96 protein-coding genes and 1 pseudogene (1 of these 97 only partly in view) are annotated in these 114294 nt (G+C 72.0%); 48 read left to right on the plus strand and 49 right to left on the minus strand.

The genetic code is table 11. The annotated features are described in order from the left end of the window. Positions 1 to 288: 288 nt before the first annotated feature. From ACFYOH_RS09715 to ACFYOH_RS09725, 3 genes are all read left to right on the plus strand, one after another. The gene (locus tag ACFYOH_RS09715) at positions 289 to 753 is read left to right on the plus strand and encodes an SseB family protein (RefSeq protein WP_031172737.1); all 465 of its coding nucleotides are present in this window, start codon (positions 289 to 291) and stop codon (positions 751 to 753) included. 58 nt (positions 754 to 811) lie between these two features. After that, positions 812 to 1258 (plus strand): hypothetical protein, encoded by a 447-nt coding sequence (locus ACFYOH_RS09720; RefSeq protein WP_388623007.1) that lies wholly within the window; start codon positions 812 to 814, stop codon positions 1256 to 1258. A 106-nt stretch (positions 1259 to 1364) separates the two neighbouring features. Beyond that, positions 1365 to 2342 (plus strand): pirin family protein, encoded by a 978-nt coding sequence (locus tag ACFYOH_RS09725; RefSeq protein ID WP_388623010.1) that lies wholly within the window; start codon positions 1365 to 1367, stop codon positions 2340 to 2342. Positions 2343 to 2399: 57 nt separating this feature from the next. Here the strand turns inward: ACFYOH_RS09725 and ACFYOH_RS09730 are convergent, their stop codons facing one another. Next, positions 2400 to 3035 (minus strand): MerR family transcriptional regulator, encoded by a 636-nt coding sequence (locus ACFYOH_RS09730; RefSeq protein ID WP_388623013.1) that lies wholly within the window; start codon positions 3033 to 3035, stop codon positions 2400 to 2402. Positions 3036 to 3134: 99 nt separating this feature from the next. Here ACFYOH_RS09730 and ACFYOH_RS09735 point away from each other — a divergent pair, with 99 nt between their 5' ends. Then, complete coding sequence (locus ACFYOH_RS09735) at positions 3135 to 4274, plus strand: AI-2E family transporter (protein WP_388623016.1); 1140 nt, start codon at positions 3135 to 3137, stop codon at positions 4272 to 4274. Here the strand turns inward: ACFYOH_RS09735 and ACFYOH_RS09740 are convergent. Next, positions 4232 to 6358: pseudogene (locus tag ACFYOH_RS09740) on the minus strand (SpoIIE family protein phosphatase); the annotation flags it as partial. The gene ACFYOH_RS09735 and the pseudogene ACFYOH_RS09740 sit on opposite strands and share 43 nt — an antisense overlap. A 229-nt stretch (positions 6359 to 6587) precedes the next feature. On the opposite strand from ACFYOH_RS09740, the gene aspS reads away from it, so the two are divergent. Continuing rightward, positions 6588 to 8351 (plus strand): aspartate--tRNA ligase, encoded by a 1764-nt coding sequence (gene aspS, locus ACFYOH_RS09745; protein WP_388623019.1) that lies wholly within the window; start codon positions 6588 to 6590, stop codon positions 8349 to 8351. A 63-nt stretch (positions 8352 to 8414) separates the two neighbouring features. On the opposite strand, the gene ACFYOH_RS09750 is transcribed toward aspS, so the two are convergent. Further along, on the minus strand, positions 8415 to 9098 hold the full coding sequence (locus tag ACFYOH_RS09750; protein ID WP_388623022.1) for a hypothetical protein: 684 nt from the start codon (positions 9096 to 9098) through the stop codon (positions 8415 to 8417). Between the two features lie 79 nt (positions 9099 to 9177). Further along, positions 9178 to 9522, minus strand: coding sequence for a hypothetical protein (locus ACFYOH_RS09755; RefSeq protein ID WP_388623025.1), 345 nt, complete (start codon positions 9520 to 9522; stop codon positions 9178 to 9180). 38 nt (positions 9523 to 9560) lie between these two features. On the opposite strand from ACFYOH_RS09755, the gene ACFYOH_RS09760 reads away from it, so the two are divergent. Next, positions 9561 to 9692 (plus strand): hypothetical protein, encoded by a 132-nt coding sequence (locus tag ACFYOH_RS09760; protein ID WP_388623899.1) that lies wholly within the window; start codon positions 9561 to 9563, stop codon positions 9690 to 9692. Positions 9693 to 9758: 66 nt separating this feature from the next. On the opposite strand, the gene metG is transcribed toward ACFYOH_RS09760, so the two are convergent. The 6 genes from metG to ACFYOH_RS09790 all read right to left on the minus strand — a co-directional run bounded on the left by metG (position 9759) and on the right by ACFYOH_RS09790 (position 17984). Next, positions 9759 to 11483 (minus strand): methionine--tRNA ligase, encoded by a 1725-nt coding sequence (gene metG / locus ACFYOH_RS09765; RefSeq protein ID WP_388623027.1) that lies wholly within the window; start codon positions 11481 to 11483, stop codon positions 9759 to 9761. Positions 11484 to 11632: 149 nt separating this feature from the next. Continuing rightward, positions 11633 to 13093 (minus strand): VWA domain-containing protein, encoded by a 1461-nt coding sequence (locus ACFYOH_RS09770; protein ID WP_388623030.1) that lies wholly within the window; start codon positions 13091 to 13093, stop codon positions 11633 to 11635. Positions 13094 to 13166: 73 nt separating this feature from the next. Then, on the minus strand, positions 13167 to 15110 hold the full coding sequence (locus tag ACFYOH_RS09775) for an FUSC family protein (RefSeq protein ID WP_388623033.1): 1944 nt from the start codon (positions 15108 to 15110) through the stop codon (positions 13167 to 13169). Positions 15111 to 15145: 35 nt separating this feature from the next. After that, positions 15146 to 16102, minus strand: a complete 957-nt coding sequence (locus ACFYOH_RS09780; protein WP_388623036.1) for an endonuclease/exonuclease/phosphatase family protein — start codon at positions 16100 to 16102, stop codon at positions 15146 to 15148. A gap of 135 nt (positions 16103 to 16237) precedes the next feature. Then, positions 16238 to 17227 carry a hypothetical protein gene (locus tag ACFYOH_RS09785; RefSeq protein ID WP_388623038.1) on the minus strand — a complete coding sequence of 330 codons (990 nt, stop codon included), beginning with the start codon at positions 17225 to 17227 and terminating at the stop codon, positions 16238 to 16240. A 274-nt stretch (positions 17228 to 17501) separates the two neighbouring features. Then, complete coding sequence (locus tag ACFYOH_RS09790) at positions 17502 to 17984, minus strand: hypothetical protein (protein ID WP_388623040.1); 483 nt, start codon at positions 17982 to 17984, stop codon at positions 17502 to 17504. Between the two features lie 154 nt (positions 17985 to 18138). Here ACFYOH_RS09790 and ACFYOH_RS09795 point away from each other — a divergent pair, with 154 nt between their 5' ends. Together ACFYOH_RS09795 and ACFYOH_RS09800 are read left to right on the plus strand one after the other, a co-directional pair. Continuing rightward, positions 18139 to 19323 (plus strand): PP2C family protein-serine/threonine phosphatase, encoded by a 1185-nt coding sequence (locus ACFYOH_RS09795; RefSeq protein WP_388623043.1) that lies wholly within the window; start codon positions 18139 to 18141, stop codon positions 19321 to 19323. A gap of 128 nt (positions 19324 to 19451) precedes the next feature. Beyond that, the gene (locus ACFYOH_RS09800; protein WP_388623046.1) at positions 19452 to 21131 is read left to right on the plus strand and encodes a hypothetical protein; all 1680 of its coding nucleotides are present in this window, start codon (positions 19452 to 19454) and stop codon (positions 21129 to 21131) included. Between the two features lie 25 nt (positions 21132 to 21156). Here ACFYOH_RS09800 and ACFYOH_RS09805 read toward each other — a convergent pair whose 3' ends face one another. Together ACFYOH_RS09805 and ACFYOH_RS09810 are read right to left on the minus strand one after the other, a co-directional pair. Beyond that, positions 21157 to 22401: an amidohydrolase gene (locus ACFYOH_RS09805; protein ID WP_388623049.1), complete on the minus strand. Its 1245-nt coding sequence runs from the start codon at positions 22399 to 22401 to the stop codon at positions 21157 to 21159. A gap of 83 nt (positions 22402 to 22484) precedes the next feature. Continuing rightward, the gene (locus tag ACFYOH_RS09810; protein WP_388623052.1) at positions 22485 to 22655 is read right to left on the minus strand and encodes a hypothetical protein; all 171 of its coding nucleotides are present in this window, start codon (positions 22653 to 22655) and stop codon (positions 22485 to 22487) included. A 111-nt stretch (positions 22656 to 22766) separates the two neighbouring features. On the opposite strand from ACFYOH_RS09810, the gene ACFYOH_RS09815 reads away from it, so the two are divergent. Continuing rightward, positions 22767 to 24110 carry a helix-turn-helix domain-containing protein gene (locus ACFYOH_RS09815; RefSeq protein ID WP_388623055.1) on the plus strand — a complete coding sequence of 448 codons (1344 nt, stop codon included), beginning with the start codon at positions 22767 to 22769 and terminating at the stop codon, positions 24108 to 24110. A gap of 11 nt (positions 24111 to 24121) precedes the next feature. On the opposite strand, the gene ACFYOH_RS09820 is transcribed toward ACFYOH_RS09815, so the two are convergent. Then, positions 24122 to 24904, minus strand: coding sequence for a hypothetical protein (locus tag ACFYOH_RS09820; protein ID WP_388623058.1), 783 nt, complete (start codon positions 24902 to 24904; stop codon positions 24122 to 24124). A 366-nt stretch (positions 24905 to 25270) separates the two neighbouring features. Here ACFYOH_RS09820 and thrS point away from each other — a divergent pair, with 366 nt between their 5' ends. The 3 genes from thrS to ACFYOH_RS09835 all read left to right on the plus strand — a co-directional run bounded on the left by thrS (position 25271) and on the right by ACFYOH_RS09835 (position 29295). Then, the gene (gene thrS, locus ACFYOH_RS09825; RefSeq protein WP_388623061.1) at positions 25271 to 26506 is read left to right on the plus strand and encodes a threonine--tRNA ligase; all 1236 of its coding nucleotides are present in this window, start codon (positions 25271 to 25273) and stop codon (positions 26504 to 26506) included. A 57-nt stretch (positions 26507 to 26563) separates the two neighbouring features. Continuing rightward, a complete protein-coding gene (locus tag ACFYOH_RS09830) occupies positions 26564 to 27532 on the plus strand; it encodes a nucleoside hydrolase (RefSeq protein WP_388623064.1) in 969 nt (322 codons plus the stop codon). Between the two features lie 101 nt (positions 27533 to 27633). Then, complete coding sequence (locus tag ACFYOH_RS09835; protein WP_388623067.1) at positions 27634 to 29295, plus strand: glycoside hydrolase family 13 protein; 1662 nt, start codon at positions 27634 to 27636, stop codon at positions 29293 to 29295. On the opposite strand, the gene ACFYOH_RS09840 is transcribed toward ACFYOH_RS09835, so the two are convergent. Further along, the gene (locus tag ACFYOH_RS09840; RefSeq protein ID WP_388623864.1) at positions 29292 to 30014 is read right to left on the minus strand and encodes a DUF4142 domain-containing protein; all 723 of its coding nucleotides are present in this window, start codon (positions 30012 to 30014) and stop codon (positions 29292 to 29294) included. The two genes, ACFYOH_RS09835 and ACFYOH_RS09840, sit on opposite strands and share 4 nt — an antisense overlap. A 237-nt stretch (positions 30015 to 30251) precedes the next feature. Here ACFYOH_RS09840 and ACFYOH_RS09845 point away from each other — a divergent pair, with 237 nt between their 5' ends. Further along, complete coding sequence (locus ACFYOH_RS09845; protein ID WP_388623070.1) at positions 30252 to 30938, plus strand: DUF6445 family protein; 687 nt, start codon at positions 30252 to 30254, stop codon at positions 30936 to 30938. Between the two features lie 22 nt (positions 30939 to 30960). On the opposite strand, the gene ACFYOH_RS09850 is transcribed toward ACFYOH_RS09845, so the two are convergent. Continuing rightward, positions 30961 to 31305 (minus strand): cytochrome C oxidase subunit I, encoded by a 345-nt coding sequence (locus tag ACFYOH_RS09850; protein WP_388623073.1) that lies wholly within the window; start codon positions 31303 to 31305, stop codon positions 30961 to 30963. Then, positions 31302 to 33020: a cytochrome c oxidase subunit I gene (ctaD, locus tag ACFYOH_RS09855; RefSeq protein WP_388623076.1), complete on the minus strand. Its 1719-nt coding sequence runs from the start codon at positions 33018 to 33020 to the stop codon at positions 31302 to 31304. The genes ACFYOH_RS09850 and ctaD overlap by 4 nt, the downstream gene beginning before the upstream one ends. A 1036-nt stretch (positions 33021 to 34056) precedes the next feature. Here ctaD and ACFYOH_RS09860 point away from each other — a divergent pair. Both ACFYOH_RS09860 and ACFYOH_RS09865 read left to right on the plus strand, forming a co-directional pair. Beyond that, the gene (locus ACFYOH_RS09860; RefSeq protein ID WP_388623079.1) at positions 34057 to 34722 is read left to right on the plus strand and encodes an SDR family NAD(P)-dependent oxidoreductase; all 666 of its coding nucleotides are present in this window, start codon (positions 34057 to 34059) and stop codon (positions 34720 to 34722) included. 104 nt (positions 34723 to 34826) lie between these two features. Further along, complete coding sequence (locus ACFYOH_RS09865; RefSeq protein WP_388623082.1) at positions 34827 to 35774, plus strand: MIP/aquaporin family protein; 948 nt, start codon at positions 34827 to 34829, stop codon at positions 35772 to 35774. 35 nt (positions 35775 to 35809) lie between these two features. On the opposite strand, the gene ACFYOH_RS09870 is transcribed toward ACFYOH_RS09865, so the two are convergent. Further along, positions 35810 to 36889 carry a PucR family transcriptional regulator gene (locus ACFYOH_RS09870; RefSeq protein WP_388623084.1) on the minus strand — a complete coding sequence of 360 codons (1080 nt, stop codon included), beginning with the start codon at positions 36887 to 36889 and terminating at the stop codon, positions 35810 to 35812. Positions 36890 to 37177: 288 nt separating this feature from the next. On the opposite strand from ACFYOH_RS09870, the gene ACFYOH_RS09875 reads away from it, so the two are divergent. Both ACFYOH_RS09875 and ACFYOH_RS09880 read left to right on the plus strand, forming a co-directional pair. After that, complete coding sequence (locus tag ACFYOH_RS09875; RefSeq protein WP_388623086.1) at positions 37178 to 39367, plus strand: flotillin family protein; 2190 nt, start codon at positions 37178 to 37180, stop codon at positions 39365 to 39367. 145 nt (positions 39368 to 39512) lie between these two features. Continuing rightward, entirely contained in the window at positions 39513 to 44312 is a 4800-nt protein-coding gene (locus tag ACFYOH_RS09880) for a DNA repair ATPase (RefSeq protein ID WP_388623089.1), read from the plus strand. Positions 44313 to 44339: 27 nt separating this feature from the next. Here the strand turns inward: ACFYOH_RS09880 and ACFYOH_RS09885 are convergent, their stop codons facing one another. Continuing rightward, positions 44340 to 45215, minus strand: a complete 876-nt coding sequence (locus ACFYOH_RS09885) for a hypothetical protein (protein ID WP_388623092.1) — start codon at positions 45213 to 45215, stop codon at positions 44340 to 44342. A gap of 191 nt (positions 45216 to 45406) precedes the next feature. Between ACFYOH_RS09885 and ACFYOH_RS09890 the strand changes: the two genes are divergently transcribed. Beyond that, the gene (locus ACFYOH_RS09890) at positions 45407 to 46180 is read left to right on the plus strand and encodes a VOC family protein (RefSeq protein ID WP_388623095.1); all 774 of its coding nucleotides are present in this window, start codon (positions 45407 to 45409) and stop codon (positions 46178 to 46180) included. A gap of 217 nt (positions 46181 to 46397) precedes the next feature. Here ACFYOH_RS09890 and ACFYOH_RS09895 read toward each other — a convergent pair whose 3' ends face one another. After that, on the minus strand, positions 46398 to 46658 hold the full coding sequence (locus ACFYOH_RS09895) for a hypothetical protein (protein ID WP_388623098.1): 261 nt from the start codon (positions 46656 to 46658) through the stop codon (positions 46398 to 46400). 371 nt (positions 46659 to 47029) lie between these two features. Here ACFYOH_RS09895 and ACFYOH_RS09900 point away from each other — a divergent pair, with 371 nt between their 5' ends. The 3 genes from ACFYOH_RS09900 (at position 47030) to ACFYOH_RS09910 (ending at position 49511) form a co-directional block, all read left to right on the plus strand. Further along, entirely contained in the window at positions 47030 to 47260 is a 231-nt protein-coding gene (locus ACFYOH_RS09900; protein WP_388623101.1) for a hypothetical protein, read from the plus strand. Continuing rightward, positions 47251 to 48195, plus strand: coding sequence for an RNA polymerase sigma-70 factor (locus ACFYOH_RS09905; protein WP_388623103.1), 945 nt, complete (start codon positions 47251 to 47253; stop codon positions 48193 to 48195). The genes ACFYOH_RS09900 and ACFYOH_RS09905 overlap by 10 nt, the downstream gene beginning before the upstream one ends. 119 nt (positions 48196 to 48314) lie before the next feature. Next, a complete protein-coding gene (locus tag ACFYOH_RS09910; RefSeq protein WP_388623106.1) occupies positions 48315 to 49511 on the plus strand; it encodes an NAD(P)/FAD-dependent oxidoreductase in 1197 nt (398 codons plus the stop codon). A 63-nt stretch (positions 49512 to 49574) separates the two neighbouring features. On the opposite strand, the gene ACFYOH_RS09915 is transcribed toward ACFYOH_RS09910, so the two are convergent. Next, positions 49575 to 50378 (minus strand): hypothetical protein, encoded by an 804-nt coding sequence (locus ACFYOH_RS09915; RefSeq protein WP_388623109.1) that lies wholly within the window; start codon positions 50376 to 50378, stop codon positions 49575 to 49577. A gap of 55 nt (positions 50379 to 50433) precedes the next feature. Continuing rightward, positions 50434 to 51066, minus strand: coding sequence for an RNA polymerase sigma factor (locus tag ACFYOH_RS09920; RefSeq protein ID WP_388623112.1), 633 nt, complete (start codon positions 51064 to 51066; stop codon positions 50434 to 50436). A 406-nt stretch (positions 51067 to 51472) separates the two neighbouring features. On the opposite strand from ACFYOH_RS09920, the gene ACFYOH_RS09925 reads away from it, so the two are divergent. The 5 genes from ACFYOH_RS09925 to ACFYOH_RS09945 all read left to right on the plus strand — a co-directional run bounded on the left by ACFYOH_RS09925 (position 51473) and on the right by ACFYOH_RS09945 (position 57745). Further along, positions 51473 to 51937 carry a DUF1877 family protein gene (locus tag ACFYOH_RS09925; protein ID WP_388623115.1) on the plus strand — a complete coding sequence of 155 codons (465 nt, stop codon included), beginning with the start codon at positions 51473 to 51475 and terminating at the stop codon, positions 51935 to 51937. 152 nt (positions 51938 to 52089) lie between these two features. Beyond that, a complete protein-coding gene (locus ACFYOH_RS09930; protein ID WP_388623118.1) occupies positions 52090 to 52692 on the plus strand; it encodes a hypothetical protein in 603 nt (200 codons plus the stop codon). 14 nt (positions 52693 to 52706) lie between these two features. Beyond that, entirely contained in the window at positions 52707 to 54935 is a 2229-nt protein-coding gene (locus tag ACFYOH_RS09935) for a bifunctional polysaccharide deacetylase/glycosyltransferase family 2 protein (protein WP_388623121.1), read from the plus strand. A 20-nt stretch (positions 54936 to 54955) separates the two neighbouring features. Beyond that, entirely contained in the window at positions 54956 to 57217 is a 2262-nt protein-coding gene (locus ACFYOH_RS09940) for a transglycosylase domain-containing protein (protein ID WP_388623124.1), read from the plus strand. Positions 57218 to 57385: 168 nt separating this feature from the next. Then, positions 57386 to 57745 carry a PASTA domain-containing protein gene (locus ACFYOH_RS09945; protein ID WP_388623127.1) on the plus strand — a complete coding sequence of 120 codons (360 nt, stop codon included), beginning with the start codon at positions 57386 to 57388 and terminating at the stop codon, positions 57743 to 57745. Positions 57746 to 57820: 75 nt separating this feature from the next. On the opposite strand, the gene ACFYOH_RS09950 is transcribed toward ACFYOH_RS09945, so the two are convergent. Next, entirely contained in the window at positions 57821 to 59083 is a 1263-nt protein-coding gene (locus ACFYOH_RS09950) for a S8 family serine peptidase (protein WP_388623129.1), read from the minus strand. 246 nt (positions 59084 to 59329) lie between these two features. On the opposite strand from ACFYOH_RS09950, the gene ACFYOH_RS09955 reads away from it, so the two are divergent. Continuing rightward, a complete protein-coding gene (locus ACFYOH_RS09955; protein ID WP_388623132.1) occupies positions 59330 to 60145 on the plus strand; it encodes a TrmB family transcriptional regulator in 816 nt (271 codons plus the stop codon). On the opposite strand, the gene ACFYOH_RS09960 is transcribed toward ACFYOH_RS09955, so the two are convergent. The 5 genes from ACFYOH_RS09960 to ACFYOH_RS09980 all read right to left on the minus strand — a co-directional run bounded on the left by ACFYOH_RS09960 (position 60126) and on the right by ACFYOH_RS09980 (position 66105). Continuing rightward, positions 60126 to 61481, minus strand: coding sequence for a sensor histidine kinase (locus ACFYOH_RS09960; RefSeq protein WP_388623135.1), 1356 nt, complete (start codon positions 61479 to 61481; stop codon positions 60126 to 60128). The two genes, ACFYOH_RS09955 and ACFYOH_RS09960, sit on opposite strands and share 20 nt — an antisense overlap. Before the next feature lie 26 nt (positions 61482 to 61507). After that, entirely contained in the window at positions 61508 to 62173 is a 666-nt protein-coding gene (locus ACFYOH_RS09965) for a response regulator transcription factor (protein WP_388623137.1), read from the minus strand. Between the two features lie 999 nt (positions 62174 to 63172). Further along, positions 63173 to 63778, minus strand: coding sequence for a phosphatase PAP2 family protein (locus ACFYOH_RS09970; RefSeq protein WP_388623139.1), 606 nt, complete (start codon positions 63776 to 63778; stop codon positions 63173 to 63175). Between the two features lie 153 nt (positions 63779 to 63931). Further along, positions 63932 to 64714 (minus strand): polysaccharide deacetylase family protein, encoded by a 783-nt coding sequence (locus ACFYOH_RS09975; RefSeq protein WP_388623142.1) that lies wholly within the window; start codon positions 64712 to 64714, stop codon positions 63932 to 63934. After that, on the minus strand, positions 64714 to 66105 hold the full coding sequence (locus tag ACFYOH_RS09980) for a glycosyltransferase (RefSeq protein ID WP_388623145.1): 1392 nt from the start codon (positions 66103 to 66105) through the stop codon (positions 64714 to 64716). The genes ACFYOH_RS09975 and ACFYOH_RS09980 overlap by 1 nt, the downstream gene beginning before the upstream one ends. A gap of 151 nt (positions 66106 to 66256) precedes the next feature. On the opposite strand from ACFYOH_RS09980, the gene ACFYOH_RS09985 reads away from it, so the two are divergent. The 3 genes from ACFYOH_RS09985 (at position 66257) to ACFYOH_RS09995 (ending at position 68268) form a co-directional block, all read left to right on the plus strand. After that, complete coding sequence (locus tag ACFYOH_RS09985) at positions 66257 to 66667, plus strand: BlaI/MecI/CopY family transcriptional regulator (RefSeq protein ID WP_388623148.1); 411 nt, start codon at positions 66257 to 66259, stop codon at positions 66665 to 66667. 3 nt (positions 66668 to 66670) lie between these two features. Further along, positions 66671 to 67684 carry a M56 family metallopeptidase gene (locus tag ACFYOH_RS09990; protein WP_388623151.1) on the plus strand — a complete coding sequence of 338 codons (1014 nt, stop codon included), beginning with the start codon at positions 66671 to 66673 and terminating at the stop codon, positions 67682 to 67684. Positions 67685 to 67758: 74 nt separating this feature from the next. Then, positions 67759 to 68268 carry a DinB family protein gene (locus ACFYOH_RS09995; RefSeq protein ID WP_388623154.1) on the plus strand — a complete coding sequence of 170 codons (510 nt, stop codon included), beginning with the start codon at positions 67759 to 67761 and terminating at the stop codon, positions 68266 to 68268. A 69-nt stretch (positions 68269 to 68337) separates the two neighbouring features. Here ACFYOH_RS09995 and ACFYOH_RS10000 read toward each other — a convergent pair whose 3' ends face one another. From ACFYOH_RS10000 to ACFYOH_RS10025, 6 genes are all read right to left on the minus strand, one after another. Next, positions 68338 to 68625, minus strand: a complete 288-nt coding sequence (locus ACFYOH_RS10000; RefSeq protein ID WP_388623157.1) for an SCO5918 family protein — start codon at positions 68623 to 68625, stop codon at positions 68338 to 68340. A gap of 73 nt (positions 68626 to 68698) precedes the next feature. Beyond that, complete coding sequence (locus ACFYOH_RS10005) at positions 68699 to 69103, minus strand: CBS domain-containing protein (protein WP_388623160.1); 405 nt, start codon at positions 69101 to 69103, stop codon at positions 68699 to 68701. 91 nt (positions 69104 to 69194) lie between these two features. After that, on the minus strand, positions 69195 to 70736 hold the full coding sequence (locus tag ACFYOH_RS10010; RefSeq protein ID WP_388623162.1) for a DEAD/DEAH box helicase: 1542 nt from the start codon (positions 70734 to 70736) through the stop codon (positions 69195 to 69197). A 253-nt stretch (positions 70737 to 70989) separates the two neighbouring features. After that, on the minus strand, positions 70990 to 71193 hold the full coding sequence (locus ACFYOH_RS10015; RefSeq protein ID WP_007383480.1) for a cold-shock protein: 204 nt from the start codon (positions 71191 to 71193) through the stop codon (positions 70990 to 70992). A gap of 229 nt (positions 71194 to 71422) precedes the next feature. Further along, entirely contained in the window at positions 71423 to 71761 is a 339-nt protein-coding gene (locus tag ACFYOH_RS10020; protein WP_388623163.1) for a MerR family transcriptional regulator, read from the minus strand. Between the two features lie 386 nt (positions 71762 to 72147). After that, complete coding sequence (locus ACFYOH_RS10025; protein WP_388623166.1) at positions 72148 to 73053, minus strand: amidohydrolase family protein; 906 nt, start codon at positions 73051 to 73053, stop codon at positions 72148 to 72150. 203 nt (positions 73054 to 73256) lie between these two features. On the opposite strand from ACFYOH_RS10025, the gene ACFYOH_RS10030 reads away from it, so the two are divergent. The 4 genes from ACFYOH_RS10030 (at position 73257) to ACFYOH_RS10045 (ending at position 77037) form a co-directional block, all read left to right on the plus strand. Further along, on the plus strand, positions 73257 to 74195 hold the full coding sequence (locus ACFYOH_RS10030) for an ATP-binding cassette domain-containing protein (protein WP_388623169.1): 939 nt from the start codon (positions 73257 to 73259) through the stop codon (positions 74193 to 74195). Continuing rightward, complete coding sequence (locus ACFYOH_RS10035) at positions 74192 to 75043, plus strand: ABC transporter permease (RefSeq protein WP_388623172.1); 852 nt, start codon at positions 74192 to 74194, stop codon at positions 75041 to 75043. The genes ACFYOH_RS10030 and ACFYOH_RS10035 overlap by 4 nt, the downstream gene beginning before the upstream one ends. Positions 75044 to 75112: 69 nt before the next feature. Then, entirely contained in the window at positions 75113 to 76372 is a 1260-nt protein-coding gene (locus ACFYOH_RS10040) for a sensor histidine kinase (protein WP_388623867.1), read from the plus strand. Further along, complete coding sequence (locus tag ACFYOH_RS10045) at positions 76369 to 77037, plus strand: response regulator (RefSeq protein ID WP_388623175.1); 669 nt, start codon at positions 76369 to 76371, stop codon at positions 77035 to 77037. The genes ACFYOH_RS10040 and ACFYOH_RS10045 overlap by 4 nt, the downstream gene beginning before the upstream one ends. A 7-nt stretch (positions 77038 to 77044) precedes the next feature. Here ACFYOH_RS10045 and ACFYOH_RS10050 read toward each other — a convergent pair whose 3' ends face one another. Continuing rightward, positions 77045 to 77224, minus strand: a complete 180-nt coding sequence (locus tag ACFYOH_RS10050; protein ID WP_388623178.1) for a hypothetical protein — start codon at positions 77222 to 77224, stop codon at positions 77045 to 77047. A 112-nt stretch (positions 77225 to 77336) separates the two neighbouring features. After that, complete coding sequence (locus ACFYOH_RS10055; protein ID WP_388623180.1) at positions 77337 to 77891, minus strand: helix-turn-helix domain-containing protein; 555 nt, start codon at positions 77889 to 77891, stop codon at positions 77337 to 77339. A 254-nt stretch (positions 77892 to 78145) separates the two neighbouring features. On the opposite strand from ACFYOH_RS10055, the gene ACFYOH_RS10060 reads away from it, so the two are divergent. From ACFYOH_RS10060 to ACFYOH_RS10085, 6 genes are all read left to right on the plus strand, one after another. Next, positions 78146 to 78349, plus strand: coding sequence for a helix-turn-helix domain-containing protein (locus ACFYOH_RS10060; RefSeq protein WP_388623183.1), 204 nt, complete (start codon positions 78146 to 78148; stop codon positions 78347 to 78349). A gap of 143 nt (positions 78350 to 78492) precedes the next feature. Next, complete coding sequence (locus ACFYOH_RS10065) at positions 78493 to 79092, plus strand: sigma-70 family RNA polymerase sigma factor (protein ID WP_388623186.1); 600 nt, start codon at positions 78493 to 78495, stop codon at positions 79090 to 79092. After that, positions 79089 to 80480, plus strand: coding sequence for a BN159_2729 family protein (locus tag ACFYOH_RS10070; RefSeq protein WP_388623188.1), 1392 nt, complete (start codon positions 79089 to 79091; stop codon positions 80478 to 80480). Before ACFYOH_RS10065 ends, ACFYOH_RS10070 begins: the two co-directional genes overlap by 4 nt. 157 nt (positions 80481 to 80637) lie before the next feature. Beyond that, positions 80638 to 81336 (plus strand): hypothetical protein, encoded by a 699-nt coding sequence (locus tag ACFYOH_RS10075; protein ID WP_388623191.1) that lies wholly within the window; start codon positions 80638 to 80640, stop codon positions 81334 to 81336. Next, positions 81336 to 83666, plus strand: a complete 2331-nt coding sequence (locus ACFYOH_RS10080; RefSeq protein ID WP_388623194.1) for a bifunctional polysaccharide deacetylase/glycosyltransferase family 2 protein — start codon at positions 81336 to 81338, stop codon at positions 83664 to 83666. Before ACFYOH_RS10075 ends, ACFYOH_RS10080 begins: the two co-directional genes overlap by 1 nt. After that, positions 83578 to 84801 carry an acyltransferase gene (locus ACFYOH_RS10085; protein ID WP_388623870.1) on the plus strand — a complete coding sequence of 408 codons (1224 nt, stop codon included), beginning with the start codon at positions 83578 to 83580 and terminating at the stop codon, positions 84799 to 84801. The genes ACFYOH_RS10080 and ACFYOH_RS10085 overlap by 89 nt, the downstream gene beginning before the upstream one ends. A gap of 99 nt (positions 84802 to 84900) precedes the next feature. On the opposite strand, the gene ACFYOH_RS10090 is transcribed toward ACFYOH_RS10085, so the two are convergent. The 5 genes from ACFYOH_RS10090 to ACFYOH_RS10110 form a co-directional block, all read right to left on the minus strand. Then, entirely contained in the window at positions 84901 to 86217 is a 1317-nt protein-coding gene (locus tag ACFYOH_RS10090) for an alpha/beta hydrolase family protein (RefSeq protein ID WP_388623197.1), read from the minus strand. 421 nt (positions 86218 to 86638) lie between these two features. After that, entirely contained in the window at positions 86639 to 87901 is a 1263-nt protein-coding gene (locus ACFYOH_RS10095) for a DUF4241 domain-containing protein (RefSeq protein WP_388623200.1), read from the minus strand. Then, positions 87901 to 88056 (minus strand): hypothetical protein, encoded by a 156-nt coding sequence (locus tag ACFYOH_RS10100; protein WP_388623202.1) that lies wholly within the window; start codon positions 88054 to 88056, stop codon positions 87901 to 87903. The genes ACFYOH_RS10095 and ACFYOH_RS10100 overlap by 1 nt, the downstream gene beginning before the upstream one ends. A 148-nt stretch (positions 88057 to 88204) precedes the next feature. Then, positions 88205 to 88621 (minus strand): YeeE/YedE thiosulfate transporter family protein, encoded by a 417-nt coding sequence (locus ACFYOH_RS10105; RefSeq protein ID WP_388623205.1) that lies wholly within the window; start codon positions 88619 to 88621, stop codon positions 88205 to 88207. Beyond that, on the minus strand, positions 88621 to 89277 hold the full coding sequence (locus tag ACFYOH_RS10110; protein ID WP_388623208.1) for a YeeE/YedE family protein: 657 nt from the start codon (positions 89275 to 89277) through the stop codon (positions 88621 to 88623). The genes ACFYOH_RS10105 and ACFYOH_RS10110 overlap by 1 nt, the downstream gene beginning before the upstream one ends. Positions 89278 to 90596: 1319 nt before the next feature. Between ACFYOH_RS10110 and ACFYOH_RS10115 the strand changes: the two genes are divergently transcribed. Next, a complete protein-coding gene (locus tag ACFYOH_RS10115; RefSeq protein WP_388623873.1) occupies positions 90597 to 92870 on the plus strand; it encodes an N-acetylmuramoyl-L-alanine amidase in 2274 nt (757 codons plus the stop codon). A gap of 94 nt (positions 92871 to 92964) precedes the next feature. Here the strand turns inward: ACFYOH_RS10115 and ACFYOH_RS10120 are convergent, their stop codons facing one another. The 5 genes from ACFYOH_RS10120 to ACFYOH_RS10140 form a co-directional block, all read right to left on the minus strand. Next, positions 92965 to 93744 (minus strand): hypothetical protein, encoded by a 780-nt coding sequence (locus tag ACFYOH_RS10120; RefSeq protein WP_388623210.1) that lies wholly within the window; start codon positions 93742 to 93744, stop codon positions 92965 to 92967. Beyond that, positions 93741 to 94322: an RNA polymerase sigma factor gene (locus ACFYOH_RS10125; protein ID WP_388623213.1), complete on the minus strand. Its 582-nt coding sequence runs from the start codon at positions 94320 to 94322 to the stop codon at positions 93741 to 93743. The genes ACFYOH_RS10120 and ACFYOH_RS10125 overlap by 4 nt, the downstream gene beginning before the upstream one ends. Positions 94323 to 94480: 158 nt before the next feature. Beyond that, complete coding sequence (locus tag ACFYOH_RS10130; protein WP_388623214.1) at positions 94481 to 95041, minus strand: hypothetical protein; 561 nt, start codon at positions 95039 to 95041, stop codon at positions 94481 to 94483. A gap of 108 nt (positions 95042 to 95149) precedes the next feature. Continuing rightward, positions 95150 to 96001: a hypothetical protein gene (locus tag ACFYOH_RS10135; RefSeq protein WP_388623217.1), complete on the minus strand. Its 852-nt coding sequence runs from the start codon at positions 95999 to 96001 to the stop codon at positions 95150 to 95152. Positions 96002 to 96300: 299 nt separating this feature from the next. Further along, a complete protein-coding gene (locus ACFYOH_RS10140; RefSeq protein ID WP_388623220.1) occupies positions 96301 to 96654 on the minus strand; it encodes a hypothetical protein in 354 nt (117 codons plus the stop codon). A gap of 789 nt (positions 96655 to 97443) precedes the next feature. On the opposite strand from ACFYOH_RS10140, the gene ACFYOH_RS10145 reads away from it, so the two are divergent. Beyond that, complete coding sequence (locus ACFYOH_RS10145; protein WP_388623223.1) at positions 97444 to 98667, plus strand: serine/threonine-protein kinase; 1224 nt, start codon at positions 97444 to 97446, stop codon at positions 98665 to 98667. 108 nt (positions 98668 to 98775) lie between these two features. On the opposite strand, the gene ACFYOH_RS10150 is transcribed toward ACFYOH_RS10145, so the two are convergent. Beyond that, positions 98776 to 100044 (minus strand): peptidase S8, encoded by a 1269-nt coding sequence (locus tag ACFYOH_RS10150; RefSeq protein ID WP_388623225.1) that lies wholly within the window; start codon positions 100042 to 100044, stop codon positions 98776 to 98778. A 595-nt stretch (positions 100045 to 100639) separates the two neighbouring features. On the opposite strand from ACFYOH_RS10150, the gene ACFYOH_RS10155 reads away from it, so the two are divergent. From ACFYOH_RS10155 to ACFYOH_RS10165, 3 genes are all read left to right on the plus strand, one after another. Continuing rightward, positions 100640 to 103195, plus strand: a complete 2556-nt coding sequence (locus ACFYOH_RS10155) for a hypothetical protein (protein ID WP_388623228.1) — start codon at positions 100640 to 100642, stop codon at positions 103193 to 103195. Positions 103196 to 103454: 259 nt separating this feature from the next. Then, the gene (locus ACFYOH_RS10160; RefSeq protein ID WP_388623230.1) at positions 103455 to 105266 is read left to right on the plus strand and encodes a hypothetical protein; all 1812 of its coding nucleotides are present in this window, start codon (positions 103455 to 103457) and stop codon (positions 105264 to 105266) included. A gap of 27 nt (positions 105267 to 105293) precedes the next feature. Beyond that, entirely contained in the window at positions 105294 to 106424 is a 1131-nt protein-coding gene (locus ACFYOH_RS10165) for an FG-GAP repeat domain-containing protein (RefSeq protein ID WP_388623233.1), read from the plus strand. A 476-nt stretch (positions 106425 to 106900) separates the two neighbouring features. On the opposite strand, the gene ACFYOH_RS10170 is transcribed toward ACFYOH_RS10165, so the two are convergent. Beyond that, a complete protein-coding gene (locus tag ACFYOH_RS10170; RefSeq protein WP_388623236.1) occupies positions 106901 to 109024 on the minus strand; it encodes a PQQ-binding-like beta-propeller repeat protein in 2124 nt (707 codons plus the stop codon). Between the two features lie 505 nt (positions 109025 to 109529). On the opposite strand from ACFYOH_RS10170, the gene ACFYOH_RS10175 reads away from it, so the two are divergent. Both ACFYOH_RS10175 and ACFYOH_RS10180 read left to right on the plus strand, forming a co-directional pair. Next, entirely contained in the window at positions 109530 to 110525 is a 996-nt protein-coding gene (locus tag ACFYOH_RS10175; protein ID WP_388623239.1) for an acyl-CoA desaturase, read from the plus strand. Positions 110526 to 111405: 880 nt separating this feature from the next. Next, on the plus strand, positions 111406 to 112095 hold the full coding sequence (locus ACFYOH_RS10180) for a DUF4232 domain-containing protein (RefSeq protein ID WP_388623242.1): 690 nt from the start codon (positions 111406 to 111408) through the stop codon (positions 112093 to 112095). 59 nt (positions 112096 to 112154) lie between these two features. Here ACFYOH_RS10180 and ACFYOH_RS10185 read toward each other — a convergent pair whose 3' ends face one another. Next, positions 112155 to 112958 (minus strand): SDR family NAD(P)-dependent oxidoreductase, encoded by an 804-nt coding sequence (locus tag ACFYOH_RS10185; RefSeq protein ID WP_388623245.1) that lies wholly within the window; start codon positions 112956 to 112958, stop codon positions 112155 to 112157. Between the two features lie 139 nt (positions 112959 to 113097). On the opposite strand from ACFYOH_RS10185, the gene ACFYOH_RS10190 reads away from it, so the two are divergent. Beyond that, positions 113098 to 114006, plus strand: a complete 909-nt coding sequence (locus ACFYOH_RS10190; RefSeq protein ID WP_388623248.1) for a LysR family transcriptional regulator — start codon at positions 113098 to 113100, stop codon at positions 114004 to 114006. Positions 114007 to 114110: 104 nt separating this feature from the next. Here the strand turns inward: ACFYOH_RS10190 and ACFYOH_RS10195 are convergent, their stop codons facing one another. Next, on the minus strand, positions 114111 to 114294 hold the 3' portion of the coding sequence (locus tag ACFYOH_RS10195) for a hypothetical protein (RefSeq protein ID WP_388623251.1). Its footprint extends 128 nt past the window's final position; 184 of the gene's 312 nt are visible here — the last part of the coding sequence; its start codon lies off the right edge, out of view; its stop codon occupies positions 114111 to 114113.

Consider the following 114294-nt stretch of genomic DNA (forward strand, 5'->3'; position numbering starts at 1 on the left):
CGAGTAGCCGGACGCGCCGAACCGATCGATGCCCTCCGCGTCGGCGACCGCCACCAACTGGTCCGCCAGGTCGTCCAGTTCGGGCGGCCTGGTGGCGCGCGGGGTGCTGCCCGCGTCCGGATGGTCGGTGCCGATCAAATCGTGTACCGCGCGCGAGGAGCAGGGCGGGGCGGGACGTGCTGTCGGGCATGAGGCCCCCGGCACGGAACCTGACAGGATTGTCTAGCGATAGCTACATAATTTCTCCCGGACGCCACCGTGCCGCTCCCGCTCGGTACGCTTGCGCGCATGTACGGCTACGACCAGAACGTCGGTGCTCAGCAGCAGTACGCCGCACCCCAGCAGCCGATGGCCGGCGGCTACGGGCAGCAGCCGCCGCTGTATCCCGAGCCGTCCCCGCCCTCCCTCGCGGACGCGGTGCGTGCCTTCACCACCGGGCAGATGTCCGCCGAGGACTTCCAGCAGATCTTCGCCACGTCGAAGGTGTACTGCCCGCGTGGCGACACCCCCGGCTTCCTCGCCCTGCACAACACCCAGCAGCCGGTGATCCCGATGTTCACCTCGCTCAAGGAGCTGCGCCGGTACGCGGGCAAGGAGTCCAAGTACTTCGTGATCACCGGTGCCGAGGTGATCGACCTGCTGCCCACCGGGTACGGCTTCGTCCTGGACATGGAGGGTGAGCACCGGATGGTCTTCGACGCGAAGGCGGTCGAGCAGATGGTCGACTTCGCCATGCGGCGGATGTACGGCTAGCCGGCCGTGCCGCGCGGACGCCGGCTGTGGTGGGCCGGGGATGGGGTCTTCTGACGGCGTGCGTGCTGGGATCGCCGGAGGGGTGGCGTCCGTCGTCGTCTGGTTCTGCGTCCCGGCCCTGGCCGCCTGCGGCTGCCTGTCCACGATGAGCGGCCGGCGGCTGGTGCGCGCGGCCTGGGTGCTGCGCACCCGGGGGGTCGCGGCGGAGGGGCGGCTGGAGTCGTTCCGTGTGATCAGCACCGAGAACGGGCCCCTGACGCGCTATGTGTACGCCTACACGGATGCCCGGGGGGCGCGGCGCGAGTGTGTGGGCACGGACACGGGCGGTGCCGCTTGGGTGCGGGTCCTGTACGACCCCGCGGACCCCGACGGGGGCAGTCAGGTCGGAACCGGTACCGCGGGAATGCTCGTCTTCGGCGTCGTCCTGCTGCTGGTGGGCGGTATTCCGGTCCTGGTGGGCAGTGCCGGGGCGGCCGTGGTCGCGGTGACGTCCGCCTTTGTGTGAGCCCCATGCCGTGGAGCCCGAAGGGAATTCCCTCCGGGCTCGTTCTGTTGGGGGTAGCAGAAAGTTCAACGCTCAACTAAAGTGAGCGCACAAGGAGGTACCGACCATGCCTGCAGTGACCGTCGAGAACCCGTTGACGCTGCCCCGCGTGACCGCTCCCGCCGACGCGGTGGCGCGTCCGGTGCTCGTCGTCACGACCGCTCCGAGCGGCTTCGAGGGCGAGGGCTTCCCGGTGCGCCGGGCGTTCGCGGGGATCAACTACCGCCACCTCGACCCGTTCATCATGATGGACCAGATGGGCGAGGTGGAGTACGCGCCGGGCGAGCCCAAGGGCACCCCCTGGCACCCGCACCGCGGCTTCGAGACCGTCACCTACATCATCGACGGCGTCTTCGACCACCAGGACTCCCAGGGTGGTGGCGGCACCATCACCAACGGCGATACGCAGTGGATGACGGCGGGCTCCGGTCTGCTGCACATCGAGGCGCCGCCGGAGTCCCTCGTCGTGTCCGGCGGTCTCTTCCACGGCCTGCAGCTGTGGGTGAACCTCCCGGCCAAGGACAAGATGATGGCGCCGCGCTACCAGGACATCCGCGGCGGCAACGTCCAGCTGCTGACGACTCCGGACGGCGGGGCGCTGCTGCGGGTCATCGCGGGCGAGCTGGACGGCCACAAGGGTCCGGGCATCACGCACACCCCGATCACGATGATCCACGCGACCGTCGCGCCGGGCGCCGAGGTCACCCTGCCCTGGCGGGAGGACTTCAACGGTCTGGCCTACGTCCTCGCGGGCCGCGGCAGCGTCGGTACGGACCGCCGGCCGATCCACCTCGGGCAGACCGCGGTGTTCGGCGCCGGGTCCTCGCTGACCGTGCGCGCGGACGAGAAGCAGGACTCCCACACGCCGGACCTGGAGGTCGTCCTGCTCGGCGGACAGCCGATCCGTGAGCCCATGGCCCACTACGGCCCGTTCGTCATGAACACCAAGGAAGAGCTGATGCAGGCCTTCGAGGACTACCAGAAGGGGCGGCTGGGAACGGTTCCCGCGGTGCACGGCATGACCGGCGAGGGACCGCGGGCCTGAAACCCGGTTGGCTGGAAGGGCCGGCGATCGCCCGGGGCGGCGACACCGCTGTCTTTGCTAGGCCGACGGCGTCGACATCCGGGCCGAGGCGTTCTCCTGGGCGATGCGGCGTAGTGCGGCCATTGCGGTGTCGCCCAGGACTGTGCCCAGTACCACGGTCTCGATCTTGCCGTCGACAGTCGGTACGCGGGCCACGGTGGCCAGTTCGGCCTCGGCGAGGCGGGCGGCCGCCGAGGCGTACTCGTCGAGCAGCGCCAGCAGATCGTCCCGGCCCAGGTCCCGGTACGTCATGACGAGCTGCACCAGCGCCGCCCAGCCGGGGTGCCTCGGCCGGGCCGTCCAGCCGTGCCGGCGCACCAGCTCGGCCACGTCCGCCTCGGCCCGCTCGCGGTCCTGCGGGGTGCCCCGGTCCCCGGCGGTCCGGCTGACCGCGGACTGGGCGGCACCGAGCATCGAGTGGACGGTGCGGTCCGGAGCGTCCATCCGGGCGAGCACCTGGCCGACCGCGGTCACGGACATGCCGCCGACCTCCAGCATCGCCCGGATGAGCTTCAGCCTGCGGACGTGGGTGTCGTCGTACCGGACCTGGTTGGGGCTGGTGCGCTCGCCGGGCGGCAGCAGGCCCTCCCGTGCGTAGAACTTGATCGTCGGAACCGGGACCCCGGTGCGCTGCGCCAGCTCTCCGATACGCATGGGGCGAGGATACGAGCCTCCCGGCCCGCCGGAGCGGCACCTCACCCGCCCGGCCCCGCGCGGCAGGACACCGGTCGGCGCCCATGATCGGCTGGACGCGTGCAGCTGTTGCCCGACCCCGTTCGACGCCTCGCCGCCTGGTGCGCAGTGCTGCTGCTCGTCGCCGGGGTGGGCTGGGTCGGGGTACGGCTGTGCGGGGAGTTCCGTACGGCCGTCACCCCGGTGCTGCTCGCCCTGCTCGGTACCGCGCTGCTCGGCCCGTTGTACCGGCGGCTCGTGCGCACCGGGGTGCAGGCGTCCGTGGCGGCCGGGCTCACCTGTGTCGCCGTCGTGGCCGTCGTCGGCGGTGCCGTGTACATCGTCGTCGCCGCGCTCATCGACACCGGCGACCAGATCATCGCCTCGCTGCGGGACGCCGCCAAGGGTGTCGCACAGCACTTCGGGGCGGTCGGCACCGGTCTCGACGACCTCGCCGCGAACTCGCGCAAGCTGCTGAGCAAGTTCGGGGGCACGGCCGCGTCCAACGTCATCAGCGGGGTCAGCGTCGTCGGCGAGTCCATCGCCATGGCCGTGCTCGCCCTGCTGCTCGTCTTCTTCTTCCTGCGCGACTCCCACCGGGCCGTGGAGGTCCTGCGGGCCGTCGCGCCCGGCGGCACCGCCGACACCCTGGAGGCCGTCGCCCGGCGGGCCTTCGAGGCGGTCGAGGGGTTCATGCGCGGGACGACCCTCATCGCGCTCATCGACGCCGTGTGCATCACCGTCGGCCTGCTGGTTCTCCGGGTGCCCGGCGCGGTCGGGCTGGGCGCGCTCGTCTTCGTCGGCGCCTACATCCCCTACCTCGGCGCCTTCATCTCCGGCGCGGTGGCCGTCCTGGTCGCCCTCGCCGACCGCGGCTTCGTCATCGCGCTGTGGGCGCTCGGGGTGGTCCTCGCCGTGCAGGTGCTGGAGGGGCATGTGCTGCAGCCGGTCATCCAGAGCCGGACCGTGCAGATGCACCCGGCCGTGGTGATGCTCGCCATCACCGCCGGGGCGTCCGTCGCGGGGATCCTCGGAATGCTGCTCGCGGTCCCGCTGACGGCGGCCGCCTTCGGGGTCGTACAGGAGCTGCGGACGCGTTACGCGGCGCCCTCCGACGCATCGCCGTCCGGTTCGTCGTCGGTCGGTGCGCCGGCTCCCGCCACGCCCCCCTCGGTCGCGCCGCCCCCCGATGCACCACCGGACGCACCCCCGGACTCGTAGAGCTCGAACCAGATGCTCTTGCCCTCGCCCCGCGGGTTCACCCCCCAGGCATCCGCGAGCAGCTCGATCAGCATCAGGCCGCGGCCCGAGGAGGCCAGCTCGCCGGGGTGGCGCTTGTGCGGCAGGTCGTCGCCCGCGTCGGTGACCTCCACCCGGAGCCCGCGCACCCCCGCCTCGTCGGTCACCTCGGCGAGCAGCAGCGCGTCGGTGTCGGTGTGGACGAGAACATTGGTGACCATCTCGGAGACCAGGAGCACCGCCGAGTCGACCTGCTCGGGCGAGGCCCAGTCGTGCAGCAGCTCGCGCAGATGCCGGCGGGCCTCGGCGATCCGGTCCGGCTCGTCCTGCTTCACCGACAGCAGGGTGCGCCGTACCGCGGCCCGTACGGCGCCCTCCAGCGGCCTGCCCAGCAGCAGCAGCGCGATGTCGTCCTCGCGGCGGTCGGCCAGGGGGCCGGTGGTGTGGTGCGAGGACGGCCCGTGCACGCCCTGCACCAGCGCATCGGCCAGCGACTCAAGATCGACCCCGTCGCCCCCCGGGTGCGCCTCCAGGATCGTGCGCAGCCGGTGCCAGCCGCTGTCCATGTCGTGTCCGCCGGTCTCGATCAGGCCGTCGGTGCAGAGCATCAGCGTCTCGCCGGGTTCCAGGGTGAAACGGGTCGTCGGGTAGTCCGCGTCCGGGTCCACGCCCAACGGCGGGCCGCCCGCCGTCGGCCGCATCATCACCGTGCCGTCGGCCATCCGGATCGCCGGGTGCGGGTGCCCGGCACGGGCGATCTCCAGCATCCCGGTCGCCGGGTCGGCCTCCACGTACACGCAGGTCGCGAAGCGGATGTCGGTCATCTGGTCGTCGTGGGTGATGCCGTGCAGGAACCGGGAGGCGCGGGTGAGCACGGCGTCCGGGCGGTGGCCCTCGGCGGCGTAGGCGCGCAGGGCGATGCGCAGCTGTCCCATGAGACCCGCGGCCCGTACGTCATGGCCCTGGACATCTCCCATGGCCAGCGCGAAACGGCCGGAGGGCAGCGGGATCATGTCGTACCAGTCGCCGCCGACCTGGAGACCGCCGCCGGTCGGTATGTACCGGGCGGCCATCTGCATGCCGGGGATCTCCGGGCCGAGCGTGGGCAGCATGGAGCGCTGCAGGCCGTCCGTCAGCTCCCGCTCCGATTCGGTGACCTCCGCCCGGGACAGCGCCTGGGCGAGCATCCGGGCCACCGTGGTCAGCACGGCCCGCTCGTCGGGCGTGAACGCCACCGGATAGGCGAAGGCCGCCATCCAGGCGCCCATCGTGCGTCCGGCCACCGTCAGCGGCAGGAAGGCCCACGAGCGGCGGCCGAAGTGCCGGGCGAGCGGCCAGGTCGCCGGGTAGCGGGTCTTGTACTCCTGGGGCGAGGACAGATACACCGCGCGGCCGGTGCGAACGACCTCGGCCGCCGGATAGTCGGTGCTCAGCGGCATGTTCGAGAAGGGGTTCATGGCGCCGGGCTGGTGCCCGTGCTGGCCGGTGATCGTCAGCCGGTCGCCCTCCGCGCCGAACACCACGAGCCCGTCCGGGGAGAACCCCGGCATCGACAGGCCGCCGGCCACCCGCAGCACCTCTGCGGTGGACCGTGCCTCCGCCAGCGCCCGGCCCGCGTCCAGCAGAAACGCCTCCCGCGAGCGCCGCCAGTCGCCGGTGACCGCGCTGCGGGCGGCCCGGGTGCCAGGGGTCGGCTCGGTGACCTCCTGGAGGGTGCCGATCAGCTCGTACGCCCGCCGCTCGGGATCGAAGGACGGCTTGGACCGGCTGCGGACCACCCGCAGGACGTTCCCCTGCTCGTCCATGATCCGGATGCGCACCTCGGCGAGCGTGCCCTCATCGACCGCCAGCGGGACCACACCGGTGATCTCGTTCCAGTCCTCCGGGTGCAACCGGGCCCGGGTCTGGACCTCCGTGAGGGTGGTCGGCTCCGCGGGCAGCCCGAGCAGCCGCGCCGCCTCCGCGTCCACGGTGACCAGTCGGGCGGCCGTGTCCCAGTGCCACAGTCCGGTCGCGAGGGCGGCGAGGACATCCCCGACGGACGGGAGGGACTCGCCTGTACGCATTCGCCCACTTTAGGAACGTCTGACCGATAGCTGCCACCGTAGGAAAGGAGGATCCCGCGCCCTGGACACTCGGAGGATCCTCCAGTGCGACGCGGGGAAGGCGCGGGAAATGGTGGGGAGCCGATCTTTGGCTGCCCGGTACCCTTGATGGGTCCGGGCCCCGTGCCCGTTCTCGCCGGGGAGAGCACCCCTCCCCCGCAGACCCACACACGAAGGACGATGAACGACGATGCATCGGTACAGGTCCCACACCTGCGGCCAGCTCCGCGCCTCTGACGTCGGCACCGACGTCCGGCTGAGTGGCTGGCTGCACAATCGGCGCGACCTGGGCGGCATCCTCTTCATCGATCTGCGCGATCACTACGGCATCACGCAGCTGGTGGCCCGCCCCGGCACGCCCGCGTACGAGGCCCTGGACAATATCTCCAAGGAGTCCACGGTCCGCGTCGACGGCCGCGTTGTTTCACGTGGAACCGAGAACATCAACCCCGACCTGCCCACCGGCGAGATCGAGGTCGAGGTGGCCGAGGTCGAGTTGCTGGGCGCCGCCGCGCCGCTGCCGTTCACGATCAACACCGAGGACGGGGTCAACGAGGAGCGGCGCCTGGAGTACCGCTTCCTGGACCTGCGCCGGGAGCGCATGCACCGCAACATCCTGCTGCGTACGTCGGTGATCTCGGCGATCCGCCACAAGATGGCGGCGATGGGCTTCAACGAGATGGCGACGCCGATCCTGAGCGCCACCTCCCCGGAGGGCGCCCGCGACTTCGTCGTCCCCTCCCGCCTGCACCCCGGCAAGTTCTACGCGCTGCCGCAGGCCCCGCAGCAGTTCAAGCAGCTGCTGATGATCTCCGGCTTCGACCGCTACTTCCAGATCGCGCCCTGCTTCCGCGACGAGGACGCCCGCGCCGACCGCTCGCCGGGCGAGTTCTACCAGCTCGACGTCGAGATGAGCTTCGTCGAGCAGGAGGACGTCTTCCAGCCGATCGAGCAGCTCATGACAGAGCTGTTCGAGGAGTTCGGCAACGGCCGCCACGTCACGTCTCCCTTCCCGCGGATCCCGTTCCGCGAGGCGATGCTGAAGTACGGCTCCGACAAGCCGGACCTGCGCGCCAAGCTGGAGCTGGTCGACATCACCGATGTCTTCGAGGGCTCGGAGTTCAAGGCGTTCGCCGGCAAGCATGTGCGCGCGCTGGCCGTCCCGGCCGTCCAGGACCAGCCGCGCAAGTTCTTCGACCAGCTCGGCGAGTTCGCCATCTCGCTGGGCGCCAGGGGCCTGGCCTGGGTCCGTGTCGGCGAGGACGGCGCGCTGTCCGGCCCGATCGCGAAGTTCCTCACCGAGGAGAACGTCGCCGAGCTGACCAAGCGCCTGTCGCTGGCCCCCGGCCACGCGGTCCTCTTCGGCGCGGGCGAGTTCGACGAGGTCTCCAAGATCATGGGCGCGGTCCGCGTCGAGGCCGCCAAGCGCGCGGGCCACTTCGAGGAGGGCGTCTTCCGCTTCTGCTGGATCGTCGACTTCCCGATGTACGAGAAGGACGAGGAGACCGGCGCGATCGACTTCTCGCACAACCCCTTCTCCATGCCGCAGGGCGGTCTGGAGGCCCTGGAGACCCAGGACCCGCTGGACATCCTGGGCTGGCAGTACGACATCGTCTGCAACGGTGTCGAGCTGTCCTCCGGCGCCATCCGGAACCACGAGCCGGAGATCATGCTCAAGGCCTTCGAGATCGCGGGCTACGACCGGGAGACCGTCGAGGAGAAGTTCGCCGGGATGCTCCGCGCGTTCCGCTTCGGCGCCCCGCCGCACGGCGGCATCGCCCCCGGCGTGGACCGCATCGTCATGCTCCTCGCGGACGAGCCCAACATCCGCGAGACGATCGCCTTCCCGCTCAACGGCAACGCCCAGGACCTGATGATGGGCGCCCCGACCGAGCTGGAGGAGCCCCGCCTGCGCGAGCTGCACCTGAACATCAGGAAGCCGCAGCCGAAGTAGTACGGCACAGGATTCAAGGGAGAGGCCCGGCACCCCGGCGTGGGGTTCCGGGCCTCTCCGTCGTCAGTCCCCGTCCTCCGCGTCGGGCGACGCGCCGTCCTCCAGCAGTCGCTCGGCGATGTCGTCGGACCACTGCTGGGCCCAGGCGCGCAGGGCGGTGACCTGCTCCTGCGTCAGGCCGTACCGGATGAAGTCTGCGTCGGAGTAGAAGTCCGTCCCCGTCAGCCGGGACTGCAGCGTCGGCAGATCGAAGGGGTCATGGGCGTGCCGGCGGCCCAGCTCCTCCAGATCGGGGAACGAGAACCGGGCGGCCGCGGCCCGCGCGTCCACCAGATCGACGGCGGCGCCACGGTCGTACAGCGCACGGACCTTCGTCCCCACGGCGTCCTCCAGGGAGAGCGCGGGACCGTACTCGGTCAGCTCCGGCGGCTGCCAGAACGCTTCCTTGTGCAGGGTGAGGACGCACGGCTCGCCGGTTGGCGGGTCGGTGACGGTCATTTGCGCGGTGAGCGCGGTGAGCGCTCCGGTCCGCACCTGCCGACCCCGCGCCTCCAGGGCCGCAGCGACGGCATACGCCATCCGGTCGGTTGGCTCCGGGCTCTCCGTCGCGAGGTCCACGTTCCCGTGCGGCCGTTCGACCAGCCCATGGGCCTGGAGCGCATAGCCTCCGGCCAAAACCAGGGAGAAGGGCGTGCCCAGCGTCAGGGCGGCGCTGATGAGGCGGAGATGGGCTTCGGGGTGGTTCACCGGGCGGCCGGGCGGGGTCGTAGGAGCATGGTCGGAGTTCCTCCTGGGCGCTCGGCACCGAGTGGACGGGCCAGGCAAGTCAGGCAGGCCCGGTGGTGGTGATGCGCTCGCGAACGGCGTCGGAGACCGTGAGGCCGCGCACCTCAAGGACGCGGAGGATCCCCTTTGCCTCGCCTTCTGCCTTTCCTTGCAGGTACGCCGTCTCACGGACCGTTCCCCGGCCGGGGAAGTAGGTGACGAAAGAAGACATGATGTCCTTCCAATTCTCTCCGGCCGAGCTGCCGGCCAGGTTGACGCCAAGGGACTCGTAGAAGTAGTCGGCGGTCTCGGGGTCGGCTTTCTGGACCTCCAGAAGGGCGCGGTTGATTGCGTCCAGTATGGCGTCGGCGTCGCGGCTGCGGGCGTGTGCCAGCGCCGAGAGCATCGCCAGCGCCAGGTTCTTCGTACGCCCAGCTGGACGCCTTGGCCGCCAACTCGAAGAAGATCAGGACGACCGTGAACTGGACGCCGACGCTCACCGCGGGCCTGGAGACGTCCGCGAAGAGCCTGCCGGCGGAACTGGCGACCACCACCGGCGCCGGCGTGCTGAAGTAACCCGGGTGACGTACACGGCGGGCCCGGGAAGAGGTTCTTCCCGGGCCCGCTGGGGCGTCGGAGGCGTCAGCCCTGCTCGCCGCCGAAACGCTCCTTGTACGCCGCCAGGTCCTCGTCGGTCAGCTTGGCGAAGAGGACCGGGGGGACCGTGAAGGGCGTGCCGGCGGGGACGGTGGTGAGGGATCTGGCCTCGGCCTCGGTGATCCAGGTGGCGGTGTCGTCCTGGAGGGAGAAGGCCTGGCGCATGGCCGCGGCCGTCGCCGGGATCAGCGGCTCGGAGACCACCGCGTACAGGTGGATCAGGTTCATCGCCGTACGCAGGGTGAGGGCCGCGGCGTCCTTGTCGGTCTTGATCTGCAGCCAGGGGGCCTTCTCCTCCAGGTAGGAGTTGCCCGCCGACCACAGGGCGCGCAGGGCCGCGGCGGCCTTGCGGAACTGCATGGTCTCCATGTGGCCCTCGTACTCGGCGAGGAGTTCGGCGATCTGCTCGCCGAGCTTCGTCTCGGCCTCGCCGGGGGTGCCGCCCGCGGGGACCTCCTCGCCGAAGCGCTTCTTCGAGAAGGACAGCACGCGGTTGACGAAGTTGCCGAGGGTGTCGGCGAGGTCCTTGTTGACCGTGGCGGTGAAGTGCTCCCAGGTGAAGGACGAGTCGTCCGACTCGGGCGCGTTGGCGATGAGGAAGTAGCGCCAGTAGTCGGCCGGGAGGATGTCCAGGGCCTGGTCGGTGAAGACGCCGCGCTTCTGGCTGGTGGAGAACTTGCCGCCGTAGTACGTCAGCCAGTTGAAGGCCTTGACGTAGTCGACCTTCTTCCACGGCTCGCGCACGCCCAGCTCGGTGGCCGGGAACATGACGGTGTGGAAGGGGACGTTGTCCTTCGCCATGAACTCGGTGTAGCGGACCGGGTTCTCACCGGAGTCCGCGTCGTACCACCACGACTTCCAGTCGCGGTTCTCCGGGTCCTGGTCGGCCCACTCCTTGGTCGCGCCGATGTACTCGATCGGCGCGTCGAACCAGACGTAGAAGACCTTGCCCTCGGCGGCCAGCTCCGGCCAGGTGTCGGCCGGGACCGGGACGCCCCAGTCCAGGTCACGGGTGATCGCGCGGTCGTGCAGGCCCTCGGTCAGCCACTTGTGGGCGATGGAGGAGGCGAGCTGCGGCCAGTCCTTGTCGTGCCGGGCCACCCACTCGCGGACCTCGTTCTCCAGCTTGGACTGGAGGAGGAAGAGGTGCTTGGTCTCCCGCACCTCCAGGTCCGTGCTGCCGGAGATCGCCGAGCGCGGGTTGATCAGGTCGGTCGGGTCGAGCACCCGGGTGCAGTTCTCGCACTGGTCGCCGCGGGCCTTGTCGTAGCCGCAGTGGGGGCAGGTGCCCTCGACATAGCGGTCGGGGAGGAAACGGCCGTCGGCGGGGCTGTAGACCTGGCGGATCGCCCGCTCCTCGATGAAGCCGTTCTCGTTCAGCTTGCGGGCGAAGTGCTGGGTGATGTCGCGGTTCTCCGGGGAGGAGCTGCGGCCGAAGTAGTCGAACGCGAGGGCGAAGCCGTCGTAGACGGCCTTCTGCGCGTCGTGCGCCTGGGCGCAGAACTTGTCGACCGGCAGGCCCTGCTCCTTCGCGGCCAGCTCGGCCGGGGTGCCGTGCTCGTCGGTGGCGCAGATGTACAGGACGTCGTGGCCGCGCTGGCGGAGGTACCGGGAGTACACGTCCGCCGGGAGCATGGACCCCACCATGTTGCCCAGGTGCTTGATCCCGTTGATGTACGGAAGGGCGCTGGTGATGAGGTGTCGAGCCATCGTGGCTGCTCCCAGGTCGCTGCTTTTCTGCGGTTTCGAACCTTGAAATCGTAGCCGACATGGGTGGGCCGCCCGTTTCCCGTTTTGCAGAGTGGGAAGCGGGCGGCCCGGCGTCACCGAGGGTGACTGTCCGTCGCGGGTCGTCCGTGTTACGGGCGCCAGGAGGCGAGGACGCCCTCGTACAGCTCCGCGTCGGTCAGCTCGCGGGGGGTGGGGCCCGCGTGGAAGAAGGAGGCGTTGGCTGTCTTCAGCTTGCGGAGGTAGTCGAAGGCCTTGTTGTCGTGCTCTCCGAAGGCGACGAAGGAGAAGAAGACGGCGGGGTGGGTGTCCGCCGCGGCGGTGAGGGCCTGGGTCGCGGGGGTCTTCGCGTCCGGGGCGCCGTCGGTCTGGAAGACGACGAGGGCGGGGGTGGCGGGGGTGGTGCCCTTCTCGTACTCGTCGTAGTGGGCGAGTACGGCCTCTACGGCGGCGTGGTAGCTGGTGCGGCCCATGCGGCCCAGGCCGGCGTGCACGTCGTCGATCTTGGTCTCGTGGTCCGGGGTGAGGGTGAGGTCGGTGGTGCCGTCGATCTCCGTGGAGAAGAAGACGGTGTGGACCGTGGCCTCCGGGTCCAGGTGGGCGGCGAGGGCGAGGGTCTGGTCGGCGAGGGCCTGGGCGGAGCCGTCCTTGTAGTACGGGCGCATGCTCGCGGAGCGGTCGAGGACGAGGTAGATCTTGGCGCGGGTGCCGGTGAGGTCGGTTCTCTTCAGGGCGGCTGTGGCGGCCTTGTAGGCGGTGGCGAGGGAGGGGGTGCGGGACTTGACCTTGGCGAGGGTGGTGGCCGCCGCCGGTGTGGGGGCCGGTTCGTCCGCCTCGGCTTCGCCATCGGCGTCGGTGTTCCCACCCGCACCACCCGTGCGGCTTTCGTCGTCGACTGCGGGTGGCCCCTGTGGGGTGTCCTCGCCGTCGGCGGCTTGCGGGGCGGTCGTCTCGTCGGTCGGTACGACCGGCTCCTCCGCCGTCACCGACACCGCCTCGACGGCCTCCGGCGCCTCAGCCTCTGGCGTCTCCGCGGGCTGGGGCTCGGCCTGCTCTTCAGCCTCGGCCGTCTCTTCGGCCTTTAGCTCGGGCTGTTCTTCGGCCTCGGTCGTCTCTTCGGCCTTCGGCTCGGGCTGCGTCTCCGCGGCCTCCGCCAGTTCGGGCTGTTCTTCGGCCTCTGGCGTCTCGGTGGGCTCCGGTTCGGGCTGCTTCTCGGCCTCTGGCGTCTCGGTGGGCTCCGGTTCGGGCTGCTTCTCGGGCTCTGCCGGCTTGGTGGTCGGCTCCTTGGGCTCTGCCGGCTCGGTCGTCGGCTCGGTCTGCTGCTTCTGCTCCGGCTTCGCCTTCGCCGTGGTGTCGAGGTGTGCCGGTTCCGGGTCGCCCTCTGCCGGGTGGGGGACCTTTACGTTGTTGAAGGCCGCTGCCACCAGGTCGTGTTCCTCGGGAGAGGAGCGGCGGGGTTCGGGGACGGTGGCGTCGGCGGTGGGCTGGGGGGTCTCCGGTTGCGCCGGCAGGCGGTCGGCACCCTCTGCCTCGGTGGCTCGTCCCTTGCGGGAGCGGCTGAATGCGTTCCGCAGGAGAGTGAGAATGCCCATGTGTGCAACCCTTCGCGTGAGTTGATCCACGTCGATCCCTGGCCAGGACGGACACGTAAGGTTAGCGAAGCACTCAGTGGGGGGATGCGATCGACCGGGCCGCCGCCACCTCCTGGCGGAGCGGCTCAAGGACACTGCCCGCGGGACCGGTGAGGTCAGTGCGGACCGGGGTCAGGGTTTCCGCGTCCCGTACGCCCTCCGAAAGCTCCCGGAGCTGTAGGACCACCTGGGTGATCTCGGCCGGGGACGGGGGCGCCGCCCCGTGCCGTACGCGCACGCGCGCCGCCGTCGTCGCGTCGACGATCCGTTCCACCGCCACGACCAGCGGCCACCACGCGGCCGCGCGGCGGCCGGTCGGCGGTGGTTCGGTCAGGGCCCGCTGGAACTCCGTACGGATCACGGACAGGTCGCGGTAGAGGCGGCGGCGCATGCGGGCGCGGGCGGCCGGGGCGCAGTCGGGGGCGAACGCCGTCTCCACGTACCGCGCCGTGTCCGCCACCGCGTCGGCCAGGCGGTCGCCGACCCTGGTGCGCCAGCTCTCCGGCCAGAGGAGGTAGCCGGCGGTCAGGGCGATCGCGCAGCCGAGGAGCGAGTCCGTCAGGCGGGGCAGGAGCAGGGCCGTGCCCTGGTGGTTCAGGATGTCCGAGAGGAGGAGGATCACCGGGGTGATCGCCGCCGTCTGGTAGCCGTAGCCGCGGGGGGTGAGCGCCGGGATCAGGGGGGCCAGGAGCAGCATCGCGAGGACGTCCCACCAGCCCAGCGGGACCTCCGCCAGGACCACCGCCGCGATCACCAGGCCCGCCACCGTGCCGAGGGCGCGCAGCAGGGCGCGGGAGAAGACCGAGCCGAAGTCGGGTTTCAGGACGAAGGTGATCGTCAGGGCCACCCAGTAGGAGCGGGGGACGGGGATCAGCGACACCAGGGCCTGGGCGATGCCGATGCAGACCGCGAGGCGCAGGCCGTAGCGCCAGGAGTTGGCCGAGAGGACGACGTTGCGGGCCGCTCTCGCCGTGCGGATGCCCAGCGCCGCGGGGCGGCCCAGGCGGTCGTCGATGCCCCGGGGGTCCACGTCGGGGGCCGTGACGACCTCGGCCGTGTGGCGCAGGGCGTGGTCCACGGCGCGGGCCGTCTCCGTCACCGGTACCGGGAGGTCCAGGGCCATCGGGCCCGTGTAGCCGCTTTCGACGGCCTGGGCCAGGTGGCGGACGGTCTCGGGGATCCGGGCCGGCAGGGGGCGGGCCGCCAGATGAGCCGCTGGGGCCGCCTCCACCACCGGGATGACGGCGTTCAACTGGGCGAGGAGCCTGGTGAGTTCGCGGCTGCGGCCGTGGTGGCGGGCGCGCCGGGCCAGGATCAGGTCGTAGGACTGGTTGAGGGACTGGGTGACGGACCGGCGGGCCTCGTCGTACTCCTCGATGTGGTCCGTGCCGGAGACGGTGAGGAGCCCGGCGACGGCGCGGTACGCGGCCGCCACCGCCGCGCGTTCGGGCACGCCCGAGCGCAACGGCCAGGCCAGCAGGGCGAGGAGGAGGACCAGGAGGCCGCCGCCGGTCAGCAGGGCCGGGGCCAGCCACCAGGGGTGCGGGAGGGGGAGGCCCGCGCCCACCACGCAGTTCAGGAGGAGGAGCAGACCCGAGACCGAGGCCACCGCGCCGATCGTCGAGATCATGCCGGAGAGCAGGGCGACCCCGGTCACCGTGGCCACCGCGTACCAGCCGTGGCCGTGCACCAGCGTGCCCAGCGTCACACCGACCGCGCCGAAGAGCTGCGGGACGGCGATGTTGAGGATGCGCATGCGGTAGGCGTCGGCGGTGTCGCCGATGACGCCGGACAGGGCGCCCATGGAGGCGAGGGCGCCGTACGTCGGATGGCCGGTAGCGAGGCCGATGGCGAGCGGCAGGGCCATGCCGACGGCGGCGCGGGCCATGGCGGCCTTGTTGACGGGGGCCTGCTGCGGGCGGATGTTCCGGACCAGCCAGTCGGGAGGGGTGAGGCCGCTGGGGAACTCTCGCGACATGCGGCCATTATCGCCGTCGGCGCTGATCGCCCGGTTCATCCCCGCTGGTGGAGGGCGAGGTCCACGACGAGGGCGCGGTGGTCGCTGCCGGCCACGCGCAGAAAGCGGGCGCCGGTCGCGCTGAAGTCCGGTGAGAGCAGGACGTGGTCGATCTGGGTGCCGACGACCGAGGCGGTGCGCGCGGGCCAGCTGGCGGCGCGGTCGTGTCCGGCGAGACGGGCGGCGTCGGTCAGGCCGGTGTCGAGGATGCGGCGGAAGGCCGCGTGGTCCTGGGTGGCGTTGAAGTCGCCGGCCAGGATGGTGGGGGTACGGGGGGCGGCCGCCGCGACGGCGCGGAGCCTGCCGAGTTCGCGGTGCCACAGGCCGACCTGGCCCGGCAGCGGGGGCATGGGGTGGGCGAGTTGGAGACGTACGGCGTGGCCCCGCACGTCGGCGATCGCGCCGGGCATGCCCATCGTGCCGGGGACACCGGCCGTCGGTGTCAGGGGAAAGCGGCTGAGGATGAGCGAGCCGTGGGAGCCGGCCGCGCGGACCGCCCGCCGGTAGGGGTAGGCCGTCGCGAAGTCGGCCTCCAGCGTGGCCTGGCAGGTGAACTCGCACTCCTCGACGAAGACGACGTCCGGGCGGCGGTCCCGGAGCCACGGGACCAGGGCCGGAGTGCCGCGCCCGAACTCCACGTTGGAGGTCAGCACGCGGAGGGTGGCGAGCGGCGGGCCGGCGGGGTCGGCGGGGCCGTCGTACGGCTGGAGGTACCAGGCGAGCACGCCGAGTACGACGGCCCCGCACACCAGGCCCGGCCACCAGCGGGCGAGCAGCGCGCACAGCAGGGCGAAGCCGGTCGGCACGAGCAGCCACGGCAGGAAGGCGAGCAGCTGGGGTACCGGGGTGACCCCGTCGGTGTCGGCGACCCGGCAGCCGGCCACCACGCCGGTCCCGGCGAGCAGCAGTCCGGCACACCAGGCGCCGAGCCTGCGTCCGGGGCGACGGTTCACGGGCCGAGCGTACGGGGTGTTCGCCGCCTGGGTGCGGGGATTCGCCGTTGTTCCGGGGCCGTCCACGGGCTGGGGGCGTTGTCGTCGCTCGCGCGGTTGCCCGCGCAGTTCCCCGCCCCCTTCGGGGCGCCTGGCTCATCCCCAGGTTGTGGATGCCTCAGCTGCCGGAGGCGGCGTCGTCGTCCCTGTGACGGGGGCGGAGGCCGGAGCGAGGGGTGTGGTCGGTGTGGCCGTGACCGGTGTGGTGCGGTGGCGTGCGGTGCGGCGTTGGTTCGGACGGCGGGTCAGCCAGGTGGTCAGCGCCACCGTGAGGCCCAGGGCGAGCAGGAGCCAGGCCACCGTGCGCAGGGTGGCGGTGAGGGCGTCGTAGACCGCGCCGACGGCCGGATGCGGGACGTCGGCGGGCAGGCCGGAGAGGGTGAGGCTGCGGCCGACGGCCACGGCCAGGGCGAGCAGGCCGCCGCCCAGGGCCGTGCCCAGCGCGGTCGCCGCGACCGCGCGGCGGCGGTGGACGGCGAGGGCGATCCCGGTGGCGGCGAACGCGACGGCCGCCACCGGCAGCCAGAAACCGGCGACTTCGAGCACGTGGAACCCCTTCCGGAAGGAGGCCAGTTCGCCCGCCGGGAGCACGGAGACCGCGGTGTGCTCCACCGGGATGCGTGCGGCGATCGGAACATGGTCCCGGGCCAGCTGGCGCTTGACCTGGTCGGTGACGGGGGCGAAGTCGACGGTGACCGGCCGCCCGGCCGCCGCGTCGTCCTCCTCGTCGCGCAGGGCGCGCAGCACCGCGTCGTGGGTGACCCGGTTGCCGGTGTCCCAAGCCAGCCGGAAGGCCTCGGTCTGGGTGAAGGAGCGCACCGCGTCCCGCACGAACGGGCGGACCGAACCACCTGCCGGGCGCACGTCCAGATGCTGGTCCACCGCGCGCAGGATGCCGTCACCGACCGTGTCCACGACGGCCTCCCGCACATTCGGGTCGGCGGCCAGCGGCGCCATCGTGGTGACGTACCGGCCCGTGTCGGCGAGCCCGTACGCCGCCCAGGCCGCCAGCGCGCCGAACGGCACGAGGAGGCAGGAAAGGGCGAGCAGTACGCCCGACAGGGCGCTCCTGAGGCGTGGGGGCACGCTTCCAGGCTTCGGCCTGCGGGGCGCGGGCGCGAGCGGGGCGGGTGCATTCGGGCGAAGACCCGCATCCCTTGGCGGAACTGGGGACTTCGACCTCCGGTGGAGGGTTCACCCGAACGGGTGTTTCCTGGTGTGGGGGGAGGAGGCCGGTGCAAGGCCGGGTGAGGGATGTGGGGAACACGGGGGAGGCGTGGGTCCCGGCTCGCCGGGACCCACGCCCATGCCCACCCGCTCGCGGCGCTCGCGGCGCGCGCGGTCGGTGTCGGCCGCGCGGTCAGTGGACTCGGCGCCCGAACGCGTCCTCGCGCGTGTAATAGCGATAGAAGAACGTGCCGAAGGTGCACCCCGCGACGATCAGCGACATCATCACGGACCGCCAGAGCGAATGCGGCGTCTGGATGTACAGGAAGCCGAACGCGATGCCGGCGAACGCCGACCACAGCAGCGCGTGCACCTCCCTCGCCATCCGCGGGGCCAGCGTCAGCAGGGCCATGGACACCACCGCGAACACCAGCGCGCTGAGCCAGCCGAGCAGCAGGTTCCCGCCGGTGATGGGGCCGCCCTGGCGGGCGTCGGCCGCGACCCAGTAGCCGTAGACCAGGCCCAGGCCGACCGGGCCGGCGAAGTGGGCGATGCGGTGGGTGCGTGCGTCGAAGACGTCGGGCGGACGGGTGGGCCGCCCGCCGGGGACCCGTTCTCCGATCGCCCTGCGGCCAGGGCGGGCCGTGCCGCCGGGCGCGGGTGCCGCTTGAGCCATGAGAGCACTCCTCTCTCTCCTCGCCCCCGGCTTCCAGAGCACACCTGGGGGCACGGCCTGGCAAGTCGGCCAGGAGAGTGACGGGTGCCCGGATGCGGCGGGTTCTCTCCCGTGTTTCGCTGGGAACGCCGAGAGACATGGAGGGCTGCCCGCCGTGACGGACACGGAGTACGGCCGGCGGCGCCATCCGCTGCGCTTGCGCGGTCGGAACGTCGCCTGGGTGCCGCCTCTGCTGCTGCTCGTCGGCATCGTGCTGCTGGACCTCAACACCACCGAGCGGTTTCGGATCATCACCTGGATCGTGCTGGTCCCCGGCACCGCCGCCGCGATCTGCGGGGTGTGGACGACGGGCGCCTTCGCCGTGCTGGCGGTGGTGACCTACGTCGCCGTCGACAGCGCCTGGCCGGGCGAGTACCAGGCCGGTCTCGGCGACTTCGTCCTGGTCGCCGTCGGTGGCCTGCTGGCCGTGATCGCCTGCGCCGTACGCCTGCGCAAGGAGCGGCAGACCCTGCACATCCAGGACATCGCCGCGACGACCCGCCGTACCGTGCTGCGCCCGCTGCCGCCGCGCTGGGCCGGGCTGGAGCACGCCGGGGTGTATCTGGCGGCCGACGTCGAGGCCCGGGTCGGCGGCGACTTCTACGACATCCAGCCCGGCCCGCACGGCACCCGCCTCTTCGTCGGCGACGTGCAGGGAAAGGGGCTCGGCGCGGTGGAGACCGCCGCCGCGCTGCTCGGCACCTTCCGCGAGGCCGGCTACCACGAGGAGGACCTCGCGACCGTCGCCGAGCGCCTGGAGATCCGCATGCTGCGGCACCGCCGGCACACCACCGCGCTCGGCCGCGAGGACGGCGACCGGTTCGCCACCGCCGTGCTGATCGGCTTTCCCGAGGACGCGCCGGAGAGCATCGAGGTCGTCAACTTCGGACATGAGCCCCCGCTCGCCGTCGGCCCGCGCGGAGTCCGCGAGCTGCCCAGCGGGGACGGGCTGCCGCTCGGCTTCGGCGACCTGGCGGGCGGTCTGTCGCCCGTGCATCGGGTGCCGCTCGCCGCCGACGAGACGCTGTTGCTGGTCACCGACGGGGTGACCGAGGCCCGCGACCGGCGGGGCGCCTTCTATCCGCTGGTCCGGGAGCTCGCGCCCGCGGTCGCCGACCGGGCGGGCCGCCCCGATCCCTGGCTGCTGGTCCGGCTGGTCCGCGACGGCGTCCTGCGGCACTGCGGCGGACGGCTGGTCGACGACACCACGGTGTTCGCGGTGCGGCGGGTGCGGGGGGCGGCCGCGGGCGAGGACGGCGAGGACGGCGAAGACGGCGAAGAAGGACGTTTGCGGTCCTGATGCCGTCCTCCTGGTCTCCTGAGGCGCGCGTTTGCAGGCGCAGCGGTTACGGTGCTGGCTGGAGAGCGTGGAGAGCCGGCCAGGTCGGCAGGGCCGACAGGGGCTGCAGGGCTACAGGGGGAGGACCGATGCCCGGAACCGTGCTGCTGCTCGCGGCCTCGCCGGTGGGCCGGGGGCGGCTGGTGGAGGCGGCCGGTGTGCTGCCGGTGCTGGCCGCCGTCGCCCCGGCCGTGCTGTCCGGCACCGACACCGCCAACGTCGTGGAACTCGCCGATCCGCTGGAGCCGCAGGCCGTGCTGACCCGGCTGCGCGCCGCGGCGGCCGCGCCCGGGCCGCTGACCCTGTACATCGCCGGGCAGCTGCAGCTGGACCGGCGGCAGCGGCTGCCGCACCTTGCGCTGGCGCGCACCACCGCGGCGACGGTTCGCTACACCGGGTTGCCGTGGCACTGGATTCGGGAGGAGCTGCGGTTGCGCTCCGCTGTGGATACGGCGCTGGTCGTGGATCTGCATGCGGATGCGGAGGCGTGGCGGTACGTGGCGGAGCGGGGGCTGGACTGCGGTGCGAATGCTGCCGTTTACGGGCGTGTCGCGCCGGTGGGTGGGCGGCGGGGGGTGGCCGAGCCGGGGTACATGAAGGCGGTGGCGACGTTGTTGCGGAGTGGGTACCGGCCGCCGCTGCTTCAGTTGCACGAGCAGGCGTTGGGGCGGATCGCCGAGGCCAGTGCGGGCCGGGATCTGGTGCTGGCCGTTCCTGGGGGCACCGTCCCCAGACCCCCGTTCGCCCACCCGCCCACCGGATTCGGTCAGCCGGAAGGCCAGGCCCCCACCGCACCCGCCACGAGTCCGGCCCCGCACGCCACCGGGCAGACCCCGCCCGCGCCCGGAACCAGGCAGGCGCCGCCGACGCTCACGACCAACCAGGCCCCGCCCGCGCCCGGAACCAGGCAGGTGCCGCCCGCGCTCGCCGCCAAGCAGGCGCTGCCCGCGCCCGCCCTCAGTCACGCACCCGACGCCGTCAAGCAGGTCCCGTCCGGCGCCAAGTCGGCGCCCTTCGCCGGCAGACAGGATCCGCCCGGCGCCAAGTCGGCGCCCTTCGCCGGCAGGCAGGATCCGTCCGGCGCCAAGTCGGCCCCCTACGCCGGCAGGCAGGATCCGCCCGGCGCCAAGCAGTCCCCGCTCGCCCCCAGTCACGCCCTCGACGCCACCAAGCAGGCGCCGCCCGCGACCGCCCTCAGTCACGCACCCGACGCCGTCAAGCAGGTCCCGTCCGGCGCCAAGCCGGCCCCCCACGCCGTCAAGCAGCCCCCGCTCGCCCCCAACCACACCCCCCACGCCCCCAACCACACCCCCCACACCCTCGCCCCACCCACCGGTGTCACCGGCCCCGACCCCCACGCCGTCATCAGTGCTGCCGTGCAGGGTGGGCGGCACGGTGATGCCGATGTGCTTGCGGCTCAGCAGGAGGAGGTTGCCGTGCGTGTCCATGGGCCGGGTTCCGACGAGGCCCTGCACTGGGCCGAAGTGCGTGCCGATCTCGCGATGTTCGCGGGGGACGCGGTGCGCAGTTGCCGGGCTTGGCTCGCGGTCGCCGAAGTGCGGCTGGCCGCGGGGCAGGCCGTGGACGCGCCTGCCGTGGAGGCGGCCGTGGACCGGGCGCACCACCAGTGGGGGCGGATCACGGACCCGACGCGGGCCCGTGAACTCGGGCCCGCGCTCGCGGAGTTGCGGCTGCGGGTGCCGGGTCGCCGGCAGGGTGCGCTGGAGAACGTCCGGCGGCAGCTGCGGCAGCTTCAGGCCGTCCAGTAGGCGCCAGCAGGTCTCGTAAGCCCCATCACGCCGCCGGCAACAGCGCCAGGGCCCCGGAGACGAGCGTGCGGACTCCGGGGGCGATCACCGACAGGTCGGGTGCGAAGTCCGGGCTGTGGTTGCTCGGCACGGCCGCGAACTTCTCCGACAGGGTGTCGCCGGGGGCCTTGTCCCACACCTCGGCCGGAGTGGTGGTCACGAACCAGTACGAGTACGGGATGGCGCCGTCGAGCGCCAGAGCGGGGAAGTCCTCGCTGCCCATCGCCGGTCCCGGGTCGAACACCGTGCCCGCGCCGAAGACCTCGCCGTGCACGGCGGCCACCGCGCTGTCGGTGGGCGCGTCGTTCACGGTCACCGGGAAGGTGTTGCCGATGGTGATGTCGGGCTCGCGCGGGCAGCCCGCGGCCACGCACTCGCCGTGCGCGATGCGCCGGATCGCGGCCAGCATCCGCTGCCGTACCACCTCGGACTGGCTGCGCAGGTTCAGCGAGACGCGGGCCTCGGACGGGATGATGTTGTGCCGGGTGCCGGCCTCGATCCGGCCGACGGTCAGCACGGCGGACTCGCCGGCGGCGAGCTCCCGGGAGACGACCGTCTGGAGGCGGGTGACCAGGTAGGCGGCGGTGACGACGGGGTCCACCGTCGCCTCCGGACGCGAACCGTGCCCGCCCCGGCCGTGCACCACGATGTCCACGTCCGTCGCCGCCGACATGATCAGGCCCGGCGCGTGCGGGTACAGGCCCGCCAGGCCCGGAGCGGCGTGCTGCCCGAGCAGGACGTCCGGCCGGCCGAACCGCTCGTACAGCCCGTCCGCGACCATCCGGGCCGCGCCCTGCCCGGTCTCCTCGGCCGGCTGGCCCACCACCAGCAGGGTGCCCCGCCAGGTCTCGCGCCCGGCGGCCAGGGCCTCGGCGGCGCCGGTCAGCCAGGTGACGTGCAGATCGTGCCCGCACGCGTGCATCACCCCGTCCGCCGCAGAGGCGTACGGCAGCCCGGTCGCCTCCCGGACCGGCAGCGCGTCCATGTCGGCCCGCAGCAACACGGTCGGCCCGTCGCCGTTGGCCAGCCGGCCCACGACCCCGGTGCCGCCGACGCCCTCGGCGGTCTCGAACCCGGCGCCCTTCAGCCGCCCGGCCAGCGTCCCGGCGGTGCGGTGCTCGCGCAGGGACAGCTCGGGGTGGCGGTGCAGGTCGCGGTAGAAGTCCTCCCACCGCGACACCGGCAGGTCGGAGGTCAGGTCCAGGGCGGTACGGGCGGCGGCAGAGGTCATGCTCGCAGCGTAGGCCGCCGGCGGGGCCTGCGGGAGGGTCGGTGGTTCCGGCCGGGGGCGCCCGGTGCGGCCGGGGAGGCCCTTCACCTCGCGGATGCCGACTGCTGGGTCCCGCGGGCGCCCGGTCCGGCTTCCGCCGCCCGGGCCGGGCCCGCGTTCGCCGCGAGGATCAGGGCTGTCGCCGCGATCACCGCGGTGACGACGGCCCTGCGCGCGGTGGTGTTTCCGTAGGGTGCGGATGTACGTCCGGGCACGGTGACCTCGCAACACAACAGCGACGTATTAAGCAGACTTAATCCGCCGTTTAACCTAGGGGCTGGACGGGTCCAACGGCAAGAGGCACCAAGGGAGTTGGGGGGCCGGCAATGCGGGAACGGGACGACCCTGCGGTCATCGGACGGCGCGTACAGCAACTGCGCACCGAACGCGGCCTGACACAGCGGCAGTTGGCGGAGCCCGCCTACACCCCCGCCTACATCTCCACCGTGGAGGCGGGCCGGGTGCGGCCCTCGGACGAGGCGCTGCGGCACATCGCCGGCCGGCTCGGCGTGGAGTACGAGGAACTGGCCGTCGGACGGCCCGCCCACCTCGCCACCGACCTGCGGCTACGCCTCACCGAGGCCCAGCGGGTCCTCGCCGACGGCAGGGCCGAGGAGGCCGCCGGCCAGTACGCGGGGCTGCTGGCGGAGGCGGAGACCCATGGGCTGGGCTGCGAGCGGACCACGGCACTCCTCGGGCTCGGCGAAAGCGCCCTGGAGACCGGTGAGCTGGCGCAGGCCCGGGAGTTCTTCGAGCGCGCCGAGGCGCACCTCGCGGACGAGTCGCTGCCGGTGCGGGTGCCTGCCGTCCGCGGCCGCGCCGTCGCCCACTACCTCGCCGGCGAACTCAGGTACGCCGTGTACCTCCTGGAATCCACCCTCGACGAGCTCAACCGAGGCGGACTGCACGACCCCGACGCCCTCCTGCTGCTCTACGCCAGCGTGATCGGCCCGTACATGGACATGGGCGCGCACGCCCGTGCCGCCCAGGCCGCCGAGGTCGCCCTGGCGCTCGCGCCGCAGGCCGGCGATCCCGCGCTGATCGCCCGGATGCACCGCTCGGTGGCACGCACCCTGATCGCCGAGGGCCGGGTCACCGAGGCCGACGCCTCCCTCGCCAAGGCGGCCGCGCTGTACCGCCGGCTGAGCCTGCGCACCGAGCTGGCCAACTGCCACTGGATGCGCGGATACGTCTGTGCCCAGAACGGCGAACTGGAGCGCGCCGAGGCCGAGTTGCGCCAGGCCTACACCATGCTCTCGGAGACCCGGGCCGCCCTGTACCGCAGCCAGGCCGCGGTGGAACTGGCCGATGTGCTGCACCGCCGGGGCAAGTCGGAGGAGGCCGCCGTACTCCTGGAGGGCGTCCTCGGCGACTTCTCCTCCGAGCGCGGCGCGGTGCACGCCGCCGCGGCCCACCGTCTGCTCGGCATCATCGCCGAGGACGCCCGGGACACCGAGGCCGCCGAGGAGCACTACGTCCGCGCGCTCAGCCTGCTGGAACGCGCGGGCGCCGCGGGTGACCTGGCCGACCTGTGCCGCCTCCTCGGTGATCTGCTGCGCCGCACGGGCCGTATCGACGCCGCCCTGGACGCCTACCGCACCGGCCTGGGCCACCGCACGACCCCGGGCACCACGACCCTGGGACCGGCACCGGCCCAGCCGCCGCTGTGACGCCTCGCGGATCACACCTGCGCCCGGCCCTGCTTGCGGATGTCCGCCAGGCGCAGGGCGCCGATCTGGACGGCGGCCTGGGTCGCGTCGTTCGGTACGTCGCCCAGGCCGCCGTTGGTGAGGGCGAAGGCGTCCGGGCCGACGCGGACGGCGGCCACATCCAGGGTGAGCACGGCGTGCTGGCCCTGTCTGTTCATGGCGGCGATGCTGATCCGCAGGCCCTGGCGCGCGTCCCCGACCTGCGGCAGCGTGGCCTCGCTGACCTGGACGTCCTCCGTGATCCCGGTCTCCGTGCCGGCCGTGAACCGCGCGCACCGCGCCGGCATCGTCTTCAGCCAGGCGAGCGCCGCGTCCACGTCGGCGGGGCGGCGGGCGGCGATCTGGTAGCGCAGCTGGGCGTTGGTGTCGTCGTTGTCCAGGCCGACGGCCACGCGGGCCGGGCCGCCGAGGAGTTCGTCGGTGTAGAGGGCGTCCAGCAGCCGCTGGCATTCGCCGGCCGAGGTGTTCGCCTTCAGCAACTGGTCCCGCCAGGTGGCCGCCCCGCGGGTCGCCGTCCAGGGGGCGCCGAGGTCGGTCTGGGTGATGAGCGCGGCCTGCGCCTGCTCGTCGGTGAGGGGGGAGCCGTCGGCCCGCATGGACCCCTTCGGCGTCGGTGACGGCTTGTCGATCGTCGGGATGGGCTGGGGCGCGGTCTCCGGCTGCTTCAGACCGAGCGCCGCGCAGCCGCCCATGGCGAGGAGGCCGGCGACGGTGAGCCAGAGCGGGAGGCCGCGAAGGCGTATCGCGTCGGTCATGGAGGTGCCTCCTGGGGCTGCGAGCCGTGGGCGGACTGGTCGGGCCGGCTGATGTGGTGCCTGATCTCACGGCACCACCGCCCCGACCGGCCCACCAGCGCTCCGGGCCGTCCGGGTGAGTGGTCCGCCGGGGCCGGGCCAGTGGCCCGCCGGAGCCCGCGGAAAACGCCTCGACCTGCCGCTTCGGTGCCTGCTACGGTCGCCGTGTGCAGCGCGCCCAGCAGTGCCACCCGTGCCCGAAGAGCACGACGACGCCGGAGACCGTCCCGGCGCGCTGACACCTGACCAGCATCCGAGCCCCGGGGCGAACGCCCCGGGGCTTGCGTCTGCGTGGGTGTTCGCCTCCCCCCGTGAGGAGACCCACCGATGAACGACGCACTCCCCGACCACCGCCGCCTCGGCCGCGAGCTCGACCTCTTCGACACCGACCCGCTGATCGGCGCGGGGCTGCCGTACTGGCTGCCCGACGGCGCGGTCGTACGGCACACCCTGGAGGAGTACATCCGCGAGGCCGAACGCCGGGCCGGGTACCGGCATGTGTACTCGCCCGTGCTCGGCAAACGGGAGCTGTACGAGATCTCCGGGCACTGGGACCACTACAGCGACGACATGTACCCGCCGATGAAAGCGGGCCCCCATGAGTCCGAGGAGGTCGTACTGCGGCCCAGCCTCTGTCCTCACCACGCCCTGATCTACCGCGCCCGCTCCCACAGCTACCGGGAACTGCCCCTGCGCATCGCCGAGCTGGGCGGCATGCACCGTGCCGAACTCTCCGGCGTCCTCGGCGGTCTGACCCGCGTCCGCGCCATCCAGCTCAACGACGCGCACATCTTCTGCACCCTGGACCAGGCGGTTGAGGAGGCCCGCGGCGCGCTGGAGCTGATCGCCCGCGCCTATGCCGACCTGGGCATCGAGGCCGTACGGCACCGGCTGTCGCTGCCCGGGGAGGGCGGGAAGTACGTCGCCGATCCGCAGCTGTGGCGCCGGGCCACCGAACTGCTGCGGGAGGTGCTGGACGTGTCCGGCGTGGCGTACGAGGAGGCCGAGGGCGAGGCCGCCTTCTACGGCCCGAAGATCGATGTGCAGATCGCCGACCCGGCCGGCCGCGAGTCCACCCTGTCCACCGTGCAGATCGACTTCCACCAGCCGGCCCGCTTCGACCTGCACTACATCGGCGCGGACGGTGCCAGGCACCGGCCGGTCATGGTGCACCGCAGCATCATCGGCAGCGTCGAGCGGGCCGTCGCCCACCTGATCGAGGCGCACGCGGGCGCCTTCCCGGCCTGGCTGGCCCCGGTGCAGCTGGCCGTCCTGCCGGTCGGCGAGGAGCACCTGGAGCAGGCGGCGGCGATCGTGCGCCGGGCCGTGGAGCTGGGCCTGCGCGCCGAGCTCATGGGCCCCGCCGAGGGCACCCTCGGCGCCCGGATCCGGGCCGCGCGCCTGGTGCCGTACCAGGCGGTGGTCGGCGCCCGGGAGGCCGCGGCGGGCCTGGCCGCCGTACGGCTGCGGGACGGCCGCCGGCCCGGCGAGCTGCCGGTGCCGAAGCTGCTGTCCCGGATCGCCGCGCGGGTGGCCGCACGCGGCACCGTCCTGTGGGACTGACCGCCGTGAGCGGAGGCCGGAACTGATCTAAGGTCGGCTTGACGGAAGGAGTCCGCCGTGACCGGTCAGTCCATCCCCGTGATCATCGACTGCGACACCGGGGTCGACGACGCCCTCGCCCTGCTGCTGGCCGTGCGCCACCCGGACCTGGATCTGCGGGCGGTGACCTGCGTGGCCGGGAACACGGACGTCGACGGCGTGGTCCGCAACACCCTGACCGTGCTGGAGCAGGCGGGCGCCCCGGACATCCCGGTGGGCCGGGGCGCCGAGCGCCCGCTGATCGAACCGGCCCGCTCGGCGCGGCATGTGCACGGCGCCGACGGCATGGGCGACCTGGGCCTTCCCGCGCCGAGGCGCACGGCGTCCGAGCTGGACGCCGTGGCGCTGCTGCGCCGCGAGATCCTGGCCTCGCCGCGCCCGGTCACCCTGATCCCCACCGCGCCCCTGACGAACATCGCCCTGCTGCTGCGCACCCACCCGGAGGTGACCCGCAACATCGAGCGGATCGTTTTCATGGGCGGCGCGGTGGCCGTCGGGAACGCCACGCCGGTCGCCGAGTTCAACGTCTGGCACGACCCGGAGGCGGCGGCGATCCTGCTCACGGCCGGGGTGCCCGTCACGATGTACGGGCTCGACGTCTTCATGCAGGTGGTCGTGCCCGCGCCGGAGGTCCACCGGCTGCGCACCAGCAGCGACCCCGGCACCCGGCTGGCCGGGGAACTGCTCGCCCACCGGCCGGCCCACCAGGGCGAGGCCCCCGACGCGGAGGAGGCGGGCGGCCTCGGTGACGCGGGCGCGGTGTGCGCGGTCGCCGACCCGCAGGGCATCACCACCCGCCTGCTGCCGGCCGAGGTCTCCCTGGCCCCCGGCCCGACCCGGGGCCAGACGGTCGTCGACCGCCGCCCCCGCCACGGCGAGTCCGAGATCCACGAGGGCAGGCGCGAACAGCCCCTGGTGGACGTGGCGTTGGAGGTCGACGTGGACCGGTATGTGAAGCTGTACCTGGAGACGGTGGAGCGCCCTTAGGCCGCGCCGCGCCGCAGCGGGGCGGTACTCGCCCCTATGGTTCCTTTCCGGGCAATGTGGACAGATTCTGTGTACTGTCGTCCTTCCCGAAGGGATCCCGTATGGCAGGCCGCTCCCCGGACCTCTCCTCCAAGAACCCCGACTGGTGGCGCCAGGCCGTCATCTACCAGGTCTACCCCCGCAGTTTCGCCGACGCCGACGGCGACGGACTCGGTGATCTGCGCGGCATCACCCAGCGCCTGGACCACCTCGCGGGGCTCGGCGTCGACGCCCTGTGGCTGAGCCCCTTCTACCCCTCGGAACTGGCCGACGGCGGCTACGACGTCGCCGACCACCGGGACGTCGATCCCCGCCTCGGCACCCTGGACGACTTCGACGCCCTGGTCGGCGAGGCCCACCGGCTCGGTCTGAAGGTCGTCGTCGACATCGTCCCGAACCACACCTCGCACCAGCACCCCTGGTTCCGGGAGGCCCTGCGGTCCGGCCCCGGCTCCCCGGCCCGCGAGCGCTATGTCTTCCGCCCCGGCCGCGGCGCACACGGCGAACTCCCGCCCACCGACTGGCAGTCCGTCTTCGGCGGCAGCGCCTGGAAGCGGACCCCGGACGGCGAGTGGTACCTGCATCTCTTCGCCCCCGAACAGCCCGACCTCAACTGGGACAACGAGGACGTCCGCGCCGACTTCCGCACCACCCTGCGCTTCTGGTCCGGCCGGGGCGTCGACGGCTTCCGCGTCGACGTCGCCCACGGCCTCGCCAAGGACCTCGCCGAGCCGCTGCGGGACATCGGGAACATCGGTGCCACCGGCGAGACGGCACTGCCGCTCGTCGAGCCGGGCAGCCACCCGTACTGGGACCGCGACGAAGTCCACGAGATCTACCGGGACTGGCGCAAGGTCTTCGACGCCTTCAGCCCGCCGCGCACCGCCGTCGCCGAGGCCTGGGTCCCGGGCCCCCGCCGCGCGTTGTACGCCCGCGCCGACGAACTCGGCCAGGCCTTCAACTTCGAGTACCTGGAAGCCCGTTGGGACGCCGACGAGCTCCGCCGGGTCATCACCGACGAGCTGGCCACCGCCCGGGCCGCCGGCGCCACGGCCACCTGGGTGCTGTCCAACCACGACGTCGTACGGCACGCCTCCCGCCTCATGCTCCCGCCCGGCACCGACCCGGCCGCCTGGCTGCTGTCCGGCGGCAGCGCGCCCGCGATCGACCCGGTGGCCGGGCTGCGCCGGGCCCGCGCGGCGACCCTGCTGATGCTGGCGCTGCCGGGGTCGTCGTACCTCTACCAGGGCGAGGAGCTCGGGCTGCCCGAGGTCGCCGACCTGCCCACCGAGGTGCTCCAGGACCCGATCTGGGAGCAGACCGGCCATGTCCGCAAGGGCCGCGACGGCTGCCGGGTGCCGCTGCCGTGGACGACGACCGGGCCCTCGTACGGCTTCGGGCCGGGTGCCGCCTGGCTGCCGCAGCCGTCGTCCTTCGCGGCGTACGCCGTCGAGGCGCAGACGGAGGCCGAGGGCTCGACCCTGGAGCTGTACCGCACGGCGCTGCGGCTGCGCCGCAAGCTGCTGGAGGGCGAGACGCTGACCTGGACGCCGGACGCCCCCGCCGGCGTCCTGGACTTCACCCGCTCCGAGACCTGGCGCTGCATGACCAACCTCGGTGCCGGGCCGGTACCGCTGCCGCCCGGGGAGGTGCTGCTGACCAGCACCTCCTCACCGCTCGACGGTACGACCCTGCCGCCGGACACCACCGTCTGGCTGGCCTAACCGGCCGACGGGCTCGGCGCCGGCGAGGCGCCGCCGCCGGTCAGCCCGCTGAGGTCGACGGGCGTCGACGTGGGGTTCGGCGGCGGGGTGAGCACCACCTCCGGCTGGCCGGCGGCCGGGGGTGGCGGGGTCAGGTCGGAGGCGGGCAGCTTGGGCGGGGTGGTCTGCTGGAAGAGCGTCTGGTCGAAGTCGACCAGACCGGTCTTCTCCATCACCGTCATATGGTCCAGCACGGTGTTGTTGGCCTGGTCGGCGAGGGCGCGCACCAGCGAGTTCTTGGTGGTGGACCGGATCTTCGAGATCGTGTTGAAGATCGCACCGTGCGTCATCCGCAGGATGTTGGCGAAGTCGCTGTCGAACTTCTTCCCGGTGTCCGCCTTCAACTGGCTGACGAAGCCCTGCTGCTGGGGGCTCGGCAGGTTGGGCAGCGTGATGTTCAGCATCGGCGCGATCTTGCGGCAGCTGGTGTCCAGGGCCGCGTGCCCGTCGACCAGGTGCTTGCTGGCCGTGATGACCGTCGGTGTGGTGCCCTTCTGCAGCCCCATCTGCCCCACCGGGTACTCCCACAGACCGGCGGCCCGCACCTTCACCACGAAGTCCCGGTCCTGCTCGGTGAGCGGCCCCCACTGGGTGTTGGCGATGACGCGGTCCTGCGCGGTGGTCACCGTGGTCAGGCCGAGCATGCTCGGGTAGGCGAGTGCCACCAGGGTGACGGCCATCGCACCACCCACGAAGAGCGTTCCCGTCGCGTTCCGCGAAAAGCGCACCGTGCCTCCTGCCCGGTCGTGGATCCCGCCCGCGGTGACGGCGCGCGGCGGTTCGGACGCACAGCAGTACGGACGGGGCGGCCGTTCGTATCGGTGCGGGGGGTAAAGATTTGTATCTGTGCCGCAGGTAAAGAAGAGTTGACCGTTCCTCGGGAGAGGCGGGAGGAAACGCTGGCATAGATTTGCCGCATGCCCCCACAGCCGCCGCCCCGCATGCCCGCCGCCCTGCCCGTGCTGCCCTACCGCAAGCCCACCAAGGGCCGCGACTACTGGGTCTTCGACGACGTGCTGCCCGAGGTGGACGCCGTACGGGAGCGGTGCCTGGCCAAGGACGACTGGGTCAAGGGCTACCCGTACACCTCCGAGACCTGGCCCGGCCTGCGCGCCATGCCCGGCCTCGACCCGGCCGAACTCGCCCGCGTCGAAGCCCTGGTGAAGCAGGCCACCGGCGCGAAGAAGCTGTGGGTGCAGCAGGCGCCCGGCGGCGGCACCCTCAACCACAACTGCGTCCAGGTGGTGGGGGAGGGCGAGAGCGAGCCGCGTCCGCACACCGACTCCCGTGCCCTGTGCCGGTACGCCGCCGTGCTGTACCTGAACCCGGGTGTGCCCAAGAACTGCGGCACCGCCTTCTACCGCCAGTCACTGCCGGGCGGCCGGCTCGGCGGCAACATCGTCCAGGCCCCGCACAACAACCTCGTCGAGGCCCTCGGCACGAGGTTCGTCCCCGCCGACCATTTCGAGGAGGACGTCCGCGTCCCCCACAAGTACAACCGCCTCCTCCTCTACAACGCCAACCTGGTGCACAGCGCGACGGGTTACTGCGGCAAGGAGCTGGAGGACAAGCGCATGACGGCGGTGTTCTTCTGGATGGCGTGACGGCACCGCGGCGCGGGCCCCGTCACCGGAGCAGCAGCAGCGTCGCGGCCGTGATGCAGGCCGTGCAGACCGTGAGGGTCAGGGCCAGGCAGCGGCGTTTCAGGTCCTGGTAGCGGTGTTCGTACTCGGCGCGCAGGGACACGCAGCGGGCCGCGATGCGTTCCAGGTCGGCTCGGGAGCGGGCCAGGGTGTCGGCGATGTAGCGGTGTTCGATGTCCTCGCGCTGGGCCGTGGTCAGCCACTCCAGGGATCCGGTGAACTCCCGTGCGCGTTGCTCCGCCTCGGCGATGCGGGCCTGCCAGAGCAGGTACCCCTCCACCTCGTTGGCGAGCGCGTCGTCGGCTCCCTGCCGCGGCAGACCGCTCACCCCTGTCCTCGGTCGGGCCACGCCGGGAGCGGGTGCTCGTGCTCCAGCATCGCGATGTCGGGGTGGTGCAGGTCGAACGCCGGGGACTCGCTGCGGATGCGCGGCAGGGTGACGAAGTTGTGCCTCGGGGGCGGGCAGGAGGTCGCCCATTCCAGGGAGCGGCCGTAGCCCCAGGGGTCGTCCACGGTGACCGGCTTGCCGTACCTGGCCGTCTTCCAGATGTTGTAGAGGAACGGCAGCATCGACAGGCCCAGCAGGAACGAGCCGATGCTGGAGACGGTGTTCAGGGTGGTGAAGCCGTCGGCCGCCAGATAGTCGGCGTAGCGGCGCGGCATGCCCTCGGCGCCGAGCCAGTGCTGGACGAGGAAGGTGGTGTGGAAGCCGACGAACAGCGTCCAGAAGGTGATCTTGCCGAGGCGTTCGTCGAGCATCTTGCCGGTCCACTTAGGCCACCAGAAGTGGAAGCCGGCGAACATCGCGAACACGACCGTGCCGAAGACGACGTAGTGGAAGTGGGCCACCACGAAGTACGAGTCGGAGACGTGGAAGTCCATGGGCGGTGAGGCGAGGATGACTCCGGTCAGGCCGCCGAAGAGGAACGTGACCAGGAAGCCCGCCGCCCAGAGCATCGGCGTCTCGAAGGACAGGCTGCCCTTCCACATCGTGCCGATCCAGTTGAAGAACTTCACGCCGGTCGGCACGGCGATCAGGAAGGTCATGAAGGAGAAGAAGGGGAGCAACACCCCGCCGGTGACGTACATGTGGTGGGCCCACACCGTCGCGGACAGGCCGGCGATGGAGATGGTCGCGGCGATCAGGCCCATGTAGCCGAACATGGGCTTGCGGGAGAACACCGGGATGATCTCGCTGATGATGCCGAAGAACGGCAGCGCGATGATGTACACCTCGGGATGGCCGAAGAACCAGAAGAGGTGCTGCCAGAGCAGGGCTCCGCCGTTGGCCGCGTCGAAGACGTGGGCGCCGAACTTGCGGTCCGCCTCCAGGGCGAACAGGGCGGCGGCCAGGATCGGGAAGACCAGCAGGACCAGGACGGCGGTCAGCAGCACGTTCCACACGAAGATCGGCATGCGGAACATGGTCAGACCGGGGGCGCGCATGCAGATGATCGTGGTGATGAAGTTGACCGAGCCGAGGATGGTGCCGAAGCCGGAGAAGGCAAGGCCCATGATCCACAGGTCGCCGCCGATGCCCGGCGAGTGGACGGCGTCGGTCAGCGGGGAGTAAGCGAACCAGCCGAAGTCGGCCGCACCGTCCGGGGTGAGGAAGCCGCCGACGGCGATGAGCGAGCCGAACAGGTAGAGCCAGTAGGCGAACATGTTCAGCCGCGGGAACGCCACGTCGGGCGCGCCGATCTGCAGCGGCATGATCCAGTTGGTGAAGCCGGCGAACAGCGGCGTCGCGAACATCAGCAGCATCACGGTGCCGTGCATGGTGAACAGCTGGTTGAACTGCTCGTTCGAGACGATCTGCAGGCCCGGCCGGGCCAGCTCGGCGCGCATGATCAGGGCCATCACGCCACCGATCAGGAAGAACGCGAAGGACGTCGCCAGATACAGCGTGCCGATCGTCTTGTGGTCGGTGGTCGTCAGCCACTTCACCACGACACTGCCGGGCTGCCTGCCCCGGACCGGTACCTCGCTCTCGTAGGCGTCCTCGGCCGCGGCGGCCCCATGGGGTTCGTTGAGGATGCTCACAAGTCGTCCGTCTCCTGATGGTCGCGATCCGCGCACGCCATACGTCGGCTACTGGCCATCCTTTGCCGCGCGAGGGTGTACGCGCCGCCCGACGCGCGGCCGACCGCGTGACGGATGCACCCGGACGGCCTAAGGGATGCCGGGCGGGGGGCGCGGCTTTCGTGCGGCAGGATGGCGTGATGGCCGAAGAGGAAGATCAGTCCGCCGCTCACCGGCCCGTTCAGGTGGCCGGGCGGCTGGCTGTCGGGGGACTGGTGCTCGTCGGGCCGGCCTGGCTGGTGCGTGGGTGTGGGAGGTGCTGCTCGCGGTCGCGGGGAGCCGGGCGACGGGCCGCCGGATCAGGGGAACGGGGTGCACCGGCCGCTCAACTCCCTGGACCAGTCGCACCACTGGGTGACCGCGGTGGGGGCCGGGCTCGTTCTGGTCTGTGCGCCGCTGTTCCTGTCCTGGCGGGGTCGTCGTCGACGCGTTCCGCGGCAGCGCTCCCGGGCGGCGGCTTCCCGGCTCCGTCGACGTGTGGTGGGCGCTGTGGCCGCTCGGGACGCTCGGCGGGGCGGGGATCGTGTACCGCGACTCCACGGACGAGATCACCGGGCGTGCCTACGGCGAGGTGAGGCCGCTGCTCGTGTGCGACGCCGGCGTGGTGGGCGCCGCGATCGCCGGTGCCCTCGCGGTACGGGCCGTGACCGCGGTACAGGTGGAGCGGATCCGCGGGGCCCACGCTCAGGTGGCCGAGGCCGGGGTCGGCCAGCGCACCGGCTCGATCACGTCCGCCCACACGCGGTCCTCCCAGGGGTTGCCCGGGACGCCCAGGCGGGCCCCGCAACCACGTCGTCCAGGAACTCCGCCCGCTCGGCCTCCAGCGGCACACCGGGCCACCAGAGGGCGTCGCACTCGGTGCGGACGAGGAAGCGCGCCGTCCGTCCGGAAGCGGTACGGGTGCAGCCGGTCCTGCTCGCAGCAGGGGCATACCGGGCGAGTCGTCATGGCGGGCACGGGTGTGTGGGGTGGTGTCGGGTGCGGTACGGATGCGGGCATGAGCAGTATCGCCATTGTGGGGGCCGGGCCGGGGCTCGGGGCCGCCGTTGCACGGCGGTTCGGGCGGGAGGGGTTTGCGGTGGCCCTCTTCGCCCGGGAGCGGGAGCGGCTCGACGCGCTGGTGCGGGACCTCGACGGCAGCGGGATCACGGCCCGGGGGTTCGTCGCCGATGTGCGCAGGCCGGAGGAGCTGGCCGTGGCGCTGGGGCGAGCGGCGGCCGAGGTCGGGACCGTCGAGGTGCTGCAGTACAGCCCGGTGCCGCACCGGGACTTCATGCGGCCGGTGCTGGAGACCGGGCCCCGGGAGCTCGTCGGGCCCATCGAGTTCTCCGTGTACGGCCCCGTGGCCGCCGTGCAACAGGTGCTGCCGGGGATGCGCCGGCTGGGGCGCGGCACGATCCTCCTCGTCAACGGCGGGACCGCCGTCGTACCGCACACCGAACGGGCCGGGACGTCCATCGCGTTCGCCGCGGAGAGCGCGTACGGCCATCTGCTGCACGAGCGGCTGGCCCCTGAGGGGATCCATGTCGGACAGCTGGTGATCCCGGGGGCGATCACTCCGGGGCACGCGCGCAAGGATCCGGCCGTGCTGGCGGAGACGCTGTGGGCCATGCACCGGGACCGGCACGGCTTCCGGCACTTCGCCGACGATCTCGACGCCTGACCCGTCGTTCCCGGGGACTGACGGGCCACGGTCACCCTGCGATGCCAGGGGTTGTACGCCAATATGGTGATGTTGGCCGTATTGCTCTCTTCAAGGGGGCCTCCGTGGCTGTCGAAATCCCCGCGATCATCAAGCCGTCCCGGTTCAGGAGCCGGGGCGGACTGCTGGGCGAGTGTCTGGCCGAGTTCCTCGGGACCTTCGTGCTCATCTCCTTCGGCTGCGGTGTGGTCGCGATGGCGGTCGCCGCACTGCCCGGTTCGGGCCGTGCCGCGACGCCCACCACGGTCTTCCTGGCGGCGGGTGACTGGCTGCTGATCACCTGGGGCTGGGCGTTCGGCGTCGTCTTCGGCGTCTACGTCGGCGGCGGGGTGAGCGGTGCCCATCTGAACCCGGCGGTCACCCTGGCCATGGCGGCACGGCGCGGATTCTCCTGGGCCAAGGTCCTGCCGTACTGGTTCTCGCAGGTGGTCGGCGCGCTCACCGGCGCGGCGCTGGTCTACCTCGTCTATCACGACGCGATCAGCGCCTTTGACGCCGCCGCGCCCGGACCGAAGGTCAACGGGCACACGAACGCCACCTTCTCGATCTTCGCCACCTTCCCGGCGGCGTACTTCCACGGCGGCGTCTGGGGGCCGCTGATCGACCAGATCGCCGGTACGGCGTTCCTGCTGATGCTGATCGCCGCCGTCCTCGACGTGCGCAACCAGGCCGTGCGGGCCAACCTCGCACCGCTGGTCGTGGGCTTCGTCGTCGCCGCCATCGGCATGTCCTACGGCGCCAACGCCGGCTATGCCATCAACCCGGCCCGTGACTTCGGGCCGCGCCTGCTCACCTACGCGGCCGGCTGGAACAGCCTGGCGTTCCCGGGCAGCGTGTCCGGCGTGTACAGCGGCTACTGGTGGATCCCGATCGTCGGGCCGCTGATCGGCGGTGTGATCGGGATCGTCGTGTACGACCTCTTCATCGGTGACGTCCTGCTGCTCCGGGCCGAGCTGGCCGAGCCGCCGGAGCCGGGGCGGGCGACGGCGGTGCGCACCTCCGACGAGGAGTAGCGCCCGGGACGGCGGTCCCGCGGCTGCCCCGGCGCTCACAGCGGCCGGGTCGGCCAGTCCAGGAGGCGGGCGCCGATCACGGCCGTCTGGAGCATGTAGCGGTGCGCCGGGTCGGCGGGGTCCGCGCCGGTGAGTTTGTGGATGCGTTCCAGGCGGTAGGTGAGCGCGCGGACGCTGAGGGAGAGCCGGCGGGCGGCCTCGGCGGCCACGCAGCCGGAGTCGAAGTAGGCCGCGAGCGTGTCCAGCAGGTGCACGGCTCCGCCGCGGGCCCGGGTGAGCGGGCCGAGGGTGTGCGACACCAGGTCGACCAGCGCCTGCCGGTCCCGGGCCAGCACCGGGTAGACGAGCAGGTCGGCGGCCCGCAGCACCGGCCCCGCCAGGCCGAGCCGGGTGGCCATCTCCAGCGCGGCGAGGGCCTCCTCGTACGACTGCACCACCCCGCCGGCGCCGTGCTGCGGGCGGCCGATGGCGATCCGGCCGCCATCCGTCGCCGCGTACGCCTGCTTGGCGAAGTGCAGGAGGATCTCGTCCTCGTCGCCCGGCGCGACACACAGCAGCCGGCCGTTCTTGGTGGTGAGCAGGATGCTGCGGGAGTCGAAGCGGGCGAGCACGGCGGCCTCCACCCGGCGGGCGACCGTGCCGCCCTCGACGTAGGCGGACGGGCCCTCGGCGACGGCCACCGCGTGCGCCCGGGACAGGTGCAGGCCGAAGCGTTCGGCGCGCTCGACGATGCGGCCCAGGTCGCTGCGGCCGTAGAGCAGGTCGTCGATGAACTCCCGGCGCGCGGCCTCCTCGCGGCGTACGGTGAGCCGCTGCGCGCGTTCGTAGCCCTCGGCGAACGCGTCGATGGCCTGCTCGACGGCGGCCAGCGTGGCCAGGCTGCTCTCGGCCGAGCCGGGCACGGCCGACCAGGCGGCGCGGGTGGCGGCCAGGTGGGCCACGATCAGCGCGCGCAGCCCGTGCCCGGCCTCGGCGGCCTGCTCGCCCAGGGTCCGCCGGGTCTTCAGCTCCTCCCTGGTCAGCCGCCGGCCGGTGGCCGAGACCTCGGCCAGCGTCCGGGGAAAACCGTCCAGGTAGTGCTCGGGCGTGTCATGTATGTCGCGCTTGTCCCCCATGCCGGTACCGGCCCCCGTCCCCCGTGCTCCCGCGATCTTGACGTGCCGGTGACGCTTTCCTAGCGCCCGTCCGGCATCGAGACCCTAGTGAACACTGCCGGACACCGGCAATGCGCGGGCGTATGCCCTGGCCGCACCATCTTCCGCGGGGAGCACTACGGAGGGTCGCGGTGCGGGACGCCGGCCGCTGGCCGGTGCGTCAGTACCGGCACGGGGGTCCGGTACACGGTCCGGCACCGCGATCCCGGGGGGCTCCGTACCTCATCGTCTGACGCAAGGACGTGTGTCATGGAAGTCCTCGGCGTGCTCGTCGCCGTCTGTCTCGTCGTCGTGGTGCTCGCGGTGCTCGCGTTCTCCCGGCTGTACCGCAAGGTGGACCAGAGCCAGGCCCTGATCGTGTCGAAGACGCGCCAGGTGGACGTGTCCTTCACCGGCCAGGTCGTGCTGCCGATCCTGCACAAGGCCGAGGTCATGGACATCTCGGTGAAGACCATCGAGATCAGCCGCTCGGGGCGGGACGGACTGATCTGCCGGGACAACATCCGCGCCGACATCCGGATCCTGTTCTTCGTGAAGGTCAACAAGACCGTCCCGGACGTCATCAAGGTCGCCCAGACCGTCGGCACCGAGCGCGCCAGCCACCAGGACACCCTCCAGGAGCTGTTCCACGCGAAGTTCTCCGAGGCGCTGAAGACCGTCGGCAAGCAGATGGACTTCACCGACCTCTACACCAAGCGTGAGGAACTCCGGTACCACATCATCGAGTTGATCGGCATCGACCTCAACGGCTACCACCTCGAGGACGCGGCGATCGACTACCTGGAGCAGACCCCGCTCTCCCAGATGGACCCGGCCAACGTCCTCGACGCCGAGGGCATCCGCAAGATCACCGAGCTGACGGCGATCGAGCACGTGCGCACCAACGAGGCCCGCCGCAACGAGCAGAAGGAGATCACCCGCCAGGACGTCGACGCCCGCGAGGCCATCCTGGAGCTGGAGCGCCGGCAGGCGGACGCCGAGATCAAGCAGAAGCGGGAGATCGAGACGTCCCGGGCCCGCGAGGAGGCCGAGACGGCCCGCGTGGTGGAGGAGGAACGGCTGCGCGCCCAGGGCGCCTTCCTACGCACCGAGGAACAGCTCGGCGTGCAGCGGGAGAACCAGGCCCGGGAGATCGCCGTCGCCGCGAAGAACCGCGAGCGGGTCATCGCCGTCGAGAACGAGCGCATCGAGAAGGACCGCCTGCTGGAGGTCATCGCGCGGGAGCGGGAGACCCAGCTGACGAAGATCGCCGCCGAGAAGGAGGTCGAGGCGGAGAAGCGGGAGATCGCCGAGGTCATCCGGGAGCGGGTGGCGGTGGACCGTACGGTCGCCGAGCAGGAGGAGTCCATCAAGAAGCTGCGCGTGGTCGAGGAGGCGGAGCGCGAGCGGCAGGCGCTCGTCATCGCCGCCGAGGCGGAGGCGCAGGAGAAGCTGGTCAAGGACATCAAGGCCGCCGAGGCCGCCGAGCAGGCCGCCACGCACCGCGCCGCCGAGGAACTCACCCTCGCCGAGGCCCGGTTGAAGACCGCCGACCTCGACACCCGGGCCAAGCTGCGGCACGCCGAGGGCGTCCAGGCCGAGGCCGCCGCCGAGGGGCTCGCCGCGGTGCAGGTCCGCGACAAGGAGGCCGAGGTCACCGTGAAGGCCGGGCGCGCGGCGGCGGAGGCCACCGAGGCACGGCTGCGGGCCGAGGCCGAGGGCACCCAGGCCAAGGCGCTCGCCGAGGCGGAGGGCGCACGCGCCAAGGGCCTCGCGGAGGCCGAGGGCGCGCGGGCGGCCGCGGAGGCCACCGAGGCGCGGCTGAAGGCCGAGGCGGAGGGCGCGCGCGCCAAGGGCCTGGCCGAGGCCGAGGGGACCAAGGCGAAGGCACTCGCGGAAGCCACGGCGATCGGCGAGAAGCTGAAGGCCGAGGCCGCCGGTCTGACCGAGAAGGCCGCCGCGATGGCCGCGCTGGACGAGGCCTCGCGCGGACACGAGGAGTACCGGCTGCGGCTCCAGGCGGAGAAGGAGATCCGGCTGGCCGGGCTGGAGACCCAGCGGCAGGTGGCCGAGGCGCAGGCGACGGTGCTGGCGACCGGGCTGGAGAACGCCGACATCGACATCGTCGGCGGGGAGTCCGTCTTCTTCGACCGGCTGGTGTCCTCCATCTCCCTCGGCAAGGGCGTGGACGGCTTCGTCGCCAACTCCCGCACCGCGCAGGCCCTGGCGAAGCCCTGGCTGGACGGCTCGGGCAGCTTCACCGACGACCTCTCCCACATCCTCGGCTCGCTCGGCTCGGCGGACGTGCGGAACCTCACGGTGTCGGCGCTGCTGGCGAAGCAGATCAAGAACGGCGGCCCGCAGGCGGGCCAGCTCCAGAAACTCCTCGACCGGGCGAGCGAACTGGGCCTGTCGGACACCCCGGTGACGGCCCTGAACGGAAGCGGCACGGGGAGTTGAGGGCAGCGCCCCGAAGGGGCGCGGGGCTGTACCGATATGCGGCTCCGCCGCGTGGGCGCGACCAGCCACCAGGCACCCGACACCCGGCAGACCACCCGCAGCCCCGAGCTCGTAGCCGCACAGCCCACGAAGGGAACTACACGCAATGGCCACCGCTGAGGCGCCGCAGGTGGATCCCGGCACCTACGAGGTGCTGCGCGACCGGCTCGCCGGGCATGCCGCCGAGCTCGCCCGGCGGGCCGAGGACCTCAACGCGCGCCGGGCCGAGGAGTTCGGCTCGGCGCGGCTGGACCTGGCCGCCACCGCTCGCCTCCGCACCGAGTACCCCTGCGCCCCGAGCGACATCGTGGCCGTAGGGAACGCCCTGCTCTTCGGCGGAACCGGCGGAGCCACAGACGTACTTGCCCTGTACGACCGTGACGGGGCGCGGCTGCCCGAGGACGCCGTACCCGGACTCCTGGACGACCCGGCGTTCGGCAAAGAGTTCAGCGCGCTGCACCGTTACTACCGCGAAGCGAGCCTGCTGCGGCTGCGCCGGGTCGACGGCCGGCTGCTTGCGGTGTTCCGCACCGGCGAGAAGGCCGACGACGTCCGCGTGCTGCGCTGGAGCCTCGCCGAGGACGGCCGCGTGGCGTTCCTGGACGCGCGCGGCGACCGCGACGACGTCTTCCCGCCGGCCCAGGACCTGACCTGGACGGAGACCACCCGCGAGGATCACGTGCTCGGCCGGGAGCAGTACGTGGCCGTACCCGGGGGGCTGGGGGCGACCACCGTCGGCGGCTCCCTCACCGTACGCACCCCGGACGGGGAGGAGCTGTTCGCCGAGCCCGTGCAGGAGCCGCTGCAAGCACTCGCGGACGCGGAGGTCGCGCACGCGCGGGTCGGTGCGCTGGTGCTGCTGCGGGTGCGGCCGTACAAGGAGGAGGACGACCGGTACCTCGTGTTCGACACGCTGTCCCGGACCGTCGTCCGGCTCGACGGGATCGGGCAGGCGTGCCGGCGGCTGCCGGAGGAGCAGGGGATCGTCTTCCCGGGCGGGTACTGCCTGGCGGGCGGAACCCACAAGACGTACGAACTCGACGTGACCGGCCTGGAGTTCGAGCGGGAGGTGCGCGCGCCGAACGGCGAGGACGTGCTGTACGCCTTCCGGTCCCGGGCCGGCGGGCGCACCCTGCTGCTGTCGTACAACACCCTGCGCAAGGAGGTCGCGAACCCGCTGCCGTGCCGGGGCTGGGCGCTGTTCGAGGACGGCGCGCTCGCCGTGCTGCGCGACGCGGGCGAGGAGCCCGCGCACACCCATCCGGTGCAGTGGTGGACCTCGCCGTACGTCTCCGACACGCACGCCGCCGCGCTGCGCACCGGCACCGGCGCGTTCGCCCGGGTCGGCAACGCGGATCTCGTGCGCGGGCTCGCCGACTGTCTGTCCGTGGCCCGGCTGGTCAGCGACGGCATCGAGACCAGCGAGGGGTACCGGGCGCTGGTGGCGGCCTGTGTGCGGGCAGCCGACGCCCATCACTGGCTCGCCGATCCCGGACTGGGGGACCTGGCGGGCCCGTTGGGTGAGGCCCGTACGGCCGCCGAGCAGGTGCTGGGCGAGTTCGAGACCGTACGGGAACTGACCCGGCACGCCGCGGACGCCCTCGACGAGGCCGAAGGGCGGATCGCCGCCGTGGTGCGCCGGCTGCGCGGGGAGGCGCCGCGCGAGGCCGCCGCCTGGGTGCGTGGGCTGACCGAACTCCGGCATGCGCACGGGCACGTGCTCACCCTGCGCGAGCTGCGGTACGTCGATGCGGCCCGGCTGGAGGAGCTGGCGGCCGCCGCCGAGGACGACCTCGCCGCCTTCGGGCGGCGCGCGGTGCAGTTCCTGGCCCGCGAGGACGCCTTCGCCGGACAGCAGGCGGAGGTCGAGCGGCTGGTCGGGGAGGCGGCGGCGGTCGGGACCGTGGCCCAGGGCGCGCCCGTCGCCGCCCGGCTCGACGAGCTCGCCGACGGGCTGCGCACGGTCACCGAGGTGGTGACCGGCCTCGACATCGCGGACGCCACCGTCCGTACGGCCGTCCTGGAGCGGATCGCCGAGGTGCTGGGCGGCGTCAACCGGGCCCGGGCGACCCTGGACGCCCGCCGCCGCAGCCTCCAGGACAGCGAGGGGCGGGCCGAGTTCGCGGCCGAGACCGCGCTGCTCGCCCAGGCGGTCACCGCCGCGCTCGCCGCGTCCGGCACGGCCGAGGAGTGCGACGACCAACTCGCCTCCGTGCTCGCCCGGCTGGAGGACCTGGACGGCCGGTTCGCCGAGTTCGACGGCTTCCTCGCCGAACTCGCCGACCGGCGCGCCGAGATCTACGAGGCGTTCGCCGCCCGCAAGCAGTCCCTCGCCGACGCCCGCGCCCGCCGTGCCGAGCAGCTCGCGCTCTCGGCGGGGCGCATGCTGGAGTCGGTCGCCCGCCGGGCCGCCACCTTGGCCGACGCCGACGCGATCACCACGTACTTCGCCTCCGACCCGCTGGTCGCCAAGGTCCGGCGCACCGCCGACGAGCTGCGCGCCCTCGGCGACAGCGTGCGCGCCGAGGAACTGGACGGCCGGCTGAAGTCCGCCCGCCAGGAGGCCGCCCGCGCCCTGCGCGACCGCGCCGACCTGTACGCCGAGGACGGCCGCACCCTGCGGCTCGGCGGCCACCGCTTCGCCGTCAACACCCAGCCGCTCGACCTCACCCTCGTCCCGCACGGCGACACCCTCGCCTTCGCGGTCACCGGCACCGACTACCGCGCCCCGGTCACCGACCCGGACTTCGCGGCGTACCGCCCCTACTGGGACCGGCAACTGCCGTCCGAGTCACCCGAGGTCTACCGCGCCGAGCACCTCGCCGCCCGGCTGCTCGCCGAGCACGGCCCGGCCGCCCTCGCCGCCGCCGACGACCTGCCGGACCTGGTCCGCCGGGCGGCGCAGGAGTCGTACGACGAGGGCTACGAGCGCGGCGTCCACGACCATGACGCCACGGTCGTGCTCGCCGCCCTGCTGCCGCTGTACGAGGGCGCCGGCACCCTGCGCCACGAGCCCGCCGCCCGCGCCGCCGCCCAGCTGTTCTGGGCGCACGGCACGACTCAGGACGCCCGAACGGCCTGGTCCCGGCGGGCGGTGTCGCTGGCCCGGGCCCGGGACGCCTTCGGCGCCGTACCGGCCATCGGGGAGCTGGAGCGGGAGCTGGCGGCGGCGATCGAGGCCTGGGACGCGTCGGTGGCGGGCGGGCCGGCCGCCACGTACCTCTTCGAGGAGCTGACCGGCGGCCCGGAAGGCTTCGTCATCGGCCAGACGGCACGCACCCTGCTGGAGAAGTTCCGGCACGCGGACGGCAGTTACCGCGCCGACCTGGAGGGCCTGACCGAGCTGGCCGCGCGCCGGCAGGTGGTGCGCGCCTGGCTCGCCGCGTACGCCGCCGCCACCGGCACCGAGGCCGGGCCCGGCGAGCTGGCCGAGGCGGTCGCCGCCGAGCTGTGCCCGGACCTGCCGCGCTACGACGGCGACGCCCCGCTGACGGCGACGGCCGAGGGCCTGCTCGGCACGCACCCGCGGGTGACCGGCGGCCGACTGGCCCTCCGCCTGGACGAGTTCCTGTCCCGGACGGCCCGGTTCGCCGCCGACGAGGTGCCCGCCTTCCGCGCCTACCAGCGCCGCCGTACGGCCCTGGTGGCGGCCGAGCGCGACCGGCTCCGCCTGGACGACCACCGCCCGCGGGTGATGCCGGCGTTCGTCCGGGGCCGCCTCGTCGACGAGGTGTACCTGCCGCTGATCGGTGACAGCCTGGCCCGGCAGCTGGGCACCACCGGCGAGTCCAAGCGCACCGACACCGGCGGCCTGCTGCTGCTCGTCTCCCCGCCCGGCTACGGCAAGACGACCCTCATGGAGTACGTCGCCGACCGGCTCGGCCTGATGCTGGTCAGGGTCAGCGGGCCCGCGCTCGGCCACACCGTCACGTCACTGGACCCCGCCGACGCCCCGAACGCCACCGCCCGCCGTGAGATCGAGAAGATCAACTTCGCGCTGGCGGCCGGCAACAACACGCTTCTGTACCTGGACGACATCCAGCACACCTCGCCCGAGCTGCTGCAGAGGTTCATCCCGCTGTGCGACGCGACCCGGCGGGTGGACGGCGTGTGGGACGGCGAGCCGCGCACCTACGACCTGCGCGGCAAGCGCTTCGCGGTGTGCATGGCCGGCAACCCCTACACCGAGTCCGGTGAGCGCTTCCGCGTCCCCGACATGCTCGCCAACCGCGCCGACGTGTGGAACCTCGGCGACGTCCTCACCGGCAAGGAGGACGTCTTCGCGCTCAGCTTCGTCGAGAACGCCCTCACCGCCAACCCGGTGCTGGCCCCGCTCGCCGCCCGTGAGCGCGCCGACCTGGACCTCCTGGTGCGGCTGGCCGGCGCCGACCCGACGGCCCGCGCCGACCGCCTGAGCCGGCCGATGCCGGCGGCGGAACTGGACGCCGCGGTGGCCGTGCTGCGGCATGTGCTGGCGGTCCGCGCGACGGTGCTGAGGGTGAACGAGGCCTACATCGCCTCCGCCGCCCAGTCGGAGGCCACCCGCACGGATCCGCCCTTCCGCCTCCAGGGCTCGTACCGTGACATGAACCGGATCGCCGGGCGGCTGCGCCCGGTCATGAACGACACCGAACGCGAGGCCGTCGTCGACGACCACTACACGGCCGAGGCCCAGACCCTCACCACCGGCGCCGAGGCCAACCTGCTGAAACTCGCCGAACTGCGCGGCACGCTGAGCCCGGCGCAGGCCGCCCGCTGGACCGAGGTGAAGACCGCCCACATCCGCGCCCGCGCCCTCGGCGGGCCCGGGGAGGATCCCATGAGCCGTGCGGTGGCCGCGCTGGGACTGCTCGCGGACCGGATCGCGGCGGTGGAGTCGGCGATCGCACTCGCGCGGAAGCGGTGAGCGCCGCGGGTTCAGCCGTACGCCTCGTCAGCCGAGGCAGAGCACGACCAGGCAGAGCTGGTTGGGGGAGGTCGACGACGGGGACGTCGGCGGGGTGGACGTACCGCTGCCGCTGCCGCTGCCGCTGCCGCTGCCGCTGCCGCTGCCGCTGCCGGTGCTGGTGGAGGGCGGCTGCTGTGCCGTCGAACCCGTCGAACCGGTCGAACCCGTCGAACCGGTGGAGGCTGCGGGGGTGTGCGCCGGCTGCGTTGCGGCCGGGACCGCCGGTGCGGCCGGGTGCTGGGCCACCCCGGTGGTGTGGGAGTGGCCGGCGGACTGCGCCGTGCGGGGCGCGGGGGCGAGGGACTGCTGGTGGGGGGCGGTCACGGCGGGCGTGTGTGCCGTCGGCGTGGCGGGGTCGCGCCGGTGCGTGGCGGTGGGCGGGGCCGGTGTGGACGCGGGGCGGCTGGGCGCGGCCGACGGGTCCTCGGTGAGGCCCATGCTCCGGTGGTCCGGTGCGGCAGCCGCCTGGGCCTTGTCGCCGTTGCCGCGGTCCATTGAGGCGAGCGTCAGGCCGCCGCCGACGAGCGCGACGGCGGTCGCCACCACGGCCCGGCGCTGGTTCTTCTTCCAGCGCGCCAGCTGCCGGCGCCGGGCGGCGCGTCCCCGCGGGGCGGGCGGCGCGTCGGTGACGTCGGCGGGCGGTGTGTCCGTGGCCGGGTCCGCGAGGCCGGCGGCCGGTCCGGTCATGGGTTCCCCGGCGCCGAACCAGCTGTCGTCGGCGGGCGGTGCGGCCGAGGCGGCGGCGTGGGCGCGGGGCGAGGCGGCGGCGTGGGGCGGGGCTATGTCCGGGGCGTAGGCACCGCACCCGGGACAGACCAGGGCGCCGTTGAGGTGCCGACGGCACGAGGAGCAGTAGTCCATCTGTGGTCTTCCTGAGTCCATGGGGAGCGGGCGACCGTCACGGTAACGAGCCTTTGGAAAGGCTGTGTGCAGCCCGTGTGGCACTCCTGCACAGATTCGGAGGGTGCTTTCCCCGTGTCCCGGCCGATCCGGGCCGTCTGCGTGGGCATAGTGGCGGGCGGCTTCCGCACCGGACCGGCAGGAGGAGACACATGCTCGGCACAGAGTTCCGCACCGGCTCGCCCATCTGGATCGACCTCGGCAGCCCCGACACAGAGGCGGCCGTCGCCTTCTACAGTGCGGTCTTCGGCTGGGAGTTCGCCTCCGCGGGCCCGGAAGGCGGCGGCTACGGCTTCTTCCAGAAGAACGGCGGCACGGTGGCCGGTCTCGGCCCGCTGACCGAACCGGGGGCGAGATCCGCCTGGATGACGTACTTCCGCACCGACGACGCCCAGACCACCGCCCGGGCCGTGAGCGACGCCGGCGGCAAGGTGCGGGCCGAGCCGATGAGCATGGGCGAGACCACCTTCGCCCAGTTCACCGACCCGCAGGGCGCGCAGTTCGCGGTGCTGGAGTCCGGGCAGGGGCTGCAGCGGGCGTCGGAGGACAACGCGCTGGTGTGGGTGGAGCTGCACGTCGGCGACCCGGGGGCGGCCATCGGCTTCTACCGCGGGCTGTTCGGCTGGCGGTCGCAGGAGATGCAGGCGCCGGGCATGACCTACCAGGTGCTCAGCATCGGGGAGGGCGACCAGCAGGAGGGGACCTTCGGCGGTGTGGCGCCGCTGCAGGACGACCGGGAGGACGCCCGCTGGGTGCCGTACTTCGCCGTGGCCGACGCGGACGCGATCGTCACGGCGGTCGGCGGCAGCGGCGGCTCGGTGCTGATGCCGGCGGCGAACGTCCCCGGCGTCGGCCGTATCGCCTGGCTGGCCGACCCGGCGCAGGCGGTGTTCGCCGTGCTCAGGCCGGACCCGCGCCAGGCCTGAGACGGCACGGGAGCCCGGGGCGCGCCGGCCGCCGGGCTCCCTTCGGCGTAACCGTCTCCTCTGCGATGATCAACCAGCTCGCAGGTCGGCTGGTCCGACGACGTGCAGACCGTGCGGATCCTCGACCTGGCCAGCGGTACGTCGGCCGAGGTCACCGGCGCCGGCAAGGGCGCCAAGCCCGCCTGGCACCACTGCGGAAGAACTCCCTGATCCGGGTCTACGGCACCGGGTCCACCGGCATCGACGGCGCCGCCTCCCGGTGGACGTTCCACTGCTCGGGCCTCATCGCCGACTGCTCGGCCCGGCACCGGATCGAGGTGCCGCGCGGGATCAGCGTGAAGGTCGACAACGGGGACGGCGGCGTGCGGGCGCACGGGTTCCGGGATCCGCTCAGTGTCGACACCGCCGACACCGCCGACACCGTGGGCGCCGCGCACGTGCCCGGCCTGCTCACGGCCAAGTCCGCGGTGCTGGTCAACAAGGGCGACGCCACCTACTCCGCCCCGGCGGTCGCGCCGGCCGCCGAGAAGCAGGGCCCGGTCCTGATGACCTCGGGCAGCGGACTGGACTCCGCCGCGGCCACCGAGCTCAAGCGCTCCCTGCCCAAGGGCGGCACCGTCTACCTCAACGGCGGCACGGCCGTCTCGGCGCCAAGGTGGCGAGCCAGGTCCAGGCGCTCGGCTACAAGCCGCTGCGGCTCGACGCCCCGACCTCTCCTCGCTGTCGGTCCGGGTCGCCGAGCAGATCAGCGCGACCCCCAGCTGGATCTTCGTCGCCGAGGGCAGCGAGTACCACGACCCGATCGCCGCCTCCACGGCCGCCGGCGCGCTGGGCTACCGCGGCACCGGAGTGGTCCTGCTGACGAACGGCAGGACGGTCCCGGCCTCGGTCAGGAACTACCTCAACACCCTGGACCCCAAGACCACCAAGATGGTGTCGGTCGGCTGCAACGCCACCCAGGCCATGGAGCACGTGACGCTGAACAAGGCGTGGAGCTTCTGGACCATCGGCGGCAGGACCCATGAGGACGTGGCCGCCGACCCGGCGGCGCGCGGGCTAGGATCCCGGGCATGGCTCTGACCGTGAGCGACGTGGATCGGTTCGAGGCGGCCAGGCCCCGGCTGGAGGCCATCGCCTATCGGCTGCTGGGGTCGGCGAGCGAGGCCGAGGACGCCGTGCAGGAGACGTTTCTGCGCTGGCAGTCCGCTGATGTGGAGCGGGTCGAGGTGCCCGAGGCCTGGCTGACCAAGGTGCTCACCAACCTGTGTCTCAACCAGCTCTCCTCGGCCCGCGCGCGGCGCGAGACCTATGTGGGGCAGTGGCTGCCCGAGCCGCTGCTCGCCGGGGACCCGATGCTCGGGCCGGCCGACACCGTCGAACAGCGCGAATCGGTGTCGTACGCGGTCCTCGCCCTGCTGGAGCGGCTCACCCCCAACGAGCGGGCGGTGTATGTGCTGCGGGAGGCCTTCGGCTACCCGCACCGGGAGATCGCCGGGATCCTCGACCTCACCGAGGCCGCCAGCCAGCAGATCTTCCACCGGGCCAGGAAGCACGTGGCCGACGGCAGGGCCCGTACCGAGATCGACCTGGCCGCCGCCCGGCGGGTCGTCGAGGAGTTCCTCGCGGCGGCCACCAGCGGCAGGACCGAGCCGCTGGTGCGGCTGCTCACCCAGGACGCCGTGGCGATCGGCGACGGCGGCGGGAAGGTCCCGGCCCGCGCCAAGGCGTTCGAGGGTGCCCGCGCGGTCGCGACGTTCATGCGGGGTCTGTTCAAGCCCAGCGAGGCCAAGCGCCGCCTCGTCGGCGGGTCGTCCGAGCTGTACGTCACGACCGCCAACGGCGGCCCCGCCGTCGTGGCGGTCGTCGGCGGCCGGGTCATCGGCGTCATGTGCCTGGAGATCACCGCCGGGGGCATCGCCGCGTTCCGCAGCCAGGTCAACCCCGACAAGCTGGAGCGCGCGAGCCGGCGGTGGGCCGCCGCCGACCACGGCGAACCCCTGCTCAGCCTCTACTGATTCGCATGTGATCTGGTTCACACCCGACTCCTGTCAGGAATCGGCGGGCCGCCCGGTTCAAGGGGCGAATCCGCTGAAGGCAGCGGCTGAAGGCAGCAGCAGCAGACAGGAGCCGTGAAATGCAGCACCGCATCGTCGTCCTCGGAGCGGGATACACCGGAGCCGTCGCCGCCGGGCGCCTCGCCAGGCGGCTGCGCCCCGAAGACGTCGCCATCACCCTCGTCAACCCCGAGCCCGACTTCGTGGAACGCGTCCGCCTGCACCAGCTCGCGGTCGGCCAGTCCCTCAAGCCCCGGCCCCTGGCCGGGATGTTCGCGGGCACCGGCGTCGAACTGAGGCTCGGCAGGGTCACCGGCGTGGACGTGGACCGCAGGACCGTCGCCGTCACCGGCGCGGACGGCCCGCGGGAACTGGCGTACGACACCCTCGTGTACGCCCTCGGCAGCGGCTGGAACGACCAGGGCGTCCCCGGCACCGCCGAGCACGCCGAGCAGCTCGCGAGCCGCCCCGGCGCGCTCCGGCTGCGCGAGCGGCTGGCCGCCCTGGACGCCGGACGGCCCGTGGTCGTCGTCGGCGGCGGCCTCACCGGCGTGGAGGCCGCGACCGAGATCGCCGAGGCCCGCCCGGACCTCGACGTCGCCCTCGTTGCCCGCGTCGGCCTCGGCGACTGGCTGTCCCCGAAGGGCCGCGGGCACCTGCGGAAGGTCTTCGGCAGGCTGGGCATCACCGTGCACGAGCACGCCGCCGTCACCGCCGTCGAGGCCGACCGCGTCACCCTCGCCGACGGCACGGCCGTCCCGGCCGCGGTCACCGTGTGGACCGCCGGTTTCGCCGTGCACCCGATCGCCGCGGCCACCACCCTGGAGGTCACCGGCGAGGGGCAGATCGTGGTCGACCGGACCATGCGCTCCGTCTCGCATCCGGACGTGTACGCCATCGGCGACGCGGCCATGGCGATGGGCCCCGGTGACAAGCCGCTGCGGATGTCGTGCGCCTCGGGCGGCTTCACCGCGTGGCAGGCCGCCGACGCCGTCGCGGCCCGCCTGACCGGCGGCAGGTTGCCGAAGGTGCCGATCCGCTACTTCAACCAGTGCATCTCGCTGGGCCGCGGGGAAGGCCTGATCCAGTACGTCACCGCAGACGACCGAGCCGTCCGGGCGGCCCTGACGGGACGGCTCGCCGCCCGCTACAAGGAGCTGGTCTGCAAGGGCGCGGCCTGGAGCGTCGCCAACCCGATGTTCGGGATGCCGACCCGGCGGCGCCGCGTCGTACCGGAGCCGGCCCGGGTGAGCGCGGAGGCCACGGCATCGGCCTGACCCCGTCACACCCGCCCACGCTCCCTGGCAGCAGGGACGTGGTCCGCAGCGGCGTGCACGTGGCTAGTGTTTCCCGCCGCTCCGGCCGCTGCCTGCCCGGCCTTTCCCGGCGGAGTCGCCCGTGCCGCCGGAGCTGTTGCCGGATGTCCCGTTGCCCGAGGTGCCGGCCTTGCCCGTCGTGCCCTTGCCGGTGCCCCCGGCGCTTTTGCCGGACTTGCCGGTGCCGGCCGGCTTGCCCGGCTCGGCGGTCGCCCGCGCGAGCTGGTCGGAGCAGTATGCGGCGACCTCGTCCTTGCCGCCGGCGGCCGTGACGAGCCGCTGCCAGGTTCTCGAGTCGAGGGCTTTGCCCCGGGCCTGGACCTGCTCGTAGGCACGGCAGTGGGCCTCGGTGTCCTTCGCGGACGGCGGGCGGTCCCCCGGCCAGGAGCCGGCGGAGGGCGCCGCCGACGCCGTACCGCCCGGCCGCTGCGGGGCGGCCGCCGACGGATGCGCGTGCGGTCCGGAGCCGGTACCGCCCGTCGACGAGCCGGCGGAACCGATGGCCGCGACGGCGACACCACCCAGGGTGAGGCTGGCGAAGACCACGCCGAACGTCATCTTCACCGGGCGCCGGAGCCGCCGCTCCGCGGCCGGCCGCCAGTCGTCCCGCCGCCTGCTGGGTGCGCGGTGCGCGCCCGTGGCGTGCGCGTCCCGGAACGCGGCCACGGCCCGCTGCTCGGCCCGCGGGTCGAGATCACCGGCGCGCAGGACGGTGGCCAGCGCCGTTTCCAGCGCGGCGGCCTCGGCCGCACCCGGCGCACCGGACACGGCGCCGGGCCGCACGCGTCGACGGCCCTGGACTCCGTCGCCGCTCAGCCGTTCACCCATGTCCGTTTTCCGTTCCCGTCCGTTCCTGTCCGGCCGTTTCGTTTCGTTCGGTGTTTCATGTCGACTCCCCCAGCGTTCGGGAAGCCCCATCCGTCACACCCATCTCCGCGTCACCGCCGATGCCGAGCTGGCGCGCGAGGCGTTTCAGGCCTCGGTGAGCCGCTGTCCGCACCGCTCCGGGGCGCTTGCCGAGGACGCGTGCGGCGGCGGGACCGTCGAGGCCGACCACGACCCGCAGGAGCACGGCCTCGGCCTGGTCCCGGGGCAGTCCGCGGACCAGTTCCAGGGCCCGCTCGGTGGACATGGACTCCAGGGCCTGCTCATGGGTGCTGTGCGGACCGGGCAGGTCCAGCACGTCCTGCTCGGTCCCGCCCGCCCGGGGCCGCACCCGCTGGCGGCGCAGATGGTCCAGCGCCCGGTGCCGGGCGATGGTCGCGGTCCAGCCGCGGAAACCGGCACCGTCGCCCTTGAACCGGCCGAGGTCGCGGGCTATCTCCAGCCAGGCGTCGGCGGCCACGTCCTCGGCGTCGTCGCCGACGATGCCGTGCAGATAGCCGAGCAGACCCGGCTGCACGAACCGGTAGGCGACCGCGAAGGCGGCCTCGTCGCCCTCCTGGGCCCGTGCGACCGCCGCGCCGAGTTCCCCGTCGTACGCCTGTACGCGCCGGGGTTGCCGTACCTGGCCCAAGATTGTCCTCGTTCGCGCCGGTTCATAGCGAGCTCATGCCGTCCACCGCGTCCCTGCCGCACCGACGGCCCCACAGTTACCAGCGCCTGAGCTCACAGAAATGTCACAACGCGCCGGGAGCCCTTCACGCAGCCGCCGGTGACCCGCGGTCGCGGCCGCGTGACGTTTCCCGCGGGCCGCGCGCTGGGGGAGTGCCGGGTGCGGTACCGCGCGGGCCCGGCCGCTCGCCCGCGCCGGTGCCGCAGCCCGCCCCCGGACCCCTCTCCGTGTCGTCCGCTACTCCCCCCTGGGCGGCACGGAGAGGGATGGGGCGGCCAGGGCCCCGACCACTGCACAGGGCCCGGCCGCCCCGCGCCCGGCACATCGGTGGCGTGATGCTTCGGCGGCCGCGTGCGCTCCTTGGGGCATGAGCGCGTACCTCCGTCTGCGCGCGGTGCCGTCGCCGGCACTGCGCAACAGCTCGACCTGGCTCGAACGGATCTTCGAGGGCGACTCGGAGACCGTCCGCCGCTACCGCGACCAGGAGCGCATCTACGCCGGCGCTTCCCCGCACCACCCCCTCGCTGAGGACCGGCCCCAGAGCCAGGTGGTGCTCGGCGGCCGGCCGGTGTTCCGCGTCGACCGGCACAAACCACCGCTGCTGGTGCTGACGGCGGCCCAGACCCGCCGGGTCTCCGGGTTCCTGGCGATGGCCGACTTCGACGCCCTGTGGCACTTCGCCCGGGACGCGCTGCTGCCGCGCTACGGCGGCGTGCGGGCGGAGCCAGAGACCTGGCGTGCGTTCGCGGCGGCGCACCAGGAACTGAAGGCGTTCTACTCGCACACGGCCGAGCGCGGGGACGCGGTGGTGAAGTGGCTGCCCGAGGAGTGAGGAGTGGCTGCTGAGGAGTGAGGTGTAACAGTTCCGGGCCGCCGCGCTCTGTCCATGCGGACGACCACGCCGGTCGGCCAGGACAGGGGACACGACTCGTGCGGTGGACGGACGAAAGCGGCAGAACGTACGGCGAGGAGCCGTACGGCGGTGTGGGGAACGCGTATGCCCCCGGGCACGAGGGCGACGGCGCCCACACCGACACGGCCACGCTGCCCCGGGCCGCCGCGCACCAGGCGCCGTCCGACCCGTACCCCGTGCCTTTCGTGCCGGAACCGGACTGGGAGTCCGCACCGACCTGGGAGACGGAGCGGGGCCGGGACACGGAACCGGAGTCACCGGCGAGCGAGCCGGTGCGGCCGGTCTTCGTGGACGCCTCGGGCCGCCGCCAGCGCCGCGTGCTGCGCGCCGCCCGGCTGCTGATGATCCCCGCCGGCGGCTATGTCGTGCTGCTGGTCGGCACCCTGCTGGGCGGCCCGAGCGTCAGCGCCCCGTTCGTTCCGCAGCCGGACGCCACGCACCCGGCCACCGCCCGCGTGACCGGCTCCGACGCCCCCTCCGGCACCGGCCGTGCGGCGCCGCACGCGAACCCCGGACCCACGACGCACAGGACGACGTCCGTCCGGACGGCAGCCCAGGCCGCCCCCGCGGCCGGGCCCGCCGCAACGCCGACCAGGGCCACCTCCGCCATCCCGGCCCGCCCCCGCACCTCGAAGGGCCGCGCCCTCGGCACGTCCCACAAGCCCGTGAAGTGATCCAAGGCCCTGACGTGACAGACCGACGGCACCGCACCGCCCCCTCCCGCCGCAAGACCCCCGTCCGCCGCCGCGACCGCACCGGCCAGATCACACCGCGCACCCACTGGCTCCTGCTGAGCGTGCTTGCGGTGACCCTGTCGACGGCCCTCCTGTTGCAGGGCTACACCCACCACATGTTCGGGATCAGCCAGGACGACGTGACCGGTGCCCGCGGCCGGAGCGACGCCGTGCCCGGCCGGGTGGTCCACGGCGGCCCGGTGATCGCGAACGCCGCCTCCTCCGCGCAGACCGTCCAGGTCGCGGACCGCACCATCGCCCTCACCTTCGACGACGGCCCCGACCCCGTCTGGACGCCGCGCATCCTCGACGTACTGCGCCGCGACCATGTGCACGCGACCTTCTTCGTCGTCGGCACCGAGGTCGTGGACCACCCGGAGCTGGTCCGCCGGATGATCGCCGACGGCCACCAGATCGGCATCCACACCTTCACCCACCCCGACCTGTCCCGCCTCGCCCCGTGGCAGCGCTCCCTGGAGCTGCGCGAGACACAGCTCGCGGTGGCCGGCGCGGCCGGGGTCACCACCGCGCTGCTGAGACCGCCGTACTCCTCGGAGAACGCCGCACTGGACGACGCCGACTGGTCCGTCCTGAAGCAGGCCGACCAGGCGGGCTACGTCACGGTGCTCACCACCCAGGACGCCGAGGACTGGCAGCGCCCCGGCACCGCCCGCATCCTCGCGAACGCGACCCCGCACGGCCACGCCGGGCAGATCGTGCTGATGCACGACGGCGGCGGTGACCGCTCCCAGACCGTTGCCGCCCTTAACGCCCTGATCCCGCGGCTCAAGGCACACGGCTTCCGGTTCACGACCGTCGGCGCGGCGGTCGGCATGGCCGGTCCCGTCCAGCGCGCCGGCCTCGGCGACCACCTCCAGGGCATGGCCCTCCTCGCGGTGCTGCGGACCGGCGACTGGATCGTATGGCTGCTGGGCGCGCTGATGACCGCGGCCGGAGCGATCAGCGTGCTGCGCGCGGCGGTCGTGCTGATCGCGGCCCGCCGGCACCGAAAGCTGCGGACCGGGCGCCGGGGCCGCTCCTGGGGGCCGCCGGTGACCGAGCCGGTCAGCGTCATCGTCCCCGCGTACAACGAGAGCGCCGGGATCGAGGCGGCCGTGCGCTCCCTGGTCGCCTCCGACCATCCGGTGGAGGTCGTCGTGGTGGACGACGGCTCCACCGACGTCACCGCCGACCTGGTGGAGTCGCTCCGGCTGCCCGGGGTGCGGGTGATCCGGCAGGAGAACGCGGGCAAACCGGCCGCGCTCAACACCGGGCTCGCCGCGGCCTCCTGCGACCTGGTGGTCATGGTCGACGGCGACACGGTCTTCGAACCCGGCACCGTCCGCGCCCTCGTGCAGCCCTTCGCCGACCCCCGGGTGGGCGCCGTCTCGGGCAACGCCAAGGTCGTCAACCGCGGTGGTCTGCTGGGCCGTTGGCAGCACATCGAGTACGTGGTCGGCTTCAACCTCGACCGCCGGCTGTTCGACCTCGCCGAGTGCATGCCGACCGTGCCCGGAGCGGTCGGCGCCTTCCGCCGCCGGGCGCTGCTCGCCCTCGGCGGCGTCAGCGACGCCACCCTCGCCGAGGACACCGACCTCACCATGGCGCTGTGCCGCGACGGCTGGCGCGTGGTGTACGAGGAGGGCGCGGTGGCCTGGACCGAGGCGCCCGCGTCCCTGAACGCCCTGTGGCGGCAGCGGTACCGCTGGTGCTACGGCACCCTGCAGGCGATGTGGAAGCACCGCGGCGCGCTGGTGCAGCGCGGCGCCGCCGGCAAACTGGGCCGCCGGGGCCTGCTCTATCTCCTGCTCTTCCAGGTGCTGCTGCCCCTGCTCGCGCCGGCCGTGGACATCTTCGCCCTGTACGGCCTGGTCTTCCTCGACCCGCTGCGGATCGCCGGCCTGTGGCTGGCCTTCCTGCTGCTGCAACTCGGCATGGGCCTGTACGCCTTCCGCCTGGACGGCGAACGCCCCGGCGCGCTGTGGAGCCTGCCGCTGCAGCAGTTCGTCTACCGGCAGCTGATGTACCTGGTGGTGATCCAGTCCGTCTTCACCGCCGTGTCCGGCTCCCGCCTGCGATGGCAGCGCATGGAGCGCTACGGCAGCCTGCAGGCTCCGCCGGCCGCGCCGCCCCGGGCCGGCCATCGGCAGCCCGTCCCCGACGACACCACCCAGTGGTCCTGAAAGGAAAGTGATCCGAGCCCATGAGCGGAACCCGGCGCCGACAGCCGCAGCGCAGCAGCTCCGGCAGCCGTGCGGCGGTCGGCCGCGGCAGGCGGCGCCGTAGCGCCGTGCAGAAACGTTGGATCGACTATCCCAGGGCGGGCCGCACGGGCCAGCGCCGCTGGCTGCCGTCGTGGCGCCAGGTGCTCGCGTCGTTCCTGCTCTGCGTCGGCGCAGTGGCCGCGGCCGTCGGGTACGCCTACGCCACGATCACCATCCCCGACCCGAACCCCAAGGCGCTGCTCCAGAACAACGTCTACTACTGGTCCGACGGCACCGTGCTGGCGACCGACGGCAGCGTCAACCGGGAGAACGTCACCCTGGCGCAGGTCCCCGCCGATGTGCAGGGGGACTTCATCGCCGCCGAGAACGCCTCCTTCTACACCGACCCGGGCATCGACCCGCAGGGCATCGCGCGCGCCCTCGTGCACATGGCCGAGGGCGGCTCCGTCCAGTCCGGCTCGACGATCACCCAGCAGTTCGTCAAGAACACCTACCTCGACCAGTCGCAGACGCTCTCCCGCAAGTTCAAGGAACTGCTGATCTCCGCCAAGATCGGCGCGAGCATGAGCAAGCAGCAGATCCTCCAGGGCTATCTGAACACCTGCTACTTCGGCCGCCAGGCCAACGGCATCCAGGCCGCCGCCCGTGTGTACTACGGCCTCCCGGTCGAGAAGCTGAACGTGAGCCAGGGCGCGTTCCTCGCCGCCGCGGTCAACGAGCCGAGCCTCTTCCAGTACGCCGACGCCGACCCCCGCGCCCGGGCCCGGGCGCAGGCCCGCTGGTCCTGGGTGCTCGACCGGATGGTCACGACGGGCAAGCTGACGCCGGAGCAGCGCGCCCGCATCGCGGCGGCCGGCTTCCCGACGCCCAGGAAGTGGGCCCCCGGGTCCGGGCTCACCGGCCAGACCGGCTATCTGGTCCAGCTGGCCCGCTCGTACGCCCAGGCCCACGACCCCTCCATCACCGACAGCGGCTTGAGCCGGGGCGGTTACCAGATCCACACCACCTTCGACCGCAAGCGGACGGCGGAACTCGCCGAGGCCGTGGCGAAGGTGCGCGCGGAGCGCCTCGACCCCGCCCACCGGGCCGCCGACCGCAATGTCCAGGTCGGCGCCGCCTCGGTGGACCCGGCGACCGGCCGGATCCTGGCCGTCTACGGCGGCCCCGGCTACCAGCAGGCCCACTACTCGGACAACGCCGACACCTCCGGAGTCCCGGTGGGGTCGACCTTCAAACCGCTCGTCCTCGCCTCCGCGCTCCAGTACGGGGCCGTCCTGAAACCGGGCACGCCTCCGGCGCCGATCACCCCGGCCAGCAAGTTCGACGGCGACGACGGCATCCAGATCAAGGACCAGCAGGGCAACTACGTCACCGACGACAAGGACCCCACCGGCCTCCTCCACCAGCACAACGACACCACGCACCGCTGGGGGTACATCTCGCTGCGCACGGCGATGGAGCAGTCGGTCAACACGCCGTACGTGCAGCTGGGCGAGGACGTCGGCTACGCCGACGTGGCCCGCACGGCGAAGACCGTGGGCTTGCGCCCGGAGAGCCTCGCCGCGCCCAGCGCCGGCTTCTACATCGGCACCTCCACCCCGAGCGCCATCCGCATGGCGGGCGCCTACGCGACCTTCGCCGCCTCCGGGATGCAGGCCACGCCGTACTCGGTGACCAAGGTGACCCACGACGGCGCGGTCCTGCCCGGCTTCACGACCCCCGCCCCCGTACGGGCCCTGCCCGCACCGGTCGCCGACAACGTGACCGACGTCCTCAGGGGCGTCATCGCCCGGGGTACCGGCACCAGGGCCCAGGCCCTCGGCCGTACGGCGGCGGGCAAGACCGGCACCACCGACGACTACCGCTCGGCCTGGTTCATCGGCTACACCCGACAACTGGCCACGTCGGTCGTCCTCTTCAAAGAGGACCCGGCCCACCCCCAGCTCCAGTCCCTGGCCGGCGTCGGCGGCCTGCAGAAGGTGTTCGGCGGAGACATCCCGACCGAGATCTGGACCCGGTACATGCACGACGCCCTCTCCGGCCTCCCCGACCTCCCCTTCCCCACCCCGGCCCCCCTGGGCCACGGCAGCGACGAGCCCGGCGTCCCCTCTCCCTCCCCCAAGCCCACCCACCCCCCGGCCAAGCACACCGGCACCCCGGGCAAGCGAAGGCCCGGCACCACGACCCCCGGTCCGGGGCCCGCCCCCGGCCCCAAGTGCCATGCACACAAGTGCCGTTGACATCGGAAGGGCAGGCGTGCTGATGGCTCCGGAGGGCAGCTCCCGCTGAGACCACGGGCGCGGTGAGGTGTAGGGTCCGGAGGCTGGTTGCGTGCCGGGTGCGCCCTGCTGTGGGTTACCTGTGTGCTGCTGGCGCAGGGGCGGAACCGCGAAGCCCAGGAGTAGAGCATGAGGAAGTACGTCTGGGGTGCGGCGCTCACACTCGCGGTGGTGCCGGCGCTGGCCGGGTGCGGCGCTTTCGGGAAGGGCGCGCCCACGCCGGTCGCGACAGCCCCGGTGACGATGCCCGATCTGGTCGGGAAGAACGCCGAGAAGGCCGAGGAGCAGCTGGAGAAGCTCGGTGTGCCGAAGAGCCGGATCGAGCTGCGGGCGGATGACGGAAACCATGTGGTGGTGCTGGTGGCGTCGAACTGGGACGTGAACGACCAGTCGGTGAAGGCGGGTGCGCGGCTCGGAGTGAAGCAGACGCTCGTGCTCGGCGTGGGCAAGCCGACGTGGCGCGAGCGTCATCACGGTCACCTGCTCTAGCCGAAGAGGGCGCCGCACAGCACTTCGCCCCGCCGGGCAACCGGCGGGGCGAAGGAGAACGTCTGCGCTGTATCTCTACTTGGTGAAGGCCGCCACGCCGTTCGGGGTGCCGAGGCCCGTCGGGCCGTCGTAGCCCTTGCCTGCCTTGCACAGGTAGGTGCCGCAGGATCCGTTGGCGCCGTCGGTGACGTCGTTCAGCTTGTCCGGGTGGGCGTAGGGGTAGGACGCCGGGACGTCACCGGAGCCCGGGGCGCCCGCGAGGGCGTAGACGCCGGCGATGAACGGCGCGGAGGCGCTGGTGCCGCCGTACACGTTCCAGCCGCTCGCCTGGTAGGTGTCGTAGACGGCGAGACCGGTGGCCGGGTCGGCGACGGCCGCGACGTCGGCGACGGCGCGCTTGGCGCAGCCGGTGTCCTTCTGCCAGGACGGCTTGGCGTCGAACTGCGAGCAGCCCGAGCCCGCTCCGTCGCCGCCGGCGGAGGCGCCCCACACGGACTCGGACCAGCCGCGGGTGCTGCTGTCCTTCTTGAGCGAGGTGCCGCCGACGGCCGTGACGTACTGCGAGGCGGCCGGGTACTCGGTGCCGTAGCCGCTGTCGCCGGAGCTGACGGTGATGGCGACGCCGGGGTGCTTGAAGTACTGGTCGTCGGCCTTGGTGTCGGCGGCCTCCTCACCGCCGCCGTAGCTGTTGGAAACGTACTTGGCGCCCTGCTTGACCGCCTGGTTCACGGCCGCGCCGAGGTCGTCCATGCTGGCCGACTTGGCCTCGACGAGCAGGATCTTGCACTGCGGGCAGGCCGCGCTGACCATGTCGACGTCGAGGGAGATCTCGCCCGCCCAACCGGAGTCGGGCGCGGGGTAGTTGGTGCCGCCGTCCTGGTCGGTCTTCTTGAAGCAGCCGTTGCTCGTGCTGCACTCCGGCAGGCCGTACTGGGAGCGGTAGGCGGCCAGGTCCTTCTCGGCGTTCGGGTCGTCGTTGGCGTCGACGATCGCGACCGTGGCGCCCTTGCCGCCGTCCTTGGGCAGGTTGTAGGCGGCCTGGAGGTCGGCCGGTCCGAAGCCCTTGGGGGTGTCGTGGCGGCCCAGGGACTTCTGCGGGGTGAGGTCGGTGCGGACGACCGCCTGGCAGGCCATGTAGCCGGGCCTGGTGGGCTGTGAACACAGCGAGCGCGTGTGCACCGTGGAGGTCGTGGCGGCCGCGGGCGATGCGGCGGTGGTGGTCGTGGCGAAGGCCGCCGACTGGGTGGCGACGGCCAGGCCGCCGGTGATCAGAGCTGCTGCAGACAGGAGCGCGGGCGCGCCGCGGCGTATCGGGTTCCTTCTGCGATGAGACTGCAATGAACTGCCCTCCGTGGGGGGATGGGTGGCTCCACGACGGCGGCCGGAGGCTGCGTTATCAGGTTCATGACAACCGCTTTCCGTTGGGGGTGGCCGGGTGGAGCCGATTCGGGCATCCTGCTGATGCTGCCACCCTGGTCAGTGGTGGCTACTGATGAGGCTATGGACACTTTGCTGAAGAGAACAGAGCCAGTTGGTAAAATCCTTGGACTCAACTCTCGGCGTCGACCGGTACGTTGTGCAGCCATGGAGCTTGAAGACGGAACCATCAACGACCTGATGTCGCTGGGCCTGGCCCGGTACGAGGCGCGGGTCTACCTGACCCTCATCAGGCGTGGTTCTTACACGGCCGCCGAGGTGGCCCGGGAGGCCGACGTACCGCGCCAACGTGTGTACGACGTGCTCGACGCCCTCGTACGGCGGCGGCTGGCGACCACCCACCCCGGCCGGGTGGCCACGTACTCCGCCGTCACGCCCGAGCTGGCCCTCGCCCGCCTGATGGCCGCGCAGCGGGAGACGATCGACCGACTGGACCGGGTCTCCCAGGACTTGGCCGGCATCCTCCAGCCCCTGTGGTCCCAGGGCCGGGAGCACACCGACCCGCTGGACTACATCGAGATCCTGCGCGACCCGAAGGCGATCGCCGAACGCTTCGCCGACATCCAGCGGCAGGCACGGCACGAACTGCTCACCTTCTGCAAACCGCCGTTCGTCGCCCCCACCGAGAACACGGACGGCCTGGCGGTGGTCGACCGACTCCACCACTCGGGCGGCACGGTCCGCGCGATCTACCTCGACGACGCCCTGGCCGACCCAGAGCAGGTGGAACACGTACGGCGCTTCGCCGCGGCGGGCGAGGAGGCCCGCTTCGCCCCCGAACTCCCGCTGAAGCTCGTCATCGCCGATGCTTCCCTCGTCCTGTGCGACATGCCCGACCCGGTGGCCGGCGCCGACTCCACCACCACCCTCTTCATCGAGCACCCGGCCCTCGCGGCCTGTCTGCGCCTGGCTTTCCACACGGTGTGGACGAACGCCACACCCGTCACCCGGCGGGCAGGCTGACCGTGAACCTCGCCCCGGGCGTGGGTCCGGGGGCGTACGACACCTCGCCCCCGACGGCCCGGGCCAGGCGTCGGGCCAGCGGCAGCCCAAGGCCCGCGCCGTCGTGGCCGTCGCCCGAGTCGGCGCGTCGGCCGGGCTGGAACAGCTCGGCCACGAACGCCTCCGGCACGCCGGGACCGTCGTCGGCGACGTCGATCCGCACGACGCCGGGCACGCGCACCGCGGACACGGTCACCCGGGAGCGGGCGTAGCGGGCGGCGTTGGCGAGCAGGGGACTGAGGATGCGTTCGAGGAGCGCGGGGGCGACCCCCGCCTCCAGCACCGGTGCTTCCGCCTCGACCGCGGTCTTCACCCGGTCCGGCGTGTCGAGGTGCTGGAGCAGCCGGTCCAGGACGGGCACGACATCGGTCGTCCCCGGGGTCGTCGCCGGGTTCAGCGCGTTCTCGCGGGCGTCGTTCAGCAGCGTGTCGCAGATCGTGCGCATGGACTGGGCGGCCTCGGAGATCACTTCCTGCGCGGCACGGGTCTCGGCGTCCGTGCGGGGGCGGCTCCGCCACCAGTCGAGCTCCATGATGATCCGGGTGAGCGGGGTGCGCAGTTCGTGGGACAGCTCTCCCGTCAGCTGCTGTTCATGGCGCAGCACGGTGCGGGTGCGGTCCAGGAGCTGGTCCAGCGACGCGCCGAGGCGGGCGAGTTCGGCCGGATGGTCCGCCGTGCCGAAGCGCTCGTCGGAGCCGATGGCGCTCCACTGGGTGGCCTGGTCGGTCATCGTCCGCACCGGGCGCAGGGCCCGGCTGACGGAGAGTCGGGTGAGGACGTAGGTGCAGCCGAGCATCGCGGCGTCGAGGATCAGTGACCCCAGCAGCAGGGTGTCGGCCGAGCCGCGGTACGGAGCGAGATCCAGGGCGGTGACGACGGTGGCCCGTGAATGCCGGCCGGGGAGGGGCTGGGAGCACAGCCTGATGGGCGGGTGGCCGTGGGTGTGGACGGTCGCGCAGGCGTGCCCGGGCCGCTCGGCCAGCCGGTGGGCGCCCCGGGTCAGCGGGCTGCCGGCCCTGGCGGACGGCGGCTTCTCCAGCAGGCGGGGTCCGGCGTAGATCCACACGTTCGCGTCGAGGAGGCGGTCGTTGACGGTCTCCAGGACGCGTACCCGGGGGCCGTTCGTGTCGACGGTCGTGGCCACCGCCGCCGCGCGGTTGCGCAGTTCGTCGTCGGCCTGGTGCTGCAGGTGACGGTCCATGACGGCGTTGAACACCACCGTCAGGATCGTCATCAGCAGGGCGGTGGCGGTCAGCGCCGCGAGCGAGAGCCGGCCGCGCAGGGTGCGGGGGGCCATACGGCGGAGGTGACGGAAGGCACGGTTCATGACAGACGGTGTCCGATCCCGCGCGCCGTACCGAGGGTGAGGCCGCTGCCCGCCTCGCGCAGCTTGCGGCGCAGTCGGCTCAGGTACTGGTCGAGGGTGTTGTCGCTGACCTGCGCTCCCTCGGGCCAGCCGGCCCGCACCAGGTCGCGGCGGCGCACGAGGGCCCCGTCGGCGGCGACGAGCGTGGCGAGCAGCCGGAACTCGGTCGGGGACAGGGCGGTGCGGGCACCGTGCACGGTCATGCTGTGGTGCACCGCGTCCAGGACCAGGTCCCCGGCGGTGGCCACGGTCGCCGGCGCGGCGGTCCGTCTGAGGGCGGCTCTCAGCCTGGCGGCGAGTTCCGCGAGGTGGAAGGGCTTGGGCAGGTAGTCGTCCCCGCCGGCGGAGAAGCCGGACAGTCGGTCGTTGAGGTGGTGCCGGGCGGTCAGGAAGATCACGGGGGCGAGGAAGCCGTTGGCCCGCAGCGCCTGGCACACGTCCCGGCCGTCCGCGTCGGGCAGGCCGACGTCGAGAACGGCCGCTGCGATGTCGGCGGTGGCCAGCCGCAGGGCGGTGGCGCCGTCGGCGGCCAGGACCGGCTCGAAGTCCTCGTCGGACAGGCCCCGGCGCAGTACGTCCCGCAGGGCGTGATCGTCCTCGACGACAAGGATCTTGAGGCGCATGATGCTCCAGAGGCCTTCCGGTCGGAGTCGTACGTGTCAGGGCCGCTGCGGCGGCCGCCGGGCCGTCAGGACCGACGCGACAGCCACGGGGCCCTCCGGGCCGACGCGACAGCCGCCGAGCCATCCATCATCGGCGGACTACCTGCCATCCATCGTCGGCGGACCGCCTGCCGTCCATCATCGGCGGACCGCCGCTGTCCGACACCGGCGACCGCCCGCCGTCGGGGACGACGCACCAGCCGCCGGGCCGCTCGGGATGATGCGGCAGCCACCGGGCCTTCCGTCTCGGCGGACCGCCTGCCGTCCATTATCGGCGGACAGCTTGCCGTCCATCATCGGCGGACCGCCTGCCGTCCGGGACGACGCGGCAGCCGCCGGGCCGCTCGGGATGATGCGGCAGCCACCGGGCCTTCCGTCATCGGCGGACCGCCTGCCGTCCGGGATGATGCGGCGGCCGCTGGGCGGTCCGGGCCGTTGCGGCAGCCGCTGGTCTGTCCATCGTCGGCGGACCGCCCGCGGTCCGACACTGGTGGACCGCCTGCCGTCCGGGATGGTGCGGCGGACGCCGGGCAATCTGGGCCGATGCGGCAGCCGCCGGGCCTTCCGTCATCGGCGGACCGCCGCCGTCCGACACCGGCGACCGCCTGCCGTCCGGGACGACGCTGCAGCCACCGGGCCGCCCGGGACGCTGCGACAGCCGTCGTCCCGTCCGTCATCGGCGGACCGCCCGCCGGCCACCCGCGCTCCCGGCGCACCAGCCGGCCACCAGCGCACCACCGGGGCCTACGGCGCTCCCGCCACCAGCACCACCGGCCACCAGCGCACCAGCGGGCACCAACGCACCGCCGGCCACCAGCGCACCAGCGGGCACCAACGCACCACAGGCGCACCAACGCACCACAGGCGCACCAGCGCACCGCCGGCCACCAACGCGCCACCGGCCACCAGCGCACCGCCCGCCACCTGGGCGCCGTCCGCCACCGGTGCCGGTGCCACTGCTCATGGGGTCACCAGAAGGGCGCCCAGGCGCCTGGCCGTGAGCCATCGTGCCAGGGTTCCCGCCTGCCGTCGCGCCGCGGACATCGCCCCGAAGGCCACCAGCGCGCCGACCACGAGGCCGGCCAGGACGTCGTGCGGATAGTGTGCGCCGACCCACACCCGGGAGACTCCCATCGCCAGTGCGGCCACGACGGCGACCGCTCCCAGACGGCGCGAGACGAACACCAGGGCCACGGCAGCGGCGGCGGCGATGGCCGCGTGGTTGCTGGGGAAGGACCAGTCGCCCGGCGCCGGACACGCCTCCAGCGTCCTCATGTGCAGGCTCTGGCACGGCCGGTCCTCCCGCACCGCCAGCTTCAGCACGGCGTCCACGCCGTACGCCAGGACCACGACCACCGGCACCACCAGCGCGATCACCGCGGCGGTGGCACCGGTGTGCCGGGCCCGCCACCAGCCGAGGGCCGCCAGGACGGCGAACACCGCGAGCCCGTACGTCGACCAGGCCGAGACCGTGTCGTCCAGCCAGCCGGGCGAGTGCTGTGCGAGACGGACCACGTCCGAGTAGACGGAGCCGTCGACGGAGGACCCGTCGACGGCCAGGATCACTGGTTCCCTCCCGTCGCGTCGGCGCCCCGGAAGAACACATGGACGGGGGGCTGGGGGGCCGGCTGCGGCGGATGGGGCATGGGTGGGGGCCTTCCCTGCGGACCGGGCGGGAGTGAACGCCCGGCAACAGTTGACTACAGCGAAGTAGACGGTCTACGGAACTGTAGACGAACGGCGCTCGGGGAACGTTCCCGGGTGACGCGCACCACGCGCAGGCCATCCGTGGTCACGCAGCCGCCCGACCTCGAAGCCCCGCTCCGCGCAGCTGTCGAGGATGCGGGGCAGGGCGCCGAGCGCCGAGTGCCAGGCGCCCGGGGCGGAGGTGCAGTCGGAGTCGTGCAGCAGGATCGTTCCGCCGCCGTCCAGATCGCGGGTGACGGTGCGGTGGACGGACTCCGCGGTGGCCCGCGCCGTCCAGTCCTCCCCCCAGCAGGTCCACAGGACGGGCGTGAGGCCGAGCCGGTGGGCCGCCAGATGGGCGCCGGCCGACATGACGCCGTACGGCGGCCGGAACAGCGTGGGCTGCCGCCCGGTGATCGCGGCGACGGTGTCGCGGGCGCGGGCGAAGTCGTCGTAGGTGGCACGTGGGCCGCGCAGGAGCAGCGGGCGGTGCAGCCAGCCGTGAATGCCGATCTCATGGCCGGCCGCGGCGATCTCGCGTACCAGACCCGGTGAACGGCGCGCCTGCACCCCGAGCAGGAAGAAGGTGGCGTGCACCTCGCGCGCGGCGAGCAGGCGCAGGAAGTGCGGGGTGGAGACGGGGTCGGGTCCGTCGTCGAAGGTCAGGGCGACGTGGTCCGGGCGGCCGCGGCCCGAGAGGCGGGGCAGGGCGCGGTTGCGCAGCGGCCCGAACGTGGAGACGACGGGCGCGGCGTGCGTGGCGAGCACGGGCAGGGCGGCCAGGGCGGCCGTGCGCAGGGTACGGGCGGCGGTCATCAGTGGTTCCCTTCCGGCTGGGGGGCGTGCTGCGGGGCGCGGTCGTCCAGATCGAGGCCGTGGCTGATCGCACGCGCCAGCCAGGGGCCCTCGTACGCCGTCGCGATCCCCGTACCGACGGCGCACGCCCACACGGCGCACGCTACGGCGACCGTGGCGGCGAGGCGCCCCGGAGGGGTGCGCCGACGGCGGGAGGGGGGCCGGTGGCCGGGCCCCGGCAGCCCGGCCGCCTGGTGCACCCGTGCTATCTCGGCCGCCGGGCCCCGGTCCGGCGTCGCGGCGAACAGGGCGAGGCCCGTCTCGCGCTGGAGCTTTCCTCGCGGGCCGTCGATCAGGTCCTGCAGTACGGCCTCGAGGTCGGCCGGCTCGCGGATCCACGCCGCGGCGCCGGCCTCGTCCAGGGCGGCGGCGTTGGTCAGCCCGTGGCCGGGAATGCAGCGGTAGCTGGCGACGGGCAGGCCCACGGCGAACGCCTCCAGGGAGGTGAGTCCGCCGGCGTTCTGCACGAGGACGTCTGCGGCGCGCATCAGGCCGGGCATGTCGTCCATCCAGCCGTAGACGTGCTCGATGCCGTCGGCGCGCAGCTGCTCGGCCAGGGCCTCGTTCCGGCCGCAGACGACGACGGGCACGGCGGCGCCGCAGTCGCGCACCTCCCGGGCCACCGTGCGGACCGGTCCGACGCCCCAGGAGCCGGCCACCAGCAGGGCGAGCGGGCTGTGCGCCGGCAGCCCGAACCGGGCCCGTGCGCGCTCGCGCTCCTGGCTGTCCCCGGGCCTGAACCGGGGATCGGTGACCGGCCCGCACACGCGTACGTCCCGGGCGCCGACGGCACGGGCCTGGGCGCCGGGGACGGCGTGGGCGGCGAGGTGGACGTCCACGCCGTCCGCCACCCACAGCGGATGCACCGAGAAGTCCGTCAGGTAGGTCAGGACCGGGACGGTCAGCCGTCCGGAGCGGCGCAGGTTGCCGAGCACCCGGCTGGCTCCTGGGTAGGTGGACACGACCGCGCCGGTGCCCGGGGCGAGGGCGCGCAGCACCCGGTTCTCGGCGGAGCGCAGCAGGGCGCGCGCCGCCGGGCCGCCGCCTCCGGCGCGCTCGGTGCCGGCATAGATCCGCTGGTAGGCCCACGGTGCCCGGACGAGCAGCCGGTGGTAGCCCCGCTGGACGGCGCGGCCGAGCCCGGCGGGCAGCAGGTCCAGCAGGTCGTGCCGGTCGACGGTGAAGCCGTCTTCGACGAGGCGGCGGGCGAGTTCGGTGGCGGCGCCGTCATGCCCCGCGCCGACGCTCGCGGAGATGATCGCGACCCGGCGGGAGGGAGCGGCCTCGCCTTGCGGGCGCGGTACGGCGCCCGCGAGTGCGGGCACGGGGAGAGTGCGTCCGGCATACGGCATGGGCTGGTCCTCCGGGCGTCGGGAGAGCTAGCGGATCTACAAGATGTAGTAGATGCCTGTCGAAGCCCGGAGCATACCTCCTACAACTGGTAGGAGACGGCCGGGTAGCCTGTCCGAACGAAAGGCCGGGAAGGGCCGGGGAAGGACGGACGTGAGCGACCCGAACAACCGGGAGAATCCGGGCCGGCGGGCGCGCGGCGAGCTGGAGAACGACGTGCTGGCCGCGCTGTGGGCCGCCGACGGCCCCCTGACCGCGCGCCAGGTCCTGCAGCGGCTGCCCGGCGGCCTGGCGTACACCACGGTCCTGACGATCCTGTCCCGTCTCCACGACAAGGGCATGCTCGTCCGGCACCGGGAGGGCCGCGGATACGCCTACGCGCCGGTCCGGGACGAGGCGTCGCACACGGCCCGGCGCATGCGGTCGCTGCTGGAGGAGGGTTCGGACCGCGAGGCGGTGCTGACCCGCTTCGTGTCCGAACTCTCCACGGAGGACGAGCAGTTGCTGCACCAGCTGCTGGCCGGGCACGAGGCACGGGACGAGCGCTCCGACGGGAAGCGGTGACACGTGCTGATCAGCGTCTACGTCCCGTTCGTCGTCACGGCCGTGCTCACGCTGCTCGCACCGCGCCTCGCCCGTCGGCTCACCCCGCGCCCCGCCGCCTGGGCCCTGGCCTGCGCCGCGCTCGTCACGGCGGTCGGCTGGACCGGCTCACTCACGCTGCTCGCCTTCACCGGCATCGCGCAGATTCCCCAGGTCGCGGCCGAGGGCCACTGGTCCGCGAGCGCCCTGCGCGCCGAGGACCCGGTCTACCTCGTCGTCGCGGCCGTCAGCGCGCTCGTCCTGGCCGCGAGCGTCGTCTCGGTGGGCGTCGCCACATTCCGCCAGGTCCGCCACGTCGTCCGCGCCCGGCGGGAGTGCGCCGCGCTGCCCGGGGACGTGGAACTGGCCGTGCTCGACGACGACGCTCCGCTGGCCTTCGCCCTGCCCGGCGGGCCGGGACGGATCGTGGTCTCCCGTGGCATGTTGTGCTGTCTCGGCGATGACGAGCGCGCGGCCCTGCTGGCGCACGAGCGGGCCCATCTGCGCGGCAGACACCACCTGTTCCTGAGCCTGTGGCGGCTCACGTCCGCCCTGAACCCGCTGCTGCGTCCCTTGGCTCACACCGGTGCCTTCGTCCTGGAACGCTGGGCCGACGAGGAGGCCGCCGCCCGGGTCGGCGACCGGGCGGCGGTGGCCCGCGCGGTCGGCCGCGCCGCCCTCGCCGCCGCGGGCGCGTCACGCCCCGCCCTTGCCGCCACCGGCGGGGAAGTGCCCCAGCGGGTACGGGCCCTGCTGGCCCCGCCGCCCGCCCGCCGGGCGTCGCCCTTCCTGGCCGGCGCCCTGTTGCTGACCGTGTGCTGCGCCAGCCTGGCCAACGCCGCCTCCGACAGCGATCGCATGGTCGACAGCGCGATTCGAGCGCAGTGCGCGGCACTGTCGGCCACCACGACCGCACCACCGGCGGATGACCACCGGCACGGCCCCGGCTTCTGCTGCGGCCCGCACCACCGCGGCGAGTTCGGCGAACACCGCTCGTAGACCCGCGGCCGTGCTCCGGCGGCCGCGCGGCGCGATACGTTCGACGCCCACGGCACCCACGAGAGGAACCCAGCGTGACCGTCGAACGCATAGGCCCGCCCCTTTTCGGTACGGAGCGCGAGACGCTGCGGGCGTTCCTGGACTTCCACCGGGCGACCCTGGCGATGAAGTGCGAGGGTCTGACGGAGGAACAGCTCAAGGAGCGGTCGAGCCCGCCGTCGACCCTGTCCCTGCTCGCCCTGGTCCGGCACCTGGCCGAGGTCGAACGCGCCTGGTTCCGCCGGGTGTTCGACGACAACGCCGCCCCGATGCTCTGGTCGGACAAGGAGTTCGACTTCCAGGCCGCCTACGACACCACGGGCGCGAGCGCCGAGGAGGCGTTCGCGGTGTGGCAGGCCGAGGTCGAGCACTCGCGTCGTATCGAGCGCGAGGCCGGGTCCCTGGACCTCGCCGGGTACCAGCCGCGCTGGGGCGAGGACGTGTCCCTGCGGATGGTGATGCTCCACATGATCCTGGAGTACGGCCGCCACAACGGCCACGCGGACTTCCTCCGCGAGGGCGTGGACGGCACGGTGGGGGCCTGACTCACTGAAGCGGGCCCCAGTCTGCGACCGGGGCCCGCTTCATGGAGCCGGTGACGGGCGGGTGCGGCTTCACCAGCCGAGCGCACGCTCGTCGGCCTGCGCGTCCGGGGCCGGCGTGGCCGGGCGCGCGTCGTGGCAGGTGAAGCCGAGCCGGGTCAGGGCCCGCCGCATCTCGATCGTGGTGAAGTCGCGGCGGTCCAGCCGGGTGATCACCTGCCCGACCTGCATCACGGGGTAGACACGGCGGCCGATGGTCACGGACACGCCGGTGACGGGTTCCGGCGTGATGCCGCTCATGGACTGCTCGACCTCACTCTTGATCAGGTCGAACGGGAATCTGGCGATGACACAGCGCATGGATGCCTCCACAGGGGGGTGGGGAAAACACCGGGGGAGTCGACTCGACCGCGCCACGGCGGCTGGACGAAGGTCAGGGCGTGAGGGCGAGGACGCCCAGGGCGTAGCCGTGCTCGTCGATGACGGGGGACACGTCCAGGTTCCGGCCGCGCATGGCGGCTTCCGCCTCGCCGAGCACGGCCATGGACGAGGTGAACGGTCCGCGGTCGAGCGGGATGTCCCGCAGCCGCGTCCCGTCGCGGTACCACGTGCCGCCGCGGTGCGCGGCGAGTTGGGACCGCGTGACCAGACCCGCGCACCGCCCGTCCTCGTCGCGGAGGAGCAGGTGCGGGACGCGGGCGCCGATGAGCACGGACAGCGCCACGTCCACGGCCATGTGGTCGTCCACCTGGGGCCCGGGACCATGCATGGCGTCACGTGCGGTCAGACCGGTGCCTTCGGCGCCGTCGGCCTGTCGTGTTCGGGGCGGAATCGGCATCAGGCGCTTCTCCTCTTCGTCGGGCCGGACGGGCCGGGCGGGCCGGACGACGGCTCCCGGCGATGACCGGGAGCGCATCGGCGTGCTCGGGCTATGCGTTCTTCCTCGTGGCGAAGCGACGGGCTCGGGCGGCGGTCCGGCCGTTCCCGCCCCGGCCCCTGCGGCTGCGGGCGGCGGATCCCTCGCCCTGGCGTCCCGCGTCGACCGGAGCGGTGAGGGTGACGGGCACGCCGGAGGGGGTCCGGGCGCCGGTGATGCGCTGCAGCTCGGACTCGCCCGGGCGGATCCGGACGGTGTGCGGGGTGATGCCGGCTTCGGTCATCAGACGGTCCACCGCGCGCCGCTGGTGCGGCAGCACGAGGGTGACGACGGTGCCGGACTCGCCGGCGCGTGCGGTACGGCCGCCGCGGTGCAGATAGTCCTTGTGGTCGTTCGGAGGGTCGACGTTCACGACGAGGTCGAGGCCCTCGACATGGATGCCGCGGGCGGCGACGTTGGTGGCCACCAGGACCGTGACGTGGCCTTCCTTGAACTGGGCGAGCGTCCGGTTGCGCTGCTGCTGGGACTTGCCGCCGTGCAGGGCCGAGGCACGCACCCCGACGGACAGCAGGTCCTTGGCGAGCCGGTCCACCGCGTGCTTGGTGTCCAGGAACATCAGCACGCGTCCGTCGCGGGCGGCGATCTCCGTCGCGGCGGAGTGCTTGTCGGCGTCGTGCACCTGCAGCAGATGGTGCTCCATCGTGGTGACGGCGCCCGCGGACGGGTCGACCGAGTGCACGACGGGGTCGTGGAGATAGCGGCGCACCAGGAGGTCGATGTTGCGGTCCAGGGTGGCCGAGAACAGCAACCGCTGGCCACGGGCGGGGACTTGGTCGAGCAGCGCGGTCACCTGCGGCATGAAGCCCATATCCGCCATCTGGTCGGCCTCGTCCAGGACGGTGACGGCGACCTGGTCCAGTCGGCAGGCTCCCCGCTCGATGAGGTCCTTGAGCCGGCCGGGCGTGGCGACGACGACCTCGGCGCCGTCGCGCAGGGCACTCGCCTGCCGGCCGATCGACATGCCGCCCACCACGGTGGCGAGCCGCAGCCGCAGGGCGCGGGCGTAGGGGGTGAGCGCGTCGGTGACCTGCTGGGCCAGTTCCCGGGTGGGGACGAGGACGAGGGCGAGCGGCTGCCGGGGCTGGGCGCGCTGCCCGTCGAGGCGGGCCAGCACAGGCAGACCGAAGGCGAGCGTCTTGCCCGAGCCGGTACGGCCCCGGCCCAGGACGTCCCGGCCGGCCAGCGCGTTGGGCAGGGTGGCCGCCTGGATCGGGAAGGGCACGGCCACGCCCTCGGTGCCGAGCGCGGCCAGCAGCCGTGCGGGCATGTCCAGTTCGCCGAACGTCTCGACGGCCGGCAGCGGTTCGGTGAGGGTGACCGGCAGGGCGAACTCCTGTCGGCGCGCGGTGGAGCGTGCGCCCTGGCCGCTCTTTCGTCCGGCGCCCGGGCGGGGAGCCTGGCGGCCCGCGCCCTGCGTACGGAAGCGGCCGCCGGAAGCGGTGCCGGTCGAGCGGGTGGCGCCTGCCGAACGCGTGGACCTTCGGTCCGCGCGGAAGCCACCGGAAGTGCCCCCGGTGCGACGGGTGCGGTTCATGGAGGAACCTTCCTCGATGCGGCGTATCGAGGAATTCCGTCCGGCGGCGATGGCCGCACCGGGATTCACAAGAATGAGCCGAAGAAAAAAGAAGAGCCGGGCCTCGTGGCGCTGCGGCCGGGGCAGCCGGCGGTCCGGGAAACCCGGGAACCCGGAAACCGGGAAAACCAATGGGCTGGGGCCCGCACCCCAAGAGCGCGGGCCCCAGCCACATGATGCGCGAACCAGTGGCTCGCGACGGTTCGCGTCAGCGTCAGGCGGGAACGATGTTCTCGGCCTGCGGGCCCTTCTGGCCCTGCGTGACGTCGAAGGTCACCTTCTGGCCTTCCTGAAGCTCGCGGAAGCCGGAGGTGGCGATGTTCGAGTAGTGGGCGAACACGTCAGCGCCGCCGCCGTCCTGCTCGATGAAGCCGAAGCCCTTTTCCGCGTTGAACCACTTCACGGTGCCAGATGCCATATTGAATCTCCCTTGGGGGGCAGTGCCGGACTCCGCACTCTGCGGAGCCGAGTCGCCGCGATGATCACCCCTCCGGAAAGATCCGGAAAGCTCTGCAAAGAAAAAATCTCTGGCAACCAAAACTGCAACTGCTATCACGCTAACACAGTCGGGTGGCAGCGTGAATGCGTTTTCTGGTGTGTCCGCTGATTCTCGATCCGCCGCACTGCGTAATTCTGTAGTGGCGGGACTAGGTATCCGCGTCGCGCTCGGCCAGCTTCCGACGCATGTCCCGGTTCAGCCGAAGGGCGTCGTCGAGCTGGTCCTCCAGGGAGATGATGCGGCACGCGGCCTCGATGGGGGTGCCCTGGTCGACCAGTTCACGGGCGCGCGCGGCGACGCGCAACTGGCGGCGGGAGTAACGGCGGTGGCCGCCTTCGGAACGCAGGGGGGTGATCAGTCCGGCTTCGCCGACGGCCCGGAGGAAGGCGGGGGTGGTGCCCAGAACGTCCGCAGCCCGCCCCATCGTGTAGGCCGGGTAGTCATCGTCGTCGAGGTTGCCGGCGGCAGGGGCGTTCTCGGCGGGCATGGCACCTTCGTTTCGGGGGACGCGGCGTGGCACCCGCGCTCCGAAGACCCAGCGCCATCTGCCTCGTCCGACAACCCTAACTCCGCCGCGCGCGCAGATGTGGCCTCGCCGTGACAGATTTCCGCACGCGCCCGGACCAGCCATCGTCGCCGGCCACGGTCGCTTCCTTCAGCAGGACGCCTGCAGGTGAGCTGTGCGGCGGGCAACGAGCAAGGCGGTTCGGCAAGTTGCCCGTTGTTGCCGCCGGTGTCTTGATCAACAGGCGACACTCGTGCAGCGCAGAGGCCCGGCCGGACGTCACACACCCGACGCGCCGCCCACGGCTGCCACCTGCACCGGGTGGCCTGGCCAACGGCCTGTTGGCGCTAAGTCGGGAAGCGGCCCTTTCACAGCCCGAACAGACTCGCCGCGTTGTCGTGGCACACCGCCCGGAGCCACTCCCGGCCGAGGCCCAGGCGTTCCAGGGCGTGGAGTTGGTGCACGTAGGGATAGGGGATGTTGGGGAAGTCGGAGCCGAGCAGGATGCGGTCGCCGAGCGCGGCGAGCCGGGGCAGGGCGCGGCGGGGGAACGGTATGAATCCCTCGGTGAAGTCGGTGAACGCCATCGTCGTGTCCAGCCGCACCTGGTCGTACCGCTCGGCGAGGCCGAGGAACTCCTCGTACTCGGGCATCCCCAGATGGGCGACGACCAGCCGCAGCCTCGGGTGCCGGGCCAGCACCCGCGCGATCGGCTCGGGACCGGTGTGCTTGCCCGGCGCGGGTCCGGAGCCGCAGTGGATCACCACGGGGATCCGCGCCTCGGCCAGCAGCCCCCAAGCCGGCTGGAGCAGTTCGTCGGCCGGGTCGTAGGCCCCTACCTGCACATGTGCCTTGAACACGCGCGCGCCCGCCTCGACGGCCTCGCGGACGTACGTCTCGGCATCCGGCTCGGGATGGAGGGTCGCGGTGTGCAGACAGTCGGGGGTGCGGCGGGCGAAGTCGGCCGCCCATCCGTTCAGCCACCGGGCCATGCCGGGCTTGTGCGGGTAGAGCATCGCGGTGAAGGCGCGGACCCCGAACTCCCGGAGCAGGGACGTGCGTTCCGGCTCCTCCCGCCGGTAGGTGATCGGCCATTCGAGGCCGCCGATCAGGGGTCCGTTCGTGTCGAAGTAGTCCCACACCTTGTGCAGGACACGCTCGGGCATGAAGTGCGTGTGCACGTCGACCAGCCCGGGAAGACCCAGCCCGCCCCAGAAACGGCGAACCTCATCGGCCTCGGCGGGGTCGGCGGGCGCGCTGCGGTGATCGTCCATGCCGCTCACGATCGGCCTTGACGGCGTGCCGGGTCCACCCCTTTCGGGCTCTGGACCGGGATCCCGTTCGCCGTAGTACCCGGGTACCACCGGCCCGGCGGTGTTCAGTCCCCGGTACCACCGGATCCGGGAGATGGCGGACTTAGCGTGGCGGAGGAGGCGTCGGGCGTGCCGGGCGCCCGAGTCCGAAAGAGAGAACGCGAATGATCGAGGCCCAGCAGCTCACCAAGAGGTACGGGGAGAAGACAGCCGTAGACGGTCTGGACTTCACCGTGAAGCCGGGTACGGTGACCGGCTTCCTCGGCCCCAACGGTGCCGGCAAGTCCACGACGATGCGCATGATCGTCGGACTCGACGCGCCGACGAGCGGTTCCGTCACGGTGAACGGTCACCGCTACGCCCGTCACCAGGCGCCGCTGCAGGAGGTCGGGGCGCTCCTGGAGGCGAAGTCGATCCACCCGGGCCGCTCGGCCTACAACCACCTCCGTGCGCTCGCGCTGACTCACGGCATTCCGCGCCGCCGGGTCGACGAGGTCGTCGAGCTCGCCGGTCTCGGCAGCGTCGCCAAGAAGCGGGCCGGCGCCTTCTCCCTCGGCATGGGCCAGCGGCTCGGCATCGCGGCCGCGCTGCTGGGCGATCCGCAGACGGTGATGCTGGACGAGCCCGTCAACGGACTGGACCCCGAGGGCGTGCTGTGGATCCGCAATCTGCTGACGTCGCTCGCCGCCGAGGGACGGACGGTGTTCGTCTCCTCGCACCTGATGAGCGAGGTCGCGCTGGTGGCGGACCACCTGATCGTCGTCGGCCGGGGCCGGCTGCTGGCCGACACGACCGTACGGGACCTGGTGCGCGAGGCGGGCGGCGACACCGTGAAGGTCGCCACGGAGGATCCCGCACGGCTTCGGGACGTGCTGGCCGGGCCGGGCGTGGAGATCACCGGCCGCGTCGGCACCGAGGAGCTGCAGGTCACCGGGATGAGCGCCCGTGAGATCGGGCTGAAGGCGGCCGAGCACGGGATCCCGCTGTTCGAGCTGACCACGAAGGCGGTGTCGCTGGAGGAGGCATTCATGGAACTGACCAGGGACGCCGTGGAGTACCACGGCTCCACGACGGGCACCGAGACCTCCGGGAGCGCGGCATGAGCACCCTCACGGCGACACCCGAGACCCCCGAGGCCGCCCCCAAGGCTCCGGCCCGCCCCGCCTACCGGGTGACCGGACGGCGTGTGCTGGCCTCGGAGTGGGCCAAGCTCTGGTCCCTGCGGTCCACCTGGATCACCCTCGGCCTGGGCCTGCTGTTCCTCGTGGCCTTCGGCGTCATCGCGGCGAGCCACTACAAGTCCAATCTGGACTCCGGCCGCCACATGGACCGCGACTTCGCCACCGCGACGGCGGTCAGCCTGTCCCTGTTCGGCACGAACTTCGCCCAGCTCGCCCTCGGCGTGCTCGGCGTGCTGGTCACGGCGGGCGAGTACTCCACCGGCATGATCCGCTCGACCCTCGCGGCCGTACCGCGCCGGCTGCCCGTGCTGTGGTCCAAGGCGGCGGTGTACGGACTGGTCGCCCTGGTGGTCGCGACGGTCGGCGCGTTCGTCGCCTTCCTCGTCGGCAGTCGGATCGTGTCCGGTACGCCCGCTGCGATGGGCCTCGGTCACGCCGGCGTCGTACGCAGCCTGCTGGGCGCCGGGCTCTACCTCGGTCTGGTCGGTGTGATCGGCGCCGCCCTCGGGGCGCTGCTGCGGTCCGTCGCCGGCGGCATCTCGGTCCTGGTCGCGGCCCTCATGCTGGTGCCCGGACTGGTCTCCCTGCTGCCCACCTCGTGGCAGGGCGACATCGACCCCTACCTGCCGAGCCACGCAGGCGAGTCGATCTTCGCGCTGACCCACGACTCCACCACCCTGTCGCCCTCCGCCGGGCTCCTGGTCTTTCTCGGCTGGACGGCGCTGGCGCTGGCGGGGGCGGCGTACCGGCTGCTGCGCAGCGACGTCTGAGCGCCGTATGCATGACGGCACCCGCATCATGGACGGGTGGATGTCGTGACCACCGATGAGCTCAGCGGGATGGGGCCGCTGGTCGCCCGGCTCGGCCGGGTGGGCCAGCGGCTCCGGCACGCCGACCGGGCCCGTCCGTGGGTGCTGGACACCGCGGTGGTGGTGCTGGCCTTCCTGATGCTCTGCCTGCCGGACCTGCTGCACGAAGCCCATGGGGACGGCGACGGCCCGCGCCGCTTCCGCCTCGTGTTCACCCAGCTGCCCACGCTCGGCATGCTGGCCCTGCAGGCCGGGCTGGTGCTGCCGCTGCTGTGGCGGCGGCGCGCGCCCGCGGCGGCCTTCGGTGCCGTCGCGGCCGTGTTCGTCGTCCAGTGGTCCCTCGGCGCCGCGCTCCGGGCGGACGTCGCCCTCTTCGTCGCCCTGTACAGCCTCGCCCTGCACGGGCGGCTGCGGCAGCTGCCGTGGGCCTGTGCGGTCATGGCGGGTGCGCTGGGCCTGGTGGCGGCGCGGGTCTCGGCGGCGGTGTCGGTCTGGGACGCGCTCTTCTTCCTGCTCAGCACGGCGACCGCGGCCCTCGCGCTCGGCCTGATGATCCGCATCCGGCGGGCTCAGCTCGCGGGGCTGCGGGATCGCGCGGCCCGGCTGGAGACAGAACGCGACCAGCGGGGCAGGCTCGCCGTCGCGGCCGAGCGGACGCGGGTGGCCCGGGAGATGCACGACATCGTCGGCCACAACCTGTCCGTGATCATCACCCTCGCCGACGCGGGTGCCTACGCCACCGCCGCCGCCCCGGAGCGCGGCAAGGAGGCCCTGCACCTCATCGGCGACACCGGCCGCCAGGCCCTGAGCGAGCTGCGGCGGGTGCTCGGCGTACTCCGTGAGGCGGACGGCCCGCAGGGCGAGCCCGAACTGAGCCCGCAGCCCGGTCTCACGGACATCGACGCGCTGTGCGAGGGCGTCCGCGCCGCCGGCCTGGACGTCGTCTACCGTACGGCCGGTGACGTCGACGCCCTGGACAGCGGGGTGCAGCTCACGGTCTACCGGATCGTGCAGGAGGCCCTGACCAACACCCTCAAACACGCCGGCGCGGGGGCGCGTGCGAGCCTGGCGATCGTCGTGGCGGACGCGCGGCTGACCATCACCGTCCAGGACTCCGGGCCGGCCACACCGGCCGGCCGGCCCGGCACGGCGAACGAGGAAGGGCACGGCCTGGTGGGCATGCGAGAACGAGCGGCTCTCTACGGCGGACACGTCAGCGCGGGTCCGGCAGGCCCGGGATGGACGGTGCGCGCCGCCCTCGACCTCGCTCCCCAGGGCGGTGCCCGGTGACGACCGTGCTCGTCGTGGACGACCAGCCGCTGCAGCGCTACGGCTTTCGCATGCTGCTGGACTCCGTGCCCGAGACGGAGGTGGTCGGGGAGGCGGCACACGGCGCCGAGGCCGTGCGCAAGGCCGCCGAACTCCGTCCGGACGTCGTCCTGATGGACGTCCGCATGCCCGGCATGGACGGCATCGAGGCCACGCGCCGTATCGTCGCCGCCGGCGACCGCTCCCGCGTCCTCGTCATGACCACCTTCGACCTCGACGAGTACGTCTACGCGGCACTGCGCGCCGGAGCCAGCGGCTTCCTCCTCAAGGACGCCCGGCCCGAGGAACTCCTCGCCGGCATCCGTGCCGTAGCCGTGGGGGACGCGGTGATCGCCCCCGCGCTCACCCGCCGCCTCCTGCACGAGTTCGCCCGGCTCGTGCCGTCCGGCGGCGACGGCTCCGCCGAGGATCCGCGCCTGAGCGCCCTCACCGACCGCGAACGCGAGATCCTCGTCGCCATCGGCAAGGGCTGGACCAACGGCGAGATCGCCACGCGTTTCGTCCTGTCGGAGTCCACGGTGAAGACGCATGTCGGCCGTGTCCTGTCCAAGATCGGCGCCCGAGACCGGATCCAGGCGGTGATCTTCGCCTACGACCACGGCCTGGCCCGACCGCACGCGGGCTGAGGGCGGGTCACGTCCCGGACGCTCTGGGCTTGGTCAGGGGCTCCGCGAGTAAGCCCGGCGCGTCACCGGTGAACTCCTCCTCGTTGACCCAGACGATGCCGACCTCGCCCTCCGGGGCGTCGATGACCACCTTCGCACCGTGCGGGATGCCCCGGACTCGCTCCACACGCCATTGCCTGGTCTCCATGCGGACACCCCATCCCAGATACCCGTTGCGGTCATACCCCGCCAGAGGTAGACGGAATGGAACCACGCAGATACGGCGCGTGTGTGGCGATTGAGGGAAAATCCTCAGATGTCTATTTATCGAGAGAGTCACCGTCGCCCGCGAGCCCGCGCAGCCGGCGTTGCACACGCGTCCATTCCCGGATGTCCTCGGCCTTCTCGGCCCTGTCCTCCGGGGCCTGCTCGGGGTCGCGCGTCGCGAAGACGATCAGACGCATGCCCTTGCGCTTCAACTCGATGACGTCGGTGTCCACGAGCTCCCCGTCGGCGAGTTCGTGCTGGATGCGGGCCGGGAGCCGCGAGACGAACCCGGCGGCGTCCCCGGAGGCGGATGCCGGAGCCTCGGCGACCGGGCCGGATATGGCCGAATCCGTCGCCAGGGTCGGAGTACCGCCCTCCAGGACGGTCCTGGCGCTTCCGGGTGCCCAGCCGAGAGCCCGTTCGAGCTTGTCGATGGTGAGCGGCATGGTCTTGTAGCCGTCGCTGGACTCGGCGCGCTGCACCGTGGAGTAGCCGATGCCCGCCGCTTCCGCGAGGTCTTCCTGTCTCCAGCCGCGCGCCTTGCGTGCATCACGGATGGCCGCTGCGAGGCGCTTCCAGTCTCGGGGAGTGGTGGTCACAGTCGTCATGATGCCTCACCGTATGGCAACACCTACAGATACTTTCAAGCTGTTGACCAGTAACGAGTCTGCTTGTGAGCCGGTAAGGCGTTGCCTGGCGGATTCAGCCTCACCAGTGACACGTTCATCTCATCGATGACACGTTATGTGACACCTCCGTGCGGTCGACGAGCCTGCTCAACGCATCACGGTGATGTATTCCTGCCCCTTTCGATTGCATTCACTCCTTGCCGTGAGGTTTCTTCCTCGCTAGTGTCCTCCCCGTGACACCTAACGGAGCCACGATTCGCGCCTTCCGTGAGGCGCGCGGCCACTCGTTGAGGAGCCTTGCAAGCCTCACAGATAGGCATCCCAGCACCATCATGCGCATCGAAGAAGGTTGCCGGGGTACGACCCCCGAGACCCTGAGGCGGATCGCCGCAGCGCTGCAGATCCCCGTCGAGGCCATCACCAAGGAGGGGCCGTGAGCGAGGAATCGTTCCTGTCCCGTCGGGTGGGCGGTGACGGGCAGCCCAGGGGAGGGGACCGGGAACGGTGGTCTCCCGGGTGTCGGCAGGGCCGGTCGTACCCCGTTCCTCGCCGATGCCCAAGCCGAAACGGAGACAGTCAAGTGACTCATCCCTGGGCCGAGACCGGTCCGCTGAGAGGGCTGGAGCCCGAGCTCATCAGCCGAGCGCGAAGCGGCGACCGGAAGGCCTTCGCGGCCTTGTACCGCCAGCACCGTGACACGGTCTACGCCGGCATCGTCCGCCGGGTGAACAACCGGGACCTCGCGGAAGACCTCACCCAGGAGGTGTTCGTGCGGGCGCTGCGCCGTATCGAGACCTTCACCTGGCAGGGAAAGAACATCGATGCCTGGCTGCTGACGATCGCCCGGAACCTGATCGCCGACCACTACACCTCCAGCCGGGCGCGGCGCGAGGTGCCCACCGGCGAGTTCGGGGAGTGGGGCGAGTGGGACGGCAACACCGAGGACACCGTGCTCCACAGCGTCCTGGCGGCGGAGGCGCGCAAGGTGGTCGGCGACGCGCTGCCCCTGCTCAACCCGCACCAGCGCACCTGCCTCCGGCTCAGGTTCCTGGAGGAGCTGTCCGTCGCCGAGGCGGCCCGGGTGATGGGCCGGCAGCCCAACGCGGTCAGGTCGCTCCAGCACCGGGCCATGCGCAACCTGACCGAGCTCGTCCGGGAGACCTGGGCGGTGGGAGCGTGACGCAGGAGGGGAGCATCCGAGCGGCCGCCACGGTCATCCGCGAGTGCTTCGCGAACTTCGAGGCGGAGGTGGCGGTCAGGCTCGCACTGGCGCTGGACACCGACACCTTGTCGGGGCTGTGTTCCGGGGTGTCCGAGGAGGAGCGGGAGCCGCAGTCGGCGCGGGCGTGCGACACGGTGATCCTGCGGCAGGCCCCGGCCCTCGCCGGGCAACCGGACGCCGAGCCGGTGAACTCGCTGGAGGCCGAAGCCGTCGCGTGGCAGGCGAAGTGCGCCCAGGCCAAGGACGTCTGGGCCGCGCTGGGGATGCGGTTCCACGGCCACAGGCCGGAGGTCATGGCCATCGAGTGGGACCGTGACCGCGTGGTGGTCTGCGTCAAGGCGGTGTCCCTGGCCGACTGGTACTTCTGGCTCGCCGTCATCGGGGCACCGGTGGACGCCGACACCCGGCAGGCCGGCTATGCGCAACTGGCCTTCGGCCAGCTGGACGGGGTGCCGGTGCATCTGGTCGCGCACGACGTACCGCGCCTGCTCAGCGAGGCATGGGACGCGGCCCGCGAACCGTACTTCCTGTGGGGCCGCGTCTACGATCTGGCGCGGCCGCTGACCGACCGCAACGGCGTCACCTGGCACCACCACCGCTTCCGGCCCAAGGACCACGTCCCTCTCCTGCGGAGGGACGGCGACGACGAGCCCTCGGCCCTGACATACCTGATCCGCGAGACGGGTCCACTGACCGCCGCGACCGATCACCGCGGGCCGGATGTGCCGGCGGGGGCTGTTGGCTGCGGGCCGGATCTGGCGTCCGGGATTGCCGGCTGCGGACCCGACCCGGCGGCCGGGATCGCTGGTTCCGCTCCCGACTTGGCGGCGAGGATCGCTGGATTCGCTCCCGATTCGGCGACCAGGGTCACGTTCGCTCCCGATTCGGTGACGATGACCGCTGGTTGTGCCCTCGACCCGGCGACGGGTATTGCTGGCTCTGCCCCCGATCTGCTGGGCGGCATTGCCGGCTCCGCTGCCGATCCGGCGTCCGGAACAGCTGGTTGCGTCCTCGATCCGGCGGCGGGTATTGCCGGCTCCGTCCCCGATCCGCTGGGCGGTTTCGCCGGCTCCGCTCCTGATCCGGCGTCGGGGATCGCCGGCTGCGCCCTCGACTCGGCGGCGGGTATTGCCGGCTCCGTCCCCGATCCGCTGGGCGGGATCGCTGGCTCCGTCCCTGACTCGGTGGGCGGGGTCGCAGGCTGCGCCCTCGACCCGGCGGCCGGGATCGCCGGCTACGCCCCCGGGCCGCTGGGCGGGATCGCCGGATGCGCTCCCGATGCGGCGGCCGGGATCGCCAGTTGCGCACCCGACTCGGTGGGTGTCGAGGATGGCGGCGACGCGTGAGGCCGGCATCCCCGTTCGACTCCGGAGAGCACCTGGTGCCTCTTGCCCGGTTGCGCCGGGTGCTCTCCGGTACTGTGCCCGCCTCGGGCACAGGGGCCGCACCGTACCGCCCCCGAAGCGGTGCGGCCCGCCCGCCCGCCTCACCACGACCGGTGGCGTGGTGAGGCGGGTGTGGGCGGCCGGCGCGGACGACCGGCTGCTCCAGCCCGCCGAGGGAACCTCCGGCGCCGCGCACGACTGCGACGGACCCGTCTTCGTCGACGCGTCCGGGCGTCGCAGCCGCCGCTTCCGCCGCCTCGGCATCGCCGTCGGTCTCGCCTGCGCGGCCTATCCCGTCGTCACCCTCGCCACCCTCCTGTCGGACAACTCCGGTGCGCCCTGGCTGTCGGTGCCCGACCGGGGGGCCGGCACGTCGGCCGTCCGGGTCGACACCTCGCCGCGGCCTTCGGGCTCGGCCGAGCGGACCCGTTCGCGGAGCGACTCGGCCGAGCGGGTCCGCTCCGCGAGCGGTGCCTTCGTACCCCGCGCCCAGGCCCGTCGCCGTACGACCCCGGCGGCGGGCGCGACCGCTCTGCCCGGGCCCTCGGGCAGCCCGGTCACGCCGGGGGCGTCCACCGTCCCGAAACCGTCGGCGAGTTCCGCCGAGCCCACCTCCGGCCGCACCACCGATGCCCCGGACCCCGGCCCGTCCACCCCGGCCGGCTCCTCGCCGGACCCCACCACGTCCGGCGGCGATGTCACACCCGGCCCCAGCCCGTCCACGGTGTACGACGGCTCCGTGGCCGACGGTTCCGTCCGTCCCGTACGCGTCGGCGCCGGCCCCACCCGCCTTTCGTCTCCGGAGAACGTCCGCTGATGGCACCCAGCCCCGTCCTCCACGCCTCGGCGACGAAGAACACGCGGAAGAACACCGCGAGGGTCCGGCGCGCCCGGCTGCGCCTGCGCCTCCTACTGCCCCCGCTGGTCCTCCTCGCCATGATGGCGATGCTGATGCTGCGCGGGTACGTGCACAGCGAGATCCTCGCCGACTACCGCGTCCGTTCCGAGGCAGCCACCGACAAGGTTCCGGAGAGCGTTCTCGAGGGCGGCCCGGTCATCGACACCCGCGACGGGCGAACGACCAGCCTGCGCGTGCCCGACCACCGTCTCGTCCTCACCTTCGACGACGGCCCGGACCCCACCTGGACCCCCAAGGTGCTGGACGTGCTGAAGAAGTACCACGCGCACGCGGTCTTCTTCGTCACCGGCACCATGACCTCGCAGCACCCGGGCCTCGTCCGCCGCATGGTGGCCGAGGGCCACGAGGTAGGCCTGCACACCTTCGACCACCCCGACCTCTCCTACCAGTCCAGACGGCGCATCGACTGGGAGCTGTCCCAGAGCCAGCTCGCGCTCACCGGGGCGGCCGGCATCCGCTCGTCCCTGTTCCGGCCGCCGTACTGCTCCTTCGCCGATGCCATGGACAACGCGTCCTGGCCGGTGACGAAGTACATCGGTACCCGCGGCTACATCACCGTCGTCAACGACACCGACAGCGAGGACTGGCGGAAGCCGGGCGTCGGCGAGATCGTCCGCCGGGCCACCCCCGAGGGCGGCAGGGGCGCGATCGTCCTCATGCACGACGCCGGTGGCGACCGCCGCCAGACCGTCGAGGCGCTGGACGAGTTCCTGCCCCGGCTGCGGGCCGCGGGCTACCGGTTCCAGAACCTCAGCGAGGCGCTCCACGCGCCCAGCGCGAACACCCCGGTGACCGGCGTGAACCTGTGGCAGGGCAAGGCGTGGATCTTCCTGGTCCGGGTCTCGGACAGCATCACCGACGGCCTGGTGGTCGCACTGGCGGTCACCGGCGTGCTGGTCCTCGCCCGCATCGGTCTGCTGCTCCTGCTGTCGGGCGTGCATGCCCGCCGCGCACGCCGCAAGGGCTTTCGCTGGGGTCCGGTCCCGGTCACCGAACGGGTGTCGGTGCTGGTGCCCGCGTACAACGAGGCCGCATGCATCGAGAAGACGGTCCGTTCCCTGATGGCGAGCGAGTACCCGATCGAGGTGGTCGTCGTCGACGACGGGTCCAGCGACGGCACGGCCCGCATCGTGGAGGACCTGCGCCTGCCGGACGTGCGCGTCGTGCGCCAGCCCAACGCGGGCAAGTCCGCCGCGCTGAACAGGGGCCTCGCACTCGCCCGGCACGACCTGGTGGTGATGATGGACGGCGACACGGTGTTCGAACCGTCCACCGTGCGCGAGCTGGTGCAGCCCTTCGCGAACCCCCAGGTCGGCGCGGTCGCCGGCAACGTCAAGGTCGGCAACAAGGACTCCCTGATCGGCGCCTGGCAGCACATCGAGTACGTGGTGGGCTTCAATCTGGACCGCAGGATGTACGAGGTCCTGGGCTGCATGCCCACGATCCCGGGCGCGGTCGGGGCCTTCCGCCGCTCCGCACTGGAAGGCGTCGGCGGCATGAGCGACGACACGCTCGCCGAGGACACCGACATCACGATGGCCCTGAACCGCCACGGCTGGCGGGTGGTGTACGCGGAGAACGCTCGCGCCTGGACCGAGGCCCCCCAGTCCGTGCGGCAGTTGTGGTCGCAGCGCTACCGCTGGTCCTACGGCACGATGCAGGCGATCTGGAAGCACCGTCGTGCCGTCGTCGACAAGGGCCCGTCGGGCCGGTTCGGGCGCGTCGGTCTGCCGCTCGTCTCCCTGTTCATGGTCGTGGCCCCGCTGCTGGGACCGCTGATCGACGTGTTCCTGCTGTACGGCGTGGCCTTCGGGCCCACGCGGAAGACGCTGGTTGCCTGGCTGGGCGTCCTGGCGCTCCAGGGGGCCTGTGCGGCGTACGCGTTCCGGCTCGACCGGGAGAGGACGACGCACCTCGTCTCCTTCCCGCTCCAGCAGATCCTCTATCGGCAACTGATGTATGTGGTCCTGCTTCAGTCCTGGATCACCGCACTCACCGGAGGCCGCCTGCGCTGGCAGAAGCTGCGGCGCACGGGCGTGGTGCAGGTCCCGGGCACGGTCCCGCGGCAGCAGGCGCGCGGGGCAGGAGTGATCGGAGGCCCGTCGGATGACGACACACGAGTACGCGGCGGAGACGACCTTGTCCCTGAGCCCACCCCGGCCCGCCCCGCAAGCGATCCCGGCACCCACGCCGGCCCCCGCTCCGGCCGCGTCGAAGCCGGCCCGTGACCGCTACCTGGACCTGCTCCGCTCGATCGCCCTGGTCCGGGTGGTGGTCTACCACGTCTTCGGCTGGGCCTGGCTGTCGATCCTGTTCCCGTCCATGGGTGTGATGTTCGCGCTGGCGGGCTCGCTGACGGCGCGCTCGCTGAACCGTCCGGCACGGGACGTGGTCAGGAGCCGGCTGCGCCGCCTGCTGCCCCCGCTGTGGGTGTTCGGCGCGGTGGCGCTGGCACTGATGTGCGCGGACGGCTGGAACCCGGTGAAGGACCCGGACCACGGCGGCACCTGGGGCCTGCTCGAACTCCTCGATTACGTCGTTCCGATCGGCACCCCGCCGTACCCCGAGCACCTCGGCTCCAACTCCGGTCTGCTGGAGGACACCTGGGCGGCGCAGGCGGTGGGCCCCCTGTGGTACCTGCGCGCGTATCTGTGGTTCGTCGTCGCGTCCCCGCTGCTGCTGTGGGCGTTCCGCCGCGTCCCATGGGTGACGCTGCTGGCACTGCCGGCACTGACGGCAGTCGTCGGCACGGGCCTGGTCACCATCCCCGGTGCGACGGGTGACGCGGTGACCGACTTCGTCGCGTACGGCGGCTGTTGGGTGCTGGGCTTCGCCCACCACGAGGGAATGCTCAAGCGGATCCCGCGGTATGCGCTGGTGTCCTGCGCGGTCCCGGTGATGGCGTTCGGTCTGTGGTGGGCGTCGGGTCATCCGAGCCCCGACGGATGGGATCTGAACGACATCCCCCTGGCCCAGGCGACGTGGTCGTTCGGGTTCGTGGCGATCCTGCTCCGGTACTCCCCGTCGTGGCAGGGGCTGCCGGGCCGGCTGGCGCGCTGGGACAAGCTGGTGACGCTGTCGAACAACCGCGCCGTCACGGTCTACCTGTGGCACAACCTGCTGATCGTGGCCACGGTGCCGATCATCGACCAGGCGTACCGCCTGCCGTTCCTGCAGAGCGACAGCGCGACGGCGGCGCTCGACAGGACGTACACGCTGTGGATGTTCGTCCTGGTCTGGCCCCTGATCGCCGTCACGACCCTCGTGTTCGGCGCGATCGAGGACGCCGCGGCGAACCGGACTCCTCGGCTGTGGCCGAACGGACCGGGAAAGCCGACCGGGCGACACGCCCGCCGGGCTTAGCCAGGGGCTGCGGCGTCCCCTGTCTGCCGGACCCCCGAAGCGCCGAAGGGCGGACCCGCGAACAGGATCCGCCCTTCGGACGCCCGGTCAGCCCTCTGTTCAGCGGACGAAGGAGATCTCCGGGTAGCTCGTGTTGGGTCCGTCGAGCAGGGTGCTGTGCTGGTGGCGCAGCTCCTGGTCGAAGAAGGCCGCGAGGTAGGCCCGCTGGACCGCGACCGCGCGGTCCGGGTCGATCGTGCCGAACTGCTGCTGGAGCTGAGCCTGGGAGAGCCCGAGCAGGCCCGCCTCCTGCGGCACCATCCACTCGTTGTCGCTGAACGACAGGTGCGCCGCGCCATGGAGCTGGATGTCGACCCGGTATCCCTTGAGATGCGACCACAGCGTGCGCCACGAGCCGTCGTTGTTGCGGTTGTGGGTTCCGGAGCTGAAGAGCATGAAGGGGCGGTCCAGGTCCTTGCTCGGCGCCGTACCGAAGAACTGGCCGTCCAGGTCGGCGCCGGCCTTGATACGAGAGTCGAGCTGCATGGACGTGTCGACCGCGCCGCCGCCCAGCGACCAGCCGAACATGCCGATGCGGGACATGTCCACGGACTGCGCCAGCCCGGTGGGGAGCGTGGGGTGGCCGGGGTCCGGGTTGCCGCCCTTGCTGATCGTGTTGAGCTGGTTGATGACGAAGCGGATGTCGGCCGCGCGCACCTTGAGCGTGTCGGAGGAGTGTGCGTCCGCCGGCATCGTGTTGACCTCGAGCCGGTTGCCGGGGAACTGCACCTCGTTGGCGTCGTGGGTGTGGTCGACGGTGACGACGAGGTAGCCGCGGCTGGCGAGGTCCTGGGCGAGTGCGGTGCCCATCGCGCGGTCCGAGTGCAGCCCGGTCGAGTACAGCAGGACGGGCAGCTTGCCGAGCTTGGTGTTCACCGGGGCGAGGACATGGCCCGCGGTCCTCGGCAGGGTCACCTGCTGCGGCGACAGCCCGCGGGAGGCGAGGAAGTGGGCGCCGGAGATCGACGGCATCCACGGCGCCTGATAGTGCCCGGACGTGGCGGTGGCCGGATACCACAGCGAAACCATCAACTCGCGAGGGGTGCTGCCGGGCACGTACGGATCCGTACGGGACTTGTCGACGAGGTGCAGGCCGACCATGCCCACGCTGTGGGGCCCGGTCGGCGCGGGCATGTTGAGCTGGAGACCCGACGTATCCGTGCGGCCGGACGTGAGGGCCTCAGGGTGTACGGGCTTGTGGTGCAGCGGCGCCTCGTCGTTCTCGGGCGCCCAGGGCGTGTGCCGGTCGGGCTGGTCGGGCGAGAACCCGGTGGCCGCAGGCTCGTTGGACGTCTTTCCGGCGGCCATCGCCGGCGTCATCCCCGCACCCAGGGCGACGGCCAGCGCGCCTGCCGTACCGACCGCTCTGGCGATCACTCTGCGACGGTGGCGCGGGCGGCGGTGTTTCATGGGACCCCCTTGTTGGTCAGCGATCGCAGAACGGGCGATCGAATGCCGCACACCGTACCGCTGGGGCGGCCGTCGGACTGCGCGGAGGCCCATGCCGCCGGCAGCGCCTCCCAGCCGTTTTGCGAACGCGACTTCACAAGCGCCCCGGCGAACAGTGGTGCACTGACACATACGCATCCCGCCGAGCCTCCGCTCAGCGAGGAGCGCTCCCGACCCCTTCGGGCGCCGCACGAGGGCACAGGAGAGGTCCCACGAATGCCGGCGAGCCGGCCAAGTCCTGCGAACGGGCGTCGCTCCGATGGGCGCCGTTGCAGGAGCATACGGACCATTGGCTGCGCCGGATGTACGTCGGTCAACTCCATCTACGTCCACACGGGGTTACGGCAGACTAGCGCCCCGCGGAGCGAGCAGGTCGGGTCGGGGTCGCCTCGTGCAGGACCAGCATGTCCGCCACGAAGCAGGCGACCTCGCCGTCCGCGTCCCGGCCGATCCACACGGGGTACGAGCCGTCTCCGCGGCCGCTGGGGTAGGCGATCAGGTTGGTGCCGGTGGCCGGGTCGTCGACGATCGAGATGCCGTGGTCGTTCTCCTTCCACGTGCCCGCGGCCTGACCGTCCCGGAACCGTTCGCCCAGTTCCCCGGCCATGGTCGCGTCGACGAAGCAGCCGGTGCCGGAGTCCACGCCGAAGCCATGGAACTCCCCGTCGTGCAGCAGGCGTTCGTCCTGCCCGTCGAGCAGCGCCGGTTCCCAGCTCACCGCGGGCCGCTCGGACACCAGCACACGGACCGCGGTGTACTCGTCGATGACGAGTGTCCTGCCCGGATGCTCGGCCGTGTAGCCGGCGGAGGCCAGCTGCACACGGTAACTCCCGGGCGCCACCGGCACGGTGAAGCCCGCGTCCTGCGGGCAGGCGCGGTATGTGGGGTCGCGGGCCGCCAAGCGCCCGCTGGGCACGTGCAGTGTTCCGGCCTCGATCGGGTCCCAGACGGTGTACGCCTCGTCCGCCGTGAAGCGGGCGCCCGCGGTGAACAGTTCGTTCAGATGCCGGGGCCGCATTCCTTGTGGTGCCCGCCAGTTGGGCCGGGCCGGCTCACGCTCGGGCACCACCGGGACTTCGCGCGGTTCACAGCGGTCGGCGCCCGGAAAGCCGAGCACGGCGAACAGCTCCTGCCACCGCCCGAAGGCAGGCACCGGCAACCATCGCCGCTCCTCGGGCACATCCGCGGTCGTCTGCAGCGCGCCCCCCTTGTCGCCCCGTGGTTCGACGATCCGGGTACCGCGTCCGTCCGGCAGCAGTTGGGTCGTCACCCGCCCGGCGTCCGCCGCGAACTCCGGCATGCCGTCGTCCGTGTACGCCCAGCCACGCTGGTGAATGAGGAAGAGCCGGTCCTCCGCCAGACGTCGCAGGTCCATCTCAAGGAACCGCCGCCCCTGCGCGTCGTACACCCACAGCCCGAGGTAGTGACGCTCCCAGGCCACATGCGCGACGACCACCCCGGGGCTGCCCTGCTGCCGCAGCACCACCGCGTACGGCAGCCCTGCGGCGTCCCGTGCGGCCGCCACCGCGGCGTCGATCGGCCCGAGCACGGCTGCGCGCCCGGAGTCCCACCCTTCGCCGTAGGCGACGTCGACGATCTCCGGGCCGGCCATCAGGCGGCTTCGCGGAGGCTGTTCCGCACACGCCCGTCCGGCATACGTACGCCGATGGGCCGGCCGAAGTGGGCACGCTGGTCGGCGTCGAAGTCCAACCACGGCGCCCCCGCACGGCGCGCGAGCATCGGGACGCGTTCGCGCACTTCACCCATGGGCTGCTCCCCCCTCGGCTCGACACAGGGAGAACGCGCAACCGGTTCCCCCCACTTGGCCCAGCGGAAGCAGCCCCGAGATCATCACGGATGGGCGGCGTGTCCCATGCCACACCCTGGGGCGTCGTGGCGACGGAGGCCGCGGTGGTTACAGGCCGCAGGAGCCGCGGTCGAGGTGGAAGTAGCGGGCGTTGGCCCAGCGGCACAGCCGGATACCGACGGTGACGCCGACGATGGTGACCAGGGCGGGCAGGTATCCGCCGGCGACCTGGACGATCGGGATGGCCGGGCATCCCCCGGAGATCGCCCAGCCCGTACCGAACAGCACTGCGCCGGGGATCACGCCGGCGTGGATGCGCCCCGGGGTGCGGCGGACCCGCAGCAGAGCGAATGCGCACACGGTGATCACGACCGCACCGGCGAAGGAGAGGAGCATGCGCAGGTCCTGGAAGGTGAACATGCGGTTCAGCTCGGTGTAGTCGCCGAAGCCGATGTTGGAGACGGTATAGCCGAGAGTGAGGCCGGTGATGATGTTGGCCAGCAGAATCGCGCCCCGAGTACGCATCAGATCACCTTCCACAGCAGGAACGACACCGCGACGGCGGTGCCGAAGAACACGGCGGTCGCAACCAGGCTGACCGGGCGCAGGCGGCCGCAGCCGTTGAGTCCGTGGCCGGAGCTGCACCCACCGGCCAGCCGAGTGCCGAAGCCGACCAACACGCCCCCGGCGAACAGCAGGACGGTCATGGTGGTCGGATTTGCGGTGACCACGTTCCGGAATCCCGGTCCCATGTCGAAGCGGAGGTGGAACCGCCCGGAGGTGACCGCGGCGATCAGTCCGCCGAAGAAGATCGACACCAGCAGGGCAGCCTGGGTGACCAGCGGGGCGGGGCCCGGGCTCGTGACCGGGGTGTCCTCACTCACCGTCGGTTCGGCGTGCGTTTCGAGCAGCTGTGAAGCCCCGTGCGGAACCGGCGGCACGGTGGGGGCGGCGGGGCTGGTGCCGAAGTGCTCCGCCGTAGCCGCGGCGAGAGCGTCAGCCAGAGCACGCTCGTCGGTGAACTCCTCGTCCATCCGCTCCAGGCGGCGCTCCCTGCGCCAGTGCAACACGCGATCCCACGCGGACGACACCCCGAAAGACCGGTCCGTGGTGAGGGCGTGGTTGATGGTGATCAGAGCGAGCCCGGCAGCGCCGGCCCACCAGGGCCAGTAGCCACTCATGCGGGGCCTCCCATCCATTCGGTGAATCGAGCCCACCAGCCGCGCTTCGAGCTGGGGCCTTGCCCCGCGTGTCGAGATGGGCGATCTGGAGGCTGGGGAAACGGTGCGGATGGTGACGGTCGGTAATGCGACACCGGTATCGTCGGAGATACCGCCCCGAACTGAGCCATGGTCTCCGGTACCCCGGTCACAGGTTCCGACGGCTCCGGTGGCCGAGCCGGTGCCGGCTGCGAGCAGGACGCGTTCTCCGGCGGCCAGGGATTGTGTTGTGGTGGAGGGGCCTGCTGCGGTCCCTGCTCCGGGCCGGCGGCACCGGACCGGCCTTGGCCGGTGGCCGCGTCTTCAAGGTGTCGCGCGCGGGCACCGTTGGGCAGCAGGCTGATCGGCACACGCTCGCCGGTGAGTGACACCTGGTAGCGCGCACAGCCGAGCCACTGATCCTCGCTGTCGCAGTAGTAGTCGCGCCAACCTTGCAAGCTCGCCCTGAGCAAGGGGAAGAGGGGGCATCCTGCGGCGTGCGAGCAACTCACGTTGCTCCCTTCTGACCGGCGCACACCGCCCTGTTCCGTGAGGGCGGTTGCCGTTCTCGGTCTCTTGCCCTCGCCGCGCCCCGGGTCGACGATCTGAAAAGGCGCGGTGATGGCCTGTCACGATGCGGAGCAGTGTCTTCCTTTCTCGACCGGGCGAGATGGAACCATTGTTTTGGTGTCCCGAGCAACCTGAGGGGGATTCTCGCCGTGACCGCTTGACATTGCTGACTGAGGCGTGCCACGCGATATCGAGTCAGTTGTTCGTGGAGATGGTGCATGTATGGGGGGTGTCTGTGGCGAAAATGTGAATTCGGCTGTGCCGAAACTGTTGATATTACTGGGTCGTCAATGAGGCGTGAATGAAGGGGAATCATGTGCCGACCTGCGGTCTGCCAGTCATGCCGGAAGGCGACCTACGAGGGCTGCGGGAGGCACGTGGAGCAAGTGCTCGCCGGCGTGCCAGCACCTCGGCGGTGCATGTGCGAGTCGGCGGAGCGCGTTCCGCGACGCATGGACGGTTCACCCGGCCGCTCGCAGGGTGGCTGGTGGACCAGGCTCATCGCGTGGATGAAAAGTCCGGCATGAAGTCTGTGCATTACCATCCCAGTGATCTACGTCACTGCGGCCTGCGTTTCCCGTGATGTTCGTCGGTTGGGCTGCGCTGTAGGTGTGGGCCACTTCTGTGCTGGGTGTGCCTCACGTGACTTTTCTCTGCGGCCTTTCCCGGCCTTCTGATGGGGTGGATACGTCGTGAGTCGTCGTACGTCGCATGCGTACAGACCGCTGAGCCTGAAACGACGGGCGTGGCTGACGCTCGGTGCCGTGCTCCTGGGAGGTGGCGGCGTGGTGACGTACGCGGTCGCCAGCCCCTCCGGCGGACCTGCGGCGGTCCGGGCCAAGCGGCCCGTGAAGGTCTACGACCTCGCGCTCAAGGGGACCACGGGCGGCAAGCAGGAACTGCCGCGCACGCAGACGCGGCAGTTCTCCCTGGTGGGCGTCTCCTGGACGGGGGCCGTCAAGCGGCTCGACGGCACGGCGCAGGTGCGCACCCGCAGCCTGGACAGCGGTGCGTGGAGCGCCTGGCACGACCTTGAAGTGAACATCGACCCGCCGGAGCACCCCAAGACCGGGATGCGCGGCGCGTCCGAACCTCTGTGGGTCGGTCCCTCCGACGGCGTCCAGGCCCAGGTGGTCCACAAGGACGGCACCACGGGTGCGCTGCCCAAGGGACTCCAGGTCAACCTGGTCGACCCGGGCGTGGTGACCGACGCCGAGACCAAGGCGACCGAGCCGGCGGCGTTCGTCGCCGAGGCGAGCAGCCCAGCGGCCACGCCCACCGATTCCACGGCACCCACCGACGGTACGACCGTGACGCCGACGGACGGCCAGACCGGCACGTCCCCCGCGCCGACCGATCCCACGTCCCCGGCCGCCACCGACACCACGGCCACGCCCACCGGTTCGCCGTCCGCCTCCGTGTCCCCCTCGGATTCGACGAGCGCGTCCCCGAGCCCGTCGGTCACCACGCCGTCCGCGCCGCCGTCCACCGTGCCCGAGCCGCCGATCACCTCACGCGCCGACTGGGGCGCCGACGAATCGCTCAGCCCCGACCCATCGCAGTACAACGCCGACGTCAAGGCCGTCTTCGTCCACCACACCGACGGAGCCAACGACTACTCCTGCGCCGACTCGGCCTCCATCGTGCGCGGCATCTACGCCTACCACACGCAGGTCAACGGCTGGAACGACATCGGCTACAACTTCCTCGTCGACAAGTGCGGCACCGTCTTCGAGGGCCGCAAGGGCGGCGTCGACCTGCCCGTGCTCGGCGCCCACACCTACGGCTGGAACCGGGAGTCCGCCGGCATCGCGGTGCTCGGCGAGTACACCTCCACCAGCGCCTCCGACGCCGCCCTGGCCTCCATCGCCCGCGTGGCCGCCTGGAAGCTCGGCCAGTACGGCGCCGACCCGGCCGGCACGGTGCAACTCAACGCAGGTGCCAGCCAGCAGAACTACTTCGGCACCAGCTTCACCGCCGGCACCGCATACACGTTCCAGCGGATCTCCGCCCACCGCGACGGCTACAACACCCAGTGCCCGGGCAACTCGCTGTACGCCCAGCTGCCCACCATCCGCGCCTGGGCGGCAGGCCCGGTGCAGGGCCTGCAGGTCACCTCGGTCGGCGGCGCGGGCCTGGCCGGCTCGACGTACTACACCAAGGGCGCCGTCACCCTGAACTGGACGACCACCACGCCCGGTTCGCTCATCTCCAAGTTCGAGCTGCTGGTCGACGGCAAGGCCGTGACGTCCGTCGCCGGCACCGCCACCTCCGCCGGCACCACCCTGGCCCTCGGCAACCACACCGTCGCCGTGCGCGCCGTCCACCAGTCCGGCAAGACCACCACGAGCGCCGCGGTGAACGTGGTGGCGGAGACGACCGCGCCGACGTTCACGACCACGCCGAACCTCTCGCTGCGCACCGGCACGGTCAACACCGGCGCCGTCCCGGTCACCCTCGGCTGGAAGGCCACCGACGACGCTGCGCTGCAGAGCGTGATGCTGCTGTCGCCGACCACGGCCACCTTCGGCCCGACCACCACCAGCTCCAGCCGTACCGCCGCGTCCGGCACCGCGGCCACCTGGTCGATGCGGGCCTACGACTACGCCGGCAACTACCGCACCGCCTCCCCCTCCTACACCCCGGTGATCCTGCAGGAGACCTCGGCGGTGAAGACCGGCAGCTGGACCACCCGTTCCTCCACCAGCTACCTGGGCGGCAAGTCGTACTCCAGCGGCGCCAAGGGCGCGAGCCTCACCTGGACCTTCACCGGCCGCTCCGCCTCCTGGGTGGTCTCCCGCGCCTCCAGCTCCGGCCAGGCGTACGTCTACGTCGACGGCGTCAAGGTCAGCACGGTCGACCTGAAGTCCTCCACCACCCTCTACCGGCAGGCGATCTGGACGAAGACCTGGTCCAGCAGTGCCAAGCACACGGTCAAGATCGTCGTGGTGGGTACCAGCGGCCGCCCCACCGTCACCACCGACGGCCTCGTCTACATCAAGTAGTCCCCCAACCCCGTGGGGTGTACGGCAGCACAGGGGCCCTTGTCCCGCCTGGCCGGCCAGGCGGGACAAGGGCCCCTTGCCGATCGGGCGCTGTCTAGGGCCGGTCGGACGGCCCCTTCGACGGCCTGGTCTCGGTGCTCGGCTTGCCCTGACCTTTGCCCGTCTTGTCCGCGTTCTTCGTCCTGCCGGTCTTCTTGACCTTGTTCGTCCGGGTCGGCGCCGGGGCGGTGTCGTCCGCCGCCCCGGTCAACTGGGCGCAGTACCCCGCGACCTGTTGTTCACCGCCCGCGGCTCGGACCAGGCGTTGCCATGCCGTGGCGTTCAGCGCATGGCCACGGCCCTTGATCCTTTCGTAGGCACGGCAGTGGGCCTCGATGTCCCTTGCGGTGCCGGGGTGAGGGGGGAAGGCGGTCGGTGCCGTCCGTGGCCCCGTGGAGGGGTAGCCCTCTTCGCCAGGGGCGGGCGTGGGCGGCCGACGCGTGCTGTTACCGGTGCCGACCTTGGCAGCGTGGTGCCGTGCGCCGTCGACCACGCCGACGGAGGCGACGGCGACGCCGCCCAGCAGGGTGCCGGCCGCGAGGGCGAGGGCGCCGCCGCGCGCCCAACGCTGCTTTCGCGTCCTCGGCCGCCAGTCGTCCCGGCGCCGGGTACGCACGGCCTTGTCGCTCGCCGTGCGTGCGGCGCGGAAGGCGGTGAGGGCGGCCTGTTCCGCACGGTCGTCCCCGGGCTGCTGACGCAGCGCCTCACCGAGCCGCTCAGCGAAGTCGTCCAGGCCGGAGGGGTGGTCGCGTTCGGTGGGGCCGAGGCGTGGGGCGTCCTCGGGCCGGTGAGCCTTGCCGCTCAACCGTTCGTCTCCGTTTCGGTGGGTGCTCATCCCGGTTCCCCCGGCGTCCGCGCGACATCGCGTGTCACCTCGCTGGTGTCCAGCAGAAGGGCGAGGCTCCTCAGGCCACGACGCTCCAGGACCCGTACGACAAGGACGGGCCGGCCCATGACCCGGGCGACCGCCCGTTCGTCGAGGCGTACGACACGGCGGAGGAGGACCGCCTCCGCCTGGGCGTGGGGCAGCCGGGCGACCAGGGTCTGGGCCGTCTCGGCGGACAGCACTGCTCCGGGCGCAGGATGGCCGGTGTGGTCTCCGGTCGGGGGCGTCCCGGTGGCTGCCGAGCGGGGCGGTGCGCCGTGACGCCGGAGGTGGCCGCGTGTGTGGCGCCGGGCGATGCTCGCCGTCCAGCCGCGGAATCCGTGTCCGTCGCCACGAAACCGTGGCAGCTCGCGGGCGATCTCCCGCCAGACGGCGGCGGTCACGTCCTCGGCGCCTTCACCCAGGAGCCCGCGCAGGTAACCGTGCAGGCCGGGCTGGACCGCTCGGTACAGCACCGAGAACGCCGCCTCGTCACCGTCCTGGGCCCGTGCCACGGCCGTGCTCAGCGCCAGATCATCGGCCGACATACGCTGAACACGCCTTTCCTTTCGCACGATCGATCCGTCCCCCACGGGCCGAGTAACGCCCCGGAGCGTACGGCACGTCATACCGGCGTCCCAAATAGTCCGTGGCCACTCCACGCAACTCCCGCGTCGGGCGCGCCCGTGCCTGTCAAAGCGCCCGGTCAGGCTCGGCGTTCCGTGTCGTCGTCAGGGATGGCCCAGGAGGGCCGGGCCGGGGAGGTCGCCTGCCGTGGTCGCCGCGCGGGGCCGGGCCGCGACGGGAGAGCGGGGGTGGTGGCCGGTCGCGGCGGACCGGATGCGGGCAGGGGCGTGAGCTGCCCTGGTGGGCCGGCGGGTGACGAGCCGCGCGGTGGCGTGAAGCGGGCCACCTCGCTCGGGCACATGCCGAGCAGACGCCCGGCGTCACCCTGGCTCACGTGGAGCTTGTCCACGAGCTCGTGAACAGCAGCGGCGATCGCCTGACTCTCGGCGGCGACCGCGGCCGCCCGGCGGCGCCGCGCTTCGGCCACCGAGCCCAGCACGGGTGCGAGTTCGGGCACCAGAAGGTCCAGCACGATCACGTCCGGAGGGACCCCGACGGCTTCGGCGACGAGTCCGCGCGCCAGGTCCTCCACGCTTTCCAGGGTGCGGCACTGGCTGTGGAGGTCGAGGCGGGGGATGTCGACTGCCCACCATCGGCCGATACGGTGCAGCAGGACCTGGAATTCGTAGCGGGGACTCATGGGCTCTGCGTCCTCTCCCTTCCGTCGGCCGGGGCCGTTGCTCACGGGCTGACACGGGCTCGCGAACTCCGCTCCCTCGACCTGCCGGGAACGGCCGGGTAGGGGTGGTCAGCCGAGGCACAGCCCGAGCAGGCAGACCTCCGTGGGCGACGTCGACGCCTGTGAGGGTCTGGTGCTCTGGGGCGTGCCCGGCTTCGTGCCGTCGTCCATCGCGGGCGCCGACTGCTGTTGCGCCGTCGTACCGGAGCGCTCGGGGGTCGTGTGGCCGGCGGCCGGGGCGGTGCTGCGCGGCTGCGGGGTCGCCGTCGCCGGGCGGGCAGGAGCTACGGCGTCCGGCCGGGCGATCGGTTTCGTCGCGCTGGGCGTCGCCGCGAGGGACTGCTGCCGCGGTGCGTTGGTCGTCTGCGGCTGCGGCTGGGACGGGGCGTGTGACGGCCGGTGGGAGTGTCGAGCGGTCGCTGGTGCGGCGGCCGGGGGGCTCTGCTGGGGCGTCTGCTCCTGGATGGTGCTCGTTCTCGGGTCGTCCGGTGCCACGGCTGCCTGTGCCCGGTCGGTGGAGTGCCGGTCCATCAGGGCGATGCTCAGGCCGCCTCCGACGAGTGCGACAGCGCTCGCGACCGCTGCCCGGCGTTTGTTCTTCCTCCAGCGTGCCAGCCGGCGACGGCGTGCCGCACGCCCCGGCCGCGCGGGCGGCAGGTCCTCGGCGCCGGCGGCGACGTGCGGGTCCACGTCCACGGCAGCGGTGGACTCCGTCTCACCGTCCGGGATGCTGTCCTGCCACGTGACGGTGGCCGCGGGGTCCCGGTGGGCCGTTGGGGCCGGTCCGGCGCTCGTCGTCGCCGGGGGTGAGCCGCTGTGGCCCTTGGCGGCGGGCGGGGCTATGTCCGGGGCGTAGGCACCGCACCCGGGGCACACCAGTGCGCCGTTGAGGTGCCGACGGCATGTGGAGCAGTAATCCATCTGCGGTCTTCCCGTCTTCCTGGTTCGACGTGCCGTCGGCCTGGGCCGCGGCTTGGTCCTTGGGTGAGGAGGGGACACGCGGACGTACCCGCGTCGAGGCCCGCCCCTACGGCGGCGACCCGCGCCGCTCCGGCTGACCGGTCGCGGCGGCCCGGGTGCGGTCGTCCCGACGACGGGCTTGCCGACCCGCATCCCGTCCGGTCAGCAATTGCGCTGACTGGTGCCGCGTGCGTTCCGCGGCGAGTTGAGCTTCGGTTCGGTCCGTTTTCATCGCGATCAATAAAGAGGCCGGTCCGCGGTCAGGCTCGGTTGAGCCGGGCAGCGATCCCGTGACCGATCAGCAAATAGATGACGGCCGGTAGACCGTAATTGAGGACGACGCGTAGCCCCTCTGTGTCCATCGTGAAAATGTCCTGTGCCCACCAGGACAGCCAGCCCGCTGTGCCCCGCACGAATTCGACGAACACATTCGCGCGGTTGGCATCGAGCAGGAACAGCAGGATCCACAGGCCCAGCAGGCCCGCCGCAATGTCGACGATCGTGCAGATGGTGATGGCCGTACGCCGTGTGGTGGCCTGACGGTGCGGCGAGCGGTCCGGGCCCGGCGGCTCGTTGTAGGCCTGGTGTCCGGGAACCGGGTCGATGTTTCTCACGGGGATATCCGATCTGACGTAGTGCCGTTTCTGCGTGCTCGCGCCAGGGCACTCCGATTCAGCCGGTCGGTACCCCGCTTCTCCCTACTTCTGCGTCCCGTATGCACTGCAGCGTTACACCGACGTCTGTGATGTCCCGAATATTGCTTCCTATGCAGGCACTTACCGGCATGTTCACACGCCAGGCCAATTTTCCGGACGAAGTGGAGGAGTGTGATTCGGGTGCCGCCAAAGTCCCCGGTCGCCGGTGTTGGCGTAATTTCGTGACCGGATTATGAAGGAGTTCAGGGCATTCCTTCACAGAGTTGTCGGTCTCGCAACCATTCCCGTCCCCCCGTGACACTCCTGCCCTGTGGCGCGCTGTTGGAAGTGACCCCGGGTGGGGTCATGGCGCCCATCCTCCGGGGGGAGGTTTGCAGGCGCCGACGTGCTGGGGCAGGTTCGGTTCCCCCCGTGCCGGGCCTGCCCCTGCTCTCCCGGTTCGGAGAGCCGTGTGGCCTTGGGCGTCCCAGAGGTGTGACGGACCGTCACTGCGGTGCGCTGTAGGAGTGGGCCCAGGAACCAGGGACCCAGGGGCCTCGTGGCACCTGCTCGCCCCCTGTTCCGAGCGGGTGGTCGCGCAATGAGGGGCAGGCAGGTGAATCCCCCGTCGTCTGCCTGCCCCATGCGCACCCCGGCGCCCGGTCCGAGAGGGAGTGTGCATCGGCCCGGGCAACGGGGACCCGAACGCCCGCAAACCGAACAACCGGGCCGGGGGAACTACGAGCAACGCGATGATCGGGGTTGGGTGTGCAAGGTCTGCTGGCGGACCGCTATGAGTTGCAGGAGCTGCTGGGACGCGGCGCGATGGGCGAGGTCTGGCGAGCCTGCGACCAACTCCTCGGGCGGCCCGTGGCCGTCAAGCTGCTGCATGCCGCGGAGCCGGCGGACGCCGAGCGATTCCGCCTGGAGGCCCATATCGCGGCCCGGCTCAACCACCCCAACGTCGTGGGCATGTACGACTTCGGCGCGCACCATGACCAGGCACACCTGGTCATGGAACTCGTCGACGGCTGGAACCTGGCCCAGGAACGCTCCCTGCGCGGCGCCCTGCCTCCGGCCGAGGCGGCGGCCATCACTGCCCAGGCGGCCGCCGGCCTCTCCGCGGCACACCAGCAGGGAGTGGTCCACCGGGACGTCAAGCCTGCCAACCTCATGCTGACCACCGACCGCACGGTGAAGATCACCGACTTCGGCATCGCACGCTTCGCCGAGGAGGCCGCCAGTAACCTGACCGCCACAGGCAAGATCATCGGCACTGCCGACTACCTGGCTCCGGAACGCGCGCTGGGCCGTCCCGCGCAGCCCGCGTCCGACGTCTACTCCCTCGGTTGTGTCCTGTACGAACTGCTCACCGGGCGGCCCCCGTTCAGCGGAGCCACGTCACTGGCCGTGGTCCAGCAGCACGTCAGTGCCACACCTGCACCGCCCGACCGCCTGCGCCCCGGCATACCGCAGCCGCTCTCCGACTACGTGCTGCGCATGCTCGCGAAGGACCCGGCCCAGCGGCCCACCGCCGAGCAGGCAGCCGTCTGGCTGGCCGCGCAGAGCGGGACACCACGACCGGCCGAGCACGGCACCACTCTCATGCCCACCCCGGCAGTTCCACCGCCTCCGGCCCCGGACACCGGTGACTCCCGTGCCGGCACGCACTCCCGCCCCACCGGTCGCCGCAAACTGGCCTCCAAAGCCGTTCTCGCCGGCGCCGGCCTCGCGCTGTTCGCCGGGGCCACGGCCCTCGGGGCCTCGCTGAACTCAGGTGCCACTGCGCCTGCGTCTCCGGTCTCTCCCCCACCCGCTCGCATCGCATCAACGCCCGCCGGTCGGACCCCGGCCACGACGCCATCGCCTGCCCCTGCGTCCGCCCGGACGTCACCCAGGCCGGCACCCGGTGGCGACAAGGGCGGCGAGTGGTCAGGCAAGCACGGCGACGGGAACGGAGGGAAAGGACGGCGACGGCACTCCGGCGACTGAGCCGCTGGGAGAGGCCGCGTACAGCCGTGACGGCGGGCAGAGGGGGCCGGGCCCGCGCCGCAGTAGTGCGGCGCGAGCCCAGCCCTTGTCGGTCAAAGAGCGCCGCCGTCAGAAGGCGCCGGTGCCGTTGGGCGTGCCGAGGCCGGTCGGCCCGTCGTATCCCGAACGCGCGGTGCACAGGTAACTGCCGCCGCAGGAGCCGTTGCTGCCCGACGTGACGTCGTTGAGCGCCGACCTGTGGCTGTACGGATACGAGCCGTTGACGACCTGAGAGGTGTTTCCGGCCAGTGCGTAGACGCTCGCGATGATCGGCGACGAGACGCTGGTGCCACCGACTTCGACCCATCCGTCGGCACCCTGTGCGACACCGAGTTGAAGCTCGGTGTCGCACAACAACCCGCCGCGGCAGCTGCTGTACGTGTCGTAGACCGCCACCCCGGTGTTCGGGTCGGCGACCGCGGCCACATCGGCCACGGTGCGCTTGGCGCATCCGGAATCGTGCTGCCAGGACGGCTTGGCCTCGTACGCCGAGCAGCCGGAGCCCGCGCCGCTCCAGGCGGCCTCGGTCCAGCCGCGGGAGTTGGACGCCTTGCTCAGCGAGGTGCCGCCCACGGCGGTGACGTACCGGGAGGAGGCCGGCCAGGAGACGCCGTAACCGGAGTCACCCGAGCTCGCCGTGATCGCGACGCCGGGGTGGTGGAAGTGCGAGTCGAAGGAGGTGATGGTGTTGTCCTCGGACCCACCCCAGCTGTTGGAGACCGAGACGACGCCCGATGTGGTGGCGGCGGTGTCCTCGGCCTTCATGAGATCCGAGACGTTCGCCGACTTTGCCTCGACCAAGAGGATGTGGCAGCCGGGGCATGTCGCCGAGACCATGTCGAGGTCGAGGCTGATCTCCTCGGACCATCCGTAGTCACCGGAGGGCAGCGGCGATGCCTGGCCGCTCTGATTCACCTTGCGGAAGCAGCCGTTGGCGCGGGTGCACGAAGGCAGACCGTAGGCGCTGCGGTAAGCGGCCAGGTCGGACTCGGCGTTCGGGTCGTCCATGGCGTCGACGATCGCCACCGTTCGACCGGATCCCGAGGTACCGCCCAGCTTGTATGCGGAACGCAGCTCGGACGGCACGTACCCCATCGTGGTCGGGGAGCCGGTGGTGAACGGTGACATGCGGCCCGAGGTGGTGCGGTGGGCCTTCATGACGCCGAAACAGCGGGCCTGTCCTGCTCGCAAGCGATGGAAGCAGCCGAAGCCCGTCGTACCCGCCGAGGCGGACGCGCGCGGGGCGGACGGGAGAGCGGCGGCCTGGGCACCGGTGGCCAGGCCGATGGTGAGGGCGGTGACGGTGAAGGTGAGCATCGCGGTGAGGGCAGCTGCCATCCGCCGCACCCGCCGTCTCGGTCGGTGCCGGTGGATCACCAGGGATCCGGAGGGTGTCTCGCGTCGGTGCATCAAGCCTCCGTGCGGTTTCAGGCGGTTCGGGAGGGCCACATGACGAAAACCACCCTTGACAGACGGCATGTCAGGGCAGCTGCGGGCCGGATGGTTTCACCATGCGGTCGCCGTCTTCCGCCGGTCAAGGCCATGCCAATGCAGGTGTTGTGGGGCTGCCGCGGTGAGCGAGTGAACCGCCGGTGGCGCTGGCGTGTCCGCGGTAGTGCTCTGGCCGCCACCGCCTCCGGGTTCCGTGTGGTCCGGGGGCGGACAAGGTAAGCGCGTTGCGCGGCCGGGAACCTGTAACCGGCGCTTGGCGGTGGCTCACTCGCCGGCTCGCCGCCTCCATCAGCACGAACCTCTTACCAGGCCAGGTGAAAGGCGCTGACCTGCGGCACTGCGCGGGCGTGTCGTGGCTGTGGCCGCGAAACGGGGCAAACTCGCTGCTCCTGTCGGGAAGGAGGAGTTCGTGCGAAGACAGCCTCGTCAGTGGCAGGAGTTATCGTCCGACTTGCTTGTTCACCTTTTCAACAGGAGCTCCATGAGCCTCAAGCAGGTCTCCGTCACCGCGGCGATATCGGTCGTCGCGGGGCTGACCACCGTCACCGTCGGCCTCACCGGCTCCGCCGCCTGGGCCGACAGCACGGCTGCTCTGCCGCTTTCCCACTACTCAGACATGCTGGTCGACGCCGCCCACCAGCACATCTTCTTCAGCCAGGGTGCCGGATCGACCGGCATCCTGGTGACCGACCTGTCCGGCACCCCCGTCACGACCATCGAGAACGAGCCGGGCGCCACTGGTCTGGCGCTGTCCGGCGACGGCGCCACGCTCTACGCGGCGCTGTCGGACGGCGACGCGGTCGCCGCCATCGACACGGGGGAACTCACCGAGTCCGCCCGCTACTCGACCGGTACGGGCAGCGCCCCGGCCTCCGTCGCGTTGGCGGGCGGCAGGGTCTGGTACGGATACACGGCTGACGGCAAGGGCGCCATCGGATCGGTGGATCCGTCCGCCGCCGACCCGGCGGCGACGCCTCAGCCCTCGATGTCGCACTGGTCGGTCGCACCCCTGCTCGCGACGGGCGGAGGTGTGCTCGCGGCCGAGGAGCCGCAGCAGAGCCTCAGCCACGTCGCCACCTTCGACGTCTCCTCCGGGACGGCGTCCGTCAAGGCCGACACTCTTGTCCATGGCGGCACGGCAACCGGCTTCCAGGTCACCGGAGACGGCGCGGAGGTCGTACTCGCCGCCCCCCAGCAGCTCGCCGCGCATGCCTACCGCACCGCGGACCTCGCCTTCGCCAGCCCTTCCGCTTACGGCACCGGCGGCGCCGGCCCGAACGCGCTCGCCCTGGACGCCGACGGAACGATCGCCGCCGGCAGCCCCTCGGGCTCGGCCGCCGGTGTCTACCTGTACGCCGGCTCGAACACCCTCGCCGAGAACCACGTCACCTTCCCCTCCGGGACCCTGACTCCGGACGGCCTGGAGTGGGGAGCCGACGGCCTGACGCTCTACGGCGTCACACAGGACTCCTCGGGGGCCTACACCCTCAACGTGCTGAGCGACCCCAAGCTCACCGACACACAACTGTCCCTGAGTCCCCCGCAGTACGCCGTTCCCACCCAGCAGTACACGTTCACCGGATCGCTGAGCACCAGGGGCCTGCTACCGGCCGGCGCGTCGCTCCAGGTCACCCGCGACGGTACGGCCCTGCCCGACGCCACCGTCGGCAAGGACGGCTCCTTCGCCATCAGCGACACCAGCCAGGACGAGGGCGCGTACACCTACCAGGTGACGTACGCGGGCGACGCGACGCACCGGGCCGCGACGGCGTCCCTGACGGTGCACGTGGCGAAGCTCTCCACCACCATCCCGTTCCCCGACTTCAGTTCGGCGTCGCCCCGTTCGGTGGTCTTCACCGGATCGCTCATGACCCAGCCGAACCTCGGCGGCCTTCCCCAGGGCACCACCGTCCAGGTGTCCCGGACGAACGAGGACACCCAGGAGACGACGCAACTGCCGTCGGCCACGGTCGACCCTGCCACCACCGAGTTCACCGTCACCGACGACCCGGACCGCGCGGGACGGTTCACCTACCACCTGTCGTACGCGGGTGACGCCACGCACCAGCCGACGTCCTCCGACGCGTCCGTCCAGGTCTCCCCGTACGCCCCGGCGCTGACCCTGAACGCGCCCGCGACCGCCACCCGCGGCTCCGCGCTGACGTTCAGCGGCGCGTTGAGCGACGCGCCGTACGACAACGGTGAGACGGTCACCGTGACCCGTACGGACGCCGCCCACACCACGACGCCCGTGCAGTGGACCGTGCCCGTGGGAACCGACGGCACGACAACGGTCAAGGACACGCCGTCCATCGGTGGCGCCAACACCTACACGGTCAGCTACCCGGGCGACGCCTCCCACAAGGCGGCCACCGCGTCCGCGATCGTCCAGGTGTCCCGTACCGCGACGGCCCTGTCCGTCACCACCAACGCGTCCTCGTACGCGTACGGCGCGACCGCCACCGTCACCGCCCACCTGGGCACGACGTACAACGGCCGTACGGTCTCGATCTACGCCCAGCCTTACGGCGGCGGGAAGACGCTGGTCAAGAGCGGCACCGTGGACGCGGGCGGCAACCTGTCGGCCACGTACAAGCTCACCCGCAACACGACGTTCACGGCGTCCTTCGCGGGCGACTACCGCTACGCACCGGCCACAGCCATCCACACCGCCTACGACCAGGTGAAGATCGCGGAGACGCTGGGCGGCTACTACACGAGCACGACGTACAGCGGCGTCACCTACCGCGTGTACCACCACACGGTGAAGCCGCGGGTGACCGCCGTCGTGACCCCGAACAAGTCCGGCCAGTGCGAGAAGTTCCAGGCCCAGGAGTACTACAGCGGCGCCTGGCACGCGCTCACCACCTCGGGCTGCTACTACCTCGACCCGAACAGCACCTGGGTGGCGCAGCTGAGCCTCACCAACGCGGTCAACCAGAAGTTCCGAGTGCGCTCGGAGTACGTGCACAGCACGCAGGACAACACCAACCTGACCACGTGGGGCGGCTGGCTCTACCTCACGGTCAGAACCTGAGACGCCCCGGCGGCGATCGGCCCGGACACCCGCGACGGCGGTGCCCGGGCCGGAGGGCCGGTTGTACGCCTCTGTTGCACTTCAGGTCCGCGACATCATGTGCGGGCCCGGGGGTGGGGGCCCGGCTGTGGTGCGAGGGAAGGTGCGTACACTGTCGTGACTTTGAGCGGACTGGGTACCGGCCGCCGGCGTGCTCCCCTTACCCCCCACCACGGCCGGCGTTGAGCGCCCGGTGCGCTCCCTTCATGGGGAGGAACGGGTGGCTCAACACCCTCACAGACGCGGCCGTCTGCTGGCCGCGGCCACCGCGACCGTGCTCGCGGCAACCTTCGCTGTTCCCGTCGCCTGGGCGGACACCGCCGCACCAGCACCGGTCACCGCGCCAATCACCCTGCCGGCCGAGACCGTTCCGGCCTCCGTCGGCCCGGGCCAGGTCGTCGACGTCTCCTCGACCGGCGTCCTGCACGGCAGTTACGGGAACAGCTACGCCTGGACCGACTTCGCCTCAGGGACGACCACGCGACTGGCGTTCCCGTCCGACACCCGGGCAGCCCGGTACGCCGGCAACGGGCTGGTGGCGTTCTACGCCAACGGCGCCGGCGGCGCTCCGCTGGTGTTCCAAAGCCTTTCCGACGGCAGCCGCCGGACGGCCTGCGACTGCTACGTGTACGGTGCCTTCGCCGGAAAGGCCCTGGTGTCCGACCACGGCAGGGGGCTGGCAATCGCCTCGCCGGACGGCACCCTCACCCCGGTCGCCGCGCCGACCGGCGCCGTGTTCAGCGGCTCGATCCGGGGCGGTGGGGACAACGATCACGTGATGATCCCCTATGAGCAGAATGGCGCCCAGTACTACTTGTGGATCAACGCTGACGGCAGCAGCTCCGTGATCGACGCGTCCTCGCTGCCGGGGACGGGACAGTTCGCTGTCGGCGACGGCAAGCTCGTATTTCTGAACGGCGCCGGCGACGTCCGGGTCTTCGACGCAAGCGACGTCACGGCGCCCCCGGTGTCCGTCACCCTGAGTCTGCCCGGCCCGTCCCGCCTGGTCGGCGTGGTGGGGGACAACCTCGTCGTGGTCACGCCGGCAGGGGGTTCCGGCTTCACGTTGTCGGCGCTCCCGCTGAACGGGGGGCCCGGCCAGTCCCTGGGCACTGGATACCCGGTCACCGTGCCGCTCACCGATCCGGAGTCCCCGGACGGCAAGGTCGTGGTCGCGCAGACATCGGCGTCCGGCACCACCATGCGTGTGCTGACCGCCGCCTCCGACGGCTCCGTGGACTCGACCGCGTTCGCGGACTTCCCAGTGACCACCTGGCGGCCGGACGCCCTCGCGCTGGCGAACGGGGAACTGGACGCCGCCTACACCAGCCCGTACACCCCGGACAGTTCCCGGATGCAGCACACCGAACTGCCCGTCGATGCCGCGGGGAGCACGGGTGCGACCACCTCACTGAATGCCCTGCCGCAGGGTGACGCGCTGTTCGCCTCCGCGGACGGCTCGCCGGTCGTGGTGGACGCGGCGAACGGCGACATCATTTCGGGCGCCGGGTCCAAGTTCTCCACCGGCCTGTCCGACCTGCGCGATGTCCAGGTGGCCGGTTCGACCGAGGCGTTCAGCGGCCTGACACCGGCAGGGACCCGGATCCTCCAGGTCGTTACGGGCGTCGAGGCGAAAAAGTGGCCGTTCAGCACGTTCGCGCTGTCCGCGACCACCCTGTGGACCCAGACCGCGCCGGGCACGGTCACCGGCGTCAACCTGGACACCCTGCCCACCACCGCCCCCGCGCCCGGCACGTTCACCGTCGCGGACTGCCCGCTGTCGGTACTGCGGGCGAACGGCCCGTGGATCTACTGGGCCTGTGCCACGGCCGACGGCGGCGCCGGGGTCTACAACACAGTGACCCGCACGTCGGTGCCCGTGCCGTGGACCGCCGACGGGGACATCGCGCTCGGCGACGGGTTCGTGGCGACCGTCTCCGGCAGCGCCCTCGGCGTCACCGACGTCACCAGCGGTACGGCGCAGACCCGCAAGGTCGCCGACCTGGCCGACCCCGTGCTGGGACAGGGCTAAACCGTCGACCCGTACGGCGGCGGGATCGTGTACGCGGGCAGCGACGGCACGGTGCACGTGGTGCCGAGCGGGGTGTCACCGTCCGATGTGGCCCTGTACGGCCAGACGACCGGCGTCAGGAACGACGGCACGGGGTGGCAGGGCACGTGGCAGATCTCCCGGCCGATCGCCTCCTGGACGCTGACCGTCACGAGCATGGCCACCGGCAGGGTCGTCAGCACCGTCACCGGCGGTCCGGCCCGTGCACAGTTCACCGCCCAGTGGGACGGCACCGAGCCGGGCATCACCCGGCCCTCGATCGGGCCCTACACGTGGAAGATCACCGCTCGGCCGGCCGACGGCCGGGGCCCGGACGCCACCACCACGGGTACGACCCTGCTGCCCGGCGGCGCACCGGCGTTCCATGACTTCCAGTCGGCGAACGGCCTGCCGGACACCTTCGGCGACATCCTGGTCCGCACCTCGGCGACCACGTTCTCCTACAAGGACAGCACCGGAAACGGCTCCTTCATCCCGCTCCAGGACAAGTCGACCTGGCCCGCCGGCACCACGATGGTGCCGTTCGGTCCTCTGCGCGACCGGAAGACCAACGACGTGCTCGTACGCACACCGTCCGGTGATCTTCGCGTCTACTCGAACCTGTACAACAGAAACGCCTACACCGACCTGGGCACCGGCTGGAACCAGTTCAAGTGGCTCGGCTACGCCGGGGACGGCAACGGGGACGGGTACCCGGACCTGCTGGCGTGGAGCGCGTCGAACGGCAACCTGTACCTGTACCCGGGCAACGCCCAGGGCCGGTTCGGGGCGCGGACACTGCTGCGCACCGGCCTGGCCTACACCAAGCTGATCGCGGTCGGGGACGTCACCGGTGACGGGGTGGGGGACCTGCTGGCGTACGACTCCAAGCGGAACCTGTGGCTCATGGCCGGCAACGGCAAGAGCAACTACGCCGCGCGCAAGGAGGTCTTCGCCGACTGGGGGCAGGCCTACAACACGATCACCGGCGTGGGCGACGTGACCGGTGACGGCAAGGCGGACCTGCTGGAACGTGACTCCGCCGGCAACGTCTGGATAAACCCCGGCCGCGGAGACGGCACGTTCGGCGCACGAATCAAGGCTGGCGCCGGCTGGCAGAACTACCTGAATCTCTACTGACGGCCACACGGCGCGGGGCCGGAGGACAGCCCTCCGGCCCCAGACCTACTCCAACCAGGCCTACGCCGTCGGCTGACACGCGGCGAGTGATCACCGCACGCAGCAAAAAGGCCCGGGTCTGTGACCTGGGCCTTCTTCATGGAGCGGGTGACGAGAATCGAACTCGCGCTCTCAGCTTGGAAAGCGACGGCGTTTGGATGGCGACACGGCTTCTGACCTGCTGGTATGCCGCCCGGGGTGCGGTTTCGAGGGCTGGTTTCGCACCGCTGTTTACCGTGGTTGTCCGGTCTTATGGGCACGCTTTGGGCACGCACCCACGTGGGGGCACTGTGCGTGGGGTCGGATCGCTCCGCTGCCGTGGGACAGCTGCGGGTGCGGGATGGCCCCGACTTATCGGCTTGCAGATGCACACCCCTATGAGGGCGTAGGCCGTCTGCGGGCCGAGCCACACGGTGCGCGGTGATTGCCTCGGCCGGTCAGGTGGGCCCGTTCGGGCTCCGGGAGAAGGCCGTGTCGCCGGCCAGCGCCACGATCGCGTCCTTGACGAGCAGCACGCGCGGCGGGTAGTCCTGCGCTTTGTCCCCGGGGGCGTCGAGGGCGGAGGTGCGCCAGACCTCTGCTCCGGTGCGGCTGTCCAGTGCCAGCAGACGGCCGAAGCGGTTGGAGAAGTAGACCCGCTTGTACGTCGCTGACACCGCGGGCGCGGACAGACTCTCCATGTCTGTTGTCTTCTGCCAGAGTTGTTTGCCGCTGGTCGCCGACACCGCGGTCAGCGTCCCGTCGGAGCGGACGAAGTAGACGACGCCGTCCACGAGGGTGGCCGCGCCGGTCAGTGGATGTGCCAGCGGTATCCGGCTGACCTGCCCGGTGTCCGGAGCCACCCGCAGCAGCGCGTTGTAGGGCCGTTCGTATCCGGCGTCGTACACGTCCTTCGCGGTCTGGGGGGCGAGGAACAGGGGGTGCCCGCCGACTGCGCCGAGCGCTTCCGCCTTCTTGGGCAGTGTGGCGGTCTTGTTCAGGCTGCCCGGTGCGAGCTTCATCAGCTCGACCGGGGCCCGGCCGGGCTCGGTGCCGGCTGAGCACAGGGCGTAGGGGGCGCCTCCCAGCGCCGACGGAGTGCAGACCTCGTTCAGCGAGGGCGCCCGCCACAGTTCCTTTCCGGACGGTTGGTAGGCCACGAACGAGGAGTAGTCGGGGGACAGGGTCAGCAGTCCGCCGTTGTACAGGACCGCGTCCTGGGACTTGTTGATGTCGCGTTGCCAGCGCCGGTGCCCGGTTGTCGCGTCGAGGGCCACCACGCGCCGGGTCCTGTCGTCCGGATCCTCGTACATGTAGACCAGCCCGTCGCGGACGCCGATCGGCTGCGCCCCCTGAGGGCGGGTGCCGGTCCGCCACAGGGTGCGGCCGGAGGCCGCGTCGATCCTGGCGGCCGTGAAGCCCGTACCGCCACAGAACAGGGCGCTTCCCTCCGCTATGCATCCGGGGCTGTTGTAGTCGAGCGGAACACCCGTCACGTCGGACCGCAGCGCCGTGCGCCATGGCCGCCAGCCGTCGGGCAGTGACGCGGCACGGGCGGTGGTGTCCTGGCCGGCCACGAAGACAGCCACCCCGATCCCCAGCCCCGCGACGGCCAGCGCCGCGCCGAGGCCGGCGAGCAGCATCCGGCCCCGGCGTCGCTTGCCGGTGCCGGTGTCTGTCGCGGCGCCCCCGGAGGTGGTGGCCGTGCTCCGAGAAGTGAGGTGGCGCCGGGGGTTTACGGACTGCCCGGTCTCCGGAGACCCGGTGGCGTCGGATTCCGGCAGGGTCTGGAGCATGCGGTGTATGTCGCTCAGTTCCGGCCGTGCGGCCGGGTCCTTGTCCAGGCAGCGCTCGACAATGCCTAGGAGCCCTGCGGGCACCCCGCCGAGGTCAGGGGTCCCGTGCACCACCTGATAGCCGGTTATGTACGGGCTGTCGGCGTCGAACGGTCCCGTGCCGACGGCCGCGAACACCAGCAGTGACCCCAGCGAGAACACATCCGAGGCCGGGGTGACCTTTCGAGGAGATGCCAGTTGTTCCGGCGACATGAAGGGTGGAGTGCCGATCATCCGCCCGGTCGTGGTGAGGTTCTGGTTGCCGGAGGCGCGCGATATGCCGAAGTCGATGACGCGCGGCCCGTCCTCGGTCATCAGGACGTTGCCCGGTTTGAGGTCCCGGTGCACCAGGCCCACCCGGTGGATGTCGCGCAGCGCCTCGGTGAGCCCCAGCCCCAGCGCGCGCAGGTCCCGCCGGCTCAACGGGCCCTCTTTCTCCACGACTTCGGAAAGGGTGAACCCCGGCACATAGAGCGTCGCCATCCACGGCCGTTCGGCGTCCGGGTCGGCGTCCACGACAGGCGCGGTGAAAGCGCCGCTCACTCTGCGCGCTGCTGCGATCTCCTGCCGGAAGCGCGTCCGGAACTCCTCCTCCTGGGCATACGGCCCGTGCACGAGCTTGACCGCGACCTGCCGTCCCGAGGCGGAGACTCCCAGATAGACGACTCCCATGCCGCCCGCCCCGAGCCGACCGAGAAGGGTGTACCCGCCGATGGACTCCGGGTCCCCGGTGCTCAGGGGCGTCATCGCCGATCATCCTTCCCAGCGCCGGCCTGCCTCACGGGGATCACAGTAGGGCCTGCCGCCCCAGAAACGGAGCCGCGCGTATCACGCATCGGTGCCCCTGCGCCGTGCGATGGGTCATTCGTCCTGGCGGGAGCTCAACTCCTGGCAGTCCAAGCCGATGTCAGTGTCGAGGTTGGACACCCGACCGGGCGGGGCCGTCGTCCCTGGCCCGAGTATTCCGGTTGCCCTGGTCCCCAACACCACCTGACGGGACGCGATCCACGAGAGGGCGACACCGGCGCCGCCGGCTCCAGTTGTCCCCTCCCCGAGGCCAAGACACTTGCCGGCAGCCCGCGGAGATCCAGTTCCGCGACGTTCATGCCCTGGACATCGGCGACGACCAGCGCGGATGCCGCCCAGTGCGATCGTGGGCCCCGGACCGCAGAACGCGCTCGAAAGTACACGTGCGCGTGATCCGGGTCGTCCGGCACCGGCTCCGAAAGGCTTGAGCGATGGTGAGGAACCGATGAACCCGAGTGACGTCGACCGTAGCGAACACACCGCCGCCGAACAGCAAGCGGATGCAGGGGTCAAGCCGTTGCTCGACGCGCCGCAGACGGCCGCGGCGGGGGTGGCGATGTGGATCTTCGTCGTCGCCCCGCCGATCTCCCTGATCGCCATGGTGCCGTTCGCGTGGGGATGGGGCGTGTCCGCGCTGGACCTCGGCATGGCCGTGGTTTTCTACGTCGTTTCCCTGGCCGGCCTCACGGTCGGCTATCACCGTCTCTTCACGCACCGCTCGTTCAAGGCACGGCGGGGACTGCGCATCGCTTTGGCTGTCGCGGGTTCGCTGGGGGTCGAGGGCTCGCCGGTCCAGTGGGTGGCGAACCATAGGCGCCACCATGCCTTCGCCGACCGCGAGGGTGATCCGCACTCGCCCTGGCGCTATGGCACCAACACGCGCGCGCTACTGAAGGGACTTCTCCACGCGCACATCGGGTGGATGCTCAAGCGTGAACTGAGCAACCGGGCCAGGTTCGCTCCCGACATCGCCGCCGATCCCGATCTGCGGCTCATCGGTCAACTCTTCGGACCACTGACCGCCGTCTCGCTCCTGGCCCCGGCGTTGGTCGGCGGGTTCGTCACCGGCACCTGGACGGGTGCGCTGACCGGGTTCTTCTGGGCCGGCGTGATCCGGATGGCGCTGCTGCACCATGTCACCTGGTCGGTGAACTCGATCTGCCACGTCGTGGGCAGGCGCCCCTTCGCCAGCCGGGACAAGGCCACCAACTTCTGGCCACTTGCACTGCTGTCCTTTGGCGAGAGTTGGCACAACTCACATCACGCCGATCCCACGGGCGCGCGCCACGGCGTGCTGCCGGGCCAGCTCGACCCGGCGGCCCGCCTCATCTGGGTGTTCGAGAAGCTTCGCTGGGCCCACGACGTGCGCTGGCCGAGCTCGGATCGTCTCAGCGCTCGGCTGCTGCCCAACCCGGGTGCCCCGCATGGGTCCTCGGGCTGACGATGCTTGGACCACCCGTCGCCGCGGGAGCCGCCGGATGCCTGGACTGGGTTGAAGACCTGCGGCAGAGACGCTTGAGGGTCAAGTTGCCGGTGACCCGACCAGGATCAGCCCTCCTATCGAGGGCGCGACGAAGGCGAGGCTGTACTGCCGTACCACCTGGGAGCCCGGCCGGGAGGACGGGCCTTGTACCGTGTGGCCGGCCAGGCTCTCAGTGCCGCGTCGTCAATCGGGGCAGCCATCTCTGCCTGGACGCCGACGCCGGCACGACCGGCGTAGAACGGCCAGGAGATACAGGCCACGAGCTGTGACGGGCTGAGTGCCCAGACGTGGCAGCCGGGCGGCGGCGGAACGCTGGTCAGCGTCCCGGACGGCTTCTGTCTGGGCGCGGAAGCCTCCACCTCCGGGCAGGACGGTCAGCGGGTCCAGGGCTTCGGATGCGCGGGCAACACCAACCTGGTGTGGCACTGGTCCTGATGGCCCCGCCGAGGGGTGGACACGACGTCGCCCCTCCCCTCACAGTCGCGTCATGGCGCGGGCATGCCCGCTCGCGTGGATCGTGGCCTTGGTATGGCCAGGTTCGGCCGGTCTGCCGGTACCTCTACACCCCCTGGCTGGACGCAGAAACCGGCGAGAAGAGCCGGGTGGTTACGCGGTCGACTTCACCGCGTGTGCCTCCAGGGCCCAGCAGCCGTTGCGACGGCCCGATCTGTCCGTTGTTCTCCGCTTTCCCGTAACGGCGCGTCAACTCGCTTGTCGCAGCGGTGTCTTGGTGCAACTCCGACGGCAACGGGTGGCCCGGCACCGGCCTCCTATGAAGCAACCGAGGCCGCCCAGCCGGAGCGAGCGGCCGATACGACACCGCTTCCCAGGAGTATCGATGCGCGTCAAGAAGATGCCCGCTCTCGCCCTCGTCGTCGCTGCTGCCGCCCTCTCGTTGACCGCATGCAGCAGCGGCGACGGATCGAGCGCTTCCACCAACACCGGCGCGTCCACCGGAGCGAGCGGTTCCACCACTGCCGGCACCTCCACCGGCGGGCAGGGCTCGACCTCAGGTTCCTCCTCGTCCGGCTCCACCGGCTCCACGGGCTCCACCGGCTCCAGCAAGGGCAGCAACCTCTCCGCCAAGACCCAGTCCTCGACGTCGGGCTCCATGTGCGAGACCGACCATCTCGCCTTCAGTGCCTCCGCCAGCGGGACCAAGAACGAGATAGTCGTCAACCTGAAGAACACCGGTTCCAAGAAGTGCAGCATGCACGGCTTCCCGGGCGTCCAGCTCGTGGGCCCCGATGGACTGGGCGACACCGGGCCCGACGCCGCCCGCACCGACGCCTCGGCGTCCACCGTCACCATCGGGCCGGGGGAGGAGACCCGCTTCCTGCTCCGCTACATCCCGGACGCCAGCGGTTCCGGCAAGAAGTACACCCGGCTCTCCGTCACCCCGCCGAACGAGAAGGTCTCGGAGATCGTGAATCTCAACGATCTCGCCTTCACCATCGCCGCGTCCAGCGGCAACGCTCCGGACGTCTACGTCGACCCGGTCGGCTACCACGTGGGCTCCGGCAAGTAAGCTCAGCAGACACGCCGTTGCTCATATGACCGCCCACCACTGACACCCGGCGCTGCCGCTCAACCGAACGCAGCCAGGGAGACCGGCTGCCACTGGCGCCAGGTGCTCAGTCGCTCCTGGTAGAGAGCGGCGACATCGGTGAAGGACTTGCCGAGGAAGATCCTCAGTGGGGGGCGCTCCGCGTCGACGATCCGAAGAATCGCGTCGCGGGTCGCGCGCGGGTCGCCCACCTCGAAATCCTGCGCGGTGGCCGTGTGGACTTCGGTGTAGTCCGGGTGCCGCTCACTGTGCCGTGCCCCGCGAGCCAGCCAGTCGGTGGCGTAGGGGCCGGGCTCGACGTTGGTGATGTGGATGCCGAAGGCTGCCACTTCTTGCGCCAGGGACTCCGACAACCCCTCAAGAGCCCATTTGGAGGCGTGGTACGCGCCGATGCCGGGGAATGCACGTACGCCTCCCTCGCTGGTCACTTGCAGGATCCTTCCCGAGCGTTGCGACCGCATGACGGGCAGCACGGCCTGCGTGACCCACATGGCGCCGAAGAAATTGGTCTCCATCTGAGCCCGGAGGTCGTCCTCGTTCAACTCCTCGACCATGCCGAAGTGCCCGTAGCCGGCGTTGTTGACCGCGATGTCCAGCGAACCGAAATGCGAGTGGGCGAGCTGCACTGCCTCGTGCACCGCGGTGCGGTCGGTGACGTCGAGCCGGACCGGCAGTACCGCGTCCCCGTACCGCTCGACCAGAGGGGTCAGCAGGCTGACGTCCCGAGCCGTGGCCGCGACGTGATCGCCGCGTTCGAGCGCCGCTTCTGCCCACTGGCGGCCGAACCCCCTCGAACTGCCCGTGATGAACCACGTCTTCGCCATGACTGGTGCTCCCCCTGCGTGAATTGCTGTGCGTGACTTGCTTGCTGTTGCTCCTCCAGCGTGCTGCTGATCGAGGTATTCCACCAGCGAAGGTCTTGCATAAGAGACATGCAGTTTTGGAATGTGTCAGGATGACGGCATGGCGGACTTCACCCTGACCGGTCTGCGCGTCGTCCAGGCAGTGGTCGACACCGGATCGTTCACCGCCGCGGCCGACGCACTCGGATACACGCAGTCGGCGGTGTCCCGTCAGGTGGCGGCGATGGAAGCCGCTGCGGGCGCACCGCTGTTCGTCCGGGGCGCCCGCGGGGTGGCCCCCTCTCCCGCGGGCGTGATGCTCGCCCGCCGAGCCGCCACCGCCCTCAACGAGATCGACGCCGTCAGCACAGACCTCGCCGGACTGCAGGACCACGTCACCGGACGAGTCGCCATCGCGGCGTTCCCCTCGGCCGCCGCCGTGCTCGTCCCCAGAACACTGGCCCGCCTGGGAAACGACCACCCGGGTCTGATCGTCGACTTCGGCGAGGCGTCCTCGCCCACGCAGCTTCGCCAACTCCGCGCTCACCGCATCGACGTCGCGGTGATCGGTGTGGGACCGGACCTGCCCGCCTACGATTTCGAGGGACTGCGCCGCGACCTGCTCCTCGACGGCGGCCTTCTGCTCGCCGTCCCTGCCGACCACCGGTTCGCCGGCCGCGGAACCGTCCCGGTGGCCGAGCTGAGGGACGAACCCTGGATCGTCGGCAAGGGCCTGCGTGACGACCCCCAGTTCGGTGCCTGGCCGACCCTCGACCACCCGCGGATCGCCTACGCCGCCCGCGAGTGGCCCACTCGCCTCGGCCTCGTCGCCACCGGTCTCGGCATCGCCGTACTCCCCGAGGTGGCCGCGGCCGCGGTCCCCACGGGAGTCCGCGTCGTCCAGGTCGACGACCCCGCCTGGCTCGGCCGAGCCGTCCTCGCCGTCACGGTCCGCGACCGCTCTCCCGAGGTGACGGCCACCGTGGGGGCGCTGCGCCACGAGGCCGCACGGCTTCGTGCGGCGCCATGACGCTCACTCCTGATGGGAGTGAACGGGCTTGTGCAGCGGGCGTACCCCCTTGTGAGAACGGGCAGCCCCTCCGGGGCCGCGCCGCCTGACGTCCGGGACCAAGGTCAGTCGCGGCCGTCACCGAACCGCGGGGCCGGGGCGCTCCATCCGTGTTCGAGGAGGTCGAAGGCGGCGTCGACGGCTCGTTCGGGGTCGTCGGCGCGCTGGGCGAGGGCGGAGGTCTCCAGGGCGAACCGGGCCAGGGCGGCGCTGCGCGGGTCGTCGGGTGTGACGCCGAGATCTTGGGCG

Origin of the sequence: Streptomyces sp. NPDC007856 (assembly GCF_042868225.1) — a bacterium.
Taxonomy (GTDB): Bacteria; Actinomycetota; Actinomycetes; order Streptomycetales; family Streptomycetaceae; genus Streptomyces.

What these genes read in the sequence shown, in the direction of transcription:
- ACFYOH_RS09800 (WP_388623046.1), top strand. Translation starts at nt 19,452, where the DNA reads ATGCCCGGAACCGTGCTGCTGCTCGCGGCCTCGCCGGTGGGCCGGGGG.
- ACFYOH_RS10095 (WP_388623200.1), bottom strand. Translation starts at nt 87,901, where the DNA reads ATGGCCGGCCCGGAGATCGTCGACGTCGCCTACGGCGAAGGGTGGGAC.
- ACFYOH_RS09845 (WP_388623070.1), top strand. Translation starts at nt 30,252, where the DNA reads ATGCCCCCACAGCCGCCGCCCCGCATGCCCGCCGCCCTGCCCGTGCTG.
- ACFYOH_RS09835 (WP_388623067.1), top strand. Translation starts at nt 27,634, where the DNA reads ATGGCAGGCCGCTCCCCGGACCTCTCCTCCAAGAACCCCGACTGGTGG.
- ACFYOH_RS10055 (WP_388623180.1), bottom strand. Translation starts at nt 77,891, where the DNA reads ATGACGACTGTGACCACCACTCCCCGAGACTGGAAGCGCCTCGCAGCG.
- ACFYOH_RS09875 (WP_388623086.1), top strand. Translation starts at nt 37,178, where the DNA reads ATGGAAGTCCTCGGCGTGCTCGTCGCCGTCTGTCTCGTCGTCGTGGTG.
- metG (WP_388623027.1), bottom strand. Translation starts at nt 11,483, where the DNA reads ATGGCTCGACACCTCATCACCAGCGCCCTTCCGTACATCAACGGGATC.
- ACFYOH_RS09940 (WP_388623124.1), top strand. Translation starts at nt 54,956, where the DNA reads ATGAGCGGAACCCGGCGCCGACAGCCGCAGCGCAGCAGCTCCGGCAGC.
- ACFYOH_RS09945 (WP_388623127.1), top strand. Translation starts at nt 57,386, where the DNA reads ATGAGGAAGTACGTCTGGGGTGCGGCGCTCACACTCGCGGTGGTGCCG.
- ACFYOH_RS09975 (WP_388623142.1), bottom strand. Translation starts at nt 64,714, where the DNA reads ATGACCGCCGCCCGTACCCTGCGCACGGCCGCCCTGGCCGCCCTGCCC.
- ACFYOH_RS09770 (WP_388623030.1), bottom strand. Translation starts at nt 13,093, where the DNA reads ATGGGCATTCTCACTCTCCTGCGGAACGCATTCAGCCGCTCCCGCAAG.
- ACFYOH_RS10120 (WP_388623210.1), bottom strand. Translation starts at nt 93,744, where the DNA reads ATGAGCACCCACCGAAACGGAGACGAACGGTTGAGCGGCAAGGCTCAC.
- ACFYOH_RS09820 (WP_388623058.1), bottom strand. Translation starts at nt 24,904, where the DNA reads ATGACCGACGCGATACGCCTTCGCGGCCTCCCGCTCTGGCTCACCGTC.
- ACFYOH_RS10170 (WP_388623236.1), bottom strand. Translation starts at nt 109,024, where the DNA reads ATGACGCCCCTGAGCACCGGGGACCCGGAGTCCATCGGCGGGTACACC.
- ACFYOH_RS09860 (WP_388623079.1), top strand. Translation starts at nt 34,057, where the DNA reads ATGAGCAGTATCGCCATTGTGGGGGCCGGGCCGGGGCTCGGGGCCGCC.
- ACFYOH_RS10180 (WP_388623242.1), top strand. Translation starts at nt 111,406, where the DNA reads ATGCGCGTCAAGAAGATGCCCGCTCTCGCCCTCGTCGTCGCTGCTGCC.
- ACFYOH_RS10020 (WP_388623163.1), bottom strand. Translation starts at nt 71,761, where the DNA reads ATGCCCGCCGAGAACGCCCCTGCCGCCGGCAACCTCGACGACGATGAC.
- ACFYOH_RS10050 (WP_388623178.1), bottom strand. Translation starts at nt 77,224, where the DNA reads ATGGAGACCAGGCAATGGCGTGTGGAGCGAGTCCGGGGCATCCCGCAC.
- ACFYOH_RS09980 (WP_388623145.1), bottom strand. Translation starts at nt 66,105, where the DNA reads ATGCCGTATGCCGGACGCACTCTCCCCGTGCCCGCACTCGCGGGCGCC.
- ACFYOH_RS10175 (WP_388623239.1), top strand. Translation starts at nt 109,530, where the DNA reads ATGAACCCGAGTGACGTCGACCGTAGCGAACACACCGCCGCCGAACAG.
- ACFYOH_RS09840 (WP_388623864.1), bottom strand. Translation starts at nt 30,014, where the DNA reads ATGGCCGTCACCCTGGTGGCACTCGCCTACCCGAGCATGCTCGGCCTG.
- ACFYOH_RS10030 (WP_388623169.1), top strand. Translation starts at nt 73,257, where the DNA reads ATGATCGAGGCCCAGCAGCTCACCAAGAGGTACGGGGAGAAGACAGCC.
- ACFYOH_RS09955 (WP_388623132.1), top strand. Translation starts at nt 59,330, where the DNA reads ATGGAGCTTGAAGACGGAACCATCAACGACCTGATGTCGCTGGGCCTG.
- ACFYOH_RS09805 (WP_388623049.1), bottom strand. Translation starts at nt 22,401, where the DNA reads ATGACCTCTGCCGCCGCCCGTACCGCCCTGGACCTGACCTCCGACCTG.
- ACFYOH_RS09815 (WP_388623055.1), top strand. Translation starts at nt 22,767, where the DNA reads ATGCGGGAACGGGACGACCCTGCGGTCATCGGACGGCGCGTACAGCAA.
- ACFYOH_RS10155 (WP_388623228.1), top strand. Translation starts at nt 100,640, where the DNA reads ATGAGCCTCAAGCAGGTCTCCGTCACCGCGGCGATATCGGTCGTCGCG.
- ACFYOH_RS10100 (WP_388623202.1), bottom strand. Translation starts at nt 88,056, where the DNA reads ATGGGTGAAGTGCGCGAACGCGTCCCGATGCTCGCGCGCCGTGCGGGG.
- ACFYOH_RS10190 (WP_388623248.1), top strand. Translation starts at nt 113,098, where the DNA reads ATGGCGGACTTCACCCTGACCGGTCTGCGCGTCGTCCAGGCAGTGGTC.
- ACFYOH_RS09925 (WP_388623115.1), top strand. Translation starts at nt 51,473, where the DNA reads ATGAGCGCGTACCTCCGTCTGCGCGCGGTGCCGTCGCCGGCACTGCGC.
- ACFYOH_RS10185 (WP_388623245.1), bottom strand. Translation starts at nt 112,958, where the DNA reads ATGGCGAAGACGTGGTTCATCACGGGCAGTTCGAGGGGGTTCGGCCGC.
- ACFYOH_RS10000 (WP_388623157.1), bottom strand. Translation starts at nt 68,625, where the DNA reads ATGCGCTGTGTCATCGCCAGATTCCCGTTCGACCTGATCAAGAGTGAG.
- ACFYOH_RS09715 (WP_031172737.1), top strand. Translation starts at nt 289, where the DNA reads ATGTACGGCTACGACCAGAACGTCGGTGCTCAGCAGCAGTACGCCGCA.
- ACFYOH_RS09790 (WP_388623040.1), bottom strand. Translation starts at nt 17,984, where the DNA reads ATGGCTCAAGCGGCACCCGCGCCCGGCGGCACGGCCCGCCCTGGCCGC.
- ACFYOH_RS10110 (WP_388623208.1), bottom strand. Translation starts at nt 89,277, where the DNA reads ATGAGTGGCTACTGGCCCTGGTGGGCCGGCGCTGCCGGGCTCGCTCTG.
- ACFYOH_RS09870 (WP_388623084.1), bottom strand. Translation starts at nt 36,889, where the DNA reads ATGGGGGACAAGCGCGACATACATGACACGCCCGAGCACTACCTGGAC.
- ACFYOH_RS10105 (WP_388623205.1), bottom strand. Translation starts at nt 88,621, where the DNA reads ATGCGTACTCGGGGCGCGATTCTGCTGGCCAACATCATCACCGGCCTC.
- ACFYOH_RS10005 (WP_388623160.1), bottom strand. Translation starts at nt 69,103, where the DNA reads ATGCCGATTCCGCCCCGAACACGACAGGCCGACGGCGCCGAAGGCACC.
- ACFYOH_RS10035 (WP_388623172.1), top strand. Translation starts at nt 74,192, where the DNA reads ATGAGCACCCTCACGGCGACACCCGAGACCCCCGAGGCCGCCCCCAAG.
- ACFYOH_RS09910 (WP_388623106.1), top strand. Translation starts at nt 48,315, where the DNA reads ATGCAGCACCGCATCGTCGTCCTCGGAGCGGGATACACCGGAGCCGTC.
- ACFYOH_RS09880 (WP_388623089.1), top strand. Translation starts at nt 39,513, where the DNA reads ATGGCCACCGCTGAGGCGCCGCAGGTGGATCCCGGCACCTACGAGGTG.
- ACFYOH_RS09755 (WP_388623025.1), bottom strand. Translation starts at nt 9,522, where the DNA reads ATGCTCTCGGCGCTGGCACACGCCCGCAGCCGCGACGCCGACGCCATA.
- ACFYOH_RS10125 (WP_388623213.1), bottom strand. Translation starts at nt 94,322, where the DNA reads ATGTCGGCCGATGATCTGGCGCTGAGCACGGCCGTGGCACGGGCCCAG.
- ACFYOH_RS10150 (WP_388623225.1), bottom strand. Translation starts at nt 100,044, where the DNA reads ATGGCAGCTGCCCTCACCGCGATGCTCACCTTCACCGTCACCGCCCTC.
- ACFYOH_RS09965 (WP_388623137.1), bottom strand. Translation starts at nt 62,173, where the DNA reads ATGCGCCTCAAGATCCTTGTCGTCGAGGACGATCACGCCCTGCGGGAC.
- ACFYOH_RS10130 (WP_388623214.1), bottom strand. Translation starts at nt 95,041, where the DNA reads ATGAGTCCCCGCTACGAATTCCAGGTCCTGCTGCACCGTATCGGCCGA.
- ACFYOH_RS10135 (WP_388623217.1), bottom strand. Translation starts at nt 96,001, where the DNA reads ATGGATTACTGCTCCACATGCCGTCGGCACCTCAACGGCGCACTGGTG.
- ACFYOH_RS09890 (WP_388623095.1), top strand. Translation starts at nt 45,407, where the DNA reads ATGCTCGGCACAGAGTTCCGCACCGGCTCGCCCATCTGGATCGACCTC.
- ACFYOH_RS10040 (WP_388623867.1), top strand. Translation starts at nt 75,113, where the DNA reads ATGGGGCCGCTGGTCGCCCGGCTCGGCCGGGTGGGCCAGCGGCTCCGG.
- ACFYOH_RS09725 (WP_388623010.1), top strand. Translation starts at nt 1,365, where the DNA reads ATGCCTGCAGTGACCGTCGAGAACCCGTTGACGCTGCCCCGCGTGACC.
- aspS (WP_388623019.1), top strand. Translation starts at nt 6,588, where the DNA reads ATGCATCGGTACAGGTCCCACACCTGCGGCCAGCTCCGCGCCTCTGAC.
- ACFYOH_RS09960 (WP_388623135.1), bottom strand. Translation starts at nt 61,481, where the DNA reads ATGGCCCCCCGCACCCTGCGCGGCCGGCTCTCGCTCGCGGCGCTGACC.
- ACFYOH_RS09905 (WP_388623103.1), top strand. Translation starts at nt 47,251, where the DNA reads ATGGCTCTGACCGTGAGCGACGTGGATCGGTTCGAGGCGGCCAGGCCC.
- ACFYOH_RS09915 (WP_388623109.1), bottom strand. Translation starts at nt 50,378, where the DNA reads ATGGGTGAACGGCTGAGCGGCGACGGAGTCCAGGGCCGTCGACGCGTG.
- thrS (WP_388623061.1), top strand. Translation starts at nt 25,271, where the DNA reads ATGAACGACGCACTCCCCGACCACCGCCGCCTCGGCCGCGAGCTCGAC.
- ACFYOH_RS09885 (WP_388623092.1), bottom strand. Translation starts at nt 45,215, where the DNA reads ATGGACTACTGCTCCTCGTGCCGTCGGCACCTCAACGGCGCCCTGGTC.
- ACFYOH_RS10015 (WP_007383480.1), bottom strand. Translation starts at nt 71,193, where the DNA reads ATGGCATCTGGCACCGTGAAGTGGTTCAACGCGGAAAAGGGCTTCGGC.
- ACFYOH_RS10080 (WP_388623194.1), top strand. Translation starts at nt 81,336, where the DNA reads ATGGCACCCAGCCCCGTCCTCCACGCCTCGGCGACGAAGAACACGCGG.
- ACFYOH_RS10025 (WP_388623166.1), bottom strand. Translation starts at nt 73,053, where the DNA reads ATGGACGATCACCGCAGCGCGCCCGCCGACCCCGCCGAGGCCGATGAG.
- ACFYOH_RS09730 (WP_388623013.1), bottom strand. Translation starts at nt 3,035, where the DNA reads ATGCGTATCGGAGAGCTGGCGCAGCGCACCGGGGTCCCGGTTCCGACG.
- ACFYOH_RS09775 (WP_388623033.1), bottom strand. Translation starts at nt 15,110, where the DNA reads ATGTCGCGAGAGTTCCCCAGCGGCCTCACCCCTCCCGACTGGCTGGTC.
- ACFYOH_RS10010 (WP_388623162.1), bottom strand. Translation starts at nt 70,736, where the DNA reads ATGAACCGCACCCGTCGCACCGGGGGCACTTCCGGTGGCTTCCGCGCG.